Genomic DNA, 115,343 nt, shown 5'->3' on the forward strand with positions numbered 1-115,343 from the left:
TGGTGGTGCGGCGTGGTTGGGGTGGTCGTGGTGGGTGACGCGCCCGGGGTGGGACACACTTTTCTGCCTATAACCCGAAGTAACGCCAACTCGTAGAGACACAGAAAAGGCCCTCCGCCCGGATTACCCGGGCGAAGGGCCTCAATACTGTGGAGATGCGGGGAATCGAACCCCGGTCCGATGTGGCGTCAACGGGTCTTCTCCGTGCGCAGTTTGTGAAAGCGGTGTTTTCGGCTACCTTGCTTGCGCAAACACTTACAAGGCCTAACCTAGCCGTATAAAAGTCCCACCCGGCCCTACGACAAGGACGGGCAGCAGTGGCCTTTTAAACTGATGGTAGGGGCTGAGCCAAAGGCAAGCTCAGGCTACCAGACTGCATCGCTGGGATTATTAGGCAGCGAGTGCGAAGTCAGTGCGCTTAGATTCTGCACTTATTTTTTTGCAGAGGGCGTTAACGAGATAACCCTGCGTCCTCGGCACGCTTCATCCATCTCAACTCACATCGTCGAAACCGATCATCCCCATATTCTTTTATCAAAGAACGCCAAGCTAAGCGTTTTCCAGTGCTCTTTCGAGTCGCAACTCATCAGTGAAAGACACCGGCCCAATTAGCTCGGATGTACCAGTCTACCAGCTGGCTCTCCATGCTGTAAAGAGCCAGCTGGCAGGTTGATTAGACGTTGCTGCTTGAATCTGTGACGTCAAGGCCCAGCTGCTGGTTAATGCACTGTTCCATGAGAACCTCGTCCTGAGAGTAGGCCATGCACTCACCGAAGGCCGAGAAAATCCAGCCGAAGAACACCAGCATTGCCAGGGAAATAAGAATGCCCAGGGAGCTAAATACGATGCCGGTGATAGCCAGCCCCTTGCCGCCGCCACCGGTCTTGGTCTTACGCAGGGCAACAATACCCAGTACCAGCCCAACGATGCCCAGAATGCCGCCCAGAACGACCCAGCCGCTCAGGAAGGATAGAATACCCAGAATCAGCGACGTAATGGCTAGGCCCTTAGGTGCTGAGGCTACCTGCTGGCCGTAAGCGTCATACCCGTAGGACGGGTAGCTGGCAGGCTGCTGGCTGTAATCTGCTTGGCCGTAGGTAGGCTGTGAGTAGTTGGGCTGTGTGTAGTTAGGCTGTGAGGAAGCACTGTTAGCCTGCTGGCTATAGTCCCCGTTTCCCTGCTCTGTAGCACCTGAGCTGTACTGCCCGGGCACGTAATCGCCGTAGGGGTTTTCCTTGTTGTTTCCGGTGGTCATTTCTCTCCTTCGAGTAGTTTCTTATCCCAGGTTCTTATAGCGCATAGCGCGCTGGGCTTCGAGGTTGTCCTGGCGCTCACGCAGGGCCTGGCGCTTGTCGTAGTCGCGTTTACCGGTGGCCAGGGCAATTTCTACCTTGGCGCGTCCCTTGCTGAAATAGAGTTTGAGGGGCACGACGGTGTAGCCGCTTTCCTTGAGCTTCTGAGCGATCTTATTGATTTCGCTGCGGTGCATGAGCAGTTTACGGCGGCGACGGGCTGCGTGGTTGGTCCAGGAGCCGCGCCCGTATTCAGCGATATGGATGCCCTCTAGCCACAGCTCATTGCCGTACATCTGGCAGAAGCCGTCGGTAATTGAGGCTCCCCCATCGCGCAGGGATTTAACCTCGGTGCCCATGAGCACCAGCCCTGCCTCCCAGGTTTCTACGATGTTGTAGTTATGGCGAGCGCGGCGGTTGGACGCTATGGTGTGGTTATTCGGGTCTTCTTTCGTTACTTTTTTCTTAGCCACGATTATTCTTCGTTCTTTCTTTTCTGTCGTTCTGCCGCGCGCCACCGCACGCCGGCGTCGATGAAACCGTCGAGTGCACCGTCGAATACGGCGCTGGGGTTTCCCTCTTCATAGTTGGTTCGTAGGTCTTTGACCATCTGGTAGGGGTTGAGCACATAGGATCGCATCTGGTCGCCCCAGGAGGCTTTGACGTCACCGGCAAGTTCCTTCTTTTTGGCGTCCTCTTGCTCTTTGCGGAGCAGGAGGAGGCGGGATTGCAGGACGCGCAGTGCTGCGGCTCGGTTTTGTAGCTGGGACTTTTCGTTCTGCATGGAGACCACGATGCCGGTGGGAATGTGGGTCATACGGACGGCGGAGTCTGTGGTGTTCACGGACTGACCGCCGGGCCCAGATGAGCGGAAGACATCGATCTTGAGTTCAGACTCGGGGATTTCGATGTGGTCGGTCTGCTCGATGAGGGGGATGACTTCCACCGCTGCGAAGGACGTCATGCGCTTGCCCTGGCTGTTGAAGGGAGAGATACGCACCAGGCGGTGGGTTCCCGCTTCAATCGACAGGCGCCCGAAAGCGTAGGGGGCTTTGACCTCAAATGTTGCTGATTTGAGGCCGGCTTCTTCGGCGTAGGAGGTATCCATCACCGTGGTGTCGAAGCCGTTTTTCTCGGCCCAGCGCAGGTACATGCGCAGAAGCATCTCGGCAAAGTCGGCGGCATCCACGCCACCGGCTCCCGCTCGGATGGTGACGACGGCGTCACGCTGATCGTACTCGCCCGAGAGCAGGGTGATTACTTCGAGCTCTGCTAGGCGCTTTTCGATAGCGTGCAGTTCGGTTTCTGCTTCGGCAAGGGTATCGGCGTCGCCCTCTTCGTCGGCGAGTTCTACCATGACCTCAAGGTCGTCGATGGCCTGGCTTAGTTTGACGAGCTTATCGAGTTCGGCCTGTTTGTGGGAGAGCTGGGAGGTAACCTTTTGGGCGGCGTCGGGGTCATCCCAGAGATCGGGGGCGCCGGCTGCTTCAGAGAGTTCTGCGATGGTAGCGCGCAGCTGCTCAACGTCGCTGACCTCTTCGATGGAGGCGTAGGTTGAGCGCAGGGTTTTGATCTGGGCAGAAAAATCTAAAGTAGCCATGACTATTAACCCTAGCTGAAAACGATGGTAAGCGCCCGGTTTTGCCCCTGTTTTGCGCTGACGGGGCAGAGCGCTTCTGTTCTAGTCTTGGGTGGTGATAACGCGCGCCCGGCCGGTAACGGTGATATCGATGCCGTCTGGTAATACAACAGAGAGAAGTGGTGGGTGGGCCCTAGCTGAGAGAATGATTACCGCGGTGTTGTTTCCCGACGCCCCGGTTGCGGGGTTTAAGGTGAGGTGGGAAAAGTCGGCACCGGCGCCGCTTTCTTGCAGAAAGGTATGAGCGGACGCCTGCACCCCGGCGCTAGTGAGAGTCACCTGGGCCTGGGCCTCCCCTACCGCTGTGATGCCCTCAATGCGCTGAGCGGCAGACGTCGCTGCTTGGTCGGCTAGAGCCTGGAGGCGCTGTCTTTCGAGGTAGACGGAGCTTACTCCAACGACGGTGGAAGCAACCAGCAGAAGTACCAGGCACAGCCCCACGATGAGTGGAAGGACGCTTCCCCGTTCAGCTTCGCTCTCGGCGGCCTTAGGGCAGGGCACCTGCTGAAACTGGACCTGATTATAGTGCGTCATGAGTAGTCTCCTCCCCAACTCACAGCCTGTGAGGTCATAGTGGCAAGAGTCGGTGCCCCTGGCCAGGGCACTAAAGGCAGCCCGACCTCAACGGTAACGTCCACCGACATCCGCTCCCCCGCAGCGCAGACGTCCTCGCAACTCAACGTGGCGGTAACGGTGTTAGCGTCTAGACCAAAGTCGCCAGCTGTTAGCGCCGCAACTGTTTGAACAGCAGATTGGTTACGTTGCTCCGGTGGCAGAAACTGAATCACCTGTAAAGCATGAGAGCTGGCATTAGATGCCGCAAAAGCAGCCGATTGCATGGCAAAAACTGACAGCAGAAAATAGACTGTTGGAACCATCAGTAGGGCACCCAGACCAATAAATTCAACCAGGGCGCTGCCCTGTTCAGGGTGGTCTGTACGTTGCGTTTCTTCAGCTTTACTATTGGACTTACCGCTGAACCACAGCATGCCCGCTCACCTCCCACTGGGTTGCTACACCAAAAGGACCGAGCAGGGGAACCGGGGCGGTCACGGTAATCTGCACAGCTTCTACTCCCTGCCATTGGGTGATGGAGCTACTAATCGTCGTTGAATACTGGTCAGGAAGAACTGAGTACAGCAAATCACGCGTCCGTTCCTCCCCATCGGCAGGTTCCCGGTCGAGCATGGCTCCGTAACGTGCCCCCTGAGAAGCCGCGTCCTGCAGCACGTTACGAGTAAATAGGGCAAAGGCAACCTGCAGGACGCCAAGAAAAAGCAAAACAACCAGAGCGGATACCATAACGAACTCCGCCGTCGCGTTACCTCTCTCATTCTCAGGGGACGCTGCTCTCACGAGATTCTCCTAGCGGTTAATCATTGACATTGCGTTATTGAACATATTGACGAGAGCGTCCTGGGCAACCACCAAGATAGCGGCCACGAGTATAGCCGACATCATCGTTATCATCACCCAGCCAGGCACGTCCCCGCGTTCAGGGTCGTCCTGGCTTGTCATAGGCGCAACAAGGCTGAGAAGGACTTTGAGGTAGGTGTCGGTCATGAACTTCTTCATGGGATTCTCCTTTGAATAGGGTGGGTGGGTATGGACTGCCCGCAAGCGGGCGGGATTAAAAATTGAGGTTTAGAAGAGAAAGACCTGGGAACATCGCAAAAAGTACGGTAAGGGGAAGAATCAGAAAGACAACGGGGGCCATCATTCCGATTTCTTTCTTTCCGGCCGTCTCCATCAGTTCTCGTTTGGCGTTGTCACGCACATCTTGCGCCTGGGCCCGCAGAACATCTGCCAGAGGTGTGCCGCGCTCGATAGCTACAACAAGACCGTCTACAAAACGAGATAGGGCAGCCACCGACGTCCTTTGTGAGAAGCTTTGCAACGCAAAAACCAGCGATTCGCCGGAGCGCGTCATCGCAAGGATCGTCTGAAATTCACGAGAAAGCTCGCCCTGCGAGCTACGCACTACTCGTTCAAGCGAACCGATGGCTGATTCGCCCGCGGTAACGGATAGGGCCATAAGCTCTGCCAAGGCAGGAAACTCAGCCAGCATAGCTTTCTCCCGTTGAGCAACCTGCTGGGACAGCCAATAGTCACGAGCAAGGAACCCGGCACAGGCGCCTAATACAATCAGGAGGATTCCGGGCACAAGGTTTACTTTTCCCTGGGCAAGTCCCACAGCTACCAGACAGATACAAGACGCTGTAGCCACGAGACTCCACAAAACCTGTTGTACCCGATACTCAACAACCGTCAGATGCCCGCCTAACTGGGTAAGGCGTTTTTCAAGTGATACTGTATCAAAGCTAGACCTACCCAACCCACGGTAAACTTTTTCGACCCAGGGGGCGAGAAGGGCCGCGCTTGCGCCGTACACCCCCTCAGGCAGCGTGCTATACGGCGTATCTGGGCGGTTCTTCTTCAGCTCCGCGGCACGAAGCTGGGGCGCTATACGGTCAGCAAAGCTCTCGCGGCGCTGGGTCCAGATACTCGAAAGCACCAGCCAGACTCCTGCCGCTAGGAAAAGGCCGAGGAGAAGGGAAAAGTTCATGCTAGCACCCTCTTCTCTTCCGGTAGAGCGCCGATACGCATCATCAGCCTGTATGCAATAACGGTCAGGGCTAGGCCACTTGCGAGCACCACAAAACCTGCAAAGCTGTTGTAAATTCTGATAGTGCTCGGCTGCGTAGCCATAAGGCCCAGGACGACCCAGGGAGCAACACAGGCAAGACGGGCGGCGTTGACCGTCCATGACTGTCTAGCCTCAAGTTCAGATCGCGTTCTGCTGTTTTCACGCAAGAAAGTACTTAATGTTCCTAACAGGCGACCTAAATCAGTTCCGCCTACCTCACGAGTGACTTTGAGAGCTTCAATGATGTTGTCAGCGGTGGGGTCGCTCAAACGGTCCTTGAGACGGTTGAGGGCTGGAAGGAACTCACCGCTAGCACGGTAATCTGAAGCAAAGCTAGAAAAAGCCGGACGCAGGGGCTCAGGCCCCCGGTACTGAAGCTGCATGAGGGCGTCCGGAAGCGACAACCCTGCACGGATTGCTGACCGCAGGTGGTCCACCGCATCGGGCCATAAATCCCGCAGCTGAGCCTGCCGCTGAGTAGCCCGGTGTTTGACCACCAGGCGGGGGCCAAAGAACCCAACACCCGCAGCGAGTACAGCCAGAGGAACCAGTGAAGTCAGCGCGAAGGTCAGTACCATGGCGACAAAAGCAGCTACAGCGGAAACCATATAAAACATAGATACCGTGAACTTTTCTAGGTCTGCCTGGCGCAGCAACTGTTGTATCGCCGGAACTTTTCGTTCTTTTTTCTCCCTGGCAGGGAGCTCCCAAAAGGACATATAGATTAAGAGGGCACCAATACCGAACATCAGCCCGAATAAAGCACTCATGCCAGCGCCCCATCACAGTTGAGAAGGGTCTCAGGGGCGAAGCCAGCGCGAATAAATTTCTCGGGTGATGGCACTTCTGAGGCCACACATACTAGTTGGTCTCCCTCTCGCCTAAATAGGGTACTGGTTTCAATCACCCCGTTTTCGACTCGGTTGCCGACAGCGAGGATTTCTCGCACCTGCCGTTTACCGCGCAGATTACGATCGCAGTGAACTACCAGGTCAAAGCAAGAAGCTACCGTGGGAACAACGAACGAACTTGAAATGTTATCGCCCGCCAAGAGGGGAAGGGTACACATCTTAGTAACTGCATCGCGGGCAGAGTTAGCGTGGATAGTGCAGAGCCCCGGGAGCCCGGAATTGAGCGCAATGAGCATATCGAGGGATTCAGCCTCACGCACCTCACCGATGATTAAACGGTCCGGGCGCATTCGTAAGGCTTCTTTCACCAAACGTCGAAGGGGAATCTCGCCGTGGCCCTCTAGGTTTGGCTGACGACACTGCAAATTCACTACATCACGAAGCGGAATTTTCAACTCAAAGATCTCCTCGCAGGTGATAACGCGTTCTCTCATCCCGATCGATGCCGATAGGCAGTTCAACATAGTTGTTTTACCGGCCTGAGTAGCTCCGGAAATCAGGCAGTTGAGCCCGCTGGCCACTGCCGCATCTAAAAACTTTGCAGCATCCGCACTCAGGGAACCTAGCTTCACCAGGTCACTGAGCCTAGTAGCTCTAGCGATAAACTTGCGGATGTTGATAGCCCAGTGACGGCGGGTAACATCCGGTATAGCGACGTGAAGCCTAGAACCATCAGGCAAGGAACTATCGACAAAAGGCGTACTCAAATCAAGGCGCCGCCCCGAAGTCTTGAGCATACGCTCTACCAGAGCACGAATTTGTTCTTCGCTGAGGGTCAGCCCGGTTAGTTCAGATTCCCCAGCGCGAGCCACAAAAATCTCGTCCGGCGCATTGATCCAGATTTCTTCAACAGAGCTATCATCTAGATACTGCTGAATCTCACCGAAACCGCACACCTTATCGAATAGAGAGCTAATTAGGGCATCAGCATTCTCAAGCCGTGGAACTGCTCCACGCAGCATCTGACGTTCATAGTCCGCGATTGCCTGCTGAATCAGTTCTTTGGCTTCCCCCTGCTGTACGAGCGGGTCAATACTGCTTCGACGAATCAAATCACGAACGTCCGCCTCAATTAAAGCCTCCGCTTGCATCTCAGGCATCTGTCCCCCTTACGCTCCGTTGCGACTGGTCGTTGAATTACCAAACAAGATACAGATGATTAGGCAAAACAATCAACCATACTCAACGCATCCTGTGGATAACCCACGCACAATCACCGCCACCACACCCATCTCTTTCATACAAATCCCTCTCTGATAAGGGAGAATATTTAGAGGCCCTCATTTCATCCACAGACCTTCAACCCAGCCCTCAAAACCGTAATGTTTTGACACACAACTAGTTACTGACTAGTAACAACGCACAAAAATACCCACAAGCTATCTAGCTTGTGGGTATTTTTGGGGAAGGCTCCCCTAGTGGGATTTTGCCCTCATGAATTCAATCGCTTCGTCGATAGGACCATCGAACTGCTTAGAGCCATGGTCCAGGACCACTCCGCGTTCACAGATCTTCGCCACCAAATCAAGATCGTGGCTCACCACAACCAGGGTTTTCCCTTCAGCACTCAGATCTCGGATCTTAGCAATGCATTTCTTCTGGAAGGGCTCATCGCCCACAGCCAGAATTTCATCCACCAAGAAAATCTCCGGGTCGGTGTGCACAGCCACGGCAAAAGCCAGTCGTAGGTACATACCCGATGAATAGAACTTAACCTCGGTATCGATAAAGTTGCCGATTTCAGAGAATTCAACAATTTCATCAAACTTTGCTTCAATCTGTTCCTTACTCATCCCAAGGATGGCAGCATTCAGGTACACATTGTCACGCCCAGTCAAATCGGGGTGAAAGCCTGCTCCAACCTCGATGAGCCCCGCGATGCGTCCGCCGGTCAGCACCTTACCTTCATCCGGGTGCATCACACCCGAAATCAGCTTCAGCAGGGTGGACTTGCCTGAGCCGTTATACCCCAGCAGGGCAACGCGCTCGCCTTCGCGGATGTCCAGGGAAACCCCGTTAAGAGCGTTGAACTTCTCGTTCAAATCTCCCTTACGGCCCTTCATCAGCCAGACAAATGCCTCTTTCATCGAGCGAGTATGCCTCAGCACGAATCGCTTGACCAATGACTCAACCTTGATGACCACAGGAGCATTATCTGCTACAGGCGGTAAATCAAACTTTTTGATATCCACACTTATCAGAGCTCCTGGGCAAAGTTGCCCTCAAGCTTACGGAAAAGTAAGTCGCCGAGGAACAGGGTCACGAGAGAAACGCCCAGCGCAACAGGTACCCACAGGGTAAGAAGATGCGGAGGAATCTGCGAGGTAGGTAGAGCCAAAGCCTCTTCAGGCAGGGTAGGAATCCAGAATGCGTAATGGAAGAGCTCAACAGCAACTGTAAGCGGGTTCATCAGATAAACAGTGATAACCCACGAGTACAGGGTATCGCGCACCATAGTCCATGAATACAGCACAGGGGAAAACCATGTGGCAACCATCAAGAGCATATCCACAATGTTTTCCGAGTCTCGGAAGAACACATTGGCTACGCCGAAAATGAGTCCAAGCCCTGCAGAAAAAATCATAATGATTACCATGGCCACGAGTGCAGCACCCAGCTGCTTCAAATCCGGGCTCCACCCTGCAAAGAGACAAGCCACTAAAAGCACCGCGATCTGGGGCACAAAGTGAATTAAAGCTACCCAAATTGTAGAGACTGAAAAAAGTTCTCTCGGAAGATAAATCTTCTTAATAAGAGCCCCATTGACGACCATTGCCTTGGCACCGTTACTAAACCCTTCAGAGAAGAAATTAATAACAATCATTCCCGAGAACAGATAGATAGCGTAGTTCTGCATACCTCGTTCAAGGCCCAGGAACAGACCCATCGCAATATAGAAGACGCCAAACTGCACACCAGGCTTGATATAGGACCACAGGATACCTAGCACAGATCCGCGGTAGCGGACCTGAATTTCCTTGTCGACAAGCAGCTTTAGAAGGTAACGATTTTGAAAGACATCACGGAGCCCTCTGCCATGCCCCGGAGGGGAGAGAGGATGAGTTACTTGTTTATTCATCGGGTTAGCTCAGACTCCGTATGCTTCTGGAAGGTTTTAGCCCAGGCATCATAGGATGCTACTTCGGCAGCAGCAGAGCGGTACTGGTTTCGCAAATCAGCCCAGTTTTTAAAGAGCTGTGCATGCAGTTTCGAAGCACGAGCCAAATTTTCGCGCAGCTTCTTGGGGTCACGCTGATACCAGAAAACACCGGTACCTTCTGCGTTAGTAACAAGAAGCGAATCGAACTTAGAAACAGTCCACCAACGGTTCTCTGAGTAATTCAGCTGAATCTGAGGATGTGTTTTCGCTAGATCATCCACCGGCTTAAAGAGCTGACGGCCCACCGTAGAAATAGTCCACGGAATCAGCTTCTGGTAGCCAGGCGAGCTGAAGTTACGACGCCCCTTAAAGGGAGGTTTACTTGTCTTAGGCTGGGGGTAGTCATCGAGGTTCGATTTCAGCTGGGCGTCCTGGAATTCCTTCACCTTACCGCGAATTACGGGCAAACGTTCGCTGAGCGAAGGGTGCAGGTGCTCGGGACCAGAAAGAAGGTCCTCGATAGCCATGAGACGACCTTCTTCGGTGTAGTACTGCATAGAGAGAGCGTGCTTAACATCTAGGAAGAGAGACTCACGCAGAACTGATCCGCCCTTTTCAAAGGGAGAATGAATCAAAGCTGTAATGAGTCGGTTACGCTCATGGAAGTAAGCCTGCCAGCCGACGGAATCGTCCTTGTCCTGCCACGATACGTGCCACAAAGCTGCTCCAGGGAACGACACCGTAGCAACTCCTGCTTCCTTAGCGCGAAGACCGTACTCAGCGTCATCCCACTTCAAGAACAGGGGAAGGGATAGCCCAATCTTATTGATAACTTCAGTCGGGATAAGGCACATCCACCAGCCGTTATAGTCAACGTCTACTCGACGGTGCATCCAGTGGGTGCTACGCAGGTTATTTCGACCGAGGTCATGGCCAAGCGACATATCCTCGTGCGGTTTATCGTAAAAGGTACGCCAGGGGTTTACAACTTCACCGAATGCGTGCAGAACCGAACGATCGTACATATCGAACATATGACCGCCCACAATAGTGGGGTTCTTACAGTAATCCGCAAAAGTGATGAGACGCAAAATTGACTCGGGCTCAACGACTACGTCATCATCTAGCAGCATGACATAATCTGAACCATTGTTTACTGACTCAAACATGCCGCGAGCGAAGCCACCAGAACCACCCAGATTTGCCTGGTTAATGATGCGGAATTTACCCGCGAGAGGAGCAACAACCTCTTCAAAGTCCGGATGATCCTGGACCTTCTCGGTACCCTGGTCAACGATCAGAATCTCTTTTACGGTCTCAAGGGCATCAAGGTTATTACCCAGAGAACGAATGTTGTCGATGCAGTACTGCACCTTATTCATAGTTGTAATCTGTACGGTGGCTTTACCGCCTGCCTCCCCCAGACGCGGCTGAATATCACCGAGCCAGTCAGCTTCTACCAGGGTAAGGTCACTCTTGGTTGCCGTAAGGTCAAACCAGTACCAACCGCCATCACCAAAAGGAGCAAGCGTCAAATCGAAGGTTACGGTTTCTGCACCTTCAAGCACTTTGGCATCAACACGTTGAATTACACCGCGGGCATTCGATTTATACACCACAACCATGCCTGCGCCCTCGGTGGTGATTCTAAGGGTTACTGACTTCAGCTCGGTCCACCGTCTCCAGTACGAGGCAGGGAAAGCATTGAAGTAGGTTCCAAATGAAACAGTTTTACCCGCGTCTAGATGAGTTGACCGGCGCCCAAGCAGGTCGGTGCTCACCGTTGCAGGCCCCATTGAATTTTCATTCTTCAGCTCTTGTTGTGCAGCTGCCTTCTCAATAGTTTTAGCTGCGTCTCCGTCTAAACGGGTAGGGAGCTGCACGCCAGTAGCACTACCGCTGTCAATGTACAAAGGTATAACATCGGTTTGAACTGCTTCGGGGAGGATGACCCGCTGAAGGATTTTCATTTCAGACATATTTTTTACGCTCATCTTTATGCCTCGATTCCGCCAGACACCAGCTTTTCACCCTTTTCGAAGTGGGGGCGGAGCTTGTTATCGAACATTGAGAGTGCAGCACCGATAGCCATGTGCATGTCGAGGTACTTGTAGGTACCTAGACGTCCGCCGAAGAGCACGTTCTGCTCTCCACCAGCGAGTTCGCGGTATTTGAGGAGCATCTCGCGGTCAGCACCGGTGTTGATGGGGTAGTAGGGTTCGTCACCCTTTTCCGCGAAGCGTGAGTATTCGCGGTGAATGACGGTGGCATCCTTAGTGTAGTCACGCTCGGGGTGGAAGTGACGGAACTCGTGGATACGGGTGAAGGGGTAGTTGGCGTCGGGGTAGTTCATGACGGAGCAACCCTGGAAGTCTTCGATGTCGAGTACTTCTTCTTCCAGGTCGATGGTGCGCCAGGACAGGTCACCTTCAGCGTAGTCAAAGTAGCGGTCGACGGGGCCGGTGTAGACGACGGGAACCTGGCCCAGGACCTTGGAGCGGGAGTACTCGTGGCCTTCTTCGAAGAAATCGGTGTTGAGGTGAACTTCGATGTTGGGGTGGGCGGCCATGCGCTCAAGCCAGGCGGTGTAGCCGTCGACGGGCAGGCCTTCGTACTTGTCGTTGAAGTAGCGGTTGTCGTAGTTGTAGCGTACGGGCAGGCGGGAAATGATGGACGCGGGTAGGTCGGCGGGATCGGTCTGCCACTGCTTGGCGGTGTAGTGCTTGATGAAGGCTTCGTAGAGCGGACGCCCGATGAGGGAGATGCCCTTGTCGTTCAGGTTCTTGGGGTCGGTTCCAGCCAGCTCGCCAGCCTGTTCCTGAATCAACGCCTTGGCTTCAGCCGGTGAGTAGGCGGCGTTGAAGAACTGGTTGATGGTACCCAGGTTGATGGGCATGGGGTACACGATACCGTTGTGGTTGGTGTAGACGCGGTGGGTGTAGTTGGTGAAGCCGGTGAAGCGGTTGACGTATTCCCAAACCCGCTCGTTGGAGGTGTGGAAGAGGTGGGCGCCGTAGCGGTGAACTTCGATTCCGGTCTTCTCTTCGTTTTCACTGTATGCGTTACCGCCGATGTGGTGGCGACGGTCAAGCAGGGCTACCTTCAGACCGAGTTCAGTTGCAGCCTGCTCGGCAATTGTCAGGCCGAAGAGGCCAGAGCCTACTACTACAAGATCAGCGTTCACTTAACTTACTCCTTGTTAGGGGTTGCACAACTATCGTGAGTCTGAACAACCATGCTCTGCTACTACAGCGTAGAAGCTTAACTTCGGTGTGTCCCTTACTCGCAGGGTAAACACAGTTAATAACAAAAGTACCGGATATAGTCGATCACCACCCGCTAACAGGCTGGAAAGATCGTGTGATTATTCCCCGGTCTCGATATCAATAGCGAAATCAAGAAGAGAAACTTGATTTTTCCACAATGAGGCCCAAAACAACTTCCAAAGTTTGTTTTTTCGTTTTGCGCCCTTGCATTGGCATGTTTCCAGGTCTTTGCTGGCCTTATGAAGCTTTTAATATATGTCCAGCAACCACCGGCGGGGCCTTATCGAACAGTGGAGTTTGAGTATTCACCTGACACGACAGGAGTAGACGTCCACAAAGAACTCTGCAGTACGTGGGGTAATGCTGATTTCAGTTGGGGTATTCAGGGCCAAGACATCAGGGAGCTTGTTCCCGGCGATAGTCCTTGGGTTAGTGGCGCCCAGCTCACAGTTCTACCCTCTTTACCCGGTCTGACGAGTCCTTCTTTGCCTGATGAGAAGGCCCTGTTTACCTTACGTGTGGTGCACGGCCCGGATTCTCATTCTCATTTCCCACTATCGCGAGGTAGCTGGGAACTTGGTAGGCAGGCTCCCCTGCTCACAATCGATGACCCTGCTCTTGCACCTGTTGAGGGCTTCTTAGAGGTGACAGGTAGCGGTGTTTCTTTCGTAGGTGAGGGGTATCGCAACAAGCTTGAAATAGGTGAAAAATTTATAGTGGGTGGGAGCGTCCTTGTCGTTGATCGGCCGGGGTACAGTTCTTCTCTCTACTGTGACCCTGTTGTTCAAGAGGTTGAAGTTCCTGCACCTAAATCTAAGCTGCTGCTGGCAGCGACAGTGGGTCTTCCGCTCCTTTTGGGCTGTGTGATTGCCTGGTTTACCCAGCTGTGGCTTGTTCTTCTCATGGCGTGTGGATCTTCGCTCTTAATGAGCCTTCATGCTCTTTCTCAGGGGCGTGAAAGATCCTCAGTGCGTCGTCAGATAGCGCAGCTTGCTCGGGAGGAAGAGGAAGCTATAGCCCGTTACCGCGGAGCTAACCAAGTGCATGCTGAGACGGGTCTTGTGATAGGACGAGGCACCCGGCCAGTACGAATTAGGGGCAAGCAACGTGAGGTAAGGAGCCTCCCTGAAGTCCAGGGAGCCCCTTATGTCATAAGCACAGAAGAACTTACGCAGATACTGCCGGGGCTTCCTCTCCCGACCCAACGTTTGGCCCTATGCCAGCTCTTAGCTCAGAATCAGCCGGTCTACCTTCTTGTTCAGGAACAGGAGGCTACCTGGTTTTTACGTCTTATTGACCCGCTTCTTGCAGCAGCAAACGTGTGCACGGTATCTCTTGCAGAACTTAGTAGTTTAGAAACAGGTTTTTTGGTGTGCTCCTATCTGCCGCCGTCCCTACCTCCCCAGCTTCTCCCCTTCCCCTTGGCCGATAAAGGGCACCCTATAGAGTCCACAGAGCTCTTTCCTCAGTCAACTAGCTGGCGCAACATCGTTTTAGACGGAATCAGCGAAGAGCGTTACTGTGCTCTGCTAGCGAATTTAGTAAGAGTCGCAGCAGCGCCTCTTTCACAGAAGCTTGGCGGCGCGACAACACATACCTCTCAGCTGCCTACTTATGCGTTCCCCGAGCTGTCGACGAAAAACCAGCCCGAGAACCTATGGGCAACAGAAGTATTTCTGCACGCGGGACAAACCTGCGAAAGAAAAGATGAGCTTAAACTCGGCCTTATAAGGCACGGCCCACATTTTCTCTGTGCAGGAACTACAGGTTCAGGTAAATCCCAACTTCTTCGCTCTCTACTGTGGTCTGCGGCTCTTAGCTACCCACCTCAGCGTCTTTCTTTCATCCTTATAGATTTCAAAGGTGGTGCTGGCTTAGGCCCTCTAGCACCTCTGCCCCATTGTGCTTCGTTATTATCTGATCTTGATACGTCTCAGCTCACGCGCACCATGAAGTTCTTACGGGCGGATCTTACCCATCGCAAGCAAGTCTGGAAACGTATGGGCATCAGCTCGTACGACGATTACATTGCACTCTGTAGAGATGCCCAGACAGCACCTGACTTCCCAGAGCTGATAATCTGCATCGATGAGTTTCGTATGCTTGTCGATGATTACCCAGACATCATGAACGAAATGATGAAGATAGCTACAATTGGCAGGTCACTGGGGTACCACCTCATCTTGGCTACCCAGCGTCCGCAGGGAGCAATTTCTCCCGATATCAGGGCAAATATCTCAACAGTGCTGTGTCTTAGAGTCAGTTCTGCTCAGGAATCTTATAACGTTCTAGGATCGGAAGAAGCTTCTCGTATCTCCGCCCGTTTCCCAGGGCGGGGCCTCCTGCGAAGTGCAGATAATGAGATGGTTGAGTTTCAAGCTCCGTTAATCACAGGTCTTTACAGGCAAGATCCCCAAGAACGATGTCGAGTACGTTTTATGCTCGACTCATCTGATTCGCAGCAGCCCACCAGCCATCAGCCGCTCAGCGATACAGAACTCGACGCCACCAACACCGCTATCTACCGAGCTTACCGGGAGGCTCATCAGCTACCTACGTATCAGCCGGTTCCAGCTGTGCTTACTTCTCCTGACCACACGGAATTACCAGCGTCCGCTGGGCCTTTTGCCCTCTTACTGGGTCAGTACGAGATAGCAGAGCTAGGGCTTCAGGCCCCCTTAATCTGGTCAGCTGAGGACGGCCCGATTCTAGTGCAGGGAGCCAGCAATGAATGGATGCGTGTGCTTCGAGTGTCTCTTCTGCAAGCTCTTGCTCAAGGGTACGCTGTATTATGCCTGACACCGTCAGAACAGCGTGCACGAGAGATAGAAAACTGGGGTAAGGAATACACGGAGCAATTTGAAGTCTTTACCTACCAGGATTTCAACTATGTACAGCACCTTCTAGGTTGCTGTGCAGATGCCTCGGAACCGGGCCAACTTCTCGTCATAGATACACTAGAAACGTTGCTAGACGCGCTCCAGCGACACCCTATAGCAGAGGCCCACCTACAACAGCTCCTTACCCTCGGTAATCAACCAACAATTCAGGTTTTGTGCACTTCGGTAACAGGCGTGCGAGGTAAGTACCAGCAGTTTTTTGAGCACACCCTCATGACTCGGTCTGCTGTGGAAAATGATCCCTTACGCTCCCATAACAGGGACTACACCCTACCAGGCAGCGGGCAGTTTGCGGTGGAGGGAAAGGTTATCTATGACTCTTCAAAAGGAGAGGTGCAGGCAGGCGCGCTTGCGTGGGCAGAACTCGGCACTCCGCCAGCGCCTCCAAAAGTCTGTACCCCGCAAGGTGTTAATCACCAGGTAAACAGCTCCTACCAGCAATCGCGTTCCTGGCGCCCGCTCCCCTTGCTCTGCCCTGTAGGCGCGCTCCCGCCATCGTTCAAGCCCCATGCCGGCGCACTCGCCTGCGGTGTTCTCAGGGATGGCTCGGTGGCCTTCACCCCACCTTTACGAGGAGGGTTTATCAGTATCAGCGGCCCACGGGGGTCTGGAAAAACAACTCTGCTCAATACATTCGTCCACGCTAACCCAGAGTATTTCTTTATTGTTATTTCATCGGGCGCTGGCACCACATCAGAAGATATCAATCAAGCTATCGGCAGGAGCGAAAACCTAAGAATCCGTCCCATTCTGCTCATCGACGACCTCGATAAACTCAGCCACGACATACAGCAGACAATACTGACCCAGAAAGACAAATTTGAATCTGTTGTCGTGGCCTACACCCCCTGGCCGCGGTGGAGCAGCTCACCGATTCTTGCCGCTCTCAACGGTACATCTACCGGTATCGTCCTTACCCCGCACAGCCCCGCAGATTTGTCGTTCTACCCGGGTGTAAGCCTCCCCCTCGACCTTAAAACTCACGGTCAGCTCCCGGCAGGACGGGGAATCATCATTGACCACGCCGATGTCGTGGCTTTTCAAGCCGCCTCCCCAGACAAACCTGTTACCGGGAGGAAGGAGCCAAATATCCAAGAGTAGAGCGAGCAAAAAGAAGCATAATGACCGCTCCACTGATAACTACCGTCGTTAGACCTACCAGGTATTTTCCTCCCAGGGCAGTTTGAACACCGATGATCACAGCAAAGAGCTGCCAGACAAGCACAAGCGGCTGCCCAAACCGCTGGGCCTTCCACACTGCAACAGCGCCGACAGCAAGAGCCAGGGCAATAATGAAGTAGAAGGATGCGATAACTGATGCTCCCCCGATATCAGCCGAAGAGAAAGTCCCCACGAGAGCAGTGACTACCAGATACAGGGCCTGAAGGAGGCTTAGCCCAACCAAAATTTTCACAGGAACAGGAACGGCTGAAACGCTGGAAGAAGCCACGTCTATCTCATTTCTCTATGTACTAAGAAAGGGTCTCCTATCTAGAATAGGCACCCGGGAGTGTCACCTCTCACCCCGGCACCCCCTTACACTCCCACCTGTGACATTTACCTCAGGCCTGCGCATAGATTTTCGCTCACAACCCCCTTGTATGACGCTCCATATCGTGGGAAAGTTATTGAGGTTCAAGTTTGGCTCCTTCTAGGAAAGGGGCCAGATTTTTTTGTTAGTTGCTGAGCCGTTTTGCCTCAGCTTTAATCCGGTAAACCCTATAGGAGAGCATGCTAATGGATTGGCGTAGCCGTGCTGCTTGTCTTGAGAAAGACCCTGAACTCTTTTTCCCCGTAGGAAACACCGGGCCCGCCCTTCTTCAGATTGAAGAAGCTAAGAATGTCTGCCGCAGCTGCACTGTGATGGATACCTGCCTGCAGTGGGCTATCGAAACAGGCCAGGATTCTGGTGTGTGGGGCGGTATGAGTGAAGATGAGCGTCGCGCTATGAAGCGACGTGCTGCCCGAGCCCGCAGGGCTTCGTAGCAGCAATCTCACGTAAGTGTTCTTGATGAGGGGCGAACCTGTTTATCGGTTCGCCCCTCCTCTTTATGTGGTGCTCCTTGAGCTACAGAATGGCGGCTTCAATCGTCACCAAAGTTCCACCTTCTGGGGCAAGACTCCAGTGGATAGTGCCGTTGAGCTCACTAGCAACCAGGGTTTTAACGATTTGAGTCCCTAGACCGGTTCCGGTGCCAGCTCCCTCTAGTTCTCTGATTTTTTCTGCGCTGATTCCCGTGCCGCTATCGTGGACCGTCACGATAATGCTGTGCTCTTGCCCCTCTGAGTAGCGATGTTGGCAACTGAGAGTAACAGTGCCTGTTTCCCCCGCTAGACCGTGCTCTACTGCGTTAGCCACAACCTCATTGATCACGAGGGCAAGAGGGGTGGCTATCTGGCTGGGCAGCTTTCCGAAAGATCCTTCGATTCGGGTGGCAACGTGCTGCCCGGGTGAAGCAAGCTCGGCAGCAAGCCTAAACTGTCGGCTAATCAGGTCATCGAAGTCTACGTCCTGAGTTAGCCCCTGAGAGAGTGCGTCATGTACTAGCGCGATAGTGGAGACGCGGCGCATCGCCTGCTCCAGCCCTTCCTTTGCCTCTGGTGTGGTCATACGTCTGGATTGCAGGCGAAGCAGGGCTGAAACAGTTTGAAGGTTGTTTTTGACCCGATGATGGATTTCGCGGATAGTAGCGTCTTTCGACATCATCTCCTGCTCTCGCCGACGCAGCTCGGTGACGTCACGGCAGAGCAGCAGGGCCCCGTAGCGTTCCTCTCCCAGCCTAGAGAAGTGTCGTAGTGGAATCGCCCGGAAGGTAACGTTCTTGCGGTTAGCTTTAATTTCTGCGCGCCAGGGCATCCGACCGGTGAGAACCAGTGGTAGGGTTTCGTCCGCCTTCTCGCTCGCTGGTAGCAGGGCCCGGGTGATATCGAGTAGGCTCGCGCCGAGCATGTCTCCCGAATAGTTGAGACGTTTGTAGATAGACAGAGCATTGGGCGAGGCGTAAGTGACCCGCCCGTCTGTATCGAGCATAACCAGGCCGTCACTCACCCGGGGGTTACCGTGGGCTGTTCCTACCGGAGCAGAAAACTCGGGCCAGGCGCCGCGTGACACCATCTGCAGAAGGTGGTGGGAGACATCGCGGTAGACCCGTTCCGCTTTTTGGCGCTTGCGGGTTCCCAGGCTCTCTCGGTGTACCGACAGCAGGGCTACGGGTCGGTCATTGCGTATCAGCGGAATAAATTCTGTATCAAGGACGATATCGGTGAGGTTGTGCTCGTCGTTGAGGGTCTTGGGGGTTTGGCTGTTCCAGCTTGCAACCGCCCGCTCGCAGAGGGCCGGGTTGAGTTCTTTACCCACCCAGTCAGTGTGAAAAACGGTGTGGGTAGTTGAGGGGCGAATTTGAGCAAGGTTGATAAATCCAGCGGACGCCGGCAGCGGCTGGGACAGGGAAAAGTAGCCCTCGATGGTGTCGGGATGGGGAGCCCAGAGCATAAGGTCGCAATAACCGGTGTCTGCAATAATTTGCCACTCATTGGTGAGCAGATGGAGCCACTCAATATCGCCCGGTCCGTAGGCACCTGTGCGCATGAGGATTTCGGTGAGGGACATGGTGCCTCCTGAGGGTATAAACAGAGCAGATTAGGATCTGTGGCGGCGGGTAAAGCGCGCCCAGGGCTTCTTCTTTTCTACCATGCTTAGACTCTGTTCGGGGTATAGCGACGAGGCTGGTTTTCCTAGCCCAAGAGCCTCTAGAGTCGTTTGAGCTAGTTTATATAGCTGATGGGCTAGCTCTGTTTGTGGGCCCACCTCAAAGACTGTTGTTCCCTGTAGTCGAGCTTTATCTGCGGTTGCAGTGTCTTCTGGCAGCTGAACTGCTATGGGTAGGCTGGGGCCGAACCGTTCCCAGGAGTGTTCAAGGGCGGCCTGAGCTGAGTTGCCCAGGGCCTCGGTTCGGATACGGTTGAAGACGATGCTGATTTTTTCTTCAGAGGATACAGCCAGAGCTGCCTTGAGGGCATCGTAGGCTTTGATCAGTCGTGGTACGCCTACCACGTCTGCTAAACCTACAGTTATCAGGTGGTCGGCTCGTGTCAAGCTGGTAAGAGTTGCATCATTTCGTTGTGGAGTAAGACCATCAAAGCTCAAGGCTGGGTCTTCTTCTAGGCAAAATGAGGTATCAATTACCACCAGGTCGTACGTTGCCACCAGTGTATTGAGCACAAGGTCGAGAGCACTTGAACGCACCTCGACCCAGCGGTCTGGCCGGTTGATGCCGGTAACGATATCGAAGTAGTGGGAACGGTGCGAAACGGTGTGGGTGAGCTCTTTAAGCTGTTGCCGGTTTAGACCGCCACGATCTGCGTGGTGACAGAGCTGAGCCAGGCTTGAATAGTCATCGGTAAGACCTAACGCCGCTCCGACGGATGCACCGTAGGTATCTGCATCTACCAGGCAGACTGAGTACCCTGTTTCTGCATAGGCTGCTGCCAGATTGATAGCTAAGGTGGTGCGCCCAGGGGAACCGTAGGGACCCCACACCGCAACTATTTTCCCTTCCGTATGAGAGTGGGCAGGTGCGTCCTGCTCATCTTCAGTCCTTGTCTGGGGAGTTTTGATCTGGGCGGAGGACGCAGGGCTTTCGTACTGTGTCTGGCTGCCCTGCTCGCTGTCTGGCTCTGAGGTCAGTAGAGTATCAAGTGCCTTTTCTATCTCGCTCACGATCTCTGCGGTATCGGCTAGAGAATCAATCGGGTGGACGCCTTCGATACCGGGATAGTCTCCCCGATCCGTGACAAGGCAAACTGCGACCTCGAGGTGGTGCAAAGATTTGACCATGGAAAAAGTGAGTTCTTCTCCCCCGGTCACAATAAGCGCGGCGCGGGCAAGACCACTTTGTGCCAGCCCCAGCATCTCACCGATATCGTGCACATGCCGAACCACACTCACCTGTCCACGTTGAGATTCAATTGCAGAGATGAAACGTCCGCCTTCATCGCCAACAACAACAATTGGAATCTGCATTAGTTCCCTCCTGCCGCGTAAGCCGATGGGACCAGGTTAATCACGGCTCCCTTGCTTGTTGCGCCCAGTACAGTGGGTAGGACCTCCTGGTGTACCCATAGTTCTACAGCTGAACGCCCTGTACCTCCGATGACCGATTCCTGAGCGGTAACAGAATGGATCTCAGCTGACTCGGCTATCGCGGTGGGATCGCCGTAAGTGTTAGCTCCCTCTGTTTTGTATGCAACCCAAATATCTACCCGGTCACCGGGAACGTACTCTGCAACCGCATACTGATCGAGAAGTAAAGTAACAAGTCTACGACCGTCGCTCACCTCGTTGGACAGTGAACGAGATGAGAGAAGTTCACCTGCAGCTATGGGGCGGGTAGCGACTGATCCGTCAGCGATTGCCTGTTCAGCTGAAAGGTACATACCGGCTGAATCCCCGAGCTTGATCTGTGCAACTGTAACGTTCTCGGTCGTGATCTTCTCGCCAATACCAATATCTTTACTAGCAACGTAGTAGGGCTGGGTCTGATTGGTAGCTCGGACGAGGCCAACGACGCCCAGAACCGAGAGAAGAATAATTAGGACGCCCGCCAGCAGCTTAGGGTCGCGGAACCCCGGCTTTCTGAAACGGGGAGAAAGATTTTCTTGAGCCATCATGACACCTCTTTGAGTCAGGAAGTTTTCCTCGTTGACAGCAGTTTCCCTAACCAGAGCATTAAATTCAAAGATTCGGCATAATTTATGTCAAGGTTACGTAAAATCTAGCAAGTTATCCACAGGTCTTGATTCTTCTATCAAGGTGGTTCAAAATGCACTAAACTAAAGCAAAGAGTCCCCCACTTACTCCCCCGTTTCAGAAGGAACCAGACATGGTTGAACAGCGCTTTCTCACACTGACCGACGTTGGTGAAATTCTTAATATATCTCCCAGCCAGACTCGTGCCCTGGTACGCTCGGGAGAACTGAAGGCCATTCAGATTGGCGGTAGAAATCAGTGGCGGGTTGAAAAAAGCATGCTCGAGGCATATATCAGCGAGCGCTATGCAATGACTGAAGAAGCTATCCGCGCCGAGCAAGTCGAGCGAGCCGAAATCTCCTAAACAGACTATCTATCCCGCTACCCTGATAGCGGCAATTGAAGCGAAGGGGACGCTGCGTGGAGCCCCCTGGGTTCCGCGTGCGTCTTCTTTTTGTGCCTTGACGCCCACAATTTCGCAGTAATCAGCACCAACAGCCCATACCCTACCGGCACTGGTGAGACCGTTCCCGCCTGCATGATAGATGTGAATATCGCGCTGGGCAGCACTGAGGGCTCGTAGGGCAGACCCCAGCGTGAGCTTGCGTGAAACGTCAGTGGCTTCACCAAATGCCCGGTGGTTTCCACCCTCCCAATAAAGAATTTCAGACAGAGGAAGAATGATATCGGCACCCTCTGTAGCTACCTGAAGCCAGCCCAGCCCCAGAGTTTCTAGCCGTCCTCGCCAAATATCTCCGGTAGACCCGTGAACCGTCAGCTGCTGCCCGAGCTGGGCAGCTAAACGATCAGCTGCAGTAACTCGAGAAAGCTCTATCTGACGTAACTCTCGAGCATCTATTTCGTAGTCACGGTGCTTTTGTGCTTCCATCTGGATTTCGTAGTCCCGGAAGAGCAAATCTAAGTGTGCCATGCACTGAGGATACCCCGTCAACGAAAATTTATTGAAAAATTCGCTACAACCCTCTTGAATACATCACAAAGAGAAGTAATATGATTCATAAATCATCAAACTGCATCAAATGACATGATTTGAGGTGAAAGAAGTGAACTCACGGGTATTTGCTCTATGCGTAGCTAATCTGGTCCCCCTCCTAGCACTGGGTGGAGCTGGCGTATCTAGCGTGCTACTTCACCTGCTTCTAGTAGAAGACCATCAGAGCTTAGGGATAATTTCTCATGATCCCGGAACCTGGGTCAGTCTGCTGGCCTGCGCTATTGCCGGTCTGCTGTGTCTCGGTATCGCCCTCTGGTGGATTGCAGGACTGGTCTACTACTACGGTGCCCTAGTTCATGCCCGGCGCTCTACCGTGCACTTACAACTTCCAGTGTGGGCGCCAGGGCTCCTTAAAACACTTGCTGGCGCTTCTTTAGGTTTAGGAGCTTTAGCTCCCACGCAGGCATACGCTCTGCCACTTGAGCAATCGATCTCAGCAACGGTTCGTAGCAGTGAGGCAAGCTCACCCCTGTTCACCCGGGCTTCTCAAGCCGCTCACAACGTCGATGCACTATCAGCCAGTTCTACCCTGACGTCTACAACGTCACCTCTCTTTTCCCAGAGCCAGGCTCAGGAACAAACAACGCTTACAGTTCTTCCGGTCTCTACTACGAGCTACCAGCCCATTTCGCCCCTCTTTTCAGGTAGCACTCGAACGCTCCCGGATTTTTCAGAACGCACAGCAGTCACTTACACGGTAACCCCAGGTGACTCGCTGTGGAGCATTGCAGAAAACCAGCTTGCCCCCGATGCGTCAGGAGCTGAAGTACTAGCACTCGTGCACGCGATCTGGCAGCTTAATCAAGACTCAATCCCCACCCTAGAAACCCTTATTTTCCCAGGTCAAACCATCACCCTACCCCAATAGTTATGCAAAGGAGCATCACCGTGAAAACCGCTTTCCCAGAACGAGACGACCACAAATTTATCATTGTAGAAGCAACTGAATACGCTGAAAAATATGCTCCCTACTTTGAAAAAGGCCACCCGGAAGAGCCCGAGGTAAGCATCTCCTTCCTCAACCATGAAGAGCAAGCGGTAGAGCAGCTAGGTGTTCGAATCGGAACTGCCGCTATCGAAGTCTTTATGGGGCGGCGCCCCAAGCACCATCTGGCCCCCTGGATGACGCCTGCTTGCTACCGCACCTTAGAGAAGCAACTAGAACACGCTAAAGCCGCGATACTGTACCGCAAACGTCACTACCCTGAATCCATGTACCCCAGCAAGCCTCCAGCCAGGATTCGGCCTCGACGCGTCATCGTGCAGAAAGTATCGGCTTCAGCCTACGAGCTAAGTCTCTTAGTCACCGATGAATGTCGAACTCGCGCGGTAGCTCTTCGAGCTGAACGCCGACGCAGCGAATGGAAAATTGCAACACTTGCTATCGCCTAAAGTTACGCTCCGCGCTCGCTCGTCCAATAAGAGTATTTCAACCGGTAATAGTAAGTGCCCCTGAGCCTGGTAGCTCAGGGGCACTCTAGTGTGGCATCAATGCGACTGGACTGATTAGTCTAGGTAGTCACGCAGAACCTGGGAACGGCTGGGGTGACGGAGCTTAGACATAGTCTTTGATTCAATCTGGCGAATGCGCTCTCGGGTAACGCCGTAGACCTTGCCAATTTCATCAAGAGTCTTGGGCTGACCGTCGGTCATACCAAAGCGCATAGCGACAACGCCTGCTTCACGCTCAGAGAGGGTATCAAGAACCGAGTGTAGCTGCTCCTGGAGAAGGGTGAATGAGACAGCATCAGCAGGTACTACTGCTTCGGAGTCCTCAATCAGGTCGCCAAACTCGGAGTCGCCGTCCTCACCCAGAGGAGTGTGCAGGGAAATCGGCTCGCGGCCGTACTTCTGAACCTCGATAACCTTTTCGGGGGTCATATCGAGTTCCTTAGCGAGCTCTTCAGGAGTGGGTTCGCGGCCCAAATCCTGCAGCATCTGACGCTGGACGCGGGCAAGCTTGTTGATAACTTCAACCATGTGCACAGGGATGCGGATGGTACGGGCCTGGTCAGCCATTGCACGGGTGATAGCCTGACGAATCCACCAGGTTGCGTAGGTTGAGAACTTGAAGCCCTTTGAGTAGTCGAACTTCTCAACAGCGCGAATCAGACCCAGGTTACCTTCCTGAATCAGGTCGAGGAAGAGCATACCGCGGCCGGTGTAACGCTTGGCCAGGGAGACCACCAGACGCAGGTTCGCTTCCAGTAGGTGGTTCTTTGCACGACGACCGTCGTGGATAACCCAGCGCAGTTCCTTTTTGAGCTGCGGATCCATGTCGGGGTTCTCTTTGAGCTTGTGCTCAGCGTAAAGGCCTGCCTCAATACGCATAGCTAGGTCGACTTCCTGCTCAGCGTTCAGCAGGGCAACCTTACCGATCTGCTTGAGGTAGTCCTTGACGGGGTCTGCGGTAGCACCGGGGGTCACAACGCGGACGGCGGGGGCATCGTCTTCATCGTTGTTGGTCAGGACGAAGCCAGAACCCTTAGCTGCTACAGCTTCGGCCTCTTTCTTCTCTTCCTTGGTGACAGAATCTGCCTCGTCTTCGTCGTCATCTTCATCGACATCTTCGATGTCGTCGGCGTCGAGATCTTCGTCGTCCAGGTCGATATCGTCGTTGGCGAAATCGTCGCCCTCGTCCTTAGCCTTGCGGCTCTTCTTGGGGGCAGCCTTCTTAGCTGCGGTCTTCTTAGGGGCTCGCTGAGGTGCGGCGCTTTCTTCGTCGTCTGCTTCTACGGCGTCTGCTGCCTCGTCAGCCTTTTTTGCTTTGGCGCGAGTTGAGGTTTTTTTAGCGGTGGCTTTGGTTGCAGCGGTTTCGCTGGCTGCTTTCTTGCGTGCGGCTGGTGACACAGAAAACCTTTCTGAGCTAGTTGACCGTAGCGAGTGTGATGCGGTGTTCGCGGTCAAAACACCTAAGACCCTGTCAAGTGATCAATTCACACAATACAGTTTCCAGGGTATCTTTCGGAGAGTATAACGCCCGGGTGGGGGCTTATATTCCCGATAGAAAGCTGTATTTTTGAGAGACACTTAGAGCGGGGTCAATAGTCAAGTATGACATGTTTTAGGTTTTCTAGCGAAGAAGGCACGGCCGCTTATCTGCTGTTCTTGGTCACGTAGGTCTCTGGGGCTCCACCGGGCAGAGTAAGCCAGGCAGGGAAGGCGCTGACGCTCAAGAGATAGTTCAGAGGTAGAGAGCCCCCATCACGATAGGTGGTATCGATAGCTTCCAGCAGATGGAAAGCCTCTGTGGAGCTTCCTCGCATCCACCTTATCCATGATTGTGTGGCCAGCAGGGCAGCCTCGGCTTTTCCCGTTGCGGAGCTTTCCATAACCGCTGCCAGATAACCCAAAGCTTCCAGGCGTCTCCAGTTCGGTGGGGTGGGAACTACGCCAAAGATGGTTTCGGCCATCTCTTTCAGGCTATCTTCCGCATTGTTTATCTGCTCGCGTACACACGATTCAGGCTGGCTGAGATGGTCAAGCCTATAACGGTGCAGAGTCGACGGTAGAGGCAGAACTCTATCGCCTGCGGGTTTCTTACTCAGCCCCAGTTCTTCGCTGCCCTCTTCTAGAGCCCTCAGCGCTGCTAGGGAGTCCTGGAGAGTACGGCAGGCCTGAAAGATTACAAGTTGAAGGGTAGCAAAGCTGTCGAGAGAAGCGATGAGGAAACCGGCAGCATCGGGAATCACCTCAGCTCGTATAGTGTCGGCTAGTGTCCCGGCGTATAGTCCCTTACCGCCATTCGACCCATCGAACAAAGACGAAACAACACTTATAGCCTGCTCCCACAGCTCTAGTTCAGCAGCAATTTGGTGGACTTCTTGGGGGCTTTGTTTTTGCTTCTCTTCTATGTAGAAAGCGTTATAGGCTTCTGCATAAACCTGCCAGTGTTCTTGGCTTTCAGGGTCTGCAGTTTCCAGTGCTGTGCGGCTCTTTAGCTCCTGCGCTTCATGGGAATTGCCCGCAACAAGCGACCCCCGAGCTACCAGTTCGGCATACAGTGGGCTTGTGAGCACCTCTTCTAGGAAACCTGCGGGCGCCAGCTCCCCCTCAGCCGGATTTACAGCCCAGTAGGCTTCCTGCCCAACGGCAAGCACATCGAGTAGGTTCAGCCCGTGGCCCGCTGCGTGGATTGGCGCTACCTGCGTGTAGAGCTGGGCTGCTTCAAGAAAAGATCTTTCAGTCGAGACAACCACCTCTCCTGAAGCTGCCCCCTCTGAAAAGAGCAGCAAGAACGCACTGGTAATAGGGTCGCCGGTAGGGGTGTGGGTAGGGAAAGCGTCGAAGAGGTAGGTGAGATAGTCATCCGGAGCTACGTCGGAAACATCCGGCATATCAACGCGTAGCAGGGGCCCTGCTCCCCCATCACTCAGGGCCAAGAGCATGATGGACTTTTCAGGCCAGTAGCCTAAAAGGTGTAGGGCAAGGGCAAGGACGTCACGCTCCGAGCTGAGGTAGGCAACGGCGGGTTCTTCTGGGGTGTGGTGAATCTCTGTCATACCTACCAGGCTGATAGAGAAGAACATCTAAGACGAGCTCAACCTGATCTGTGGATATTCTCCACCCACCGGTCATCCGGCGTCCACCCATGTCAAAAGAAATAATCAAGCCCTCACGGAACGCATACTTCCCGTAAATCGGTGAACCCATGACGTATCTATGACGCCCTTAAAGCGGGTTTTCACAGGTAGCTTCACCACGGGGTCAGACCCGGACCGGTTTAGGAACCTGAGGAGCCCAGGCCGCGGGGGCCGTCCTCGTCCGCTTCCCGGGCCCGGTGATCAAGCTGAGCCAAGAAGGCCTCTACCTCATCACCGATTTCATCCCGGCTCGGAACCCGACCAGCGGCACGCTCAGAGAGGGGTAGGCTACCGAACCCCTGGGCGGCGTTCGCGTCGTAGGACTCTTCGAGGCGCTGAATCATCATCTGAATTTCAGGGCTAGCGCTAGCCTGCTCGTCAATCTGTAGCTGAACATTCTCAGACAGCTCACGCAAACGGTCTGAAGGCAGGCTCAGCTTGGCTGCCAGCGACAGGTGCTCCATAGCGACAAGAGCGGTCTGAGGCAGCTCTGACTCCGACAGGTACTGCGGCACGTTCACTGCGAAACCGGCCGTTCCAATACCAGCCTCGGTCAAGCGCACCTCCAACAGGCTCGACACCGAACCGGGGACCAGGGCCTCGGGCTGGAAAGAGGAAATACCGACCGTCAAATCCTTCCGGGACCCGTGCGCGGTGACAGGAATAGGACGGGTATGGGGTACCGGCATGGGAAAACCAGTCACTGTCAGCGCCACCGAGACCTCAAGACGCTGGGCGATATCAACAACATCTGCCGTAAACCGCTGCCATAACAAATCAGGCTCAGCACCGGTAAGGAGCAAGAAAGGCTTGCCCAGGCGGTCTTCTACCGCATACAGCTTGAGCTCAGGGAGGACCGGATTAGTGTAGTGGTCCTTTTTGAAAGTAATGCGGGGTTTACGAGAACGGTAGTCGTGCAGGCGGTCAGCGTCAAACTCGATGACCGGCACATTCTCAAGTTCATGCAAGAGCACTTCACCGAGGTGCCCGGCGGTTCCACCAGCGTCCTGTGGGTGGGAGAGAGCAATGACGAGGGGCAAACCTCGCAGTCGATTGTTTTCAAACGCCCCGGCGTGAGCAATATACAGCCGATCTTCCTGCGTCATCTTCCTAGCCCCCTTCTTTCTTCCCGTCCTCTGTGAGTCTCTATAGTACTCCAGGGTATGGGCACAGTGTAGCCTAATGTCGCGGGTATAACGCTGGGAATATGCAGAGCTATTCCCAGCGGGGCTTAAACTCTAGCCCCGGCATCTTTTGCTGTTCGCTCTGGGGTTATTTAGACTCCCCAACGTTGTGTAGGTTACATTTGGCCGCGGTTTTGGCCTACGCTTATACACGATAGCGCGGTCACTTATCTATGCCCGCCCCTCTTATTTCTGTTGTGAAGGGAGAAACCTGTGAGCGATTCTCACGACCTGTCATTCTCTGTAACGGCCCCCGACCTTGAGGCCCTCGAAGCCGACGTGCTGGTACTCGGCGTTTATTCCGGCAAGGAAGGCCCCTCGCTGGCCAGCAACCCCCTCGACGCCGAAACAGCCGAGGGCCTTGAGGCTATTTTGGAGGATTTGGGAGTCAGCGGTGGGCAGGACGAGCTCGTCCGACTTCCCGGCTTTGACGAAGCCGGTGCTGATGTAGTTGCCCTCATCGGCCTGGGTGCTCAGAAAGAGGACGCCGCCGCCCACCGTCTTGCCCTGCGCTACGCAGCGGGCTCAGCCGTCCGCCAGCTTGCCGGTGTAGAAACCGTTGCTCTGGCCCTGGGCGCAGAGTCTGTAGAAGATGTTGCTGCCCTGGCTGAGGGCGCCGCCTATGGCGCCTTTGCCGACACCCAGATGCGCGCTAAAACCGCTGATTCGGTCAAGGCTCCTGTTGCTGAGGTGCTGATTGTCAGCGACCTCACCCCCGCTGAGACAGAAAGTGCTCTCACCCGCGCTCTGATTCTGGGTGAGGCCGTTGCCCACACCCGTCGTCTGGTCAACACTCCCCCGTCTCACCTCTACCCCGAAACCTTCGCAGAGCGTGCCCTTTCCCGTGTAGAGGGCCTTGAAAACGTTGAAACCAGGGTCTGGGACTACGAAGAACTCGTTGCCGAAGGCTTCGGCGGCATCGCTGGCGTTGGCCAGGGCTCAGAGCGCAAGCCCCGCCTGGTAGAGGTCAAGTACACCCCCCAAAAGGCTGAAAAGACCGTTGCCATTGTGGGCAAGGGCATCACCTTCGACACCGGTGGCATTTCGCTCAAGCCCGCCGGGTCCATGACCACCATGAAGTCCGATATGGCAGGTGCCGCAACCGTCCTCAACGTCGTGGCAGCAGCTTCTGAGCTCAACCTGCCGGTTGCCGTACACGGCTACCTCTGCCTGGCTGAGAACATGCCCGGTGGCAATTCCATTCGCCCCGAAGATGTGCTGACCATGCGCAGCGGTCACACCGTTGAAGTCATGAATACCGACGCCGAAGGTCGCCTGGTCATGGCGGATGGCCTAGCCCTGGCCTCCGAGGGCGAGCCCGACGTCCTTCTCGACATCGCAACCCTCACCGGTGCCCAGCTCGTCGCTCTGGGCGTGCGCACCGCAGCGGTCATGGGTGACGATACCGTCCGCCAGCAGGTTGTTGAAGCAGCTACCGAAGCCGGCGAAGACTACTGGCCCATGCCTATGCCCGAGCACCTGCGCAAGAGCCTCAAGTCCCCCGTCGCCGACCTGCAGAACATCGGCTCCCGCTACGGCAGCATGCTGGTAGCAGGCCAGTTCCTGGAGGAATTCGTGGGCGAAAAGGACGGCGCAAAGATTCCCTGGGCCCACCTGGACTTTGCAGGCCCCTCCTTCAACGAGGAAGGCCCCTACGGTTTTACCCCCAAGGAAGGCACCGGCCACTCCATCGCCACCCTGATTAAGTTCATCGAGGCCTACGCCTAAGCATCTTGCTTTCCAGGGAACTTTTACATTTGCACCCCGTTGCCCGCGTTCTAGCAGGTAACGGGGTGTAATCATGCCCACCCGAGCAATAAAACACCTGCCAATAGTGGCAGGTGGACGCATTCAAGGGATAAGCTAGAAAACGACAGTACATAAGGGGGCTTAGGCCTCCGCGACCCATGCAAGGGAGCGTCAACGTGGCCGATTCGGCAACAACAGAATTCGATATCCTCATCCTCGGTGGCGGTAGCGCCGGTTACTCCGCAGCTCTGCGCGCGGTACAGCTGGGCTTCACCGTAGGTCTGATCGAAAAGAGCAACCTGGGCGGCACCTGCCTGCACACCGGTTGCATCCCCACCAAGGCTTACCTGCACGCTGCAGAACTCGCATCCGAGGCTCAGCACGCTTCAAAGTACGGTGTAAACACCACCCTCGAGTCCATCGATATGGCTAAGGTTCGTGACTACAAGGACGGCATCGTCGCCGGCAAGTTCAAGGGTCTGACCGGCCTTCTCAAGATGAAGAAGGTCACCGTCATCGAGGGCGAAGGCAAGCTCACCGGCAAGGACACCATCACCGTCGCTGGCACCGAATACAAGGGCAAGCACATCATCCTGGCATCCGGTTCTGTCTCCAAGACTTTCGGCATCGAGATTCGTGACCGCGTGCTCACCTCCACCGAAGCCCTGCAGATGGACTACCTGCCCAAGAGCGCTATCGTTCTGGGCGGCGGCGTCATCGGCTCCGAGTTCGCCTCCATGTGGAACTCCATGGGCGTAGAGGTCACCATCATCGAGGGCCTGCCCCACCTGGTCCCCAACGAAGACCCCTCCATCATCAAGGTCGTTGAGCGCGAATTCAAGAAGCGCGGCATCAAGTCCTCCCTGGGCAAGTTCTTCAAGACCGTTGAACAGGACGCCAACGGCGCCAAGGTTACCCTTGAAGATGGCACCGTCTTCGAGGCAGACATTGTTCTCGTTGCTGTCGGCCGTGGTCCCAACACCGAGGGCTTTGGCTACGACGAGCAGGGCCTGACCATGGACCGTGGCTTCGTTATCACCAACGAGCGCCTGCACACCGGCGTTGGCAACATCTACGCTATCGGCGACATCGTCCCCGGTGTTCAGCTGGCCCACCGCGGTTACCAGCAGGGCCGCTTCGTTGCCGAAGAAATCGCAGGCCTCAACCCCCAGATTGTTGAAGACATCAACATCCCCAAGGTCACCTTCTGCGAGCCTGAGATCGCCTCCATCGGCTACTCCCAGCCTAAGGCTGAAGAGAAGTTCGGCAAGGAAAACGTTGAGGTTGCAGAGTACAACCTGGCTGGCAACGGTAAGTCCTCCATCCTGGGCACCGGCGGCCTGGTCAAGGTCGTCCGCGAGAAGAACGGCCCCATCATCGGCGTTCACGCTGTTGGTAAGCGCATGGGCGAGCAGATTGGCGAGGCCCAGATGTGGGTTGTCTGGGAAGCCTTCCCCGAGGATGTCGCCCAGTTCATCCACGCCCACCCCACCCAGAACGAATCCCTGGGCGAGGCTGCAATGGCTCTGGCAGGCGCACCCCTGCACGGCTAAGACAAGCCCCTGCGGTAGGCGCTGGCCCTGACCCTGGTTATAGGGTCAGCGCCTACCCCTACAAATTTTTATCACTCACAAGGAGAGCACGAAGGACTATGTCCACCACCGTAGAACTGCCCGCACTGGGCGAATCCGTAACCGAGGGTACCGTTACCCGCTGGCTCGTTGAGGTTGGCGAAACCGTTGAGGTTGACCAGCCCATCGTTGAGGTTTCCACCGACAAGGTCGACACCGAAGTTCCCTCACCCGTAGCCGGTGTTGTTGAGAAGATTCTCGTTGAAGAGGACGAGGACGTCGAGGTCGGCGCTCCCCTCATCGTTATTGGCGACGGCTCCGGCGCAGGCTCATCTGACGATGCCCCCGCTGCAGAAGCCCCCAAGGCTGAAGAGAAGGAAGAAGCTCCCGCCGCTGAGGAAAAGAAGGAAGAGGCACCTGCTGCCGCCCCCGCGTCCTCAGGCTCAGCTTCTGGCACCGAGGTTACCCTGCCTGCTCTGGGCGAGTCCGTCACCGAAGGCACCATCACCCGCTGGCTCAAGGAAGTTGGCGAAGAAGTTGCTGTTGACGAGCCCCTCGTAGAGGTTTCCACCGACAAGGTCGACACCGAGGTTCCCTCACCCGTAGCCGGTACCCTGCTCGAAATCCGCATCCAGGAAGACGAGGACGCCGAAGTCGGCCAGGTTCTGGCTATCATCGGTGACGCTTCAGCCGCTTCTGCTCCTGCAGAAGAGAAGAAGGAAGAAGCACCCGCCGCTGAGGAAAAGAAGGAAGAAGCACCCGCTGTTTCTTCCACCGACGAAGCTGCCGAGGCCCCCGCTGTTGAACTGCCCTCCGGCGAAAACGGCGAAGCCTACGTCACTCCCCTGGTCCGCAAGCTGGCCAAGCAGGAAGGCATCGACCTGTCCACCATCAAGGGCACCGGTGTTGGCGGCCGCATCCGCAAGCAGGACGTCCTGGCTGCTGCTGAAGCTAAGAAGGGCGCTGCTCCCGTAGCATCAGCACCCGCTGCTGAAGCTCCCGCAACCGCAGCTCCTGCCAAGAAGGAAGCCCCCAAGGCTGCAGCGTCCTCAAAGCGCGGCACCACCGAAAAGGCTCCCCGTATCCGCCAGACCGTTGCTAAGCGCATGGTTGAGTCACTGGCTGTTTCAGCTCAGCTGACCACCGTCCAGGAAATCGACCTGACCCGTCTGGTTGCCCTGCGCAACAAGGCTAAGGCCGGCTTCGAGGCTCGCGAGGGCACCAAGCTCACCTTCCTGCCCTTCTTCACCAAGGCAGTCACCGAAGCTCTGCAGCAGTTCCCCCAGTTCAACTCGTCCATGAGCGATGACTTCAAGGAAATCACCTACCACGGTTCCGAGAACATCGGCCTGGCAGTTGACACCCCCAAGGGTCTGCTCGTTCCCGTTGTCAAGGACGCCGGCGACCTCAACATCGCAGGTATCGCCAAAAAGATCAACGACGTTGCCAAGCGCGCTCGTGACGGCCAGGTCGGCCCCGAGGAGCTGTCAGGTTCAACCTTCACCATCTCCTCCACTGGCCAGACCGGCGGTGTCTTCTTCACCCCGATCATCAACCAGCCCAACGTAGCGATCCTGGGCATCGGTTCCACCAACAAGCGTCCTGCTGTTATCCAGGATGCCGAAGGTAACGATGTTATCGCTATCCGTTCACTGGCTTACTTCTCACTGACCTACGATCACCGCGTTGTAGACGGTGCGGACGCCGGCCGCTTCCTGGCCTTCCTCAAGCAGCGTCTTGAAGAAGCAGCCTTTGAAGCTGAGGTTGGTCTCTAAGCCTCGAGCCTTAGTTCTGTGAGCTAGGCTCTCAGGTGCCCCGCTAGTCAAGTGCTAGCGGGGCACTTTACTTTCTCCCTTTTCTTGGCGTGGGCACTCCCACACTAGTTTTGGTGGCAAACTGTCGCTAAATAAACAGGTATTACGTAGACTTGTTATCATGGCTATCGCATTTTCAATTCTTCTTTTCTTGCACATCGTTGGTGCAGCAACGGTTTTCGGTCTCTGGCTGGGGACCTTTAAGCAGGGCATCGTCCTGCCCGGTCAGTTCCACGCAGCTCTTCTTCAGGTCGTGACCGGTTTTGCCCTCTACTTCATCCAGATGTCAGAAAACATGACTCTGAACCACATGATGATTGGCATCAAGATGGTCATCGCCCTGGTTATTGCTGTCGCTGCTTTCATGGGTCAGAAGAAGTACAAGGCTGCTCGTGCCCTGGGCACTCCCGAAAACGGCAAGAATATTGCCCTGGCCCACACTGTTGGTGGCCTGGCTCTGGTCAATATTGCTATCGCTGTTTTCATGCAGCACCTCCAGTTCTAAATATTCTGCTTTGAACCGGTAGGTTCTTAGCGTCAGGGGCGGTGTACCGGTTGAGGTACACCGCCCCTAGTTTTTTTGTTGAGGCAGAAAGTGGGCTAAGGCTTAGGCTGCTCTAGAGCTAGCGGTTGAGCTTGAGCTAGCAGGTAGCTTTCCCCCTGAATCTGTATGGTTAGCTCTACTTCTTGGAGCACCTTTCCTTCCTCCACTTTGATGCCCTGGGCTGCTAATTCCTCGCCGCTGGCAGTCGGGGTATAGCCGGTCGCTTGAACCGTTCCCCGGACCTTGAAGCCTTGCTCAGTCTGGGTAACCTCAGCGACAGTAAGCAGTTCTGTGCTCATTCCAGCTAAGTCAGCGGCGCCTTGGCTGGTCAGTAGTTGCCGGTCGGCTTCTGCCAGGGGTGAATCCATCACCGCGTAGTCGCTGATACGCTCGGTGGCACCGGTAGCCAGTACCTGGCTACGGGCAGCCACAAGTTGCGCAGCTTCAAGGGCGAGCTCGTCATTGGTCAGCTCAGAGGCAGGAGCCTGCTCTTGCCCATCAGCTATCTGCTGTGCCCCACCGGCTAGCTGCTGGCCTGCTTCTGGTAGCTCTAGGGCAGGCAGAGAGTGAGGGGCCTGGCTAGTTGCCGTAGTGGCGTCCTCCCCCTGTCCCTCTGCAAAGGAGAGCTGATAGCCTACCCCACCTAAAGCTAGAGCCCCTATCAGAACAGCACCGCTAATGGCCCACCGTTCTCTAATAAATCTTCCTAGAGGCAGCTGACTTGTGCCTTGACCGACAGGCTTACTACGAGATGGCTTGCGGGCCTTGGCATTGCTCCCCCGCGAGAAATCAGGAAGTTTCCCGTAGACCTGCCGCCGCTGGGCCAGCGATCGGCGGGGTTCAGCAGGGGCAGGGGGCCTGTAGGCGGGAAGACGAGAGCGGACTCTCTGATGGGCACTCAGGTGAAGTTCAAGAGGCTCAGGATCAGCAGCCAGCTCAATAAGTGCTAGCAGATCAGTCAGCTGGGGCTGCTGGGCACGAGAGTCGATAGCGTCCTCAAGGGTCTGGGCCAGGGCGTCGCTGGCCTGGGGGACAGCCAGGTTCAGGGGAGCCCTCAGACGCATGGCCTTAGGCTCTTCCCCGGTAAGGCAGAGCCAGAGCAGGGCGGCACAGGCTGCGATGTCATCTGCCTGCCGGCTCTTCTGTACCGCGGACGCCAGTGAGCGGGTATCAATGTCGGGGGCAAGGAGTTTCAGCTCGCCCCGCACGGTGAAGACGCAGTGGCGGGCCGCTAGCGCAGAATAGGCGAACCCCTGCTCGTGGAGGTAACCCAGCGCCTGGGTGAGAGCCCGGGCAACGGTGGTTACCTGCCCCAGGGGTAGTTTTCCCTTGGCTCGGCAATAGTCGGCGAGGGTTCCGGCCTCGGCCGCTTCATACCAAATATGGTGGGAACCCTTCGATGAGGTCACAGCATCGACCCTCAGCACTGCGGGGTGCGGGGTGAGGGAACACAGCCGTTCTGCGGATTTCGCACTAGCTTCTGCGTCGCCGGTGATCTGAGTCAGGGTGTAGGGGCCCGCCTGCAGCTCGAGGTGGGCGGCGCTTTGGTAGCCGCAGTCCACGACCCAGGTGCTGTGGTGGGCTCCGCTTTCAAGGCGGTAGCGCGGGGTTACATCGGGTAGGTTACCGGGTATCGGCAGGGCCTGGTCGTTTTCTGGTTCAGGCGGTGCGGACGCCCGGGTCGGCTGGGGTAGGTCTGTGGGGGTACTCATGCTTTAGCTATACACCACCTGGCAGCGCCACCGCCGGGAGTATCCACAGGGCCAGCATTTACGCTAGTCAACCGCATGAAGGTGCCCTGTGGATAAAAACGTCATCTAACGTCACAGCGCCACACCGGGAGTTCAGACGACCAGAGTCTCCCTGAATATTTTCGCCCCACCGCCAAAAGGGCTACCCTAGAAGGTATGGCACTTTTGTTTGAACGGGTCGGGCTTGCCCCCGACTATGTGGAATATACCTCCGCGCTGGACTACCAGCGCACCGTCCACGAAGAAGTCGCCACCGGCGTCCGGCAAAATACCGTCCTACTGCTAGAACACGAAGAAGTCATTACCGCCGGTAAGCGCACCGAAGACCACGAATACCCGACCGATAACCGCGTGCCCGTCATCAAAATCGACCGCGGTGGTAAGCTCACCTGGCACGGCCCCGGCCAGCTGGTTGGCTACCCTATCGTGCAGCTGCCCGAGCCCATCGACGTCGTCCGCTACGTGCGGGTACTCGAAGAGGTACTCATCAACGTCCTGACCGATCTGGGCATCGCCTGCCAGCGAGTCGAGGGGCGTTCAGGGGTCTGGGTGCTAGGCGACGGCGCCCTGGTGCAGGACAAAAAAATCGCAGCTATCGGCATCCGCGTTGCAAAGAACACCACCATGCACGGTTTCTCTATCAACTGCAACAACCCCACCGACCCCTTCGGCGCCTTTATCCCCTGCGGCATCACCGATGCGGGCGTCACCACCGTTAGCGAACAACTGGGCCGGAATATAACCCCCGCCGATATTGTTGACCGGGTAGAAGAAGAGCTGGCCCGTTACGCCGACCAGCTCGCCGCCGACTTCACACCGGCCCCCAGCGCATAAACCGCTCCCCCGGCAGAAGCCGCCAGCACACCCACCACAGGTTTACCACCAAAGGAGAACCCCACCTCATGAGCGCCCAGCCAGAAGGCCGCAAGCTACTTCGCGTTGAAGCCCGCAATGCAGAGGTCCCCATCGAGAAGAAGCCCTCATGGATCAAAACCAAGGCCAAGGTTGGCCCCGAATACAAAGAAATGGTTGATCTAGCCCGAGGCTCTGGCCTTCACACCGTGTGTGAAGAGGCCGGCTGCCCCAACATTTACGAGTGCTGGGAAGACCGCGAAGCAACCTACCTGATTGGCGGTTCAGAGTGCACCCGCCGTTGCGACTTCTGCATGATCGATACCGGTAAGCCCGTTGCTATTGACCGCACCGAGCCCCTTAAGGTGGCCCTCAACGTCAAGAAGATGGGCCTGCGCTACGCCACCGTCACCGGTGTAGCCCGTGACGATCTTGAGGACGGCGGCGCCTGGCTTTATGCCGAAACCATCCGCCAGATTCACCGCGTTTCCCCCAACACCGGCGTCGAAATCCTAATCCCCGACTTCAAGGGTAAGGAAGAGGACGTGCAGCAGGTCATCGACGCAGCGCCCGAGGTCTTCGCTCACAACCTTGAGACCGTCCCGCGTATCTTCCGTCAGATTCGCCCCGCCTTCCGCTACGAGCGCTCCCTGGACGTCATCACCCAGGGCAAGGAAGCCGGTCTGATTACCAAGTCCAACCTGATTCTGGGTATGGGTGAAACCAATGACGAGGTCTACGAGGCCCTCTGCGACCTGCACGATGCCGGCTGCTCCCTGATTACCCTTACCCAGTACCTGCGCCCGGGTCCCCTCTTCCACCCCATCGAGCGTTGGGTCAAGCCCGCCGAGTTCGTTGAGCTCTCAAAGATGGCCGAAGAGATTGGCTTTGCCGGTGTAATGGCAGGCCCCATGGTGCGCTCGTCCTACCGTGCAGGTAAGCTCTGGGCCCGTGCCATGAAGAAGCAGGGACGCGAAATCCCTGAGCACCTGTCACATATCGACGACTCAGGCTTTGCTATGCAGGAAGCTAGCTCCCTGGTAGCAGCAGGGGCCTAAAGGACGCTACCCCCCAGGGTTTCAAGCGCCCACCGGTTTCATCGGTGGGCGCTTGCCGTATAGAATGGGTAAGTTAGGGCGCGTATCGCACCCGCCCGCCCAGAATCGACTCACGAAGGAAACACAGTGGCTGAATCCCGTGGCAGCACCCGCGCACAGACCCGCGAAGAACAGAAGAAGGCTCGCGAAGAGCGCCGCGCCAAGCGCGGCCCCGGCATGTTTGCTCAGATGAAGCAGGTCTATGCCATGACCCGCGAGCAGGACCCCAACATCCCCTGGATTCTTGCTCTGGTCTTCTTTGGCACCGTCCTGGTCTTCCTGCTGATCGGCCTGCTGCTCAACAACTGGATTACCTTCCTTCTCATCGGTATCCCCCTGGGCATTCTTTTCGCCGTCATGGTGCTCTCCCGCCGGGCAGAAAAGGCAGCTTTCGCCCAGCTGGAAGGCCAGCCTGGTCGTTCCGGTGCAGCTCTTTCGACCCTGCGCCGCGGTTGGATTTTCGAGCAGCAGCCCGTTGCCGCTAACAAGTCCCAGGACGTCGTCTTCCGCGCCATCGGCCGCCCCGGCATCGTCCTGGTGACCGAAGGCCCCACCGGCCGCGTCAACGGCCTGGTCCAGAAGGAAAAGCTCAAGTACTCCAAGATCGTACCGACTGTTCCCGTAACCGTCATCAACACCGGGCACGCTGACGGCCAGGTTGAGCTCAAGCAGCTCACCAAGACCATGAACAAGCTGCCCAAGAAGCTCACCCAGCAGGAAATGCACCAGGTAGCTAACCGCATCGATTCGCTCTCGAAGCACAACAACATGCTGAACGCTATTCCTAAGGGTATTGATCCCATGCGTATGCGCCCCGACCGTCGAGGCATGCGCTAAGCCGCAGGTTTCCCATGAAGAAGGGGCCCGCTCAACAGATGTTGAGCGGGCCCCTTCTTCATGCGTACAGGCTTTTACTGCACGGGTTTCTGCTTTGAACCGCGCCACCAGTTCATGATGAAAACGTAAGCAATCAGGGCCAGGGTTATCTGCATCATGTAGCGGTCGATGGTCTCAAGAGTGGGCTGGATGCCCTCGCCGAAACGCAGCCCCAGGTAGAGGTAAAAGAGCTTATTGCCGATTGCTAGCAGGTAGATGTAGAGGCCGATGACCCAGCCCTTGAGTTTACGGATACCTGCGATAGCCACCAGAATCGTCGCCGGAATCGGTGAGAAAGGGATAAAGCCCAGCAGCAGACTCAGAAAGAGGTGCTTCTCAACAAAACCCTCAAGTTTGCGCCACCACAGGGGGGTGTGGTTAGCGAACAGCCAGGTGATGAAGTCCTGCCCCCAGTGCTTCCCCATAAAGAAGTAGACCGCCATGAACTTGATGTGGCTGGCGGCAGCAGCTGCGGTCAGGGCTGCCAGCATGAGGGCAGCTCCCTGATTCTGGGCAGCGGTGATCAGCAACCCCAGTCCCGAACCGGTCAGCAAAGAAACCAGCCAGGGTGCGTTGACCAGCAGATTAGGTCGCAGGGGAATCATGACCATCGAGAAAATGGTCATGAAGGCGAGTAGGCTCAGGAGCACCTTATCGACGGGGCCGGGCTTTGTGAGAAAGGACGGCAGCGCCGGGTCGTTCTCTTTCGGCGGCTCTTCGCCGGTAGGGTTCGTCATATCGTCTTTCATTTATCGAATCATCACCAAAATAGTATGGCGGGCCCGGTCGTGCAGGCCGCGCTGGTCGGCATCCATAATGACAACGGGCAGCACCAGCATGACCATAGACTGGCGAATCAGAGCGGTCAGCCAGCCAGCGGGCTTACCATTAAGTCGCTGTACCTGCATACCGAGGGCAAAATGCCCCACCGTATGCCCCATAAAACCGACGGCAGCAACCATATAGAGCCAGAAAATAACCAGCTGGGCAACATCAAGCACAGCGGTATTCACGCCCGGAAAAACCGTCTGCCCCAGCACAAAAAACATGCCCTCAATGAGCAGCCAGTCAATCCAAAAGGCCAGCAAACGGCGCACCGGGCGAGCAATAGCACCCCGCCCCGACCGCGGCCTGCCCATATTCTGCCCGGGGTACTCCTGGTCGGTAGGAGCCCCCTCTATCCAAGAACCTAAATCTCTTCTCGTAACCACCCAACTAACCTTACCGGCTCCTACCCCCTTTCCGCCCAAGAAAACCGGGCGCAGGCGTCCTACCCTCTGAGAAACCTGACCCCAAACCACCTACACTAGAAAAGGGGAACCTAGCCACCCAAACCCACGTAACACCAACGCAATTCAAGCGCCGGTACGTTACACACGCGAAACAAAAGCGATACTTTAGGGCAAAAAATACACCCTAGGCTAGAAACAACAGCGAGGGAGCCCACCCAACCGGGCACCCATGGGTCGAAAACAACTCAAGGAGAACAAACGACCATGTTCACTACCGCACAGGAAGTCCTCGACTTCATCAAGAACGAAGACATCAAGTTCGTTGACATCCGCTTCTGCGACCTGCCCGGCGTACAGCAGCACTTCAACCTGCCCGCTAAGGCTATCGACGAAGACTTCTTCACCGTAGGCCAGATGTTCGACGGCTCCTCAATCCGCGGCTTCCAGGGCATCGCCGAATCAGACATGCAGCTGATCCCCGACGTCTCCAGCTGCTACGTTGACCCCTTCCGCCTTGAGAAGACCCTGGTTGTTACCGGCTCCATCGTCAACCCCCGCACCGGCGAGTCCTACCACCGCGACCCCCGCGGCGTCGCCGAACGCGCCGAAGAATACCTGAAGTCAACCGGTATCGCTGACACCGCCTTCTTCGCATCAGAAGCAGAATTCTTCGTCTTCGAAAACGTCCAGCACGAAGTTACCCCCCAGTCAGTCTTCTTCAAAATCGACTCAGACGAGGCACCCTGGAACTCCGGCCGCAAGGAAGAGGGCGGCAACCTCGGTAACAAGACCCTCGCCAAGGGCGGCTACTTCCCCGTTTCCCCCGTCGACAAGCAGGCTGACCTGCGTGACGCCATGTGCGTAGCCCTCGACGAGGTAGGCCTCGAAGTAGAGCGCTCCCACCACGAAGTAGGCGCCCCCGGCCAGGCTGAGATCAACTACAAGTTCTCCACCCTAACCCAGGCAGCAGACGACCTGCTCAAGTTCAAGTACGTCATCAAGAACACCGCTGACCAGTGGGGCAAGACCGTCACCTTCATGCCCAAGCCCGTCTTCGGCGACAACGGCTCAGGCATGCACTGCCACCAGTCACTCTGGCAGGACGGCGAGCCCCTCTTCTACGACGAGCGCGGCTACGCGGGTCTCTCAGACGTTGCCCGCTGGTACATCGGCGGTCTGATTGAGCACTCCTCATCAGTTCTGGCCTTCACCAACCCCACCGTCAACTCCTACAAGCGCCTGGTGCCCGGTTACGAAGCCCCCATCAACATGGTCTACTCCCAGGGCAACCGTTCCGCCGGCATCCGCATCCCCATCACCGGTACCAACCCCAAGGCAAAGCGCCTCGAGTTCCGTGCACCCGACCCCTCATCCAACCCCTACCTGGCTTTCGCAGCCCAGCTCATGGCAGGTCTGGACGGCATCCGCAACCGCATCGAACCCCCGGCACCCATCGACAAGGACCTCTACGAGCTGCCCGCCGAAGAAGCAGCAGACATCAAGAAGGCACCCGCCAACCTTGAAGAAGCCCTTGACGCCCTCGAAAAGGACCACGATTTCCTTCTGGCAGGCGACGTCTTCACCGAAGACCTCATCTCAGCCTGGATTGACTACAAGCGCAGCAACGAGCTCGCTCCCCTGCTGTTGGTCCCCCACCCCCTCGAATACCAGATGTACTACGGCGTCTAAGCCCCGGTAAACTGACATTCACAAGCACAAAGCCGCGCTAGGCGTCCGCACCGCAAGGACGCCGCAGTGCGGCTTTTGCGCACCACCCCCGCTTACTCAAGGAGAGACCCATGAGCCCCCAAAGCTCCATTCTCGAAGGCCGCAGCACCATCTACCGCAACGAGGTCTTCCAAACCGGCCTGATGAGCCAGCTTCTCGACGGCATCTACGACGGGGATATGACCATCGGTGAGCTACTGGGCCACGGAAACTTCGGCGTGGGCACCTTCGACGGCCTCGACGGGGAAATGATCGTGCTCGACGGCACCTGCTACCAGATGCGCTACGACGGTTCCATCTCGCTCGCCTCGCTCGACCAGAAAACCCCCTTCGCCGTCATCACCAACTTTGTGCCCGCCATCAAGCGAGAACTCCCCACCAACCTGCTGCGCACCTCAGCTAGCCAGGTACTGGATAACTTCACCCTGTCAGATAACTACATGTACGCCATCAAGATCGTGGGCGACTTCGAGTGGGTACGCACCCGCACGGTCAAGAAGCAGGAGAAGCCCTACCCCAAGATGGTAGACGCTGTAGAGGGTGAAGACATCGTCCAGTTCAACAATGTACCCGGCACCATCGTGGGCTTCCGCACCCCCATCTACGAGCAGGGCATCGGTGTGCCCGGCTGCCACGCCCACTTCATCGACGACGAGCGCACCCGCGGCGGGCACGTGGTCGACTTCAAGCTGCGCAGCGCCCACGTGGAAATCTGCCCCGGCACCGGCCTGCGCCTACATCTGCCCCTCAACGAAGCGTTCTCAAACGCAGACCTATCACCCGAAGACCTGGCAGACCAGATTTCAAAGGCTGAGAAGCACTAGGTAAACGGCTAATCTCTACCCCGGGTAGAACAGCTTTTCGTAGACGGCCCGGGCCTGGCGGGTGATGCGCAGGTAGTCATCTTCGAGGACGCGCGCTGAGTGGGGGGCATAGCCGCACCAGCGGGCGATAGCTTCAAGGTCTGAGCGGGTGGTCGTCAGGGTGTCCGAGGCGCGGCCGGTACGGAGTACGTTCAGGCCGCGTATCTTGGAGGCCAGTTTCCAGGCTGATGAGAGCAGGGTGGCGTCCCGTTCATCGACCAGCCCTGCCTGCACAGCGGCGTCCAGGGCCTTGAGGGTGGAGGTGGTGCGCATGCCATCGACCCGGTGGGCGTGCTGCAGTTGTAGGAGCTGGACCAGCCACTCGACGTCCGTCAGCCCGCCTCTGCCCAGTTTGAGCTGGCGGGTCTTATCGGCGCCGCGGGGCATGCGTTCGGTTTCGACCCGGGCCTTCATCCGGCGGATTTCGGTGACCTTCTCCGCGGGGAAGGTGGTGGGGTACCGGTAGGGGTCGATGAGCTCGATAAAAGCTGCCCCTACGTATTCGGATCCCGCGAAGGGGCGGGCTCGCAGCAGGGCCTGGAACTCCCAGGTGTCTGCCCAGCGCTCGTAGTATTCGCGGAAGGATTCCAGCGAGCGCACCATGGCTCCAGCTTTGCCTTCGGGGCGCAGGTCAGCGTCGATTTCGAGCACTTTTTCGGCGCGGATCGGCGGGGTGGTGGGTTGTTTGAGCAGGGCGACCATGCGGTTGATCAGGTCGGTGGCTTCGGTTTGGGCGGCTTTTTCGTCGGCTCCGTCGCGCGGTATGTGCACGTACATAAGGTCGGAGTCTGAGCCGTAGCCAATTTCGGCCCCGCCCTGGCGGCCCATGGCGATGACCGCTACGTCGGTGAGCGGGGTGCGGCCATCGATGTAGGTTTCTCGTTCGGCAATGGCAAGAGCCGACTGGATGGCGCCCCGGTCGATGTCGGATAGGCCGTGAGCTACTTCTGCGTTGCTGTTGATGCCGAGCGCTTCGCCCATGGCGAGGCGGAGAATTTCGCGGCGGCGCATCATGCGGACGGCGCGGATCGCTTCGGCTGAGTCGGTGTGGCGGGTGAGCTGGGAGCGCAGTTCGCCGATGATGACGTCGGTGGCGCGGGGTTTGAGATCTTCGGTGCGGTCGAGCCAGGCGATAGGTTCGGGGGTATCTTCGAGCAGGTCGGTGATGAAGCGGGAGGACGCCAGCAGGGTGCAGAGGCGCTCTGCTGCGGCCGGTGAGTCTCGGAGCATTCGCAGGTACCAGGGGGTGCCCCCCAGGGACTCGCTGATGCGGCGGAAGCCGAGCAGGCCGGCGTCCGGGTCCACGCCTTTGGCGAACCAGCCGAGAAGCACGGGCATGAGGGTGCGCTGGATTTCGGCTGAGCGGCGGAGGCCCTTGGTGAGGGCTTCGATGTGGCCCATGGCGCGGCGGGGGTCCTTGTAGCCCAGGGCTGCCAGGCGGTCTTGCGCTGCCTGCGGGGTGAGGGCTACTTCGTCTTTGGAGAGGTGGGCAACGGCGGCTAGCAGCGGACGGAAGAAGAGGCGCTCATGCAGGGATTTCACGGCACGTTTGATACCGGCCCACTGTTTGAGCATCTCTGGCTCGGTCAGCTGGGTGGGGGCCAGGGGAGAGTTCATGGCGCGCGCTAGCGAGCGCCGGTCGTTTTCTTTGACCGGCATCAGGTGGGTACGGCGCATGTAGAGCAGCTGGATGCGGTGCTCCATCACACGCAGGGTCGCGTAGTTATCTGCGAAGTCGTGGGCGTCCTTGCGGCCGATGTAGCTGGCTTTTGCGAGGGCTGCGATGGAGTCGGTGGTGCTCTGGGTGCGGACGCTCTCATCGGTGCGGCCGTGCACGAGCTGCAGAAGCTGAACGGTGAATTCTACGTCGCGCAGGCCTCCGGGGCCGAGCTTGATTTGTCGGTCGACGTCGGCGGCGGGGATGTTGTCGGTGACGCGTTGGCGCATGGCCTGCACTGACTCTACAAAGGAATCGCGGGCGGCAGATTCCCAGATGAAGGGGCGCATGGCTCGGGCCCAGCGGACGCCCAGCTCGGGGGTACCTGCGATGGGGCGGGCTTTGAGCAGGGCCTGGAATTCCCAGTTTTCGGCCCACCGCTTGTAGTAGGTGGTGTAGGACTCCACGGTGCGTACCAGGGCGCCGTCCTTACCTTCGGGGCGCAGGTTGGCGTCGACTTCCCAGAGGGCTGGTTCGGGGGCCGGGGCCATGATGGCCTTGGAGAGGGCCATGACCAGCTCGGTACCGATCTGGGTCAGGGTATTTTCGTCGAGGGGGGCAAAATCTTCGGGCAGGTCGGCCAGGGGCTTGTGGGCGACAGCGTAGACCACGTCCACATCTGATATGTAGTTGAGTTCGCGGGCACCGCATTTGCCCATGCCGATAATGGCAAGTTCTACAGCGGCTACGGTCTGTTCGCTGCGGTTCTGGGCTACTTCGGCGCGGGCGATTGCCAGGGCCCCTTCGAGGGCAGCTGCGGCCAGGTCTGCCAGAAGACGGCCAACGGTGGGCATGAACTGTACCGGTGCGAAGCTGGTGAGGTCGTAGATCGCGAGTTCGGTCAGGTGACGGCGGTAGGCAACGCGCAGGGCAGTGTAGGCTTCTTTGCCGGTGAGCTGGGCGACCGGGGCGGACGCAGCCGGGTCGGCTCCCACAGCCGTTAGCAGGTCGCGGCGGTAGACGGTATCGAGCGGAGCGATAGGGGTGAGGTATTCTCCGTCGGTCTCGGGCAGTAGCGAGACGGGAAAATCTTGGCCGTCAAAAGCCCTAGGGTCAATCTCTAGCAGGTCTGCGTGCTCGGGGTGGCGAACCAAGAACTCCCCCAGCGCCTCGGAGCCGCCCAGTAAGCGGTAGAGGGCCTCGGCGTCCGCTCCCCGCGCAGCTAGCTGCGCCACCTTGGGGGCGCGTTCAATGAGTCTGACCAGGGCAGGCAACGCGATATCGGGAGAAGGGGCTAGGCGCAGGCCCTCAAACAGTTTGGCGCGGTCTAGACCTTCGAGTTCCCGGGAGTTGAGCCAGCGGGCGCTTTTAGCCGCATCGTAGAACCCCAGCGATGCCATCTCGCTCAGCAGACGCACCTGGGCCTTGCGTTCTTCTTCGGCGCGGCGGGCAGCTTCTTCAGGGGTTTCGTTCTGCGGGGTCTGGGTCACCGCTGTCTCCTTAGGTATTAATTACAGCAGGCGCAACACCGTCTGTGGTGTTGCGCCTGCATACGGGCACTAGAGGATACCGAGATTGTTCTTGAGTTCGTAGGGGGTAACTTCGGCGCGGAAGGCGTTCCAGTCGCGGCGCTTGTTGCGCAGGAACTGGTCAAAAACCTGCTCGCCGAGGGTTTCGGCCATGAACTCTGATTCTTCGGTGCGGTGGATAGCGTCGTGAAGAGAGGACGGCAGGGCGTGGTAGCCCATGGCACGGCGTTCTGCGCTGGTCATCGCCGAAATGTCTTCGGTGACGGCGGCGCTGGGCAGCTCATACTCGTTTTCGATGCCCTTGAGGCCAGCTGCCAGGATGACGGCGTAGGCCAGGTAGGGGTTGGCAGCTGAGTCGATGCCGCGGTACTCCATGCGGGCTGACTGCATCTTGTTGGGCTTGTAGAGGGGAACCCGCACCAGGGCGGAGCGGTTGTTGTGCCCCCAGGAGACGTAGGAGGGGGCCTCGCCACCGCCCCACAGGCGCTTGTAGGAGTTGACGAACTGGTTAGTGACCGAGGTGAACTCGGGGGCGTGGCGCAGGACGCCGGCGATAAAGTGCTTGGCGGTGCGGGAGAGTTGGTACTCAGCCCCTGCCTCAAAGAAGGCGTTGGTGTCGCCCTCGAAGAGGGAGAAGTGGGTGTGCATGCCGGAGCCTGCATGCTCGGTGAAGGGCTTGGGCATGAAGGTAGCGTAGATGCCCTGGGAGAGGGCAACTTCCTTGATCACGGTGCGGAAGCTCATGATGTTATCGGCGGTCTGCAGGGCATCGGCGTGGCGCAGGTCGATTTCGTTCTGGCCGGGACCGGTCTCGTGGTGGGAGAACTCCACCGAGATGCCGATTTCTTCCAGGGTGGTCACTGCCTTGCGGCGGAAGTCCTGCACCACGCCGCCGGGAGTGTGGTCGAAGTAGCTTTCGGAGTCAACCGGTTCGGGGAAGCCGCTGGGGCCCAGTTCCTTTGACTTGAGCAGGTAAAACTCAATCTCGGGTGAGGTGTAGCAGGTAAAGCCCATACCCGCTGCCTTAGAGAGAACGTTCTTGAGCACGCCGCGGGTATCTGAGGCACTAGGCTCCCCGTCGGGGGTGAGAATATCGCAGAACATACGGGAGGTCGGCTCTTCATCCCCGCGCCAGGGCAGCACCTGGAAGGTAGAGGGGTCAGGCTGCAGGAGCATATCTGACTCGTAGACGCGGGACAGGCCCTCAATCGATGAACCGTCAAAACCAATACCCTCGTCAAAGGCGCTCTCAACCTCAGCCGGTGCAATAGCAACAGACTTAAGCTGGCCCACTACATCGGTAAACCAGAGGCGGACGAAACGTACGTTGCGCTCTTCGATGGTGCGCAAAACGAATTCTTGCTGACGATCCATGTAACCTATCCGTTCATGTCTAAAGGTGGTGCCCGCATCCCGGTGGGTGGGCAAACGAATCCTTAGCATCAACTCTAGAACGTAACCGCCTTGTGTGCCCACCTGGCACGCTCTGACCCCGGTAACAGTAACGTGTTTTAAACATTTCTTTCACCGACTGAGATAAAGCGGGCCCACTCCGGTTGCGGTGTGCCTGCAGGCTACTAGAGTTAAAGCATGCTCAACGAAGAAACAGCACCCTACGGGTCCTCAACCCCCCCCCCCGCCAGCACTCCTCAGGACGCTGAGGCAAGCGTCCTCGCCGTTAAAAAGGTGCGCACCGTGCACCTGCAGCAGGCCAAGGACGCCGGTGAAAAGTTCGCCATGCTCACCAGCTACGATGCCCTGACCGCCACCATCTTCGACCGGGCCGGTATCGAACTGCTGCTCATTGGTGACTCTGCGGGCAACAATGTGCTGGGGCACGAGTCAACCCTCACCATTACCGTTGACGAGATGATTCCCCTGGTCAAAGCTGTTTCTACCGCAGCCAAGCGGGCTATGGTCGTCGCGGACCTGCCCTTTGGCTCCTACGAGCAGTCGCCCGCCCAGGCTGTAGCAACCGCCGTGCGCTTCATGAAAGAAGGCGGAGCGCACGCGGTCAAGATGGAAGCCACCGCCCACCACGTAGACCACGTACAAGCCATGGTTGCAGCGGGCATACCCGTGATGGCTCACATCGGCTTCACGCCCCAGTCTGAACACGCCCTCGGCGGCTACCGGGTGCAGGGCCGCGACGGCGGTCAGGCACTCAAAGACACAGCCCTGGCTCTCGAAGAAGCCGGTGCCTTCTGCCTGCTCATGGAAATGACCCGCTCCGATGTTGCCGCCGACATCGACGCCTCAGTGCGCATCCCCATCATCGGTATCGGGGCGGGCGCGGACGTCAGTGGGCAGGTGCTCGTCTGGCAGGACGCCTTCGGCCTGCGGCAGGGCAAGATGGCCCGCTTCGTCAAGCAGTACGCTAACCTCTACGACATTCTGTTCGAAGGAGCAGCCGCCTACCGGGCAGACGTGCGCTCAGGCACCTACCCGGCAGAAGAGCACCGATTCGACAGTTAAAAATTCTGCGTTGCCAAAAGTTAGGGAGGTAGCTAACCCGGGGCTCGCGCTCGCTGCCGACCCTCTCACGGGTTCGCTAGCTGGCTCGCAAGCTCGCCAGATTCGCACCGAGATTTATTTTCCTCGCGCACTCGGAATCTCGGTGCTCATCACACGTGATTCACGCCCCGCCTTGCGGCGGATTCCGTTCGCTCGTATGTGCTGACGCACCCGCTCACTCCATCGAGCCAGCAGCTTCGCTGCGAGCCCGGGTCAGCTTTCTCAACGCTAGTGAAAAATTCCTTCCTTACCAGGCGTCCTTACCCTCGTCCCATTCTTCGTTGCGCTTCTTCGCCTTCTCCATGGCATGCTCTGCTTCTTCACGGGTAGCGAAGGGGCCCCAGAGCTCGGTGATCTTTGACTGCTGGCCCTCTTCGACCTGGCCGGTGCTCAAGTTGTACCAGTACTGGGTATCGTGGGGGCCGGGGGTGTAGTCGTTCAGTGACATTGTGTTGCCTTCTCTCTTATAGAATGTTGCATGCACCACTTTACGCCCGGTTAGGCAAAAGATACAGCTTTTGGCAACGCTCCTAGGCGGGCCAGCCGGTGTGCAGCGGATAAGCTAGAAGGCATGTCGACATCATCTAACAGCCACAACCTCCCCGCTGAGCCGGGTAAAGCCCCCGTGGGCAACCTAACGCCCGGCGTCGTAGCCCCCATGCGCCCGGTACCGGCGCATATCGTCCGCCCCGAATACGTGGGCAAGCCCGAAGCCAACGAGGGTCAGGGTTCAAACTTCTACACCCCCGAAGAAGTAGAAAAGGTGCGGGCGGCCGGCAAAATTGCCGCCGGTGCCATTGTTGAAGCTGAAAAGATCGCTGTTCCCGGAACCACCACCAACGACATCGACGTCTTGGTACACGAATACATCTGCGACCACGGGGCCTACCCCTCAACCGTTGACTACCGCGGCTTCACCAAGAGCGTGTGCACCTCGCTGAACGAGGTCATCTGCCACGGTATCCCCGACTCCACCGTGCTTGAAGACGGCGATATTCTCAACCTCGACGTGACCGCCTACCTGCACGATATGCACGGTGACACCAACCGCACCCTGCTCGTTGGGGATGTGGACGAGGAGTCCCGTCTGCTGGTTGAGCGCACCGAAGAGGCCCTGAACCGCGCCATGAAGGCGGTACGCCCCGGCCGTGAAATCAACGTCATCGGGCGCGTCATCGAAAAGTACGCCGCCCGCTTTGGCTACGGCGTGGTGCGTGACTTTACCGGTCACGGTGTGGGCCGTGAATTCCACTCCGGCCTGATTATCCCTCACTACGATGCGGCTCCTGCCTACAACACCGTCATCGAAGAGGGCATGATTTTCACTATTGAACCCATGCTCACCCTGGGCACCATCGAATGGGATATGTGGGAGGACGACTGGACCGTCGTCACCCGCGATCGCAAGCGTACCGCCCAGTTTGAACACACCATGGTTGTCACCGCCGACGGCGTGGACATCCTCACCCTGCCCTAAACACCATCACTCTCAAAGGAGCGCTCATGACTGACGCAGTCACCCCCGAGGTCCCGGCACCTACCGCAGCTGACCTGGTTATCGGTATCGATATCGGAGGCACCGGCATGAAGGGCGGTATCGTTGATATCCGCACCGGCCAGCTGGTGGGCGAGCGCTTCCGCATCCCCACCCCGCAGCCTGCCACCCCCGAGGCCTGCGCATCTGTGGTTCGTGAAATCGTTGATGAGTTGCAGGGCCGTGAGCTTGCTCCCCTGCCCGATGCGGCTATCGGTATCGACTTCCCCGCCATCGTGAAGAACGGCGTTACCCTTTCTGCTGCGAATGTGCACGAGTCCTGGATTGGTGCTGACCTTGAGGGCATCATGAGCGAGGCCCTGGGCGGACGTACCGTCTACGCCCTGAACGACGCGGACGCTGCCGGCCTGGCTGAGGCTACCTACGGCCAGGGTAAGGACAAGGACGGCCTGATCGCCGTGATTACCCTGGGCACCGGTATCGGTTCAGCCCTCATTATCAACGGCCAGCTGATTCCGAACACCGAGCTGGGTCACCTTGAGATTGACGGCCACAACGCCGAATCTCGTGCATCAGCCCGTGCCCGTGAAATTCACGAGCTGTCCTGGAAGAAGTACGGTAAGCGTCTGCAGCGCTACTTCTCCCACGTGGAGTTCCTCTTCTCCCCCGACCTGTTCATCATCGGCGGTGGCATCTCGAAGAACCCCGAGAAGTTCATGCCCTACTTTGAGGATGAAATCCGCACCCCCATGGTCATGGCCCAGCTGCGGAACAACGCTGGCATTGTGGGTGCTGCCCTGTGGGCTGCTGGCCACCCCAGCGAACACGAGCGCCGCGCCGCCGCCCAGGGCTAGGCGCCGCTAGCTCCTAAAAATAAGGACGCCGCCCGCGCACCTTTCTTGCCGTAAGGCAGAAGGTGGGTGGGCGGCGTCCTTTTTTCTGGAGCTAGAGCAGGGTAGGCTGCTCCCCCTCGTCCGCCCCCGCCTCGCGCAGCGCTGCGATAGCCCGCTCAAAGTCATCGAGCGACTCAAAAGCCTGATAGACGCTAGCAAAACGCAGGTAAGCTACGGTATCAAGCTTAGACAGGGGCTCAAGAATAGACAGCCCTACCTCATGGGCGTCGATCTCAGCAATACCCTTCGCACGAATCGCCTCTTCGACTTCCTGCGCTAGCTTAGCCAGGTCGTCCTCCCCCACGGGGCGCCCCTGGCAGGCCTTACGCACGCCAGAGACAATCTTGGCCCGGTCAAAGGGTTCGGTCACGCCGCTTCTCTTGATTACCGAAACAGCTGTGGTTTCGACGGTGGTGAACCGCTTGCCGCAGTTGCTGCACTGACGACGGCGGCGAATTGCGGAATTGTCGTCGGTAGTTCGCGAGTCAACTACCTTTGAGGTGGAATTACGGCAGAAGGGGCAATTCATGTGGTTCCTCCTAGCGTGGTTCTAGCTGTTGTTGGCTGCGGCCGAGCCGGTACGCGCGGTGATGGCCTCACCGTGGGCGGGAAGGTCTTCGTCGTGGGCAACCGCGACAATGGCATCACCAATCTCGGCCAGGGCGCTCTGACTGTAGTTGATTAGCTGCACAGCCTTCATAAAGACGGTGGTGTTAAGCCCCGATGCGTAGGCAGCTGAACCGCCGGTGGGCAGGACGTGGTTGGACCCTGCCGCATAGTCACCCAGAGGCACCGGCGAGTAGGGGCCGATAAAGATCGCACCGGCGTTGCGCACCCGCCCGGCCACCTCGTCTGCCTTCTCGGTATGGATTTCAAGGTGCTCTGCAGCGTAGGCGTCGGCTACCGCGATTGAGGCTTCGAGACTGTCGGTGAGCACCACGCCGGACTGGGGGCCGGTCAGGGCAGTGGCCACGCGCTCGCTGTGCTTGGTCACAGCGGCTCGTTGATTGATGGCGTCCTGCACAGCGGCGGCGAGGGTAGGGCTGTGAGTGATGAGGACGGACCCGGCGTTGGGGTCGTGTTCGGCCTGGGAAATCAGGTCAGCGGCAACGTAGTCGGGGTTAGCGGTGTCGTCGGCAATGACGGCGATTTCGGTAGTTCCGGCTTCGCCGTCCACACCCACGACGCCCTGCAGGGATCGCTTGGCCATGGCGACAAAGATGTTGCCGGGGCCGGTGATGGTGTCAACGGGTTCAAGAACCTCACCGGCGTCGTCCAGCCCGTAGGCCATAGCGCCCAGGGCACCGGCGCCGCCGATGGCCCAGACTTCGGTGATGCCCAGCAGCCCGGCTGCGCCCAGGATGGTGGGGTGGGGCAGGCCGTCGAATTCTTTCTGGGGCGGGGTGCAGAGCACTATAGAGCCGACGCCCGCTGCCTGGGCGGGTACGGTGTTCATGATGACCGATGAGGGGTAGACGGCCAGGCCGCCGGGCACGTACACGCCGGCGCGGCGCACGGGGGTCCAGCGGTTAGTAAGGACAGCCCCGGGGGCAACTTCGATGGTCTGGTCGGCGGGGCGCTGGGCGGCTGCAAAAGCGCGGGTACGCTCGATGGCGATTTCTAGGCCCTTGCGGACGCCCGGGTCGAGGTTCTCGACCGCCCGGTCAATAGCGCTCTGCGGTACGCGCAGGGCACCCTGCTCTACTCCGTCGAAACGGGCGGAGAGTTCTCGCAGGTAGTCAGCGCCGCGGCCCTGTACGTTCTCGAGGATTTCGTGCACGGTGGTGAGCGCATTGCCCACGAACTCTGTGGTCTGGCGCGGGACAATACGGCGCAGCTCAGCGTAGGAATGGTTGCTGCCGCGCAGGTCGATGGTGCGCAGGGTGAAGTCTGCAGGTGCAGTGGAGTTCTGGGTGTTGTCTGTTGTGCTCACTCTCTGATTTTAACGCGGTCGTCAAGCCGCTGCGGGTTAAGCCTGTGGGTTTTCCGGCTGGTGAGATTCTGCCGCCTTGAGTTTTTCTGCCACGACCTGCCAGCCGGGCGGACGCTTGCGGGCAGGCAGGGACTCGACCACGGTGAGGTAGGACTCGGCGATGAGCTCGGCTAGCAGCTCGCCGGTCACATCTGGGTGGGGCACGAGACTGTACCAGTGGGTTTTATTCATGTGCCAGGCAGGGCGCGCCGCCGGGTGGGTATCGATGATAGCTGCAACGTCGGCCGGGTGGGCTTTGAGGTTGACCAGCTGGGTGCCGTCCTTCTCAGCTAGCACCATGAACCATTTGCCGCCCACGCGGGCGGCTTCGGCATCGCTGCGGGAGGTGAAGCGGTAGAGCTCGGTTGCAGTCAGGGCCAGGGCGGACGCGGACGCCGCCTCGTAGAGGGCACGGGAGGTGGAAAGGGGCATGGACCCTAGTTTAGTACCCCCTGAAAAGTGCAAGTGCCACTGCAAAAAGCAACGGCACATGCACTTTTCCAATGGCAGCGACCTTACAGGGCAGCTTCACCAAAGAGGTTCTACCTTTCTACCACTGTCTATTTACTGACCCTGGGCAGCAGCTTCGTCAGCAGAGGCGACGGTGAAACGGGTGCCAACGTGGGCCGGGTTTTCGATTTCGTCAATGGCTGCTACAGCAAAGTCCTGGGTTGAGACGAACATGCCGGCGGGTACGTCCAGCTCGGTGCGGTAGTCACCGGTGCGAGCGCCGGGGGCGATCATGGGTGAGGGGGCCAGGACGGTCCACTTCAGGTCGGTAGCTGCCCGGTAGTCGCCCAGAATCTCAGCGAAGGTCTTGGCTTCGGTTAGGTATTCGGCGGGGAAGTCGGGGCTTTCCAGCAGCAGGCCCTCGCCCGCGTTGAGGGAACCAGCACCGCCGACGATGAGGAAGCGGCCGGTGGGGGCTGCTGCGATGAGGGCGCGGTGGGCGGCGATGGCTGCGGAGTAGTCGTCGCGGCTAGCAACGGAGATGACGGTTGCCTCGGATAAGTTGATGACCTCTACCAGGGCCTCGGTGTTGGCCAGGTCGAGGGGCAGGGTGCCTGCTGAGCCGCTGCGGGTGTAGCTGGTTACCTGGTGGCCGCGGTTCTGGGCTTCTGCAACGATTGCTGAGCCAACCATGCCTGCTGCGCCGATCACTGAGATGTTCATGGGGTTTTCTCCTTGAAGAGTTGGTTTTCTGTATCGAACAGTTCTATAGTATGTTTTAGAAACCAATTACCTCAAGGTAACTATTAGAAGATTTTTAAAAAACTTTCCGAAAGGCCACTCATGACATCATCGCCACAGGTCAGCGCGGACGTCCGCCCCGCCTCCCAGCCGTCAGCAGAGCAGCTGCCCGCCAACGTCCTCGACCAGAACTGCCCCTCGCGCACCGTGCTGCGCCACCTCACGGACCGGTGGACTCCCCTGATTGTCACCGTGCTGGCAGACGGTGAGCCGGTACGATTCAAAGATCTCAAAAGCACCATCCAGGGGGTATCCCCCAAAGTACTGACCGAAACCCTGCGCTCCATGGAACGCGACGGGCTGCTGACCCGCCACATTACCGCCAGTGTTCCCCCGCGCGTGGACTACCAGCTCACCGACCTGGGGCTGACCACCGTTGAGCCGCTCACCGCCGTCCGCCTCTGGGCAGAAACCCACCTGGAAGAGGTGCAGGCTAACCGCGAGCGCTACGACGCCGCCCAGGCTCTCTAAGAACACCCTTTATAAAAGAATGTGCCGCCCGGTTCCGAGTGCAGGGGTCTTACTCCCCCACTCGGAACCAGACTGCACGTTCAGCCTGTCTTAGCCTCCTAGAAATCCAGGCAGGCAGGGCCCAGCAGCACCTTGAGGTCACCAAAGAGGGCCGGGTTGGGGTTGACCCGCAGGTCAGCGCCAAGCCGGATCAGCAGGCGCTTGGTGCGGGTAGTCATCGCGATGCGCACCTCGGATTCGCCCTTATGATTCCGCAAAATATCGCGCAGCTGGCCCAGGGTCTCCTCGGTCGCCTTGTACTCGGGGATGGCGATAGTGACCGGGCCGCCGGTGCCGTCCGCTGAAATCTCGGGGATATTCAGCTCCTGGGCACTCAGGGTCACCGACCCGTCATCGCGGCGCTGTAGGCGACCCTTGATGGTACAAATCAGGTCTTCGGCCAGCACACCGGCAATCGGCTCATAGGCGCGGCCAAAGAACATGACCTCGATAGAACCGGTGCGGTCTTCCATCTCGATACGGGCGTAGGGGTTACCCGAGTTCTTCGCGATACGGCGGGAGACGCTGGTAATCATGCCCGCGATAGTTACGATCGCCCCATCAGGTTTGACCGAATCCTCAGAGACCAGCCCCTGAATCGTGGAATCTGACAGCGCATCAAGGGCATCTTCGAGACCGCGCAGGGGGTGGTCAGAGACGTAGAGGCCCAGCATCTCGCGCTCAAAGTTGAGCTTATCGCGCTTCTCCCACTCGGGGACGTCCGGAATCTGCACCGCCAGCTCGTTCGCCGGGTTATCGTCGTCCATCCCCAGACCCCCAAAGAGGTCAAACTGGCCTGCGGCCTCCTGACGTTTGACCGAGACGGTCGCGTCGATGGCCTCTTCGTGGATCATGGAAAGCGGACGCCGGTCGTGCCCCAGCGAGTCAAAGGCACCGGCCTTGATGAGGGAGTCCACGGTGCGCTTGTTACAGACGACAATCGGCACCTTGGCCAGGAAGTCGTTGAAGTTCTCGTAGCGGCCCTTTTCTTCGCGGGCATCGACCATAGCAGAGACCACGTTGGCACCCACGTTACGGATAGCGCCCATGCCGAAGCGGATATCGTCGCCCACAGGGGTGAAGTTCAGGGCCGACTCGTTCACATCGGGCGGCAGCACCGTAATCTTCATGTGGCGGCACTCGTTCAGGTAGAGGGCGAGCTTGTCCTTGTCATCGCCCACCGAGGTCAGCAGCGCTGCCATGTACTCCTGGGGGTAGTGGGCCTTCAGGTAGGCCGTCCAGTAGGAAACCAGACCGTAGGCCGCCGTGTGGGCCTTGTTAAAGGCGTAGTCAGAGAAGGGTAGCAGAATATCCCAGAGGGCCTTCACCGCCCCTTCGGAGTAGCCGTTATCGAGCATGCCCTGGTGGAAGGTGGCATACTGCTTATCCAGCTCCTCCTTCTTCTTCTTACCCATAGCGCGACGCAAAATATCTGCCTCACCCAGGGAGTAGTTAGCGACCTTCTGGGCAATCGCCATAACCTGCTCCTGATACACGATCAGGCCGTAGGTGGTATCGAGAATCTCCGCCAGGGGCTCTTCGAGCTCCGGGTGGATGGGGGTGACCTCCTGCAGACCGTTCTTACGCAGGGCGTAGTTGGTGTGGGAGTTCGCACCCATGGGACCGGGGCGGTAGAGCGCCAAGACCGCCGAAATGTGCTCAAAGTGGTCAGGCTGCATGAGCTTGAGCAGCTGGCGCATGGGCCCACCATCGAGCTGGAATACGCCCAGGGTGTCACCGCGCGCCAAGAGCTTATAGGACTCGGCGTCATCCAGTTCCAGGGTTTCAAGGTCCAGGTCTTCGCCGCGGTTGAGCTTAATGTTCTCAATCGCGTCCGAGATGATGGTCAGGTTACGCAGGCCCAAGAAGTCCATCTTGATCAGCCCCAGCCCTTCACAGGTGGGGTAATCGAACTGGGTGATAACCTGCCCGTCCTGCTCACGGCGCATGATGGGGATAACGTCAATCAGGTCGTGGCTCGACATGATGACGCCCGCCGCGTGCACACCCCACTGGCGCTTCAGACCCTCGATACCCTTCGCGGTCTCAAAGACCTTCGAAGCATCGGCATCAGATTCGATGAGGTCGCGCAGTTCCTGGGCGTCGTTATAACGCTTGTCCTCGGGGTTGTAGACGTTGGCCAGGGCAATGTTCTTGCCCATGACGTCCTCGGGCATGGCCTTGGTCAGGCGCTCGCCGGTGGAGAAGGGGTAGCCCAGCACACGGGAGGAGTCCTTGAGGGCCTGCTTGGCCTTGATGGTGCCGTAGGTGACGATCATTGCCACCTTGTCTTCGCCGTACTTCTCGGTCACATAGTGAATCACTTCAGAACGGCGGCGATCATCGAAGTCCACGTCGAAGTCGGGCATGGAGACGCGGTCGGGGTTGAGGAAGCGTTCGAAGATCAGGTCGTGCTCCAGCGGGTTCAGGTCGGTAATACGCATGGCGTAGGCGACCATGGAACCTGCACCCGAGCCACGGCCCGGACCCACGCGGATGCCGTTCTCCTTGGCCCAGTTGATAAAGTCAGCAACCACCAGGAAGTAGCCGGGGAAGCCCATCTGCGAGATGATACCCACCTCGTACTCGGCCTGTTTGCGCACCTCATCGGGCACACCCTTGGGGAAGCGGTAGTGCAGGCCGCGCTCAACCTCTTTGACGAACCAGGATTCCTCGTTTTCGCCCTCGGGCACGGGGAAGTTGGGCATGTAGTTGGCCTTGGTATTGAATTCCACGGAGCATCGCTCGGCGATTTCCATGGTGTTGTTACAGGCCTCGGGGTAGTCGCGGAAGAGCTCGCGCATCTCAGCTGGCGACTTGAGGTAGAAGTTATCGGCGTCGAACTTGAAGCGCTTGGGATCCTGCAGGGTGGAGCCTGACTGCACGCACAGCAGCGCGGCGTGGGCCTTGGCGTCCTCTGCGTGGGTGTAGTGCAGGTCGTTAGTGGCAACCAGGGGGAGGTTCAGTTCTTTGGCCAGCTTGAGCAGGTCGGCCATGACGTTCTTCTCGATATCAAGCCCGTGGTCCATGAGCTCGCAGTAGAAGTTTTCTTTGCCGAAGATATCGCGGAAGTCGCTGGCCGCCTGCATGGCCTCCTTGTACTGACCCAGGCGCAGACGGGTCTGCACCTCGCCCGAGGGGCAGCCGGTGGTGGCGATTAGGCCCTTACCGTAGGTCTGGAGCAGCTCCCGGTCCATACGCGGCTTGTAGAAGTGCCCTTCAAGCGAGGCTAGGGAGGACGCCCGGAACAGGTTATGCATGCCCTGGGTGTTCTCTGCCCACATAGTCATATGGGTATAAGCACCACCACCGGAGACGTCATCGCGCCCGCCCTCACCAAATTTCACGCGGGTGCGGTCCTGACGGGCGGTACCCGGGGTCAGGTAGGCCTCCACACCGATAATGGGTTTGACCCCGGCATTATTGGCCTTGTTCCAAAAGTCGAAGGCACCAAAGAGGAAGCCGTGGTCGGTGGTTGCCAGGGCATTCATGCCCAGCTGCTTCGAGTGCTCGAAGAGGTCGGTTAGACGAGCAGCGCCATCGAGCATGGAGTACTCGGTGTGCACGTGCAGGTGGGTGAAGTCGGTGTTAGCCATGCGGGTTGCGTCCTTAGCGTCGGGCTCTAGAAGTTGCCCTCACGCAGGGTATCGAGAGCGTACTGAAGGTCAGGGGTGTAGGGGCTTTCGAACTCCACCTGCTCGCCGCTGGTGGGGTGGGTGAAGCCCAGCCGGTGGGCATGCAGCCACTGGCGGGTGAGGCCCAGATGCGCGCTCATGGTGGGGTCTGCCCCGTAGGTCAGGTCGCCCGCGCAGGGGTGGCGCAGGGCAGAGAAATGCACACGAATCTGGTGGGTGCGGCCGGTCTCAAGGTGTACTTCAACCAAGGACGCTGGCCCAAAGGCTTCGAGCACCTCATAGTGGGTGATAGCCGGCTTGCCGTCCTCGTTGACCGCAAACTTCCATTCGCTGCCGGGGTGGCGGCCAATAGGGGCATCGATAGTACCCTTGAGCGGGTCGGGTAGCCCCTGCACTAGGGTGTGGTAGACCTTGGTGACGGTGCGGTCCTTGAAGGCCTTCTTCATGACCGAGTAGGCTCGCTCGTTCTTAGTCACAACCATCAGCCCCGAGGTTCCGACGTCCAGGCGGTGCACAATGCCCTGACGCTCAGCCGCGCCGCTGGTAGCGATGTCAATACCTGCGTGCTTGAGCGCCCCTACGACGGTCGGGCCATGCCAGCCCATGGACGGGTGGGCGGCAACACCGGTGGGCTTATCGACCACCACGATGTCGTCATCCTGGTAGACAATCGAAAAGCCATCAACCTGCTCAGCCTCAATCTGCGTTAGATCACGCGGCGGGGTGCCCGCAGCCTGCACGGTCATTCCCTCAAGCAGTTTGGACGAAGCCTTAGCCTTCACTCCCCTGCCCTTGGCATCGAGAAGCTGAACCTCGCCGTCCTTAACCCAGCTACTCACTGTTGTGCGCGACTGGCCGCTCAGCTCAGCGAGCAGGGCATCAAGCCGGGTACCGGCCTGGTCGGCTCCTACCACAAATGTCAGTTCAATCTTCTGAGACACTAGACCCCCACCTCGTTCTTCTTTGCCTTATCGGCTCGTACTTCACGCTGACCGTCCATGCGGTAGCCAAGAAAAGTCAGCAGAACAATCGCCGCCATTGATACACAGATAGCGGCATCGGCAATATTAAAAATCGCAAAATTCGGTACAGAAATATAATCGACCACATGCCCGATGCCGAAGCCAGGTTCCCGGAAGAGGCGGTCATGCAGGTTGCCCACAATGCCCCCTGCCAGAGTTGCCAGCAGAATAACCCAGGGCAGGGTCTTAGCCCGCACCACCAAGGTCAGCGCCACCAGGGCACCCACCGTTGAAATCAGGGTGAACAGCCAGGTCGACCCCTCGCCCATAGAGAAAGCGGCCCCCGGGTTCAGGTAGTAACGCCACCAGAGCAAGCCGTCGATTACGGTGATAGCCTGCCCCACGGTCATGGTGGTCTCGACCAGGTGCTTGACCCACTGGTCAGCCCCGTATACCAGGGCAAAGAGGGCCAGGGCTAGCAGGGCCTTAGCCACCCCAGAAATCGTACGAACCGGCACTAAAACAGTGCCCTCCTGCTGGGTATTAGCCACCGTACTCCCTGCCTTCAAACATCAAAAACTGCACACACCAGCTTATCGCGTTCGGCACCCAGCCGGTACCGCGGAGCGGTATCTTAAACATCTCAGGCGGCCCCTCTTACCGAGGAGCCGCCTGAGCATATTGAGGCTACCACCTAAACACTAGGAAAGCCTAGGAGTTGTTGCTGAAAACCCCGTTACGCTGGCCAAACGCGCCGAAGCCCTGGGACTGTGCTGCCGCTACGGCGGGAGCACCCTCAGCCTTGGGTTCAAGAGCGGGAGTCTCTTCGAGGGTGGTCAGCTGCTTGTTCAGGTAATCGCGCAGGGAAGTGCGGTACTGGTTCTCGAAGGAACGCAGCTTGGCAACAGAAACCTCGAGGTCGCTCTTGGTCTTTTCCAGATCGCCAAGCACCTGGTTCGACTTCTGCTCAGCTTCAGAAACAAGCTTGGCGGCTTCGTCACGACCTTCGGTAATCAGGCGTTCACGCTCGCGCTTGCCCTCGAAGACGTAGTCATCGTGAACCTTCTGGGCCATAGCCAGCAGGCCGGTGGCGCTAGAGGGGGACAGAGTGGGCTCAGCGGCGGCAGGTGCTGCTGCCGGAGCAGGAGTTGCCGCAGCGGGCTGAGAATCAACCACAATTTCAGCCTCGGCCAGGGCACCGCCCTGCTGCTGGGCAGGAGCCAGTGAAATCTTCGCCTCTGCCTCTTCAAGCTGGCGCTTGAGGCTAGCATTCTCGGCGTTCAGACGACGCAGTTCAATGACAATCTCGTCAAGGAAATCGTCAACCTCTTCAGGGTTGTAGCCTTCCTTGAACTTAGTCGGCTGGAAGCGCTTATTGATTACTTCCTCAGGCGTGAGTGCCACGATCATTCACCTCTATTTTCTAAAAATCTTTATGCTTTGGCCCGTAGTGTTCCCGGTGCGCAGTATGTGCTGGAGTCAGGCGCATGAAGCTCGAACTTTCAGCGCGCTAAAAGTTCGGGTAGTCCCCTATTTACTACAACACAAAATTACCTGGCAAAGGGGCACCGCGCAACACTATGACCCCAGTTAAGTGTGAGCCACTGGTCACGTCACCACTTGAGGGGACAAACCCCAGCCTGCTGACTGACAGGCTTCAAGAGCCACCTTGCACACCCTACGTGCAGCAGGCGTTTTTACCTACCAGGCTCTAAACGGAGAGGTTGTAGGCCAGGTTAGTTAGTAGGGAATAAGCGAACCAGAGAGCCATCAACAGAATCATGAAGCCCAAATCCAGGGAGATACCACCCAGGTTAATGGGTTTAATCAGGCGGCGGGCAGCATTCATGGGCGGGTCAGTTATTGCGTATACCAAAGAGGCAACCACCAAAACTACGCCCTTGGGGCGCCAGTAGCGGGCAAACATCTGCACCCAGTCGAGTACCAGGCGGATCATAAAAACGACAATCAGCAGGTAGGCAACGATAGCCAAGAGAGCAAAAAGATAACCCACTGCTGTTTAGGCCTGGTTGAAGGGGGTGACGTCGTCGCTGTCCAGAGCTACCGGAACCTCGGTGCCCTCAGCACCGAGAACCTCAAGGTTAGCGGGGGTCAGCAGGAATACCTTGTCGGTCACACGCTCGATGTGACCGTTCAGGGCAAAAGCCAGGCCGGCAGAAAAGTCGATGAGACGCTTGGCGTCGGTATCGCCCATGTCGGTGACGTTCATAATCACGGGGATATTCTCGCGGAAGGACTCACCGATAATCTTGGCGTCGTTGTAGGAGCGGGGGTGAATGGTGGTGATACGGCGCAATTCTTCGCTGCTTTCTTCGGTGAAGGAGGGGGTTAGGGCGGTTGAGGTGTAGTTGGATGCCTGCTGGTGGGTACCGGGGAAGTCCCAGTCGGTGCCGGTACTTTCGACCTGCTCAAGAAGCTGGTCGTCTGCCTCGGCTACAGAAACGCTACCGGCAGTCGCTTCGGGAGCCGGACGGCTGCCGGTGGCCTCGGGTGAAATACCCAGAAGGACGTCGCGATCGGCAGTGGATGAGATATGGGCACGCCCTTCAGCGGGAGCTAGCTCATCGGGGTAGGCGTCGTACTGGTCATCAGCCTCAAAAACGGTCTCTTCATAGATCGTTTCGGGGCGGCGCTGGGGCCGCTCTGTGCGCTGCGCTTCGTCTTCTACCTGGCCCAGGCCCAGGTAGGCCATTGCCTGGTGTAGTGTGCGAGCCATTCTTACCCTCCCTTTGAGTAGCCTTTCCGCCGGTCGACGGGGCTTAAAACCTCTGTTCCTATCAACCTTTTACGGTACCAAAAAGTCGCCTGTCTTTCTCGCAGACAAGCCCAAGGAAAACCTCAGTATTCCCGGTGAATTATGGGCATCTGCCCTTAGTGGGCCGGACGGGCTCCCATGATGGAGGAGCCAACCCGCACAGAAGTAGCTCCCCAGCGAATTGCCTCAACCAGGTCGTGGCTCATACCCGCTGAGATGGTGGTTGCCTCAGGGTAGTGTTCCATCAGCTGCTGGGAGTAGCCGTGCAGCCGTTCAAAGGCGGCTGCGGCGTCCTGGCCCAGCGGGGCAACCGCCATGAGCCCACCCAGGGTGAGGCCCGGCAGGGAGCTAATGTGGTCGGCAAGGGCCAAAATCTCGGTGGGGTCTGCTCCCCCGCGCGCACCCAGGGCTGCCTGCCCGGCGGTGGCTTCAACGGTGGTATCGAGCCCTACCTGGATAAGGCAGCGCAGACCACCGTGTGCCAGTGCTGCCGGAGCCTCAACCTCACCGTTCTCATATCGGGCCAGACGGTTACTGTAGGCCTTAGAGAGGGCATCGGCAAGCTGGGGGCGGTCAACCGACTGCACCTCGTGCGCATACTGCACCACAGACTTAGCCTTGTTGGTCTGCAGCTGGCCGATAAAGGACCAGCGCAGCGGGTCATCGCTGCCCGTGTAGGCGGCCAGCTCACGAGCCTTGCCAGCGGCCTCCTGGTCGCGGTTCTCACCCACAGCGCGCACACCGGCGTCGTACAGGGCAGCTGCATCTGAGGCCGGGAAAAACTTAGTGACCACAATCAGCTCGGGTAGGGGGGACGAGGCAGATCGGGCGCCGCTCATATCTTCCGCGGCTTCCTGGATGCGGGCCTGCACCTGAGCTAGGCGGTCGCTGAGTTCTGCACGGCGTTCGGGGCTGTAGGTCAGGGTCATATTTCCATTCCTTAGAGCGGGCATCTGGGTTACAGGTGGGAGGGGCTGGGCACCTCAGCGGCCAGAGGGCCAGCTTCTACCCAGACCAGACCAGCGATACGCCCGGCGGGCTCCTGCTTCTGGGTATGGCCGCGGTGCGAGAAGAGGTGCTCATGTTCAAAGGTACAGGCCGCAAGGTCGCTATGCACGCGGGTTACCTGCGGCAGGGAGGCAAGGACGGCACGGGCCCCGGCTGGCAGGTCAAGGCCTGGAGTACCCCAGGAGGTGCTGGAATACACCTGCGGAATCAGCGCAGCAGATTCCTGCCGCATCGCCTCGGGAACCTCGTAGCAGCGTCCGCAGATCGAGGGGCCAATCCATGCCTGAATGTTCTCGGCACCGTTCTGCGCCATGGCTTCAACCTGGTGTTGAATTACACCGTCGAGCAGGCCCCGCCGTCCAGCATGGGCCACGCCCAAGACTGGCTGGCCCGTTTGGGCATCCTCCCCCACAAAGACCAGGGGGATACAGTCAGCCACCATAATGGCCAGGGGCCGCCCCTCACGAGAGAGGGCAGCATCGGCGACCGGTGCAGTATCACGAATCTCTTGGGGACTAAGACCCTTTTCAGTTCCGGCACCAAACCGGTCTGAGACATCCGCATCAAAGACCACGGTGCCGTGCACCTGGTTGAGGTAGGTGAAGCCGCAGGACGCCCCTTCCCCCAGCAGCGCGTCTTCAAGGGTCTGCCGGTGGGCCAGGGTCTGGTCAAGGTCATCGCCTACGTGCAGCCCCAGGTTACCGGCAGCAGCCGATGTGAAGGCCACATTGACCCGGGCGCCATTCGCCAGGGTTACTAGCCGGCGGGAGAAAAGAGCGTCAACCATGGGCCTTGCCTACCTTTCGAAAAAGTGCGGGAAATGCTGAAGGGGGTGAAAGCTAAGTCTAGCTTTCACCCCCTCTCGGCCTTTAGACGGCTTGTTTCCGTCTAGGGTGTGGGTCTGAAGTCTTTACTTCAGGAAGTCGGGCACATCGAGGGTGTCACGACGTGCTGACTGGGAGTCCTCAACAACGGGGGGCAGGTCAACATCGAAGCCGGCGTTGGTGGGAACGTCGTTGCCGCCCTTGTTCCAGCTGTTACCTGCTGCGGGTGCTGAACCGAAGCCAGCGCCTGCGGCGGGAGCTGCTGAAGCGCCACCGAAGTTCTGCTGGGTACGAGCAGCCTGGTTAGCGGCGGGGTTGGTGTTGTTGGAGTTGGTTTCGGGGTTGACCGAGTCAAAGCCTGCGGCAATAACGGTCACGCGAGCCTCGTCACCCAGAGCGTCGTCGATGACGGCACCGAAGATGATGTTGGCGTCGGGGTGGGCAACTTCCTGCACCAGGCGGGCAGCTTCGTTGATTTCGAAGAGGCCCAGGTCTGAACCACCCTGGATGGAGAGCAGGACGCCGTGAGCACCGTCGATGGATGCTTCCAGCAGGGGTGAGGCGATAGCCAGTTCGGCTGCCTTGACGGCGCGGTCTTCACCGGAGGCTGAGCCGATACCCATGAGAGCTGAACCTGCACCCTGCATGACGGACTTGACGTCTGCGAAGTCGAGGTTGATCAGGCCGGGGGTGGTGATCAGGTCGGTGATGCCCTGGACACCGGAGAGCAGAACCTGGTCTGCTGACTTGAAGGCGTCGAGCATGGAGACGTTGCGATCTGAGATGGAGAGCAGTCGGTCGTTGGGAATAACGATCAGGGTGTCGACCTCGTCGCGCAGGGCGGCAATGCCGGTCTCTGCCTGGTTGGAGCGGCGACGACCTTCGAAGGTGAAGGGACGAGTAACAACACCGATGGTCAGTGCACCCAGGGAGCGGGCAATGCGGGCAACAACGGGAGCGCCACCGGTACCGGTGCCGCCGCCTTCGCCTGCGGTCACGAAGACCATGTCGGCACCCTTAAGTACCTCTTCGATTTCCTGTTCGTGGTCTTCTGCTGCCTGGCGTCCAACGTCGGGGTTAGCGCCTGCACCCAGGCCGCGGGTCAGTTCGCGACCCACGTCGAGCTTGACGTCTGCATCAGACATGAGCAGAGCCTGAGCATCGGTGTTGATCGCGATGAATTCAACGCCACGCAGACCAACCTCAATCATGCGGTTGACAGCGTTGACGCCACCGCCGCCGATACCGACGACCTTAATGACTGCCAGGTAGTTCTGGGGAGTTGCTGTATCCATGGATTCCCTACTAATTTGTGCCTTGTTTCAAACCAACTCAACCTTAGAGTGAAAGTTGAGATTGGAGTAAACCTATTGTTTCAATCAATGAAAGAGTATCAACTTCACCTTGCAATGTCGCCCTCGTTTCACCCATGACCTTATTTTTCTCAGAAAATATCAAGGACAAGAGGAAACTTCAGGTATAAGTTGAAACTATTTTACAGTGGGGACGAGGGGGCTTGAGACATCGTAGGTTTCTACGGCCTGCTGGCTACCCACCGAGTCCATAAGCTGAACTAGAACCTTAGCTTTAAGGTCGCTATCTTCCGGAGTACCCCAGACGACCTGCGTACCATCAATCATCTCTAAAGTAATGGTTGATGCCGAATCAGCCTTAGCCTCAGACACCTGCGACAAAATCGAGGTCGGCAGAGCCGCCAGCACACCGGTTACGGTACTAAAAGCAGCCGACCCCAGAATATCCAGACCTCCGGCAACCAGCGGAACACCGGCGTCCTCAACCGACGCTGCTGTGCCCAGCTGCACTCCCTCGTTATCAACCAGCACGAAGCTGCCCTCGTTCTCCACCACAGCCACGGGCACCCGCTCATGCAACTGCACCACCAGCTCGTGGGGCGGATTCGCCTGCAGGGTCACCCCGTAGAGCACATTCTCGTTGCCGATCAGAGAAGCAACCTCAGACTCGCTAATACGGGTCATGGGGACTCCCTGGAGCTGGCTCAGCTGCTGCTGAACGGAAGCCTCATCCAGCAAAGAAGCGCCTTCGACCGTAATCGTCCGGGTAGCCAGCAGGGGCGAGAAGAAAACAACCCCCACAAAAATCAGGGTAGCGAGCACCAGGACGCCTACCCCGTAGGCCCATTTCTTCCAGCTACCGGCTGCCCGACGCTTGGGGCGCAACTGCACGGGAGCAGAAGGCAGACTCTGAGGCTCGCTCTGGCCGCTCTGACGCTCCTCTTCCTGGGCCTGGCGCCACTGGGCGAAACGACTGTTTTCAGAGATATCCACCAGGTTATCGCCAGCCTCTGGTAGCTGGCTCACCTTAGCGGAGTTCAGGCGAATACGGGGCTTCTTTTCATCGGCCACTAGAGTGCAGCACCTTCACGGGCAGAAAGCTTCTCTACCAGCACCCGCCCCAGGGCAGTCACGTCACCGGCACCAACCGTCATGATGATATCGCCGGGCAGGGCGGCGGCTACAACAGCGTCAATCGCCTGGTCGGTGCTCTCAGCGTAGTGCACCTCGGAGAAACCGGCCTCAGTGATGAGATGACTGGTTACGCCCTCCATCGGCTTCTCACGAGCGGGGTAGATATCGAGCACGTAGCTACGATCAGCCTGAGACAGCGACTCAGCGAACTCGGTAGCGAACTCCTTGGTGCGGGAGAAAAGGTGGGGCTGGAAAATCACGTAGAGGTTGTGCCCGGCGGCAACCGTGCGGCCGGTTTCCAGGGCACGGTGTACCTCGGTGGGGTGATGGGCATAGTCATCAAAGACCTTAACCCCGGCAGCTTCACCGCGCAGGGTAAAGCGGCGGTCGGTACCCGAGAAGTGGGCCAGCGCCTTAACGGCCTCTTCGGGGCTGGCACCTGCTAGCAGGGCACAGACAAAGGACGCCGTAGCGTTGAGCTGGTTATGAATACCGGGCACCGGCAGGGTCAGGGTAATCTGCCCCGCGAACTGCTGGCCGCCTACGGTGAAGTCCCAGACCAGGTTCGAAGAGCAGTCGGTTCCTTCAGAGGTGATACCGGTCAGGCGAACCATAGCGCCCTCCCCCTCACCGTAAGTGACAACCTGAACACCGGCGTCCGCGGCCTGAGCCGCGAGGGTGGCTGCACCGGCGTCGTCAGAGCAGGTCACGAAGACACCGCCGGGCGCCATAGAGGCGATAAAGCGATTGAAGGCCTCGAAGACCCGCTCGTTGGTGCCGTAGAAGTCCAGGTGGTCGGGCTCAGCGTTGGTAATAACCGCAATCTCGGGGCGGTAGCGAACAAAGGAGCCGTCGGATTCATCGGCTTCAGCCACGAACCAGGAGTCCGGGCCGGACGCCCCCAGGTGGGCGTTGGTGTTATAGCCGGCGATGGTAGAGCCGACCGCAAAAGAGGGGTCCAGCCCCAGGCCGTCTAGCATCACCGAAATCATGGATGAGGTGGTGGTCTTGCCGTGGGTACCGGCAACCGCAATCACCTTGGAGTCACGCATGGTCGCCGCCAGAGCCTCAGAGCGGTGCAGCACGCGCAGGTCGCGGGCCCTGGCAGCAGCGAGTTCGGGGTTATCTTCGCGAATCGCGGTTGATATCACCACGGTATCGACACCCTCAATATTTTCAGCTGCCTGGGGCACCGATACCCGGGCGCCCAGCTCTCGCAGGCTATCCACAGCGGCGCTTTCAGCCTGGTCAGACCCGCTCACGGTCATGCCAGCACGCAGCATGAGCCGGGCGATAGCCGACATGCCGGCCCCACCAATACCCACAAAATGCACCCGGCCCAGGTCGGCCAGGGCCGGACGCTCGGGGAAGGGAGGGTTGAGAGGAGCGGGAAGGTCTATTGAAAGATCCATTAGTGAGGTGCTCATACGCGGGCCGCCTTCAGTACTTCGTCTGCCATAACCTGCGCAGCATCGCGGATGCCGTGCCGGTAGGACTTTTCTGCCATGTCGGTAAGTTTATCGGTGTCTGCTAGCAGGGCCGGTACATTCTGGCGGAACCAGCTAGCGGTGAAATCGGAGTCGTCAACCAGCAGGGCTGCCCCGGCAGCCACCAGGGAACGGGCGTTGAGTGCCTGTTCGCCGTTGCCGATGGGTAGGGGAACAAAGATAGCCGGTAGGCCCACGGCAGCGACCTCGCTGACGGTTGCCGCACCAGAGCGCACAATCATAAGGTCAGCAGCTGCGTAGACATCTTCCATAGAGGTAATGAACTCAACCTGCTGGTAGCCGGGAGCTGTGCGGAGCTGGCCAGACTCGTCCTTAACCGCCTTGTCACGGCCAGTGATGTGCAGCAGCTGGTAGCCAGCCGGAGCAATCTCATCAATAATCTCGGCGACTGCCCGGTTAAGGCTCAAGGCTCCCAGGGACCCGCCGGTGACCACCAGGGTGGGCAGAGCCGGGTCAAGGCCCAGACGCTCCCGGGCAGCGCCCTGTTCAGAGGCGCGGTCGAGGTCGGCGATGTTCTGGCGCATAGGCATACCCACGGTGCGGGCGCCAGCAATTGGGGTATCTGGGAAGGCGGTAGCTACCAGGGCTGCATTCTTCGCACCCACCTTGTTGGCGAGGCCGGGCTTGGCGTTGGCCTCGTGAATTACTACGGGCACGCCCAGCTTACGGGCTGCCAGGTACATGGGGGTGCACACGTAACCGCCCACGCCCACCAGGACGTTCGCCCCGGTGTCGGTCAGAATCTTCTCGGCCTGCTTGAGCGAGGCCCGGAAGCGGCCGGGGAACTTGATGGCGTCAAGGTTGGGGCGGCGGGGGAAGGGAACTTTCGGGATGAAGCTGATGTCGTAGCCCGCTGCCGGTACGAGCCGGGCCTCCATGCTATTTTCGGTGCCGACGGTCATGATGGTGACGTCAGGCTCGCGCTCCTGGAGGGCTCGGGCGATAGCCAGCATGGGGTTGATATGCCCGGCTGTGCCGCCGCCTGCCAGCACGACAGTGGGTGCGTGGGTCATCAGGTTTCACTCCCTTAGTGTTCTGTTTCGCCCCTTAGTTTACGCGGATTGGGCCACAGACACATCTTGAGCCCCCTGCCCGTGAGCCACCTTACCCCCTTAGTGCTGTTCTGGGAGCTTGCGGGCCTTACGGATAGTGCGCAGGCCAGCGGGCAGTTTTTGCTCCTTGGGGGCAGGAGCTTGCGGTTCGGTGGTCTGCGGCTTAGCTGCGGTGGAGGGCGTAGCAGGGCGAGCAGGGGGCTGGGACTGAGTCGCTGTGGTACGGGTGTGAGCCTGCTGCACGCTGGCGGAGGGGCGGGCGCCGCTGGCCGAACTGGAGCGTCGAGCCATCGCCGCCTCAGCACTAGCTTCAGCTGACAGCGGGGTTGAGCGGCGGAGTGTCTGGGCGGACGGACGCGCGGTAGCTGCCGAGGGACGCACGGTGCGCGCACTCCCCTGGGCGCGTTGAGGGGCGGACGCCGCAGGTTGGGCAGAGCCACGCCCGTCGACGAGGGCGCCCAGGCGGGTGGTGAGCTTATCAAGAGTCCAGCCGGTACCGTCTGGGTCAGCTGCGATGATAGCCTGCTCCCGCTCAGCGATACGGGCCAGAGCAAGGCGGCGGGCGGCGTCCTTTTGCATCTTACTATTGGCAATGCCGGTACGCTCCCCCACAATCGGGTTGAGGGGGGTCTGCCGGGCAAAGGCGATAAGAATTCCGATACCGGTCAGTGACGAGACTAGGGCGGAACCACCGGCAGAAATAAAGGGCAGGGGCACACCGATGACGGGCATAAGCCCTACCACCATAGCGATGTTGAGCAGGGCCTGGCCGGCGATCCAGGTGATGATGCCAATGGTGGCGTAGCGAATAAAGAGGTCAGAGGAGCGCAGCAGGATACGCATAGCGCAGTAGATTAGGGCTACGTAGAGCAGCAGCACAGCGATAGCACCAATCAGACCCAGTTCTTCACCGACCACCGCGAAAATATAGTCGTTGTGGGCTTCAGGCAGGTAGTTGTACTTCTGGCGGGACTGGCCCAGGCCCACGCCCCAGAAGCCGCCGGTAGCGAGTGCTGCCAGGCCAGAGTTGGCCTGGTCGCAGGTGGCCTCAACGCAGTCGCGCCAGAAGGCAAAGGTGTTGAAGAGACGCTCGATGCGGTTGGGGCTGATGGCTACCATCATGATGGCGGCCAAGGTGCCCAGGCCCGCGCTAATCATCACTAGCCCGCGGGAGGGGCGGGCTGCCAGGAAGATTGCGCTGAAGAAGAGGGCGTAGATGAGCACCGTGCCCACGTCGTGGCCTGCCAGGATCAGGGTGACAATCAGGCCAAAGCCTAAGAAGGCAGGAACGAGCCCCTTGTAGGCAGTCTGGGCCAGGGTCCCGCGGTCGATGCGCCCCTGACGGGAGTAGACCGAGGCCAGCCAGAGAATCATGATGGGCTTGGCGAACTCTGAAGGCTGGATCGAGAAACCTGCGATGTTGATCCAGTTACGGTTACCGTTGACGGTGGTACCCACAAAAATTACGGCGATGAGCAGCAGGGCTGCGATTCCCAGCAGAGAGTGCACTGCCCAGGGCCGTCGGTACCAGGTGACCGGCACCAGATAACCCACGAGCACCATTGAAACGAGACCCAGTACCGCGAACATACCCTGGGAGCGGGCCTGGCTGAAGGCACCTGCGCCCGATGAAATCTGCTCCACGCTTGAGGCAGAGAGCACCATCATCACACCAAAGAGGGTGAGCACGGTGGCGGTCACTACCAGCACAATCGGTACGTCGGTCAACACCATAGACCCCAAACGTACCTGGGCGTTCTCCCAGGTGCTCCGGGACCTCTCCCACACACGCCGGATCAAGCCAGGACGCTGCTGTGACCGGGGTTCTGCTGCCAGGCTCATAGTCTTTTCGCTTCTCTTCTCTCGGGTGAGGACGCCCCACCGTAGGTGCGGTTAAAGGTGAGGGAGGGTGGGAACCAGTAGCTACTGATTGCCCGCCCTCCGCACCGATCGATTCTAGGAATTGATCTGGTTGACCAGGTCGGCTACCGCGTCGATGAAGGCGTTTCCGCGCTCTGCGTACGAGGTGAACTGGTCCATTGAAGCTGCAGCCGGGGCCATGAGCACGGTGTCATTCTGTTCCGAAATCTCGTGGGCCTTGGCAACCGCCAGTTTCATAACGGCCCGTCCATCACTGGCATCGGCCAGCAGGGAGCTCTCACTGATCTTGTAGACCGGCACATCAGGGGCCTGCTCAGCCAAAGCTGATATCAGGGCCGCGGTGTCGGTGCCGATCATGACCACGGCCTTCAAGCGATCCTTGTGCTCAGCGACCAGCTCGTCGTAGGTCACGCCCTTTGACAGGCCACCGGCTACCCAAATCACGGGGTTGAAGGAGGCCAAGGAAGCATTCGCTGCGTGGGGGTTGGTGGCCTTAGAGTCGTTGACCCAGAGAACCCCGTGGGTGTTGGCCACCAGCTGGATGCGGTGGGCACCGGGTTCGTAGTTCTGCAGGCCTGCCTTGACCTGTTCCGGTTCAATACCGGCTGCCCGAGTCAGGGCAGCGGCAACCAGGGCATTTTCTACGGTGTGCTTGGTCGGCAGCTGACCGGTATCTGCTACTTCAGCCACTTCCAGGGCCTGGTTGCGGCGGTCGTCAAGGAAGGCCCGGTCAATGAGCAGGCCGTCAATTACACCCAGCATGGAAAGACCGGGAGTATCAGCCCAAAAACCGATGGCGCGAGCGCCCTCGACGACGTCCGCCTCTTCGACCATCTGCACGATTTCGGGGTAGTTAGCGTTGAAGATGCAGGCGACCTGAGTGTTCTCGTAGATGCGGGATTTATCGGCCAGGTAGTTGTCATAGCCGGCATGCCAGTCGACGTGATCTTCTGCCACGTTCAGCACGACAGAGGCTAGGGGTGACATGGAGTAGGTCCAGTGCAGCTGGAAGCTAGAGAGCTCAACAGCGAAAAAGTCGTAGTCGACGGGGTCGCGCAGGGCATCAAGGATGGGGGTGCCGACGTTGCCCACCGCAATGGCCTTGTAGCCTGCGGTCTGCAGGATAGATTCGGTCATACCCACGGTGGTGGTCTTGCCGTTGGTGCCGGTAATAGCCAGCCAGGGGGCGACCTTGCGTCCTTCGCGCTGACGCAGACGCCAGGCCAGCTCTACATCGCCCCAAATCTGAATCTTCTGGGCTACTGCATCGGCCAGAATACCGATGGTGGGAGCAAGGCCGGGTGAGGTGACCACCAGGTCAGCAGGCTGCCCCTCGACCAGGGGCAGGGCGTCCATGGCACCGGCGCCCAGTACCGAACCGGCCGCACCCACGATCTTTAGGGTATCAGCCTTACCGCGGGTGACCTCGTTATCGTTACCGTCCACCACAACTACGCGGGCACCCAGCTCGATCAGGGTATCAGCGGCTGAGAAGCCAGAGATACCCAGGCCTGCAACGACCACGCGTAGGCCAGACCAGTCGGATTCCCAGCTGGTCAGCGCTTCCAGGCGCTCGTAGCCGTAGACGGGATTTGCGTTACTTGCCTTCATTAGAAGACACCTCCATTGCTCAGTAGCCAGTCACCGTAGAAGATGCCCAGGGCCACTGCTACAAATAGGCCTGCCAGGATCCAGAAGCGGATGACTACGTTGACTTCGGTCCAGCCCTTGAGCTCAAAGTGATGCTGCAGGGGGGCCATGCGGAAGATACGCTTACCACCGCTCATCTTGAAGTAGCCCACCTGAATAATGACGGAAAGGGCAATCATCACGAAGAGGCCTGCGATAATCGGCAGAAGCATCTGGGTGCGGGTGATGATAGCGAAAGCAGCCAGCGCACCGCCCAGGCCCAGGGAGCCGGTATCGCCCATGAAGATAGTGGCCGGTGAGGTGTTCCACCAGAGGAAGCCGATCAGGGCGCCAATGAGGGAAGCAGCCAGCATCGCCATCTGCCCCGAATCGGGCACCTCGTAGCAGACGTTATCAAGAGAGCCGGGGGCACACAGGTGCTGCTGCTGCCACATCGAAATCAGCAGGTAACCGCTAAAGACCATGATGGCAGCACCGGTGGCCAAGCCATCCAGACCGTCGGTGAGGTTCACCGCGTTCGTTGTAGCGGTGGCAATCAGGTTAGCCCAGATGATGAAGAGGATAATACCCAGCACAGGCCCGGCAAAGGCCAGGTCGAGCCAGGAGATATCGCGGGTGAAGGAGATGTTGAAGGAGGCAGGTGACCAGCCGCGTTCGTCCTTAATCAGCAGGGCACCCACAGCAAAGAGGGTGCCAATCAGCCCCTGGAGCACAATCTTACCCTTGGGAGTCAGACCCTCGTTCTGCTTCTTCCAAATCTTCTGGAAGTCATCAATGAAGCCAACGCCCGCCATGCCCAGCATCAGGAACATAGCGAGTAGCACGGACGCTGAGGGGGCCAAGGTGGTACCGGTGAGCAGGGCTGAGAGACCCAGTGCTAGGAAGAAACCGAGGACGGTTGCTGCCATCATCATGACACCGCCCATGGTGGGGGTGCCCCGCTTGGTCTGGTGTGAGGTGGGGCCGTCTTCGCGAATGAACTGGCCGAACTGCTGCTTCACCAACCATTTGGTGTAGAGCGGGGTTCCGGTGATCGAGATGATCAAGCCGAAAGCGGCAGCCAACAGGATGGAAATCATGCGGTGTCTGTGCCTTCCCGGTTATGAGTTATCTGTGGTCTTGGCGGCAGCATCTGGCTGGGCGCCACTGTCTGAGTTTAGTACCTGGACGAAGTCACCGGCGCTTAACCAGGGCTGTGATTGCCCACTATCGCCTTCGTCTCGGGTGAGTTTGCCCTCATAGTCAGCAACTTTTTGACCGAGAAGGCCCAGGCCAGCCCCGTTTGAGGACTTGAAGAGGACGATATCACCCGGCTCTAGGGCACCGCGCAGGAGTTCGAAGGCTTCCTCGGTGGTGGCAACCCAGGTTGCCTCATTACCCCAGGAGCCTTCCAGGTGGGCGGTGTTGTAGATGGGCTTGGCGATGTCGCCTACGGCGATGAGCTTAGAAATGTTGAGACGTACTGCCAGCTGGCCGATGCGGTCGTGTTCGGTCAGGGTCTGGTCGCCGAGTTCCAGCATGGCACCGAGTACGGCCCAGGTGCGATTGGTGGAGGGCAGACGGCCCAGCTGGGCAAGGGTTTGCAGGGCAGCGGTCATAGACTCGGGATTAGCGTTGTAGGCATCGTTAATGACGGTCACTCCGTCGGCCCGGTCGGTACGCTGCATACGCCATTTGGAGGCTGCCCCAGCGGTGTTGAGCTGCTGGGCGATGCGAACCGGGTCGATTCCGACCTGATAGGCAACGGTAGCTGCCGCCAACAGGTTGTAAACGTGGTGTTCGCCGATGAGCTGGGAGCTAATCTCATAGGCCTGCCCATCGGGGAAGGTCAGGGTGAAGGCGGGTTTGCCTTCATCGGTGGTGGTGAGATTGGACGCCGTCATGCGGTTTTCTGCCACACCGGGGTTAGCGGTGTGGGTTAGTTCCGCTTCGCGACCCTCAACGCCAAAGTAGGTGACGGGGGTGGACGCCCGGTTCAGCATGCGCCTCACCCGGTAGTCGTCGATGTTCAGGCCCAGTCCCAGGCGGACGCCCTCGGCCATCTCGCCCTTGGTCGCTTCGATGTTATCGACGCCGCCAAACTCACCGGCATGGGCGGTGCCCACCTTGAGCACAACGCCGAAATCCGGAGAAATCATGTCGGTCAGGTACTTGATGTTACCCACCCGGTCAGCGCCCATCTCAATGACCAGGTACCGGGTGTCTTCCTCGGCCCGGAAGACGGTCAGCGGCACTCCGACCTCACCGTTGAAAGACCCGATGGGGGCCACGGTCTTGCCCTCTGCACCGAAGATAGCTGCCAGTAGGTCCTTGGTAGTGGTCTTACCCGCAGAACCGGTGATACCCACAACCGTCACGTCGCCGCGCTCACGCAGGCGGGCCACGATGTAAGAGGCCAGTCGTCCCATAGCCAGCACAACGTCGTCGACCAGAATTGAGGGGTATAGCTGGCCGTCAGCATCCTGAACCTCGCGTTCAACAAGAGCCAAAGAAGCCCCCCGCTCGAAGGCTGCAGCCAGGAAGTTATGGCCGTCTGTCACCTCACCGGGCTTAGCGATAAAGAGACAGCCGGCGTCAACTTCGCGGGAGTCTGTAGTAGCAGAAGTGCAGGTCAGAGCAGCAGAATCGGCAGCGTCTACCCCTAACAGGGTACCGCTGACAGCTTCTGTAATCTCTAGTGCTGAAAGTTTAATCATAGGTTTACCTTTAGGTTACTTCTGGCGGTTCTGATAGGCCGGGAGCACGCTGAAACCGGCAGCCTGCAGGGCGCGAGCGGTCTCTACACGGTCGTCAAGCTCGATATCGGTACCGGCAACGTCCTGGGCTACCTCGTGGCCGCGGCCAGCAATCAGAATTGAGTCCTTGGGGCCGGCCAGGGCGATAGCTTCATCGATGGCAGCGGCGCGGGGCTCAATGTTGAGCACCCGCTGGGCGCGGGCCCCGGCTTCAAGAGCCGCGAGCGCACCAGACTCAACAGCCTCGCGGATAGGGGCAGGGTCTTCGCCATGGGGGTCGTCGTCGGTCACTACCACGATATCGGCATAGGTGGCGGCGATTTCGCCCATCAAGGGGCGCTTGGTCTGGTCACGCTCACCGGTTGCACCGAAAACAATAATGATCTTGCCGTCCTCATCTGCCGGCTCGATTGCTTCAAGCGCACGTTTCAGGGCATCGGGGTTGTGGGCGAAGTCCACCAGGGCGGTGGGCTCGGTGGAAATCAGCTGCATACGACCGGGCACAACGGGGGTCAGGGTCTCGGTGCGAGCCAGCACTTCGGTGATGCGCTCGCGCTCTAGCCCGTCGCGGGCGCTCTCAAAAACCATCACGGCGGCCAGCGCAGCGTTCGAGACATTGAAATCAGCTGGAAGCAAGGTGGCGCTGGGCAGTTCAAAACCGTCGCCCCGGCGCAAAGTGAAGGAGTGGCCAATACCGGAGCGCTCTACCTGCACCAGGGCCCAGTCCTGGGCAGCAAGGGAGGTGAGAGCGTCCTCCCCCGGCTCGTAACCGGCACCGAAGTTGGTAAAGAGGCGAACCACAGCGCGGGCCCCCAAAGCCTGAACCGCGCGCTTTGCCATGTCAAGACCCCAGTGGTCATCGGCAGTGATAACGGCGCGACGGGTACGGGCCGGGGTGAAGAGCTCGGCCTTGGAATCAAAGTAGCTTTCCATGGTGCCGTGCAGGTCTAGGTGGTCCTGGGTGAGGTTGGTAAAGCCCGCAATGTCGTATCGGATGCCATCGACACGGCGGTAATCCAGGGCATGGGATGACACCTCCATCGCTGCGCTGGTAATACCCTGCTCACGCATCAGAGCGATAAGGGAGTGCACGTGGGGGGACTCGGGAGTAGTGAGCTTAGAGGGAATAGCCTGACCACCGGCAAGAATCTCGATGGTACCGATCAGGCCGGTAGTGTGACCCAGGGCCTGCATGATCGAGTTGGTCATATAGGTGGTGGTGGTCTTGCCGTTGGTGCCGGTCACCGCAAAGAGGCGGGGCGCTCCCCCGCTACTGGGCTGGGAGGCATAGATACGGGCAGAGAGCGGGCCGACAGCAGCTCGCACCTGGTCGGTGGTGACTACACCCAGGTCGTCGGGAAGGCCCAGCTCGCGCACAATCTCAAGGCCCGCTGCGTCGGTCAGCAGGGCGGACGCCCCCAGCTCGATTGCAGCAGGAAGGAAGGAGGCACCGTGGGCCTTTGCTCCGCCCAGGGCAACATAGAGGTCACCGGGCTGCACTTCGCGGGAGTCCATGGTGATACCCGTGATGGAGCGGGCGGACGCCTGCACCAGCTGGGCCTCTAGGCCCACCTCGGCCAGCCAGTCGGCAACCTCAGCGCAGGTGCGCTCGGTAACCTGGCGGGGGCGCAGCGTCTGGGCGCTGCCCTCAAGTGCTCGGTTTTCTGTCACGGGCTTTCCCTCCAATGGGCGGTCTATGTTAAGGTGCGCGGTGTGGCGCGAGTGCTAATAGGGTCTACTTTAGCCGTTTTCGTCATGTCCCTCAGCGAATTTAGGGGTCTCCTGCGGCTCCGTTGTGGAGCGGGGCACATTATAGATGTGCAGGGTTTTCTCCATAATTTCTGCAAACTGGGCTGTGGTATTTGCCAGGCCAACAGCCGATGCCGTGGTTTTCGGGCGGTGCATAGTAACCGATACGAGGAAGCGGGGGTCCTCGGTGGGAGCGACCCCCACAAAAGAGGTACTCCAGCCATCATAGGTGCTAGAACCTTCGTCCACGTTTTCTGCGGTACCGGTCTTACCGGCGACCCGGTAGCCGTTAATCTGGGCACCTTTCGCACCACGACCCTGGTACACGACAGCCTCCATGACCTGGAGGGTCTTCCGGGCGGTTTCTTCACTCACCATGCGGGTACCTTCAGCGACCTCGCGGACTTCTTCGGTACCGTCCGTATCAATCACAGCATCAATGATGCGGGGCTTGAGCATAATCCCCTTATTGGCCATAGCTTGAAAAATCATAGAGGTCTGCAAGGCTGACTGGGCCACGCCCTGGCCAAAAAGCACATTGTACTGCTGGCGGATATCCCAGTCCTTCCAATGGGTGACCAGGCCCTGGGATTCGCCGGTTAGCTCAATACCGGTGAACTCCCCCATGCCAAACTTCTTAAGCCAGTTGTAGCGCTGCTCCTTGGTGAGCTTGCTACCCATCATGACGGTACCGGTGTTCATCGAGTCAGCAATAATACCGGCAACAGTGCGCTTCTGGGCGGGGTGCACGAAAGGATCGGTGATGGTCTGCTGATCAATTTCAAGCTCAGCAGGCACATCGTAAACGGTCTCAGGTTCAGCGATACCCTCTTCAAAGACGGCAGCGATGGTCAAAATCTTCTCGGGAGAACCCGGCTCAATGACCTGGGTAATAGCGCGGGGGTTCATATCGGCCAGCTCAAAACGCTCAGCACCGGGATCCATCGTCGAAGAATCTGCCAGCGCCAGAATCGAGCCGTCACGCACGTCCATCACAATGGCCGTACCCCACTCAGCCTTCAGTTCCTCAGCACGGGCTTTAACCACCTGCTGCGCAAAATACTGTACGTCCTGATTGATGGTCAGCCGCACACTCTTACCGTCCTGGGCAGGGGTGTTCTGTTCGTCCCCGATAGGTATACGAATACCGTCAGCTGAGATTTCATAAACACGCTCACCGTCAACACCGGCTAGGTGCTCCCCCATGGTGCGTTCGATGCCCACCGAGTTGTTCACCTGCCGCGTTTCGCCGCTGGTGCCGTCCACGGCTTCCTCAATGATGCTAAAGCGGCCTACCACCGAGCCACCCACCTGGCCGTTAGGGTATTTACGTTCAGACAGAATCTCACCGTAGATATAGGGGGCACCCAGTGCATCTACCTTATTGTAGATAGCAGGAGTGACGTTCTCTTTAACAATCTTGTATTTGAGGTCGCCATCGAGCGCCGCTTTCACATCGGCGTCACTCATTTCAAGAATATCGGCCAGCTCATACACCAGCTCGGTGGGGGTTACCTCGACCGGGTCACGGCTTTCTTCGGTGTAGCGCTTAAAGTTAGCCACGGCAGACTGATCAACGGTGATATTGTAGCGCTGCACGCTACGCGCTAGCACGTTGCCGTTAATATCGAGAATCTCTCCACGCAGGGCCGGAATGGTCTGCTTACGGGTACGCTGAGCCTTCGCTGCATCGGCTAGGCCCTTGGGGTCAAGGCCTTGCAACCAGGCAAGACGCAGGCCCACCAGGCCCAGGCCACCGATGCCCAGGGTGCCGGCGATAAAGCCACGCCTCCCTACGGTGCGCTTGATGCCCTGGACGGGTTCATTCTGCTCAGTGCCGCTCATCGTCCCCTATTTCTCTTCCGCTGTGGTTCACTCTTTACTGTGGCCCGCGCGCCGCGCGCTAGCCCCGCTACCCCATAAGGCGAACAGGTGCCCACCACCAGGGCAGGCACCGTATCACGCGCTTGCTATTGACCGCCTGCGCTCGCCGCAGCGGACGGCTGGGCTGAGGTCTGGGCCGCGGGTGAGGCGCTGGCAGGAGCTGAGGCCTGGGCACTTGCTGAAGCGGCCGCGCTGGCTGATGCTTCTGCTGAGGCCTTGGCTTCGGCTTCTTCCTTCTTGCGCTGTTCCTCGGCCCGGGCGCTGGCCTCTTCGTAGGCCTGGGTGTCGGCCAGGGCAGGGGGTGCAATCAGGTTCTTGCTGTTGGCTTCACCCTCGACAGCTGCCAGAGGGGTACCGGTAATTTCACCGGTTTGAAGGTCAAGGGTGGCCTGGCTAGAGGCAGCTACCAGCCCTAGCTGGCTTGCGCGGATAGCCAGGTCCTGGGGGGCCTGGTGGAATTCGATTTCCTGGGCCAGGGCCTCATTCTGCTGGATGAGGGCCTGCTCTTGAGCTCGTAGCTCAACCAGGTCGTACTGGCGGGAGGCCATGACGATGCTCAGCACCAGCACGGTGAGCAGGGCAACGAGCATGGCGCCCAGGGCCACGAAGACACGCCAGCGGTTGGAGGTAGCGCGCAGGGCCCGGGAGCGTGAGAGAGGACGGCGGGCGGGGGCTGCTTCTTGGGGTTCATCGCGCACCACAGACAGGCGGGGCTTGTTCAGCTGCCCGCCGTCGTCGGTTGAGGTGGGGAAACGGGGTTCCGCGCTCATCGTGTTGCCTTTGGTGTCTTGATTTTTTCTGCTGCCCTCAGTTTTGCGGACGCTGCCCGCGAGTTCTCTTCAATCTCCTGCTCGGTGGGTGGTTCAGCACCGCGGGTGATGATTTTGAGTTCGGGTTTATGTTCTTCGAGCTCGACAGGAAAACCCTTGGGGGTGCTGGAGGTTGCCCGAGCAGTGAATGCTCGTTTAACGATTTTGTCTTCGAGGCTGTGGTAGCTCATGGCCACGCAGCGTCCGCCCAGGTTGAGAGCGTCGATTGCTGCAGGGATGGCGCGTTCCAGAGCATCGAGTTCGTGGTTGACCTCGATGCGTAAGGCCTGGAAGGTACGCTTGGCGGGGTGCCCGCCCTTGCGCTGGGCGGCTACGGGAACAGCCTGCTGAATTGCTTTGACCAGCTGACCGGTAGTTTCAAAAGGACGCTCGGCGCGAGCCGCTACGATACGGGAAGCAATGCGGGCGGCAAATTTCTCTTCGCCCCACTGGCGGATAATGCGGCGCAGCTCAGCCTCATCATAGGTATTCACCACGATAGCGGCTGTGAGTTCTTCGGTGTTATCCATGCGCATATCGAGCGGGGCATCGTAGGAATAGGCAAAGCCGCGCTCACGCTCATCAAGCTGCATGGACGATACGCCCAGGTCAAAGAGCACACCGTCAACCTGGGTTACACCGGCTTCTGCCATAGCGCGAGGAATTTCGTCGTACACGGCGTGCACAGGGATGAAGCGGTCGCCGAAGCGGGCCAGGCGCTCACCTGCGAGCTTGTGAGCCATGAGGTCCCGGTCAATGCCGATGAGGGTGAGGTCTTCGAAGCGCTCGAGCATGGCTTCAGAGTGACCGCCCATGCCCAGGGTTCCGTCAATCACGACGGCGCCGGGGCGAGAAATTGCGGGCGCGAGGAGGTCGAGGCAACGGTCAAGCATGACCGGCACGTGCCTGTCTTTGGCGTCCTTGCCGGGTGAGAGGTTCTCTACCTGAGTCAAGGGGTGCTCCTCGCGTTGGTGGTTTTGTGATCCGCTGTCAGTTGGGTGGGTTAGAGCATGAGCCCTGGCAGGATCTCATCGTCGGTGCCTGAGAAGGCTTCTTCCTGTTCTTTCAGGTAGGCCTCCCAGGCTTCGGTGCTCCATATTTCTGCTCGTGAGCCTGCGCCGATGACCGTGAGGTCTTTTTCCAGCCCAGCGTAGTCTCTGAGGTTTTGAGGTATGGTGATTCGCCCCTGCTTATCGGGTACCTCGTCGGAGGCCCCCGATAGAAAAACTCGAATGTAGTCTCGCGCCTGCTTCGACGACAGCGGAGCTGTGCGTAACTGTTCGTGAATACGCTCGAACTCGGTCATGGTGAAGACGTAGAGGCAGCGTTCCTGCCCGCGGGTGAGCACCAGACCTGCTTCTAACTGCTCGCGAAATTTCGCGGGAAGAATCAGGCGCCCCTTGGCGTCCAGACGCGGGGTGTGAGTTCCAAGAAACACGGCACCACCGCCTCTACCTGTCGCCTGTGCTCCCCTAGCAAGCGGGGAAACTACATCAGTGTTGTTCTATCCCCTCCACTTTACTCCACTACGCCCCACCGAATGTACCAAATACGGAATTTTTACCGGGTTTTTGAGTGTTTTCACACAGAATGAGATGGTTACAAAATTTTCTGCTTCATGAAGCACCCACCGGGCAGCCAATTTGCACCTCCCATATATAACTTTGAAGGCATACAAAAACCGCCCGGTGCAGGCCGGGCGGTTAAACGTTAATCTATGGAGGGGCTAGAAGCGAGAGCCGCCTTGGCGCTCATCCCACTTGTTTTCGAGGTTCTGCATAAAGCGAGAATTTCCCTTGTTTTTTGAGGGAGTCGGGCGGGCAGATGCCCCACCGGCAGCTTTAGCGCCTTTTCCCTTGGGGGCAGTCGTAGCGAAATACACGCCAGCAGCTGCTACGACAAAACCCAGTACGCCCAACAGGATGAGCTTAGTAGAGACTCCAGCGATGATGATGCCCAGACCCACCACAGCAACGAGGGCGCCAATCACCAGGTTGCGGGGTGATGACGAGACAGCCGGAGCCACAAGGGGCTGGGGGCCGGTCATGGTTGACGCAAAGGCGGGGTCTTCGTTGAGCTGCTTTTCGAGCTGGGCAAGAAGTTCCTGTTCCCGTTCTGAAAGCGCCATGGTGTCTCCTTAGCTTGTGCGGTGAGCCTAAACGCGCAGGTGGGGCGAGCAGCACCGGAAGCGAGCGCGCGTTAGGTTGTCTACTCATCTTACCGGTAGCTTTTGGGTGCAGCCTAGATACACCCTGAAAATGACCTCGAATTTACCTATCGTTTTCGCCCCTCGGAGGTGATAAGGCTTGCTGGGAGAAGACCGTGGGTACCGAAGCGGGCGTTGATGGTGTCCATAGCGTTTTCGGCTCCTTCCCATTCTTCGGCAAGGGTATCTTGGGTCGGTAAGGTCGTGCCGCCTGTAGCACCGGGTGAAGCTGGGGCGAAGAGTTGCATCTGCACGCCGGTTTCCCGCCCTTCAAGTTTTTCTGCGCGGACGCCCAGCAGCCGTATCGGCCGGTGTGATGAGCCATCGGGCTGCAATACTTCTAACTGTTTGAGGTGGGCAATAACGGCGTCAAACATGATACGGCCGGATACGGTTGCAAGGGGCAGGGGGCAGGAGCGGGTGAGGGTTTCGAAATCTGAGTAGCGAATTTTGAGGCTGAGGGTGCGGGTTTGGCGACCGGCGGCTCGCAGTCTTCGAGCAACGGCGAGACAGAGGCTGTAGATTTCTGCGGTGATAGCCTCGGCGCTCGTTTGGTCGGTGGTAAAGGTGTGCTCGGCACCGATTGATTTTTCGATACGCTCTGGGGTGACCTCGCGGCGGTCAATACCGCGGGCAAGTTCATAGAGGTGCAGACCTGCGGCCTGGCCGTAGCGCCCCTGAAGCCAGGGCAGGTCGTATTCTCGCAACTGGGCGACGGTATGGATTCCAAGTCCTTCGAGGAAGGCAGCGCTTTTAGCCCCGACGCCCCAGAGATTACCGACCGGTAGGGGGTCCAGGAATTCTTGCACCCGCTGGGGTGGGACCACCCAGAGACCGTTGGGCTTAGAACCGGCGGACGCCATCTTGGCAACGAATTTACTCGATGAAATCCCTACGGAGCTCGGCAGACCCAGCTCGGTTTTAATGCGGTCGCGGGCCTGTTGCGCGATATCGACGGGGCTCCCTTGGGCTCGGACGGCGCCGGTGAGGTCAAGGAAGGCTTCATCAACGCTAACCTGCTCTAGGCGGTCGGTAATCGTACCTAAGATAGCCATCACCTGAGCGGAGTAACTGCGGTAGTGGGCGGACGGCTCCAGCAGCAGGGCAGCGGGGCAGAGCTGGCGGGCGCGGGCCAGGGGCATGGCTGAGCGCACTCCGTAGCGGCGGGCTTCGTAGGAGGCGGAGAGGACGACCGAGCGCGGCGAGTTGCGGGCAACGATGAGCGGACGCCCGCGTAGCTGGGGTTGTGTAAGAAGTTCAACGTTGACGAAGAAGGCGTCCATATCGAGGTGCATGATGATGCGGGCAGGGGCGTCCGCACGCACGCCCTGAGTAGCCTGCTGGCTCATCTACCCCACCCCCGTTTATCGAAACTATGTTCTAATCTATCCTAGATGAGCAGGGAAGTTTTGACTAGGTGCCGACCTGTATCTACTAGACTGGTGTGCAGAGCTATCCCCAGACCCAAGGACGTCATGACCCCCCAGCCAGCCCCCGCTACCGGCCCCGAGGAATCCGCAGCCTATCTTGAGGCTCTCGAAGCCGAGATGGGCCGCTTTTTTGATACCCAGCAAGAACTCATGGCAACCGTCTCGGTTGAGACCCTGCCCCTGTTGGAGTCCGTCCGTGCCCTTTCCACCGGCGGTAAACGTCTTCGAGCGCTCTTGGCCTACTGGGGCTACCGCGGAGCTGGTGGCGCGGGAGTGACCGAGTCCATCGTTCGGGCGGGTGTAGCGATCGAGCTCTTCCAGACCGCTGCCCTGATTCACGATGACATTATCGATGCCTCTGACACCCGACGGGGCGCCCCCAGCGTGCACCGCCAGTTTGAGGCCATGCACCGGGAGCTGGGGTATAAGACCAGCGCTGAGTCGTTCGGTGTATCAAGCGCAATTTTGGCCGGCGACCTGTGCCTGTCCTGGTCAGAAATGGTGTTCTCGTCCATTCCTGAGCTCACCGCCGCCAGCGAAGCCCGCTTTATCTTTGACCTGATGCGCACCGAGGTCATGGCCGGCCAGTATCTCGATATTGTGGGCGAAGTCGTGCCCGAAGAAGAGCCAGAAGTTGCCCTTGAGCGGGCCAAGAACGTGATTCGTTACAAGGCTGCTAAATACTCCTGTGAACACCCCATTGCCCTGGGCGGGGCCCTGGGTCTTGGCCTGAAGCACGGGGAGACCTCCGAATTGGTTGCCGGTTACCGGGCTTTTGCCCTACCCCTGGGCGAGGGCTTCCAACTGCGCGATGACGTGCTGGGGGTCTTCGGTGAGCCCGAAACCACCGGCAAGCCCGCTGGCGATGACCTGCGCGAGGGCAAGCGCACCGTCCTCACGGCCTTTACAGCCATGAAGAGTAACGCCGACCAGCGAGCCTTCCTCGAAGGCTCCCTGGGTTCCCCTACCCTGGGGGCAGAAACCATCGAAGAGCTTCAGCGCCTCATGCGAGACTCCGGAGCCCTCCAGGCCGTTGAAGAGATGATTCAAGCCAAGGGGGACGAGGCCCTAGCCGCCCTTGAAGCCCTCGACCTCGAAGCATCCGTGCAGCAGGCCCTGCGGGCCATTGCAGCCAAGGCCCTGCACCGCTCCTTCTAGGGTAGCGCTAGCATTTATCAGGCAATAGAACAGCAGGCTCACACCGGAGTGTGAGCCTGCTGTTCTCTATCTAAACCTTTGAAGGCCTTACCAGGCCAGGGCTGAAGCGCGGCGGCGGATTTCGGTCTTGCGACCGTCAATCAGGGCGTCGATAGGACGGCCCGGCAGGGTGTCGTCAGCAGTGTAGAGCCAAACAATAGCTTCTTCTGCGGTGAAACCGGCATCAGCCAGTACACTCAGGGTGCCTTTGAGGGGCTCAAGCACGCGGTCTTCGCGCATGAAGAGGGCGGGGACCTTACGGACGCCGGTTTCGGGATCGCGCACGGCCAGTAGGGTTCCGTCAGCCAGCAGATTATGGACGCGGGTGACCTTGAGGTCAAGGGCTTCTGCGATATCGGGGATGGTCAGCCAGTCGCCAACCAGAGCAATTACTTCAGGTGTAGTTTTTTCATCAGTCACCTATCCATTGTGCCCCAGAAACCGGGGAATCGGTAGGTAGTACCGGCAGGGGCACGACGAGTTTCGTTTTCGGTCTCTTCCCAGGAGCTGCCCGTACAATAGTGAGGATGACTGATGACTTCTCTGCTGCTCCCTGGCTGACCGGGGAAATATTCAAGGGCCATTTTGAGGTGGGCCACCTGATTGCGCGCGGTGGTATGGCCGAGGTGTACCATGCGGTTGACCTGTGGTCAGATAACCCGGTGGCTCTCAAGGTCCTACTCCCCCACCTCTCTACCGACCCTGCTCAGCAACAGAAGTTTTTCCGAGAGGGCTCGGCACTCAAGAAGATTCAGCATGAGAACGTTGTAGGCGTCATCGACGAGGGCACCGAGGTAGTTCACGGCCAGCAGGTCATGTTCCTGGTCTTAGAGTACGTGCACGGGTGTACCCTGGCGCAGCTGACGCAGCTACGACCGGTGCTCTCGGTGGGCGAGATGCTCGATATCATGATTCCTGCGGTTGAGGGCCTATCTGAGGTGCACGCCCACCATCTGATTCACCGCGATATCAAGCCCGCCAACATTCTCTTAGAGGCCGATACAGAGGGCGTTAAGCTCTCTGACTTCGGCCTGACGCGAAGAGCCGATCAGAGCGCAACCGGCCAGCTCATGGGAACTCCGTCCTTTGTGGCTCCCGAGATTCTTGACGTTGCTTCTCCAGTGGGCCCGTCTGCCGATATCTTTGCCCTGGGCGTGATGATGTACCGTATGCTCACCGGCCGTATGCCTTTTGCCGGGGCCGATAACGACCAGCAGGTGCTCTACCACAACATGAACACCGATATTCCCTCCCTCGCTCACCTGGCTGAGGGTATCTCTTCCGACATCGCGGGTGTGGTGAGCTGGTGCACCCGCCGTAGCCCCCGCGACCGCCCCCAAGACGCCACTGAGCTCTACCGGGCCCTGCGCGATATTGAGGCCCGCGCCAGCGAGCAGGAGAAGGACTACCGGCTAGGTCAGGCGGATCAGCCAACAACCCTGTGGGAAGATGTTACCGATATTGCTGAGCAGTCGGGGCGCGTGCGCCACGAGCAGACCGCTATCACCGGTTTTGGAGCCGCTGACGACCTGCTCGATGGAAGCTACTCAGTCCCGCTCAGTGAGCACGAGCAGGCAGTACGTTCAGCCGCGGACGCCCCCGTCGAGATCTATGCCCCCACAGAGTTCCCCGGAGTTGGCCCCAAGACCGAAACCCAGGCCGTCCTCGATGCCCAACTATCTGAGCACGACGCTGCCCAAGACCCGGCGGTAGTAGAACAGCCATCAATTTCTGCAGAGTATAACCGGCAGCGGGCTACCGCCCACCGCAGTGTACGCGCGGACGCAGCACCGGCGTCCGCGCCGAAACCAACGCCGGTGCGCCCCGCCAACCCCGCCCAGTGGACCGAAGCCCAGCGCCGGACCCCGGCTGAGAGGTGGCGCCCGCCCCTCTCCCCGGTTTCTTTAGTCCTGATTCTTGCCCTGGTTCTGTTGGGCTTTGTCGCAGCAGGTCTTGTGGGCTGGTGGCTGGCAAGCCTTATTCTCTAGCGCAGGCGCCCTCACTCCAGTACAGAACCCAAGGGGAAAACCCGGGCATAGAAAAGCCGCCGTGGCCCTATTCTTGAAACCTGTGTTCAAGAGAAGGCGACGGCGGCTTGCTCTGTACCCTGGAGGCCTTAGACTTAGCGGCGGGCCAGGTACTCGGCAACCTGGAAAGCGATTTCCAGGGACTGCTGGTGGTTCAGTCGGGGGTCGCAGAGGGTCTCGTAACGGTCAGCGAAAGCTGCTTCTTCGATGGGGTCAGAACCGCCCAGGCATTCAGCGACGTCGTCACCGGTCATCTCTACGTGGATACCGCCGGGGAAGGTGCCGAGAGCCTCGTGTACCTCGAAGAAGCCCTGAACCTCGTTCATGACGTCGTCGAAGCGGCGGGTCTTGTAACCGGACGGTACAGAGATGGTGTTGCCGTGCATGGGGTCGGTAACCCACACGACCTTGGCGCCTTCCTTCTGCACGCCCTCAACGATGGCGGGCAGGTTTTCACGAATCTTGCCGGCACCCATACGGGTAATGAAGGTCAGGCGGCCGGGCTCGCGGTTGGGGTCCAGCTTGTCAATCAGGGCCATGGCATCGTCGGCGGTCGTGGTGGGGCCAAGCTTCACGCCGATGGGGTTACGAACCTTGGAGAGGAAGTTGACGTGGGCATCATCCAGGCCGCGGGTACGCTCACCGATCCAGAGGAAGTGGGCGGAGGTGTCGTAGGGCAGGTGGGTGCGGGAGTCAACGCGGGTCATAGCGCGTTCGAAGTCCAGAAGCAGGGCCTCGTGGCCGGTGTAGACATCTGTGGTCTTCAGGGGGCCGAAGTCGGTGCCACAGGCTTCCATGAACTTGATAGCGCGGTCGATTTCGCCGGCGATGGACTCGTAGCGGGCGTGGGCGGGGTTCGAGGTAAAGCCCTTGTTCCAGGAGTGGACCGAACGCAGGTCAGCAAAACCGCCCTTGGTAAAGGCACGAATCAGGTTAAGGGTGCTTGCACTGGTGTGGTAACCCTGGAGCATGCGATTGGGGTCGTGCACGCGGGACTCTTCGGTGAAGTCAAAACCGTTAACCATTTCACCGCGGAAGGAGGGCAGGGTGACGCCGTCACGAGTCTCATCGTTCGATGAGCGGGGCTTGGAGAACTGACCTGCCATACGGCCCATCTTGACCACGGGCATGGACGCACCGTAGGTCAGCACAACCGCCATCTGCAGCAGGGTGCGTACGCGGCCTGAAATCTTATCGGCGGTAGCGCCTGCGAAGGTTTCTGCGCAGTCGCCGCCCTGAAGCAGGAAGGCTTCACCTTCTGCAACGCGTGCTAGGTCGGCACGCATCTGGTCAACTTCACCGGCGAAAACCAGCGGAGGAACGCTGTTCAGTTCGTTGATGACGGCAGTGAAGTCGGGGTGCTCAGCCCACTGGGGGTGCTGATCGATGTGCAGGGAGCGCCACTCTTCGAGTTCGGGGAAGTCGTTCGGGGTGGGTACGGCACCGGAGTTGGTCACGGGGTGACTCCTTTGTATGTGGTCGCTAGAGCCTATCTTGAGGTAAGGCTCTGTCTCTATATTCAAAAGTATTGGGGTTCGTAGGGAGGGTTCAAAAGCTATGTCCACGATGTGACATATAGCTCCTAGCTAGGGCAAGACCCCGCCATAAGTCTGAGCGGACGCCCGTGCCCGGGTAGGTGCGCCCCACTAGGAGCGGGCTTCAAGAAGCCGCGCAGTAGCCTCGTCCGCGCTGATATTTTCAGCCGTCATGAGCTTCTTTACATCGGCCGCATACACCGGGGTGATGGGGCGTCCGGTCATCTGGCTAATCCGATCAATCACCAGGTCTGCCAGTTCCCGCTGGGCGGCCCATTCGTCGTCCCGCCCCAGATAGGGGGCCACGTCAATGGGTTCGCCGATGACGGTCTTCACCCGAATCGGCTTGCCATCCTTCCGCAGGCGCAGGCGGTTGGAGCCAGGAACCTGCACATCCTCGTTACCAAACTGGGCAACGGGGATAATGGGGACACCGGCCTCTAGAGCTAGGCGAGCCACACCAATTTTGGCGCGGTACAGACGTCCATCGGGGCTACGGGTCCCCTCGGGGTAGATCCCCACCAGCTTTCCCTCTCGTAGGGCGGCAACGGCAGCAGCCAGAGATTCAGCTGATTTAGCGCCACCGGAGCGGTCAATAGGTAGCTGACCCACCGAGGTGAAAAACCACTTCATCAGGTGCCCCTTAACTCCGGGCGTAGTGAAATAATCTGATTTAGCCAAGAAGAACACCTGACGCGGTGCCGCAAGAGGCAAGAAAATAGAGTCAATAAAAGACACGTGGTTACTTGCCAAAATAGCGCCGCTTGCTGCCGGGATATTTTCAGCCCCCACAACCTCGTGGTGATAGGCCCGCTGCAAGAAGGGCTTGAGCACGGTGCGTAGCTGCATATACATGGTGTCTCTCCTTGCGATAGAGCAATGTTAGGGGTCTCGTGGCTAGAGCAGTCAGCGAGCGGCTTTCCACTACATATTGTATGCCCGAGGGCGACCAGCTCAGAAACAGGAGTTACAAAGCCCTCCCCAACGAGGTGAAGCAGGCTCGCGCTGGATGAAGCCCGGCAGATTCCGAGCGCGCGAGGAAATAAATCTGCGGGCGGAATAGGCGTAAGCCTGACCCTCACGCCCCGCCTAACGGCGGATTCCGTTCGCTCTTGTGTGCTCGCGCGCTCGCACTCGCTCACTTCATCCGAGCCAGCAGCTTCGCTGCGAGCCTGCTTCACCCCAGCTTCTTATCTGAACTAGTCAGTATGAGTAAACTACGCTGGCGGTGAAGCTATTCCCCTCAGAGCGTCACACCCGCAAAAAGTGGGGTTTTAGCCGGGGGCGGGCTGTAAAATGACCAGGAAGAACCGCGTGCCCGGCATCGTTGCCTGCGCACCTTAGCCCTCCCCCGCCGCCGAGGCCCGTTAGAGACAAGGTAACACCGTGAAAGAAATTCACTCCCCCCAGATTGTTACTGTTGATCCGGCAGTCAACATCACCGACATGGTGGAACGCCGCGCTCAGGACAGCCGTAATCCTCTGGTCTACCGGGTACAGAAGTCGACCGGCAACTGGGTGCCCGTTACAGCAAAGGACTTCCGCCGCCAGGTCATTGATCTAGCCAAGGGTCTTATGGCCGCAGGTATTGGGGCGGGTGACGTCGTTGGCATTATGAGCCGCACCCGCTACGAGTGGACCCTAATTGACTTCGCCATCTGGTATGCGGGCGCTATTTCTGTGCCGGTCTATGAGACGTCCTCCCCCGCCCAGGCCGCCTGGGCCCTCTCCCACTCCGGCGCTAAGGCGGTCTTCGTTGAGAACAGCAAACTGGAAGGCGTCATCGCTGAGGCCCGCGCCCTGCAGAACCCCGAGCTGAACCTTGAGGCCCTCAAGGACGTCTGGGTCATCGACGATTCGATTCTCCCCACCCTGGTCTCCGGTGGGTCTTCTATCTCTGACGAGGACGTGGAAGAACGCCGTTCCCTCGCCAACCTCGATACCGTGGCAACCATCGTCTATACCTCCGGCACAACCGGCCGCCCCAAGGCCTGCCCGATTACCCACGGTAACTTCGTCCGTCTCTCTGCCAATACCAAGCTCACCATCCCTGAGATTGCCAACGAGACCAACTCAACTCTGCTCTTCCTGCCCCTGGCCCACGTGCTGGGTCGCCTGATTCAGTTGCTGGCCTTCGATGCGGGCCTGACGGTAGGCCACGCTCCCAACATCAAGAACCTCTCCACCGACCTGGCCTCCTTCCAGCCCACCATGTTGCTGGTTGTACCGCGAGTCTTTGAAAAGGTCTACGAGGGGGCTATCAAGAAAGCCGAGAAGGGCGGTAAGGTCAACGCCAAGCTCTTCCAGCGCTCAGTGGACGTCGCTATCAAGTGGTCCCAGGCCAAGATTGCGGGCAAGATGACCCGTGCCCTTACCCTGCAGCACAGGTTCTATGACAAACTGGTCTACTCCAAGCTGCGCGACGCCATGGGCGGCAAGGTACGCTTCGCGGTATCCGGCGGCGGACGCCTGGCCCCCCACTACGGCCACTTCTACCACGCTGTGGGCATCGAGGTCGTTGAGGGCTACGGCCTGACCGAGACCACCGCTCCCCTGGCCGTTGGCCGCATCCGCAACTTTGATATCGGCAACGTGGGTACCCTGATTCCCGGTGGCTCTGCCCGTATCGCTGAGGACGGCGAACTCGAGTTCAAGGGCATCGGCCTTATCTCTGGCTACCTCAACAACCCCGAAGAGAACGCTGCGGCCTTCACCGAGGACGGCTGGTTCCGCACCGGCGACCTGGCCCGTATCGACGATGACGGCAAAATCTTTATTACCGGCCGCAAGAAGGAAATCATTGTGACCGCCGGCGGTAAGAACGTCATGCCGGTACCCGCCGAAGACCGCCTGCGCCAGTCCCCCTTCGTCTCCCAGGCCATGCTGGTGGGCGACGAGAAGCCCTTCATCTCGGCACTCATTACCCTGGACCCAGACGTCCTGCCCGATGAGCTCGAGCGCATCGGGCTGCCCCGCACCCTCTCCCTCAAGGAGGCCTCCACCAACCCCCGCGTCCGTGAGGCTATCCAGAAGTTCATCGACGACGCCAACGCCTTTGTGTCGAGGGCCGAGTCTATCCGCGAGTTCCGCATTCTTGATAAGGACTTCACCGAGGCCGAGGGGCATCTGACCCCCTCTATGAAGGTGCGCCGCAAGCAGGTGCTGGCTGACTTCAACTCCTATGTTGAAGATATGTACAACCGCACCAAGTCCACCGTGTCTGAGACCGCCGCTCACACCGCTGAGCGTGTTCAGGAGCTGCGTGCCGAGCAGACCGAGAAATGGGACCAGTTCAAGGCCGTTCAGGCTGAGAAGATTCAGGAGTTCACCGAGACCCAGGGGCAGAAGCTGCACGAGCTGGCAGATAAGATCCAGCAGGTTGCTCCCCTACCCGGAGCTAAGGATCAGAACAACGAAGAGCAGGCTCAATAAAGCTTTTCATAAGCGGTTTCGCAGGCTCACGCTCGCTGCCGACCCTCTCGCCCGGTTCGCTTCGCTCACAAGGGCGATTCACGCCAGCCCCGAGCCAGCAGCTTCGCTGTGAGCCTGCTACACCTACCAATATGAATAAGCAGTAGCCCATTATCTGCCCGTATATAGAAGAATCCCCGAGCCAATTTCAGCTCGGGGATTTTGTATTTCTATTGGAAAACCTAGTCGAGCTCAAGCCCCAGCAGGGCGTTCTCCACGACCTCGGTCAGGGCCGGGTGGATCCAGTACTGGCCGCGGGCCATATCGCGGGCACTCAGACCAAAGCTCATGGCCTGGATCAGGGGCTGAATCAGGGTGGGTGACTCCTCACCGATAAGGTGGGCACCCAGCAGCTCACCGGTGTCCTTGCGGGCGATGAGCTTACAGACGCCTTCACCATCGTCCATAGCCCAGCCGTAGGCTACGTCGCCGAACTTCTGCTCCTTGACGGTAATCTCAAACCCTTCAGCCGCAGCCTGCTCCTGCGCCTGGCTTTCGGTCAGGCCCACAGCGGCAATGGGCGGGTGAGTGAACACAGCAGCGGGCACATAGCGGTGGTCGGTGGCGCGTAGCTGGTCGGGGTGCACGATATTCCACTGCACGGTGCGCATCTCGGCGTTCGCCACGTGCTTGAGCTGGTAGGGGGAGCTCACATCGCCCAGGGCCCAGACGCCCTTGACCGGCTGGCCGCCGGAGAGCACCCGCTGGTACTCATCCACCTGCACCAGGCCCCGCTCATCCACATCAAAGTAGGTGGCAGCATCGAGGGTATCGGAGTTGGGGGTGCGTCCCGTTGCCACCAGCACCAGGTCAGCGGGCACGATAGCCCGCTCACCGGCGTCCTCAAATACCACCGTCACAGACCCGTCGTCGGCAGGTTCGATAGCCTTCAGGGCGTGGTTGGTGCGCAGGTCCCACTGGCGGGCGGCCTCACGGGTAAAGATCTCGGCAATGGTACCGTCGTGGCTGCGGAGTAGGCGGTCTGAGCGCACAGCCTGGGTCACCTGAGCGCCCAGACCCGAGAAGACGTGAGCGAACTCGGCTGCGATGAAGCCGCCGCCGATGACCACCACGCGCTCAGGTAGCTCATCAATACGCATGACGGTATCTGAGGTATGCACCTGGGGCAGGTCGATACCGGGGACCTGGGGCAGGGTAACACGGGAGCCGGTAGCCAGCACCAGCTGGTCAGCGGTCAGCTCAAGGCCGGACGCCGTAACCACGCTCCGGGGGCCGGTCAGCTGAGCGTATTCCTCGTAGACATCCACGTTCTCAAGGGACTTCCGCCAGGCCAGCCCACCCTCGCTAATAGCGTCGATGCGGCCGAAGATTCGGTCGCGAATCTGCCGCCAGGCAGTGTGCTTGTGCTCTAGCTCTACACCCAGACGGGCAGCGTCCTTAGCGCGGGCAACGGTAGAAGCCGGGTAAACATACATCTTGGTAGGAATACAACCCACGTTGAGGCAGGTACCGCCGAAGCGGCCGCCGTCGATGATGGCAATCTTCTTGCCCTCGTAGTCCTCGTTGGGCAGGGAGTTACCGGAGCCAGATCCGATAATGATGAGGTCGTAGTGGCGGGGTGAGCTCATGGGGCTACCTTTCGTGCGGGGTATGTCTGTGGTTTTCAACGGGATAGGCTAATGTTTCATTCCCGGCTGTCAGCTCCACTGCGTGCCTGTGCTGCAGCTTCTGCGTTATCGCGGAAGTTCTTCTGCATCTGGCGGAAAACCAGCACGTTACCGACCACGATGTGCAGGAAGCCCAGAATCATCACATAGATATTCCAGCCGCCCTGCGGGGCGAGCACACCCAGTAGCAGCAGGATCGCGCCAAAACCAATAATCATCAGGTGAGTTACGTTCATGCTTCCTAGCCTACAGGTAGGGACCAGATTCCTCCCTAAATCCTTCTGCACAGCACATACAATCGGCACTTTTCTGGTCCCTACTGGGAGCAAAAAGAGCGGACGCCCGCCCCAGCTTACGCAAGCCGGGTGCGGGCGTCCGCCCCTTGGGTACTCCTGATACGGGGTTACTTGACGTTGACCACGATCAGCAGGTCACCACCAGCTACCTGGGAGACCTCGTTGTAGACAACGCGCTCGACGGTGCCTGAGACCGCTGAGGTGATGGAGGCTTCCATCTTCATGGCCTCGATGGTGGCTACCTGGTCGCCGGCTGAGATTTCGTCGCCGGGCTTGACCGAGATAGACACGCCACCAGCGAAGGGGGCTGCGATGTGACCGGGGTTAGAAGCGTCCGCCTTCTCAGCTTCCTTCACGTTGGACTCCACAGAGGTGTCGCGGACGTTGACGGTGCGCTGCTGGCCGTTCAGGGTGCAGATCACCTCGCGCATGCCCTTTTCGTCGGGTTCTGAGATAGCCTGCAGGGTTGCAATCAGGCGCACGCCCTTACCCAGCGAAATCACGTGTTCGCGCTTGAACATCATGCCGTAGAGGAAGTCGCGGGTGTGCAGGATCGACAGGTCGCCGAATTCCTCGCGGGCCTTCTCGAAGTCGCGGGTGGGCCCGGCAAAGAGGAGGCGGTTGAGGGTGGCGCGGCGGGTAGCTGAGTCCCCGTTCAGAGCTTCCAGGTCTTCGGCTGACAGGTCGTTGACCGAGGGCTTGGAGAGCTTACGGCCTTCCAGGGCACGGGTACGGAAGGGCTCGGGCCAGCCGGCGGGCGGGGTGCCCAGCTCGCCGTTGAGGAAGCCAATCACCGAGTCGGGGATATCGAACTTCTGCGGGTCCTTCTCGAAGTCCTCGGGTGAGACGCCCATGCCAACCAGCTGCAAGGCGAGGTCGCCAACCACCTTCGATGAGGGGGTTACCTTGACGATATGCCCCAGCATACGGTCAGCAGCTGCGTACATATCCTCGATGTCCTCGAAGCGCTCCCCCAGGCCCAGGGCGGTTGCCTGAGCGCGCAGGTTGGAGAGCTGGCCACCGGGGATTTCGTGGGTGTAAACACGACCGGTAGGCGATGACAGACCCATCTCGAAGGGCTTGTAGATGGTGCGGACGGCCTCCCAGTAGGGTTCCAGCGCGCAGGCAGCTTCCAAGGTGATGGAGGGAGCGCGGTCGGTGTACTGGAGGGCGCCGACCAGGGCTGAGAAGGACGGCTGGGAGGTGGTACCCGCCATGGAGGCTGAAGCCACGTCAACAACGTCCACGCCAGCCTCAACAGCGGCAAGCAGGGTGCCGACCTGACCGCCTGCGGTGTCGTGGGTGTGCAGGTGCACGGGCAGGTCGAAGCGCTCGCGCAGGGCGGTGACCAGGCGGCGGGCAGCTTCCGGACGCAGCAGGCCGGCCATGTCCTTGATGGCAAGGATGTGGGCGCCGGCTTCTACCACCTGGTCAGCCAGGTTCAGGTAGTAGTCCAGGGTGTAGGTCTGCTCTGCAGGGTCCAGCATGTCGCCGGTGTAGCAGATAGCGACCTCAGCAACTGCGGTGCCGGTGGCACGCACGGCCTTGATAGCCGGGGTCATCTGGGAGACGTCGTTGAGGGAGTCGAAGATACGGAAGATATCGACGCCGGTCTCAGCTGCTTCCTTGACGAATGCATCGGTGACCTCGGTGGGGTACGGGGTGTAGCCCACGGTGTTGCGGCCGCGCAGCAACATCTGGATGGGCAGGTTGGGCATGGCCGCACGCAGGTGGGCCAAGCGCTCCCAGGGGTCCTCGGAGAGGAAGCGCAGGGCGACGTCGTAGGTTGCACCGCCCCAGGCTTCTACGGAGAAGAGCTCGGGGGTTACGTGGGCTACTGCGGGCGCGGCGGCTAGCAGGTCGCGGGTGCGGACGCGGGTGGCCAGCAGGGACTGGTGGGCGTCACGGAAGGTGGTGTCGGTGATCAGCACTTCCTTGGTGTCGCGTACAGCCTTGGCGAACCCTTCGGGGCCCAGTTCGAGCAGGCGCTGACGCCAGCCTGCCGGGGGTTCGTGGGTGGAAGCGTCGAAGGGTGAGCGGTAGGGCTCTTCGGTCTTATCGCCGGGGAAGGCAGGTAGCTTCAAGCGGGGGTCAAGGCCCTCGATACGCTCACCGTGGGGCTTATTCACGGTGACGTTTGCCAGGTACTGCAGGGCCTTGGTGCCGCGGTCGGCTGAAGGCTTCTTGGTCAGTAGCTCGGGGTGCTCATCGATGAAGGGAGTGGAGACATCACCAGCGCGGAAGGTGGGGTCTTCGAGTACCGCCTTGATGAAGGGGATGTTGGTGGCGACGCCGCGAATACGGAACTCGGCCAGGGCGCGAGAAGCGCGGCGGACGGCGTCCTCGAAGGTGCGGCCACGGCAGGTGAGCTTCACCAGCATAGAGTCGAAGTGGGGTGAAATCTGGGCACCGGTGTAGACGGTACCGCCGTCCAGGCGGATGCCAGAGCCACCGGCTGAGCGGTAGTAGGTAACCTTGCCAACGTCGGGGCGGAAGCCGTTCGCCGGGTCTTCGGTAGTGATGCGGGACTGCAGGGCAAAGCCGCGCACGCGCAGGTCTTCCTGGCGGATGCCAAGGTCTTCCAGGGTCTCACCGGCAGCAATGCGCATCTGGGACTGTACCAGGTCAACGTCGGTGACCTCTTCGGTCACGGTGTGCTCAACCTGGATACGGGGGTTCATCTCGATAAAGACGTGCTGACCAGCGCGCTCACCGGCGGTATCGACCAGGAACTCCACGGTACCGGCGTTCACGTAGCCCAGTTCCTTGGCAAACTTGACCGCGTCGCGGAAGAGGGCCTGACGGATCTCTTCATCGAGGTTGGGAGCGGGGGCGATCTCAACGACCTTCTGGTGGCGGCGCTGCAGGGAGCAGTCACGCTCAAAGAGGTGAACGATGTTGCCCTCACCGTCGGCCAGGATCTGCACCTCAATGTGGCGGGGGCGCAGCACTGCCTGCTCAAGGAAGACAGTGGGGTCACCGAAGGCGGTATCGGCCTCGCGCATAGCCGCTTCCATAGCGGGGCGCAGGTCTTCACGCTTCTCAACGCGGCGCATACCGCGGCCACCACCACCGGCAACAGCCTTGACGAAGATGGGGAAGCCAATTTCTTCAGCCTCAGCCAGCAGCTTCTCAACATCTGCGCTGGGTTCAGTGGACTTGAGTACCGGGATACCGGCACGGCGGGCAGCCTTCAGCGCCTCAACCTTGTTACCGGCCAGTTCCAGAACCTCCGGCGGGGGGCCGATGAAGGTGATACCGGCGTCCGCGGCGGCGCGCGCTAGATCAGGATTCTCCGAGAGGAAGCCGTAACCCGGGTAGATAGCATCAGCGCCGGCTTCTTTGGCGACGCGAATAATCTCCTCAACATCGAGGTAGGCACGGACGGGATGGCCCTCTTCACCAATCGGGTAGGCCTCATCGGCCTGCTGGCGGTGAATGGAGTGGCGGTCTTCGTAGGGGAAGACGCCGACGGTCTTAGCGCCGAGCTCGTAGGCCGCGCGGTAAGCGCGGATTGCGATTTCGCCGCGGTTAGCGACCAGAATCTTTGAAAACATTTTCTTCCGTTCCGCCCCACCCAGCACAGCGGGGTGCGGTGAGGCTAAGCCACAGTTCGTGTGTGAACACCTCAAATATATCTTTAGACTTCCTAAAGCACCTGGTTTTGTCTCATTTTTTGTGATGCGGGACGTAACGAAAAGATTTTATTGTGAGCATGGCTACACAGTGCCTTGTTGCTCGCTGTGAGCTTGCCTGACTTTCTGCACCGCTTGGCGGTAGCTGGTACACCTCTTCGGTAGCATAGAAGGTCAGTGTGTATCCGCCGAATTCGAGAGGCTTTCGTGGCAATGAGCAGCGTGGTAAGTATCAGCAGTCTAAAAGGCGGCGTGGGCAAAACATCGGTCGTGCTGGGGCTGGCGTCCGCTGCTCAGGCAAGCAGCCTGCGCACCCTCGTCATCGACCTCGACCCCCACGGGGACGCCTCAACCGGCCTCGGCGTAAACACCGCTGAAGGCACCGACATGGGCACCATTTTGCTCGCCCCTTCCGATTATTCCCTGGCGGACGAGCTCGCCCCCGCTTCGTGGGCCGCCCTCGGCAGCCTGGGCAACGCCTCCCGCACCGGACTGGACGCAGGCACCTGGGTTGGGCGCGCGTCCGCCCGTCTCACCTCCCTAGAACAGCTCGACTCAGCCACCCTGCTCCCCCGCCTGGCAGACCTCCTTGAGCCTGTCCGTGAGAGCTTTGACCTGATTCTCATCGACTGCCCGCCTACCCTGGGCCGTCTCACCGAGATGGCGTGGGCTGCCTCTGACCGGGTGCTGTCTGTCGCGGAACCCTCCCTCTTCTCTGTCGCGGGCTCCGAGCGCACCCTGCGCGCCATCGCCCGCTTCGAAGCCAATACCCCCTATGCTGTGGAGTCGGCATCTATCGTGATTAATAAGGTACGCGCTGGCGACCCCGAACACGACTACCGCATCGAGGAAATGAAGGTGCTCTTTGGCGACCTGGTCGCTGAGACTATCCTGCCCGAGACGCACCTGCTCCAGCGCATTCAGGGGTCCGCCTACCCGGTGCACTACTGGCCCGAGGAAGAAGCCCAGGAACTCGCCAGCGCTTTCACCGCGCTGTTGGCAGGTCTGTACGACGCAGGTACTGATAGATAGGAATGTAGGGGAGAGGGCACGGAGCTCACGCTTGCTGTTGACCCTCTCGCAGCTTCGCTTCGCTCAGGCGCGATTCACGCCAGCCCCTGCCAACAGCTTCGCTGTGAGCCCGTGCCCTCCCCGTTAGCGCAACAAAAAACTGCCCCGCCTTCGCATCTGCGAGGCGGGGTAGTTTTCTATGTTCTTTAGGCGCCGGCTTTGCGGGCTCGGCGGGCCGAAAGTTCGTCGTGAATCTCGGTCTCTGCCTGGATTTCCTGGGCGGTGCTTTCGCCGGGCAGTTCGCTCAGCGATACTTCCAGTTCGCGCCAGACACGGCCGATAGCGATGCCGAAGACGCCCTGGCCTGCCTGTACCAGGTCAATTACCTCAGATGCCGAGGTGCATTCGTAGACCGAGGCACCGTCAGACATCAGGGTGATTCCGGCAAGATCCTCAACGCCGCGGGAACGCAGGTGGTCGACCGAAGTGCGAATCTGCTGCAGGGATACGCCGGTATCGAGCAGGCTCTTAACGATTTTGAGTACGAGCACATCGCGGAAAGAGTAAAGACGCTGGGAGCCAGAACCCTGGGCTGAGCGGACGGTGGGCTCCACCAGGTGGGTGCGGGCCCAGTAGTCGAGCTGGCGGTAAGTAATGCCCGCTGCCTTGCAGGCTGTGGGGCCGCGGTAGCCCAGGTTTTCATCAACCAGAGAAACGGGGTCGTCAAAGAGGACGCCCTGCTCACCCACCGGTGAGGTGCGGGGCATGACATCTTCAAAGCCCAGCAGGGGCTGATCCATGGGGGCAGGTACGCCTCGCAGCGCGGCGGGGGCGCTAGGTTCACCGTTGTACTGTGTCACGGTTTGAGGTTCCTTCCCTTGAACTGATCATGGACTCTCTTATCCTACCTGCCTAGTAACCCTTTTGCCGGTTAATCGGCCGGCAGGGGCACCGGCGTTTTAACGTGGTTCTGGTCATTAAGACAGACCACGTTCACCCGGTGCCCCTCGCGCAAGGTTAGGTGGGGCTAGTCGAAGCTGGGCATACTCCCGGCTACCAGGGCCATGTGCAGGCGGAGCAGCAGCTGGGCAATATCACCGGCGAGTTCGGCCGCACGGGCCTGGGACTCTTCGTCCTTACGCAGGGCCAGGGGGCCCACCGCGGTTTCAACCAGGTCGACTTCGCGGTCGGCAGCGGCCCGGAAGGCTCGCAGGTGGCGCGGGTGCAGGCCGTGGGCGGTGAGCTGGTCGCTCACCCTCGTAACAGCCAGGTCGTACTGGTCGTACTCTTCTTTGTTGTCTGCCAGCAGACCGTAGTTCATGAGCTCACGTAGCAGGGGCATATCGACCCCGGCTGCCTGGCCCAGCTCACGCAGGGTGTAGGTGCGGGCCGGTTCTGCCTCGGCTGCCGGGCGGGCGCTCGGCAGCTCTTCGGCACCCGGCTGCGCGGACGCGTCCGCCCCGCTCCCCTGTACCTCGGCAGGTTCGCTGCCGGGGGCGGGTACTAGCCCCGCGTCGATGTCTGCCAGGCGCTGGCGAATCACCTTGAGCGGTAGATACTGGTCGCGCTGTAGCTGCAGCACAAAACGCAGGCGCTCGATATCTTCTTCGGAGTACTTGCGGTAACCGGTATTGGTACGCTGCGGGCTCACCAGACCCTTATCTTCAAGAAAGCGAATCTTCGAGGCGCTAATGCCCTCAAATTCCCCTTCGAGGGCGCTGAGCACCTGGCCGATGGTCTTATTTTTTGCCCCAGCAGTTTCAGCAGAGTGAGCCTGAGCCATGGTTACTTCCCCTGGCCCTGGTAGAAGGCGAAGTGGAACTTACCGATGTAGATTTCGTCGCCGTTGCGCAGGTAGGCCTCATCCACGCGGTCCTTGTTCACATAGGTGCCGTTCAGGGAGTCAGCGTCGGTCAGGATAAAGCTGCCCGCGTTGGGGATGAAGAGGGCGTGACGGCGGGAGACGGTGACGTCGTCGAGGTAAATGTCTGATTCGGGGCTACGGCCTGCGATGATGGGCAGGTCAGCACCGTCTTCGTCGGTTTCGGGGTTCAGGAGGAAGCGGGCGCCCTTGAACTGGCCATCGAGACCGATGAGGACGGCTGAGCCGGCGGGCAGGGTTGCCAACAGGTCACGTTCTTCGGGGGTGGGGTTGTGGGACTGGGATACTCCCAGGGCTACCATAGCGATGGTGTTTGTGGGCGGGTGTGCTTCGTGCTGAGCCATACGGTTACGTCCTTATGTCTTCGGGCGGCGGGGCTACGCCCGTACTGTGCCTGTGTCTCGCGGTTATGTGTGGTGTTGTGCAGACGGTCCAAGGTCACGAAATGGTAAACAGTGAACCGTTCGTTTAATCTTAGCCATTTCGCTTCTATTCTGCCCGGTTCGCACCGTGTTCTCTCACCAAATTTTCCTGTTTTTTACCTAGAGCAAAAGGGCCGCCTTTTCCTGTGGAAAAGACGGCCCTTACGCGGGCTCATAGCGTGATGCTACTGCCGGGTTTTAGGCGATTTCTGCCTCGTAGTCGGCAGCTGAAAGCAGGCCTTCGAGGTCTGCTGCGTCGCTGGGGCGAACCTCGATGAGCCAGCCCGCGCCGTAGGGGTCTGAGTTCACGGTTTCGGGGGCATCTGCCAGGTCTTCGTTGACGGCAACAACTTCACCGGCAATGGGGGCAAAGAGGTCTGAGACGCTCTTGGTAGATTCGATTTCGCCGAAGGTTGCTTCTGCGTCGATAGTTTCGCCTACCTCGGGCAGGTCGACGTAGACGACGTCGCCCAGTTCGCTCTGTGCGTGGTCGGTAACACCGATGCGGACGGTGCCATCAGCGGTGAGTTCGCTGACCCACTCGTGCTCTTTGGTGTACTTGAGTTCTGCAGGAACGTTGCTCATCGGAGGTGTCCTTTTCTTTTGTGGGACTTTTGTGGGAGTGCCGATCGAGGTGCGTGAAACTCGACGAGGTGAGCTCCGACGAGGGAGAAGGAGCTCTCACCTAACGATTATATGACACAGGGTACAGGTGCTGGTGGCGGGCGCCACCGAAACGGCCGGGTTTTCTCTTAAATAAAAAAGGACGCCCCACCCCGCTTCCCCTGCGCAGGGGAAGCGGGGTGGGGCGTCCTTACCTAGACCTCTTAGATAACACCCTCAGAGAACTTGTAGGGGTTTCCGAAGCGGTGGGCGGTGATGGAGACTGCCTGCTCGCGGACGAAGGGCAGCATCTCGATGCGGCCGGCTTCGGTAACAGGCTGGAAGTAGACCGCGATGTCGGGGCGGCCGTCGAGTGCCTCGTAGATGCTGGTGGCGTCGCTACCGATGTAACGGATGCGGGCACCTTCGAAGGCGGTTCCCTCAAGCTGCTTTGAGGGGGTCTTTGCAATCTTGGCCAGCGAAGCACGGTAGGCGGCGTCGCTCTGCTCAACCAGGGTGACGCCCGCACCGCGCAGGGCGCCGGCAACAGCCACCGGGATACTCTGGCCGGTGGAGAACTCGATGGTGGCACCGGCTGCTACACCTGCCAGCAGGACGCGCAGGGCGCGGTCGCGGTCGCCGTCCTCGTCCAGACGCACCTGAACGGTGGTGGGCAGGTAGCGCAGGATGTTGCGCTCAACGCCCAGCTGGCTGGGGTCGTGGCCCACACCGAACTCGGTGGCCCAGGCCTCGGCATCAGAGCTTGCCGCGCGGGCCAGCATGTCGAGGGAACCGTCGTTGGTGGCGGTGGGTTCGCGCAGGGCAGCCAGGATGGAGCGGACGCCCGCGTGTGAGGGGGCGGTGGTGGCGGTGGACTCTGCGGTTTCCCAGTCGGAGAGGGCAACCAGGTAGTTGGGGCCACCGGCCTTGGTGCCGGAACCTACGGTTGACTTCTTCCAGCCACCGAAGGGCTGACGCTGCACGATAGCGCCGGTGATGCCGCGGTTGACGTAGAGGTTACCTGCCTGGACCTTGGAGAGCCAGAGTTCCAGCTCGCCGGAGTCAAGGGAGTGCAAGCCAGCGGTCAGACCGTAGTCGGTGGCGTTCTGCAGTTCGATAGCCTCTTCGAGGGTAGCGGCCTTCATGACGCCCAGGATGGGGCCGAAGTACTCGGTCAGGTGGTATTCGCTGCCGGGCTTGACGCCTGCGCGAACGCCGGGTGACCAGAGGCGGCCGGTCTCATCGAGCTGTTCGGGCTTGATGATCCAGGTTTCACCCTCACCCAGGGTGGTCAAACCTCGCTTGAGCTTGCCCTCGGGCTTCTCGATGACGGGGCCCATTTCTGATTCGATGTCCTGGGGGTGGGCAACGTGCAGGGACTTCACGGCGTCAACCAGCTGGTTGTAGAAGCGCTTGGACTCCCCTACCGAACCAACCAGAATCACGGTGGATGCAGCCGAGCACTTCTGGCCTGCGTGGCCAAAGGCTGAGTAGACGACGTCCTTGACCGCCAGGTCGAGGTCGGCATTGGGGGTGACGATGATGGAGTTCTTGCCGGAGGTCTCGCCGAAGAGGGGCAGGTCCTTACGCCAGGATCGGAACATCTCGGCGGTCTCGTAGCCACCGGTCAGAATCAGGCGGTCAACGGCGGGGTGGGCAATCATCTTTGAACCGGCGTCGCGGTCGGTGACCTTGACCAGGCGCAGGGCCTCGCGGGGTACACCAGCTTCCCACAGCACCTCAGCAATGAGAGCACCGATGCGGGCGGTGTTGGAGGCGGGCTTGAAGATAACCGCTGAACCCGCTGCCAGGGCTGAGATAACGCCACCGACGGGGATTGCGGTGGGGAAGTTCCACGGCGGGATGACCAGGGTCAGCTTAACCGGGTGATGCTGGGCGCCGTCTACCGAGTCGAGGCGCTCTGCCAGCATGGCGTAGTAGTAGGCAAAGTCAACGGCTTCTGAGACTTCAACGTCGCCCTGGTCCAGGGTCTTGCCAGCCTCGTGGGCCATGATTTCCATGAAGTCGCCGCGGCGTACTGCCAGGGCTACAGCTACCTTACGCAGAATCTCAGCACGCTCTGAAGCGGGGCGGGCACCCCACGCCTCGCCAGCTGCCACGGTCTCGGCAACCAGGGTTTCGGCGTCCTCGGCAGAACCCAACTCATTGGCGGCCAGGGTTTCAATACCGATCTGGGTGGTCTTTGAACGCTCCAGGATGGCGCGGCCCCACTCGCGGTTACCGGCCAGGGCAGGGTCGGTATCGGGGGTGTTTTCGAAGGTGCCGTCGGCGGGCTTGAAGACGTTGTCTTCATTTTCTTCCAGACGGTTCTGGGTGCGCTGCGGGGGCTGCACCTCGTCAGTGACCTCGTTCAGGGAGCGCAGGAAGCGGTTCTTCTCGCGCTCAAAGAGGGCGGGAGATGAGTCTAGGTCGAAGACCGCGCTCATGAAGTTCTCGCTTGAGGCGTTTTCCTCCAGGCGGCGAACCAGGTAGGAGATAGCGACATCGAACTCTTCGGGGCGCACCACGGGGGTGTAGAGCAGCAGGTGGCCCACACGCTGGCGGATAACCTCGGCCTGCTGGGATGCCATGCCGATGAGCATTTCGAACTCGATGTCCTTTTCAACACCGCGATCTTCGGCCAACAGTAGGGCGAAGGCTACGTCGAAGAGGTTATGGCCGGCAACGCCCAGGCGGATGTTCTTGGTGTGCTCGGGCTGCAGGGCGTAGTTGAGGATGCGCTTGTAGTTGGTATCTGAGTCCTGCTTGGAGTCGCAGGTGGTCAGGGGCCAACCGTGTACAGCGGCTTCAACCTTTTCCATGGAGAGGTTGGCACCCTTAACCAGGCGGACCTTAATACGGGCACCGCCGGCCTCAACACGCTTAGCTGCCCATTCCTGCAGGCGCTGCATCGCAGCCAGGGTGTCGGGCAGGTAGGCCTGGAGCACGATACCGGCTTCAAGGTTCTTCAGGTGGGGCTGGTCAAGGATCTTGGTGAAGACCTCGATGGTCATATCGAGGTCCTTGTACTCTTCCATGTCCAGGTTAATGAACTTCTGGGCGGGAGAGTTAGCGGCCAGCTCGTAGAGGGGGGTGAGGCGGCGGACGGCTTCGTCCACGACTTCTTCGAAGGCCCAGTGGGAGTGGGGGCCAGAAACGGAGGAAACCTTAATGGAGACGTAGTCGACATCGTCGCGGGCCAGCAGGCGCTTGGTTTCGGTCAGGCGACGCTCTGCTTCACGGTCGCCGAGCACTGCTTCACCGAGCAGGTTGATGTTGAGCTTGTTGCCGGTTGAGGTGAGGTGCTTGATGGCGGGGCCCAGCTTTTCGTCGCGGGCATCGACAATCAGGTGGCCGACCATCTGGCGCAGGACGGTGCGGGCGATCGGCACGGTGGGCCAGGAGGCCTTAGCGGCCAGCTTGCCGCCCAGGCCTACGGCACTCTTCATGTACCAGGGCAGGAAGGAGGGGACGATGGGGGCAATACGACCCAGGTTCTTACCGGCAACAGCCTGGTCTTCGGGGCGCACCACGCCGTCGACGAAGCCAACGGTAAATTCAAGGCCGTTGGGGTCCTTCAGGACGCCTGCCAGCTTCTCTGCTGCGGGGTCGGCGGGGATGTTCTGGGCTGCTTTGACCCAGTCCGCGACGAGCTGGACGGCCTGGTCAGCTAGCTGCTGATGGTGGGTATCGCTAAAAGGCTGTGCCAAGGGTGGTACCTCCTGCTAGCCCGCACAAGGGCGGGGTGAATTTGTTGCTTGTTATCCATTTCACCATCTTTAGGTGTAAGTTACACTATTAGAAAAAATGAATATTATTTAGGCAGTACGTTTAGTTCTGCTAATCTGTATTCGTGACGCCATTCACCCCTTCCTAAGGAGTGCCCCATGTACGATTTGCGCCGCCTGGCCATGCTGCTTGAGATCCACGAGCGAGGCACGCTCGCCGCTACAGCTAAAGCCCTGCACCTGACGTCCTCCGCTATATCCCAGCAGATAACCACCCTGGAAAAAGAGGTGGGCACTCCCCTGCTGCGTAAGGTGGGGCGCCGAGTGGAGCTGACCACCGAGGCCCTAATTCTGGTGGAGAGCACCCGCAATATTTTGAAGGAGCTGGACGCCGCCCGCACCCGCATCACCCTGCTGGAGGGGGTACCTGCCGGGCAGGTACGACTGGCGATCTTCCAGTCGGCGGCCAAGGCCCTGCTGCCTGGCGCTCTGGCACATCTTGCGGAGCATGCCCCGCAGGTGCAGCTGCATGTGGTTCAGATTGACCCGGAGACCGGTCTATCCCTGACCCGCAGTAGGGAGTTCGACCTGGTAATTGCAGAGTCTTACCCCCACCACTACATTCCCGAATACCCTGAGCTCACCTCCGAGCTTCTGACCGAGGACGCCCTTAACCTGGTGGTTGCCGCAGGTTCTGAGGTTGAGAACTTGGACGACGCCGCCCGTCTTCCCTGGGTTTTTGAGGGTGAGCACAATACTTCCCGCACCTGGGGTATTAACCAGTGCCGGGCAGCGGGTTTTGAGCCGCAGGTGCGCTACGTGATTGATGATTTGAACACCCACCTACAGCTAGCAGCAGGTGGTGCGGCGGCTATTATGCCGTCATTTGCGCTGCCTGCCGCTGGTAGCGAGTTGGAAGGGGCGCACGGGGTGAAGGCTATTCCTCTGCCAGGTGCCCCCTACCGCGAGATTTATGTGGCTACCCGCACCGAAAGTACAGGCCAGCCCGCAATTAGGGCGGTGAAGAATGCACTCAAACATGCAAATTTACAATTTCATCAATTTAAGGATAAAATTACCCATAATTAAACTCTACGCGACACACACCTAACAAAAAAATGAACACCTCAGAATATTAGAATCAAAATTAAAGTACACCCCAGGAGTTAACAATGAAAAAATCACTACTAATTCCCGCTCTTGCGATTCCCATGTTCGTATTAGCTGGATGCTCGGAAACTCATGAGAAAAAAATATATATTCAGCAGATTCAAGTAAGTCAAGGAATTTTTCAAGGAGTTTACAAAAATACCCCCTCTTTGGATGGGCAAACTATTTATTACTCCACAACAAGTGAGCCGTCTGAAACTATAGTTAATATTGACGAGGATAAAATCGACTCAGAACTAACGAAATTTCGAGTGAAATCCAGTGAGTTTCTACCAGAAAACGAGTCCCACCCATACCTCATATGCCAGAAGAAAAGGTCTGACTGCACAGCCTTTCTTCTCAGAACAACCTTTAAACCCGACGAAAAACCTGAAGATAAATACCTCAAATAGATCAAAAATTGACAATATTAAATCAGATTTTTATTAACCATTTTTTAAATTCCTCCTGCTTTTTGATATAAAATTTCAAAAATAAATTATCATTTATCAATTTCTCAATTTCATAGATATCGAAAAAAGAAAGAAATTAAATTATAGATACCCAGCAAAAATACTTGGATTTAGACCATGGGCTATACAGATTAGATTCGGATTGAGGCCTCGACCAAGGCAGATATTTGTATTTTTCTAAAGACTTGTGACTACCTATTCAAGAGACTTATTCTTCTTCATAGCCTCAATACCAGTGGCTGATGCGACCGCATGCTGCCAGCTAATTCTGCGTATTCAGCACTACGTCCAATGTTCCATCCAAGCAAAGCTTAAGGGCCGCAATCAAATATGCACCCGACACGGGACTAGCAGTATCGAGCACTGCGGAGTGCGGTGTTCGCAGGTGTTGATGATACCTTCGGCGGTGGGAGTAGCGGAAAACGGCTGAATTGGCGGCTCCAGTCCTGGTGTAGGTTGATGGGTGCCACATCCCAGTGTTCCCGTTCCAAGGCGAGAAGGACCAATACTGGCACAGAGACCGCTGCCCCGTCAGAGTACCGTCAACTGTGCGATAGATGAGTACGTTTTCCTGACAATCGGCGTTATCGGTCAGCATGACATAGTCGGATCCGTTTGGGTCAAAGAAAGTGAGGGGACGCCCCCAGAACCGTAGGCCAGCTTGTCCAGTTTGCGAGCACTACCACAGTTGTAGATGTGGCTCCAGAGAATTTTTGGGGCTCCAGCAGCATCGGCGGTTAGCATGTAGGTGGCGTGTGAGGTTACGACACTGAGGCCAGCGGAGCATACCGAGATGGAGTTATCAATGCGGTCTACCCCACTAGTCCTGTCTGCGCGTAGCAGGCTGGCGCGGATGCATCCGTTCCCTCCGTCAATCACGCCATAGCCTCGCTCTTTGAGGCTACCCAGACGCGGTCCTGCCAATCGGGAACCAGGCCGACAAACCTGGTTACTGGGCGCCAGGGAGAGTATGCCGGTCAGGCCGGTGCGGAAGTTTACCCAAATGTGATGGCCGTCGGCAGAATAGACCAGCCGAATGAGGGTGTTGGTGCCGTCAACTAGGACCCTGCTGTTGCTCTGGCCAAGGTAGTCTTAGACACCTCTCAGCAGGGCACCTATGTGCAGGTCGAGTTTAGCGAGTTCGGTACCGTTCGGGCGCAGGATGACGATTTTGGGCACCAACATCTCTACTTTTTCCGAAAAGACCTGGGGTAGAGTACCTGCGCGAATTCGTCGGTACCGACGAGAATCGTAGAACAGACCCCACCTAGCGGGGTTTTCGTAATCTGCCAGGGGCGTGCACCTGACCCAGTTAAGGGGGTGCAGCCGGAGGCTTAGGCATCACCGTGCATGGTGGTGACGCCGGGAAGTCCAAGGTGAGCGATATCCTCGGCGTTATACACATATTGACTCACATTGGACATTGTTATACAAACAACAGAGTCGCCGCATGTTGAGCAATTGACTGCGGAATGAGTTTTTGCGCACGACCGGAACCCTCCTTGCAGTGAGGTACAATGACCCAAATAGCTGCGAAAAATTGAATCATTAGCTATTGAGAAGAAAGATAAATATTGTATTTGACCATAATTCACTTTACCCAATTTAAGGGAATCTCCCCCCATGCTTAGAAGTAAAAAATATATAAAGAGAGAAATTGAAGAATTAAAAATTAGAATAGTAAAATTAGAAAATTCAGATAAACAGAGCGTAAACCATAAAAACAATAAACTGTGGAGAATTCTTAGGGATATCTTCGCCATAATAGCATCTATAGCAACAGCGGCAAGCCTAGTTTACATTACACTTCAGACCAATGAGATTCAAAAACAAACTCAGATTTCAGATAAACAAAACGAATCACTTATCAGAAGTCAAGATTTAGCATATCTTGCCAAAATAAATATCTCCCCTTCTGATGAAGGTATCAAAATCGAAAACTCTTCGGAGATTCCGATAAAATCAATAGCATACTGGTTCTTGATTCGCAAAGAGGATACCCTCGAAGTTTTTGACACAACAGGTGCCATAGCACCATTAGGATCGTGTACTGCAGCTACAATCAACTGGGATTTCTTCAAGTACTATAGCGGTGAATATTCAAATAATGTCGAAAAAATAACAAACATTTCTCCCGGATTTACAAAAGAGTTCCATCTCGTGCTTCAAGCACCTTCAGGGAAATGGTATTTTAAAGGAAGCACAGGGCTTTTACAAGAAATTGTCGACAGCTCAACACTTTCCTCAGAATCCCCACCCACAACCCCTATAGATAAATCAAATGTATATTCGGAACCTGATGATAATTTTTACCTTACTGAATACAAAGCGTTAGATAAACTTAAAGAATTAGATGTTTATTCTCAATATGAAAATTATCTAATCGCGGTTCAGGATGCATATTTTGATGATACGCCTCCGATTTATGGTGCAGGTGACTCAATAATACTAGGCAAAGGAGGTGTAGACGGTTTAGAATATCTGACCTACAGCCCTATTCCGTGTGTATCAAGCTAGGGTAGAAACATGCAGCAAATCCCTAGAGCAGTCTCTCCGCTAGGTCCGCATCCACCACTAGGTCGGTGATGGCGCCGGTGACTAGGGCGGCGCGCAGGGCAACAGCGCGGTGACGGCCAGCAGCCGCGCACACCCGTCGTCCTATCTTCACCAGCTCCGCAGGGGTAGGGCCCGTCGCCCGCTGATTCAGCGCCAAATCAGCCCAGGTGCCATCCTCCCGCAGTAGCACCGTGCACATATCCCCCACGATGCCCTGCCCCTGCAACTCCCGCATCTGCTCCGCATTGAAATAGCCTCCGCTATAAACATGCGACTTGAGCTCCCCACCAAAAGCACCCACACCAAACAGGGCGACATCGGCGCTACGCTGCACCGCCAGCACACCGCGAATCGACCGCTCCCGCCACATGGCCGCCTTGGTATCGGCAAAATCAAAGAAGGCAGGCACCGGGAAATGCACCATCTGCGCCCCGTAAGCAGAAGACACTTGCCCCAGAATCGCACCCGAGTAGGGAATCCCCGTCTGCACAGCGTTGCCCGCCCCGTTGAGCTGAACCACCGTCACCCCGGTCAGCGGGCGTTTAGGCAGGAACTGGGCCACCTCGGTTACGGTTGAGCCCCAGGCAACACCTAGTGTCGTGCCGGGCACCATGAGGGAGTCCACAAGATTTGCTGTGGCTATTGCCACCCTCCTCATGCGAGCTTGTTCTGTAGCGTGTTCGGGGGCGCGCACCACCGTCACCCGCACCCGATAGAGGTCAGACAGGCGCTTTTCGAGCGGGTCAGAATTATATGCCTTTTCATTAAGGTGAATCGTCACAACCCCGGTTTCACGTGCAGTTTTGAGCAGGCGAGAGACGGTAGGGCGGGAGACCCCCAAGCGTGCAGCGATAGTTGACATCGTCAAATGCTCCCCGTAGTAAAGCTGGGCAGCCTCAACGACCTGATTCTGACTTCTGTTCATCATAGTGCGATTCTAACTGAACATTTGTTCACAGAGCTGGCAGTTATTTGTGCGCACGGTTGAAATAGTTAGCAAGACATTAACCAGGCAACCCGTCGCAAGGAAGATCCCCATGACTGCCACCTTCACCACCCAGTCCCACCTCTCAGCAGAAACCCGCACCCAGGCCCTAGCCGCTATGACCGATGCAGCGGGCGTAGACGTCCTCATCATCGGCGGCGGTGTCACCGGCGCTGGCATCGCCCTGGACGCCGCCACCCGAGGCCTGCGCACCGCCATTGTCGAGGCAGGCGACTGGGCAGCAGGCACCAGCGCCTGGTCCTCCAAGCTCGTGCACGGCGGCCTGCGCTACCTCTACAACCTGGACTTCAAGCTGGTAGCCGAAGCCCTCAAGGAGCGCGGCCTGCTCCTTGAGCGCACCGCCCCCCACCTGGTCAAGGCCCAGCCCTTCCTCTGGCCCCTCAAGATGCCCGTTATCGAACGCGCCTACTCCGCTGTGGGTATCGGAATGTACGACACCATGGCCTTCGCCGGGGCAGGCGGCCACCGTACCGTCCCCGCCCAGCGCCACTTCACCAAGGAAGGTACCAAGAAGGTCTTCCCCGGTATCAAGGACTCCGCCTTCACCGGCGCTATCCAGTTCTACGACGCCCGAGTTGATGACGCCCGCCTAGTCATCGACCTGGTCCGTACCGCCGCAGGCTACGGGGCCCTGGCAGCTTCTCGCACCCAGGTCACCGCTATCAACAAGGACGCCGCCGGGCGGGTAATCGGCGCCCAGATTGTTGACCTAGAAACCGGCGACGAAAAGACCGTCAAGGCCACCCACATCATCAACGCAACCGGCGTGTGGACCGAAGAATCAGAGTCCATGGCCACTAAGGACCAGGGCCTGAAGGTGCTGGCTTCCAAGGGTGTGCACATCACCGTGCCCCGCGACCGCATCAAGGCCACCAGCGGTATCTTCACCAAGACCGAAAAGTCCGTGCTCTTCATCATCCCCTGGCAGCGCTACTGGATCATCGGCACCACCGACACCCCCTACACCGAGGACCGCGAGCGCCCCGTCGCCACCAAGGCAGATATCCGCTACGTGCTCGACCAGGCTAATAAGCTGATTGCCGATGAGCTCACCGAGGCCGATATTATTAGCTCCTACGCTGGCCTGCGCCCCCTGCTGCAGCCGGTCGCTAAGAAGGGCGAGAATGCCGCCTCCACCAAGGTCTCGCGTGAGCACACCGTCATGGAGATTGCCCCGGGCATGAGCGCTATCGCCGGTGGTAAGCTGACCACCTACCGAGTGATGGCCGAGGACGCCGTGGACTTCGCCCTGGGCGACCGCGCCAAGGATTTGCCCTCTGTTACCGAGAGCATCAAGTTGGTCGGTGCTGAAGGTTTTGAGGCTCTAGCTGCCCGGGCTGACGCGCTGGCCGCCGAGAACGGCTGGGATACTGACCGGGTGGAGCACCTGCTGGAGCGCTACGGCGCTGAGCTGGCCGATGTGATCTCCCTGATTCAGGAAGACCCCGCCCTGGGTACTCCCCTGGCCCAGGCGCCCCAGTTCCTGCGGGCCGATGTGGTCATGGCGGTGCGAGCCGAAGGTGCCCTGCACCTGGAGGACGTGCTGGTACGCCGCGTCCGCCTGGACCTTGAGGCTACCGACCGCGGCCTGTCAGCCGCCGACGAAATCCTTGAGATTATGGCCGCTGAACTTGGCTGGGACGAAGCCACCGTAGCCCGCGAAAAGGCAATCTACGCCGAGCGGGTTGAGGCTATCGCCGCAGCTGAAACCCATACCGAGGACGCGGACGCCGCGGCTGAGGTTCTCGGGGCAACCCACGTGGCTCCCCGACGTCCTGTCACTACTCTCCACTAAAACATCATTAATCACTAACAACCGCCGGGTGCCCGTTTCGGGCACCCGGCCCGCACAGAAAATACGAGGTCAACGATGAGCTCACTACTGGTAGCTGGCGCTGAAGCTAGCGTCCAGGCAAGCGCCCTTATCTCAGCAGACGGCAATGCGACCCTGCTCGGCGCTTTTGTTTCTGAAGTTATCGGTACCGGCATTCTAATTCTGCTGGGTGCTGGTGTGTGTGCCGCAGTTACCCTGCCCAAGTCAGCCGCTAAGAACACCGACTGGCTAACCATCGCCTTTGGTTGGGGTTTTGCGGTTTTCGCGGCCGTTTATATGTCTGCCCCTTCAGGTGCTCACCTCAACCCCGCTGTTACCCTGGGTCTTTTGATTTCCGGTGGTGACTTTGCCCCCGGTATCGCCCCCACCGTTGGTAACTTCTTCGTTTATGTAGCCGCCCAGATGATTGGCGCCTTCCTGGGTGCCTGGGGTGCCTACCTGGTGTACAAGAAGCACTTTGACGAAGCTGAGCCCGGAACCACCAAGGGTATCTTCTCCACCGGTCCCGCCATTCGCTCCTACGGCTGGAACACCCTGACCGAAGCCTTCGGCACCTTCGTTCTGGTTGGCTTCGTACTGGCCTCCGGCAGCACCCCCTCGGGTCTGGGCCCCCTGGCTGTAGCCTTCATCGTTGTCGCTATCGGTCTTTCTCTGGGTACCCCCACCGGTTACGCCATCAACCCCGCCCGCGACCTCGGCCCCCGCATCGCCCACGCCCTCATGCCCATCAAGGGCAAGGGCTCCTCTGACTGGGCCTACGCCTGGGTTCCCGTTGTTGGCCCCCTCATCGGTGCCTCCGCAGCCGCAATCCTCGTCCCCGCTCTGCTGGTCTAAGCCGGCCACCGGCGTCCGCGCCCTAAACTAAAGACAACCCCTTACCGCGCCAAAGACGGCGCGCACACGAAAAGAGAAAAACCATGTCACAGCTCCCCGAGCGTAAGAAGTACGTGCTCTCCATCGACCAGGGCACCACCAGCTCCCGAGCCATTCTCTTCACCAAGTCCGGTGAAATCAAGAGCGTCGGCCAGCACGAACACGAGCAGATCTTCCCCAAGGCCGGCTGGGTTGAGCACGACCCCATGGAAATCTGGGAAAACGTGCGTCAGTCCGTGGGTGAAGCCCTGACCAAGGCAGAGGTCAACCACCACGAAATCGCAGCCGTCGGCATCACCAACCAGCGTGAAACCGCCGTCGTCTGGGACAAGAACACCGGTAAGCCTGTCTACAACGCCATTGTTTGGCAGGATACCCGCACCCAGAAAATCTGTGACGAGCTCGGCGGCGAAGAAGGCCCCGGCAAGTACCACGACATCGTTGGCCTCAACCTGGCCACCTACTTCTCAGGCCCCAAGATCAAGTGGATCCTCGACAACGTCGAAGGTGCCCGCGAGAAGGCAGAAGCAGGCGACCTGCTCTTCGGTAACACCGACACCTGGGTCCTTTGGAACCTGACCGGCGGTGTTGAGGGCGGTGTGCACGTCACCGACGTCACCAACGCTTCCCGTACCCTGCTGATGAATATCAAGACCCTGGAATGGGACGAATCCATCGCAGCCGACATGGGTATTCCCATGAGCATGCTGCCCGAGATCAAGTCCTCCTCCGAAGTCTACGGTCACGGCCGCTCCAAGGGCCTGCTCAACGGCACCCCCATCTCAGGTATTCTGGGCGACCAGCAGGCAGCCACCTTCGGCCAGGCCTGCTTCGAAAAGGGCATGGCCAAGAACACCTACGGCACCGGTAACTTCATGCTCATGAACACCGGCAACAAGCCCGTTATCTCAGAAAACGGCCTGCTCACCACCGTGGCCTACAAGCTGGGCGACGCCGACCCCGTCTACGCCCTCGAAGGCTCCGTAGCTGTCTCCGGCTCCCTGATCCAGTGGCTGCGCGACAACCTCAAGATGATCGACAACGCCGCCGAGTCAGAAGAACTGGCCACCAGCGTTGAGAACTCCGGTGGCGCCTACGTCGTCCCCGCCTTCTCCGGCCTCTTCGCTCCCCACTGGAAGTCAGATGCCCGCGGCGTCATCGTTGGCCTGACCCGCTACGTCAACCGCGCCCACATCGTCCGCGCTGCTCTCGAAGCAACCGCCTTCCAGACCCGCGAAGTACTGGATGCCATGAATGCCGACGCCGAGGCAGCCGGCACCAAGGTTTCCCTGGAGGAACTGCGCGTTGACGGCGGTATGACCGCCAATGAGTTCCTCATGCAGTTCCAGGCTGACCTGCTGGGCGTACCCGTCATCCGCCCCAAGGTCATTGAAACCACCGCCCTGGGCGCCGCCTACGCCGCAGGTATCGCCGTCGGCTTCTGGGACGGCGAGCAGGACGTCATCGACAACTGGTCCGAAGACAAGCGCTGGGAACCCCAGATGGACAAGGACGAGGTCGAGCGCCAGTACCGCCTGTGGAAGAAGGCTGTCTCTAAGACCCTGGACTGGGTCGATGAGGACGTCGAACAGGACTAAGCACCCGGCTAAGTCGCAATCTAGCGCTAGGATAGCTGTCTTGCGCTGAAACAATAGCCCTGCATCGTCACCTATCGGTGAGGTGCAGGGCTATTTATATGCCGCCAAACTAGACTAAATACATGACCTACCACGCCCATACCCTTACCCCGCTGGGTGAAATGATCTTGGCCTCCGACGGGCAGGCCCTCACCGGTGCCTGGTTTACCGGCCAGGCCCACTTCCCCAAGCAGGAAGAGCTGGGGCACCGCATTGAGGTGAGCGACTGCGAGGTGCTGACCGACGCCCAGGCCCAGCTGCTGGAATACTTTGCCGGGAAACGGACCGTTTTTGAGCTGCCGATTGCTCCTGACGGCACCGATTTTCAGCTGGCGGTGTGGGCGGCCCTGCGCGAGATTCCCTACGGCTACACCACCACCTACGGGGCTATTTCCAAGATTGTGGGGCCGGGTGCCCCGGCTCAGGCGGTTGGCCAGGCCGTGGGCCGTAATAAGGTCACCATTTTTATCCCCTGCCACCGGGTGGTAGCCTCAGACGGCAAGCTCACCGGCTACGCGGGCGGGCTGGAACGTAAAGAGTTTCTGCTGACCCTCGAAGAGCCCAGCGCCGAGGTTGAAGGACGGCTCTTCTAATGACCGATACCCGGGTAGGTACCGACGGGCTAGCGCGCCCGGTCTGGGCCGCAGACGATGGTGATATGCAGGCCTATTACGATACCGAGTGGGGTGTGCCCGTCACCGACGAGCAGGGAGTCTTTGAGCGCCTCTGCCTCGAAGGTTTTCAGGCCGGGCTCTCCTGGCGCACTATCTTGACCAAGCGCGAGGCCTTCCGCGAGCTCTTTGAGGGCTTTGAGGTTGAGAAGGTTGCGGCTTTCACCGAGGACGACGTGGAGCGGCTAGCTGCGGACGCCCGCATTATTCGCCACCGTGGCAAGATCCGGGCTGCTATCGGCAACGCCCAGGCCACACTTGCTCTACGATCGGCTGGTCAGCTAGTAGCTCCCGGCGGAACCACTATCGACCTAGGCGCGCGGACGCTGGCAGCAGGCCAGCAGGTTGAAGCCGGTTTGCCAGCCCTCATCTGGTCTTTCCAGCCCGAGCATACCCCCACCCCGGCCGTCCTCTCCGATATACCCACGCAGGATGAGAATTCCCTGCTTCTCTCTAAAACCTTGAAGAAGTTGGGCTTTAAGTTCATCGGGCCCACCAGTGCCTACGCCATGATGGAAGCCATCGGCGTGCTCGATACCCACCTGGTGACATCCCACCGCCGCGGCATCTCAGGCCTGTGGAACGAGGACGGCACGCGGCGAAACACGGTGTCTCTTCCCTAACGCTGGTGATTCGCCCACCCAGATTGGGTTGGTTATTCTATGCGAAGATAGGAGCTATGACTTCCACTTTCCCTCCTATCTCAGCTCCCACCGCCTGCGTCTGGGTTAACGGTGATGCCGCAGAGGCAGCCACCTACTCCCCCAACCCGTCCATCTCGGGTTTCCTGCGGTTTAGCCCCGACCGGTTCGGCAGTCTAGAGCAGGCCGAGCAGGCCCTGCGCCACGCCCATTCCGCTATCGGTGAGGGCACCTTCCATGACTTCACCTTTGACCCGGGTGTTTCTATAACCCTGCTCTATCAGGATCAGGCGGGGATTGATGGGGCCTGGTCGGTACTTTCGCAGGT

The 115,343-nt window shown here is 58.6% G+C and carries 97 protein-coding genes and 1 other RNA gene (1 of these 98 running past the window's edge); 30 read left to right on the forward strand and 68 right to left on the reverse strand.

The window, feature by feature from the left end; genetic code table 11:
- Positions 1–147 precede the first annotated feature (147 nt).
- The 15 genes from ssrA to glf all read right to left on the reverse strand — a co-directional run bounded on the left by ssrA (position 148) and on the right by glf (position 12,773).
- Positions 148–523: a transfer-messenger RNA gene (gene ssrA, locus ACED88_RS06240) on the reverse strand.
- 150 nt (positions 524–673) lie between these two features.
- Positions 674–1,255, reverse strand: a complete 582-nt coding sequence (locus tag ACED88_RS06245) for a DUF4190 domain-containing protein (RefSeq protein WP_449109078.1) — start codon at positions 1,253–1,255, stop codon at positions 674–676.
- 21 nt (positions 1,256–1,276) lie between these two features.
- Positions 1,277–1,771: an SsrA-binding protein SmpB gene (gene smpB, locus ACED88_RS06250; protein WP_135012007.1), complete on the reverse strand. Its 495-nt coding sequence runs from the start codon at positions 1,769–1,771 to the stop codon at positions 1,277–1,279.
- The gene (gene prfB / locus ACED88_RS06255) at positions 1,768–2,892 is read right to left on the reverse strand and encodes a peptide chain release factor 2 (protein ID WP_237205064.1); all 1,125 of its coding nucleotides are present in this window, start codon (positions 2,890–2,892) and stop codon (positions 1,768–1,770) included. Before prfB ends, smpB begins: the two co-directional genes overlap by 4 nt.
- A gap of 81 nt (positions 2,893–2,973) precedes the next feature.
- Positions 2,974–3,465, reverse strand: a complete 492-nt coding sequence (locus tag ACED88_RS06260; RefSeq protein ID WP_449109079.1) for a pilus assembly protein TadG-related protein — start codon at positions 3,463–3,465, stop codon at positions 2,974–2,976.
- The gene (locus ACED88_RS06265) at positions 3,462–3,920 is read right to left on the reverse strand and encodes a pilus assembly protein TadE (RefSeq protein WP_449109080.1); all 459 of its coding nucleotides are present in this window, start codon (positions 3,918–3,920) and stop codon (positions 3,462–3,464) included. Before ACED88_RS06265 ends, ACED88_RS06260 begins: the two co-directional genes overlap by 4 nt.
- Positions 3,901–4,287, reverse strand: a complete 387-nt coding sequence (locus tag ACED88_RS06270) for a TadE/TadG family type IV pilus assembly protein (protein ID WP_449109081.1) — start codon at positions 4,285–4,287, stop codon at positions 3,901–3,903. The genes ACED88_RS06265 and ACED88_RS06270 overlap by 20 nt, the downstream gene beginning before the upstream one ends.
- A 9-nt stretch (positions 4,288–4,296) precedes the next feature.
- The gene (locus ACED88_RS06275; protein ID WP_237195971.1) at positions 4,297–4,494 is read right to left on the reverse strand and encodes a hypothetical protein; all 198 of its coding nucleotides are present in this window, start codon (positions 4,492–4,494) and stop codon (positions 4,297–4,299) included.
- A 67-nt stretch (positions 4,495–4,561) separates the two neighbouring features.
- Positions 4,562–5,497, reverse strand: a complete 936-nt coding sequence (locus ACED88_RS06280) for a type II secretion system F family protein (RefSeq protein WP_449109082.1) — start codon at positions 5,495–5,497, stop codon at positions 4,562–4,564.
- A complete protein-coding gene (locus tag ACED88_RS06285) occupies positions 5,494–6,348 on the reverse strand; it encodes a type II secretion system F family protein (protein WP_185173104.1) in 855 nt (284 codons plus the stop codon). Before ACED88_RS06285 ends, ACED88_RS06280 begins: the two co-directional genes overlap by 4 nt.
- A complete protein-coding gene (locus ACED88_RS06290) occupies positions 6,345–7,580 on the reverse strand; it encodes a CpaF family protein (RefSeq protein ID WP_185174813.1) in 1,236 nt (411 codons plus the stop codon). Before ACED88_RS06290 ends, ACED88_RS06285 begins: the two co-directional genes overlap by 4 nt.
- Positions 7,581–7,904: 324 nt before the next feature.
- Positions 7,905–8,681 carry an ABC transporter ATP-binding protein gene (locus ACED88_RS06295; RefSeq protein ID WP_237207158.1) on the reverse strand — a complete coding sequence of 259 codons (777 nt, stop codon included), beginning with the start codon at positions 8,679–8,681 and terminating at the stop codon, positions 7,905–7,907.
- Positions 8,682–8,686: 5 nt separating this feature from the next.
- Positions 8,687–9,568 carry an ABC transporter permease gene (locus ACED88_RS06300; RefSeq protein ID WP_449107355.1) on the reverse strand — a complete coding sequence of 294 codons (882 nt, stop codon included), beginning with the start codon at positions 9,566–9,568 and terminating at the stop codon, positions 8,687–8,689.
- Positions 9,565–11,568 carry a glycosyltransferase gene (locus tag ACED88_RS06305; protein WP_449107354.1) on the reverse strand — a complete coding sequence of 668 codons (2,004 nt, stop codon included), beginning with the start codon at positions 11,566–11,568 and terminating at the stop codon, positions 9,565–9,567. Before ACED88_RS06305 ends, ACED88_RS06300 begins: the two co-directional genes overlap by 4 nt.
- A gap of 17 nt (positions 11,569–11,585) precedes the next feature.
- Entirely contained in the window at positions 11,586–12,773 is a 1,188-nt protein-coding gene (glf, locus tag ACED88_RS06310; RefSeq protein ID WP_449109083.1) for a UDP-galactopyranose mutase, read from the reverse strand.
- Between the two features lie 567 nt (positions 12,774–13,340).
- Here glf and ACED88_RS06315 point away from each other — a divergent pair.
- Positions 13,341–16,856, forward strand: coding sequence for an FtsK/SpoIIIE domain-containing protein (locus ACED88_RS06315; RefSeq protein WP_449109084.1), 3,516 nt, complete (start codon positions 13,341–13,343; stop codon positions 16,854–16,856).
- On the opposite strand, the gene ACED88_RS06320 is transcribed toward ACED88_RS06315, so the two are convergent.
- A complete protein-coding gene (locus tag ACED88_RS06320) occupies positions 16,822–17,109 on the reverse strand; it encodes a hypothetical protein (protein WP_449109085.1) in 288 nt (95 codons plus the stop codon). The genes ACED88_RS06315 and ACED88_RS06320 overlap by 35 nt on opposite strands.
- A 383-nt stretch (positions 17,110–17,492) precedes the next feature.
- Between ACED88_RS06320 and ACED88_RS06325 the strand changes: the two genes are divergently transcribed.
- The gene (locus ACED88_RS06325) at positions 17,493–17,741 is read left to right on the forward strand and encodes a WhiB family transcriptional regulator (protein ID WP_135013289.1); all 249 of its coding nucleotides are present in this window, start codon (positions 17,493–17,495) and stop codon (positions 17,739–17,741) included.
- A gap of 82 nt (positions 17,742–17,823) precedes the next feature.
- Here ACED88_RS06325 and ACED88_RS06330 read toward each other — a convergent pair whose 3' ends face one another.
- Genes ACED88_RS06330 through ACED88_RS06340 form a run of 3 tightly spaced genes read right to left on the reverse strand, consistent with a single transcriptional unit; the run spans position 17,824 to position 21,425 of the window.
- Positions 17,824–19,365 carry a sensor histidine kinase gene (locus ACED88_RS06330; protein ID WP_449109086.1) on the reverse strand — a complete coding sequence of 514 codons (1,542 nt, stop codon included), beginning with the start codon at positions 19,363–19,365 and terminating at the stop codon, positions 17,824–17,826.
- A gap of 30 nt (positions 19,366–19,395) precedes the next feature.
- On the reverse strand, positions 19,396–20,778 hold the full coding sequence (locus tag ACED88_RS06335) for an AAA family ATPase (protein WP_449109087.1): 1,383 nt from the start codon (positions 20,776–20,778) through the stop codon (positions 19,396–19,398).
- Entirely contained in the window at positions 20,778–21,425 is a 648-nt protein-coding gene (locus tag ACED88_RS06340; protein WP_449109088.1) for an SAF domain-containing protein, read from the reverse strand. The genes ACED88_RS06335 and ACED88_RS06340 overlap by 1 nt, the downstream gene beginning before the upstream one ends.
- A gap of 212 nt (positions 21,426–21,637) precedes the next feature.
- Here ACED88_RS06340 and ACED88_RS06345 point away from each other — a divergent pair, with 212 nt between their 5' ends.
- On the forward strand, positions 21,638–21,868 hold the full coding sequence (locus ACED88_RS06345) for a helix-turn-helix domain-containing protein (protein ID WP_237195397.1): 231 nt from the start codon (positions 21,638–21,640) through the stop codon (positions 21,866–21,868).
- Positions 21,869–21,877: 9 nt separating this feature from the next.
- Here the strand turns inward: ACED88_RS06345 and ACED88_RS06350 are convergent, their stop codons facing one another.
- Positions 21,878–22,435 carry a hypothetical protein gene (locus tag ACED88_RS06350; RefSeq protein WP_449109089.1) on the reverse strand — a complete coding sequence of 186 codons (558 nt, stop codon included), beginning with the start codon at positions 22,433–22,435 and terminating at the stop codon, positions 21,878–21,880.
- A 972-nt stretch (positions 22,436–23,407) separates the two neighbouring features.
- Here ACED88_RS06350 and ACED88_RS06355 point away from each other — a divergent pair.
- Positions 23,408–23,911: an Rv3235 family protein gene (locus ACED88_RS06355; RefSeq protein WP_185173117.1), complete on the forward strand. Its 504-nt coding sequence runs from the start codon at positions 23,408–23,410 to the stop codon at positions 23,909–23,911.
- A gap of 114 nt (positions 23,912–24,025) precedes the next feature.
- Here ACED88_RS06355 and ACED88_RS06360 read toward each other — a convergent pair whose 3' ends face one another.
- The 3 genes from ACED88_RS06360 to ACED88_RS06370 all read right to left on the reverse strand — a co-directional run bounded on the left by ACED88_RS06360 (position 24,026) and on the right by ACED88_RS06370 (position 28,208).
- Positions 24,026–25,426 carry an RNA polymerase sigma factor gene (locus tag ACED88_RS06360; protein ID WP_272878322.1) on the reverse strand — a complete coding sequence of 467 codons (1,401 nt, stop codon included), beginning with the start codon at positions 25,424–25,426 and terminating at the stop codon, positions 24,026–24,028.
- Between the two features lie 188 nt (positions 25,427–25,614).
- On the reverse strand, positions 25,615–27,021 hold the full coding sequence (locus ACED88_RS06365) for a DUF4192 family protein (protein WP_449109090.1): 1,407 nt from the start codon (positions 27,019–27,021) through the stop codon (positions 25,615–25,617).
- Positions 27,022–27,242: 221 nt separating this feature from the next.
- Positions 27,243–28,208 carry a proteasome assembly chaperone family protein gene (locus ACED88_RS06370; protein ID WP_449109091.1) on the reverse strand — a complete coding sequence of 322 codons (966 nt, stop codon included), beginning with the start codon at positions 28,206–28,208 and terminating at the stop codon, positions 27,243–27,245.
- A gap of 291 nt (positions 28,209–28,499) precedes the next feature.
- Between ACED88_RS06370 and ACED88_RS06375 the strand changes: the two genes are divergently transcribed.
- The 4 genes from ACED88_RS06375 to ACED88_RS06390 all read left to right on the forward strand — a co-directional run bounded on the left by ACED88_RS06375 (position 28,500) and on the right by ACED88_RS06390 (position 33,925).
- Positions 28,500–30,014, forward strand: a complete 1,515-nt coding sequence (locus tag ACED88_RS06375) for a leucyl aminopeptidase (protein WP_449109092.1) — start codon at positions 28,500–28,502, stop codon at positions 30,012–30,014.
- Between the two features lie 179 nt (positions 30,015–30,193).
- Positions 30,194–31,588, forward strand: coding sequence for a dihydrolipoyl dehydrogenase (lpdA, locus tag ACED88_RS06380; RefSeq protein ID WP_237207170.1), 1,395 nt, complete (start codon positions 30,194–30,196; stop codon positions 31,586–31,588).
- Positions 31,589–31,686: 98 nt separating this feature from the next.
- The gene (sucB, locus tag ACED88_RS06385) at positions 31,687–33,381 is read left to right on the forward strand and encodes a 2-oxoglutarate dehydrogenase, E2 component, dihydrolipoamide succinyltransferase (RefSeq protein WP_449107343.1); all 1,695 of its coding nucleotides are present in this window, start codon (positions 31,687–31,689) and stop codon (positions 33,379–33,381) included.
- A 160-nt stretch (positions 33,382–33,541) separates the two neighbouring features.
- Complete coding sequence (locus ACED88_RS06390) at positions 33,542–33,925, forward strand: hypothetical protein (protein ID WP_237223058.1); 384 nt, start codon at positions 33,542–33,544, stop codon at positions 33,923–33,925.
- Positions 33,926–34,020: 95 nt separating this feature from the next.
- Here the strand turns inward: ACED88_RS06390 and ACED88_RS06395 are convergent, their stop codons facing one another.
- Positions 34,021–35,676 (reverse strand): protein kinase, encoded by a 1,656-nt coding sequence (locus ACED88_RS06395; protein ID WP_449109093.1) that lies wholly within the window; start codon positions 35,674–35,676, stop codon positions 34,021–34,023.
- Between the two features lie 195 nt (positions 35,677–35,871).
- Here ACED88_RS06395 and lipB point away from each other — a divergent pair, with 195 nt between their 5' ends.
- From lipB to ACED88_RS06410, 3 genes are all read left to right on the forward strand, one after another.
- Complete coding sequence (lipB, locus tag ACED88_RS06400) at positions 35,872–36,549, forward strand: lipoyl(octanoyl) transferase LipB (protein ID WP_449109094.1); 678 nt, start codon at positions 35,872–35,874, stop codon at positions 36,547–36,549.
- A 68-nt stretch (positions 36,550–36,617) separates the two neighbouring features.
- Positions 36,618–37,625, forward strand: a complete 1,008-nt coding sequence (lipA, locus tag ACED88_RS06405) for a lipoyl synthase (protein WP_449109095.1) — start codon at positions 36,618–36,620, stop codon at positions 37,623–37,625.
- 126 nt (positions 37,626–37,751) lie between these two features.
- Positions 37,752–38,501, forward strand: a complete 750-nt coding sequence (locus ACED88_RS06410; protein ID WP_449109096.1) for a DUF4191 domain-containing protein — start codon at positions 37,752–37,754, stop codon at positions 38,499–38,501.
- 74 nt (positions 38,502–38,575) lie between these two features.
- Here the strand turns inward: ACED88_RS06410 and ACED88_RS06415 are convergent, their stop codons facing one another.
- Positions 38,576–39,277 (reverse strand): hypothetical protein, encoded by a 702-nt coding sequence (locus ACED88_RS06415; protein WP_449109097.1) that lies wholly within the window; start codon positions 39,275–39,277, stop codon positions 38,576–38,578.
- 12 nt (positions 39,278–39,289) lie between these two features.
- The gene (locus ACED88_RS06420; protein WP_449107338.1) at positions 39,290–39,679 is read right to left on the reverse strand and encodes an RDD family protein; all 390 of its coding nucleotides are present in this window, start codon (positions 39,677–39,679) and stop codon (positions 39,290–39,292) included.
- Between the two features lie 357 nt (positions 39,680–40,036).
- Here ACED88_RS06420 and glnA (ACED88_RS06425) point away from each other — a divergent pair, with 357 nt between their 5' ends.
- Together glnA (ACED88_RS06425) and budA are read left to right on the forward strand one after the other, a co-directional pair.
- The gene (gene glnA / locus ACED88_RS06425) at positions 40,037–41,461 is read left to right on the forward strand and encodes a type I glutamate--ammonia ligase (protein ID WP_449107337.1); all 1,425 of its coding nucleotides are present in this window, start codon (positions 40,037–40,039) and stop codon (positions 41,459–41,461) included.
- Positions 41,462–41,571: 110 nt separating this feature from the next.
- Positions 41,572–42,324, forward strand: coding sequence for an acetolactate decarboxylase (gene budA / locus ACED88_RS06430; protein WP_185173131.1), 753 nt, complete (start codon positions 41,572–41,574; stop codon positions 42,322–42,324).
- A 15-nt stretch (positions 42,325–42,339) separates the two neighbouring features.
- Here budA and ACED88_RS06435 read toward each other — a convergent pair whose 3' ends face one another.
- Together ACED88_RS06435 and glnA (ACED88_RS06440) are read right to left on the reverse strand one after the other, a co-directional pair.
- Positions 42,340–45,510, reverse strand: coding sequence for a bifunctional [glutamine synthetase] adenylyltransferase/[glutamine synthetase]-adenylyl-L-tyrosine phosphorylase (locus tag ACED88_RS06435; protein WP_449109098.1), 3,171 nt, complete (start codon positions 45,508–45,510; stop codon positions 42,340–42,342).
- 69 nt (positions 45,511–45,579) lie between these two features.
- Complete coding sequence (glnA, locus tag ACED88_RS06440; RefSeq protein WP_237198424.1) at positions 45,580–46,923, reverse strand: type I glutamate--ammonia ligase; 1,344 nt, start codon at positions 46,921–46,923, stop codon at positions 45,580–45,582.
- 216 nt (positions 46,924–47,139) lie between these two features.
- Between glnA (ACED88_RS06440) and panB the strand changes: the two genes are divergently transcribed.
- Positions 47,140–48,024 (forward strand): 3-methyl-2-oxobutanoate hydroxymethyltransferase, encoded by an 885-nt coding sequence (panB, locus tag ACED88_RS06445; RefSeq protein WP_449109099.1) that lies wholly within the window; start codon positions 47,140–47,142, stop codon positions 48,022–48,024.
- A gap of 286 nt (positions 48,025–48,310) precedes the next feature.
- Here panB and ACED88_RS06450 read toward each other — a convergent pair whose 3' ends face one another.
- Positions 48,311–48,511 (reverse strand): SPOR domain-containing protein, encoded by a 201-nt coding sequence (locus ACED88_RS06450; protein WP_237195370.1) that lies wholly within the window; start codon positions 48,509–48,511, stop codon positions 48,311–48,313.
- Positions 48,512–48,634: 123 nt separating this feature from the next.
- On the opposite strand from ACED88_RS06450, the gene map reads away from it, so the two are divergent.
- Together map and ppgK are read left to right on the forward strand one after the other, a co-directional pair.
- The gene (gene map / locus ACED88_RS06455; protein ID WP_237195367.1) at positions 48,635–49,540 is read left to right on the forward strand and encodes a type I methionyl aminopeptidase; all 906 of its coding nucleotides are present in this window, start codon (positions 48,635–48,637) and stop codon (positions 49,538–49,540) included.
- A 26-nt stretch (positions 49,541–49,566) separates the two neighbouring features.
- Complete coding sequence (ppgK, locus tag ACED88_RS06460; protein WP_185173136.1) at positions 49,567–50,412, forward strand: polyphosphate--glucose phosphotransferase; 846 nt, start codon at positions 49,567–49,569, stop codon at positions 50,410–50,412.
- Between the two features lie 91 nt (positions 50,413–50,503).
- On the opposite strand, the gene nrdR is transcribed toward ppgK, so the two are convergent.
- From nrdR to ACED88_RS06480, 4 genes are all read right to left on the reverse strand, one after another.
- Positions 50,504–50,980, reverse strand: a complete 477-nt coding sequence (gene nrdR, locus ACED88_RS06465; RefSeq protein WP_135011358.1) for a transcriptional regulator NrdR — start codon at positions 50,978–50,980, stop codon at positions 50,504–50,506.
- 21 nt (positions 50,981–51,001) lie between these two features.
- Positions 51,002–52,384 carry a histidinol dehydrogenase gene (gene hisD / locus ACED88_RS06470; RefSeq protein ID WP_449109100.1) on the reverse strand — a complete coding sequence of 461 codons (1,383 nt, stop codon included), beginning with the start codon at positions 52,382–52,384 and terminating at the stop codon, positions 51,002–51,004.
- 36 nt (positions 52,385–52,420) lie between these two features.
- Positions 52,421–52,855, reverse strand: coding sequence for an MmcQ/YjbR family DNA-binding protein (locus ACED88_RS06475; RefSeq protein ID WP_449109101.1), 435 nt, complete (start codon positions 52,853–52,855; stop codon positions 52,421–52,423).
- A 132-nt stretch (positions 52,856–52,987) separates the two neighbouring features.
- Positions 52,988–53,596 (reverse strand): NAD(P)-dependent oxidoreductase, encoded by a 609-nt coding sequence (locus tag ACED88_RS06480; RefSeq protein ID WP_449109102.1) that lies wholly within the window; start codon positions 53,594–53,596, stop codon positions 52,988–52,990.
- A 120-nt stretch (positions 53,597–53,716) separates the two neighbouring features.
- Between ACED88_RS06480 and ACED88_RS06485 the strand changes: the two genes are divergently transcribed.
- Positions 53,717–54,145, forward strand: coding sequence for a winged helix-turn-helix transcriptional regulator (locus tag ACED88_RS06485; RefSeq protein ID WP_449109103.1), 429 nt, complete (start codon positions 53,717–53,719; stop codon positions 54,143–54,145).
- A gap of 98 nt (positions 54,146–54,243) precedes the next feature.
- Here ACED88_RS06485 and dnaE read toward each other — a convergent pair whose 3' ends face one another.
- The 23 genes from dnaE to dinB form a co-directional block, all read right to left on the reverse strand.
- The gene (gene dnaE / locus ACED88_RS06490) at positions 54,244–57,780 is read right to left on the reverse strand and encodes a DNA polymerase III subunit alpha (protein WP_449109104.1); all 3,537 of its coding nucleotides are present in this window, start codon (positions 57,778–57,780) and stop codon (positions 54,244–54,246) included.
- A 26-nt stretch (positions 57,781–57,806) separates the two neighbouring features.
- A complete protein-coding gene (locus ACED88_RS06495; protein ID WP_237185426.1) occupies positions 57,807–58,760 on the reverse strand; it encodes an RluA family pseudouridine synthase in 954 nt (317 codons plus the stop codon).
- The gene (gene lspA, locus ACED88_RS06500; RefSeq protein WP_449107329.1) at positions 58,760–59,332 is read right to left on the reverse strand and encodes a signal peptidase II; all 573 of its coding nucleotides are present in this window, start codon (positions 59,330–59,332) and stop codon (positions 58,760–58,762) included. Before lspA ends, ACED88_RS06495 begins: the two co-directional genes overlap by 1 nt.
- Positions 59,333–59,492: 160 nt before the next feature.
- A complete protein-coding gene (locus ACED88_RS06505) occupies positions 59,493–60,185 on the reverse strand; it encodes a DivIVA domain-containing protein (protein ID WP_449107328.1) in 693 nt (230 codons plus the stop codon).
- Positions 60,186–60,492: 307 nt separating this feature from the next.
- Positions 60,493–60,795 carry a YggT family protein gene (locus tag ACED88_RS06510; RefSeq protein ID WP_449107327.1) on the reverse strand — a complete coding sequence of 101 codons (303 nt, stop codon included), beginning with the start codon at positions 60,793–60,795 and terminating at the stop codon, positions 60,493–60,495.
- 6 nt (positions 60,796–60,801) lie between these two features.
- Complete coding sequence (locus ACED88_RS06515; protein ID WP_449107326.1) at positions 60,802–61,518, reverse strand: cell division protein SepF; 717 nt, start codon at positions 61,516–61,518, stop codon at positions 60,802–60,804.
- Between the two features lie 155 nt (positions 61,519–61,673).
- Positions 61,674–62,486 (reverse strand): YggS family pyridoxal phosphate-dependent enzyme, encoded by an 813-nt coding sequence (locus ACED88_RS06520; RefSeq protein WP_449107325.1) that lies wholly within the window; start codon positions 62,484–62,486, stop codon positions 61,674–61,676.
- Between the two features lie 29 nt (positions 62,487–62,515).
- The gene (locus tag ACED88_RS06525; RefSeq protein ID WP_449107324.1) at positions 62,516–63,352 is read right to left on the reverse strand and encodes a polyphenol oxidase family protein; all 837 of its coding nucleotides are present in this window, start codon (positions 63,350–63,352) and stop codon (positions 62,516–62,518) included.
- Positions 63,353–63,475: 123 nt separating this feature from the next.
- Positions 63,476–64,684: a cell division protein FtsZ gene (gene ftsZ, locus ACED88_RS06530; protein WP_237185432.1), complete on the reverse strand. Its 1,209-nt coding sequence runs from the start codon at positions 64,682–64,684 to the stop codon at positions 63,476–63,478.
- A gap of 195 nt (positions 64,685–64,879) precedes the next feature.
- Complete coding sequence (locus tag ACED88_RS06535; protein WP_449107323.1) at positions 64,880–65,773, reverse strand: cell division protein FtsQ/DivIB; 894 nt, start codon at positions 65,771–65,773, stop codon at positions 64,880–64,882.
- Positions 65,773–67,263 carry a UDP-N-acetylmuramate--L-alanine ligase gene (murC, locus tag ACED88_RS06540; protein WP_449107322.1) on the reverse strand — a complete coding sequence of 497 codons (1,491 nt, stop codon included), beginning with the start codon at positions 67,261–67,263 and terminating at the stop codon, positions 65,773–65,775. The genes ACED88_RS06535 and murC overlap by 1 nt, the downstream gene beginning before the upstream one ends.
- Positions 67,260–68,357, reverse strand: coding sequence for an undecaprenyldiphospho-muramoylpentapeptide beta-N-acetylglucosaminyltransferase (gene murG / locus ACED88_RS06545; protein ID WP_449109105.1), 1,098 nt, complete (start codon positions 68,355–68,357; stop codon positions 67,260–67,262). Before murG ends, murC begins: the two co-directional genes overlap by 4 nt.
- A gap of 99 nt (positions 68,358–68,456) precedes the next feature.
- Positions 68,457–70,238, reverse strand: a complete 1,782-nt coding sequence (locus ACED88_RS06550; protein WP_449109106.1) for an FtsW/RodA/SpoVE family cell cycle protein — start codon at positions 70,236–70,238, stop codon at positions 68,457–68,459.
- A 114-nt stretch (positions 70,239–70,352) separates the two neighbouring features.
- A complete protein-coding gene (murD, locus tag ACED88_RS06555; protein ID WP_449107320.1) occupies positions 70,353–71,888 on the reverse strand; it encodes a UDP-N-acetylmuramoyl-L-alanine--D-glutamate ligase in 1,536 nt (511 codons plus the stop codon).
- Positions 71,888–73,006 (reverse strand): phospho-N-acetylmuramoyl-pentapeptide-transferase, encoded by a 1,119-nt coding sequence (gene mraY / locus ACED88_RS06560; RefSeq protein ID WP_449107319.1) that lies wholly within the window; start codon positions 73,004–73,006, stop codon positions 71,888–71,890. The genes murD and mraY overlap by 1 nt, the downstream gene beginning before the upstream one ends.
- 21 nt (positions 73,007–73,027) lie before the next feature.
- Positions 73,028–74,623 (reverse strand): UDP-N-acetylmuramoyl-tripeptide--D-alanyl-D-alanine ligase, encoded by a 1,596-nt coding sequence (locus ACED88_RS06565; RefSeq protein WP_185173162.1) that lies wholly within the window; start codon positions 74,621–74,623, stop codon positions 73,028–73,030.
- Between the two features lie 15 nt (positions 74,624–74,638).
- Positions 74,639–76,333 carry a UDP-N-acetylmuramoyl-L-alanyl-D-glutamate--2,6-diaminopimelate ligase gene (locus ACED88_RS06570; protein WP_449107318.1) on the reverse strand — a complete coding sequence of 565 codons (1,695 nt, stop codon included), beginning with the start codon at positions 76,331–76,333 and terminating at the stop codon, positions 74,639–74,641.
- Between the two features lie 69 nt (positions 76,334–76,402).
- Positions 76,403–78,256 (reverse strand): peptidoglycan D,D-transpeptidase FtsI family protein, encoded by a 1,854-nt coding sequence (locus ACED88_RS06575; RefSeq protein ID WP_449107317.1) that lies wholly within the window; start codon positions 78,254–78,256, stop codon positions 76,403–76,405.
- A 125-nt stretch (positions 78,257–78,381) separates the two neighbouring features.
- Positions 78,382–79,065, reverse strand: a complete 684-nt coding sequence (locus ACED88_RS06580; RefSeq protein ID WP_449107316.1) for a hypothetical protein — start codon at positions 79,063–79,065, stop codon at positions 78,382–78,384.
- On the reverse strand, positions 79,062–80,057 hold the full coding sequence (gene rsmH, locus ACED88_RS06585) for a 16S rRNA (cytosine(1402)-N(4))-methyltransferase RsmH (protein ID WP_449107315.1): 996 nt from the start codon (positions 80,055–80,057) through the stop codon (positions 79,062–79,064). Before rsmH ends, ACED88_RS06580 begins: the two co-directional genes overlap by 4 nt.
- Before the next feature lie 50 nt (positions 80,058–80,107).
- Positions 80,108–80,542, reverse strand: a complete 435-nt coding sequence (gene mraZ, locus ACED88_RS06590; protein ID WP_135011380.1) for a division/cell wall cluster transcriptional repressor MraZ — start codon at positions 80,540–80,542, stop codon at positions 80,108–80,110.
- Between the two features lie 288 nt (positions 80,543–80,830).
- Positions 80,831–81,232 (reverse strand): DUF3040 domain-containing protein, encoded by a 402-nt coding sequence (locus ACED88_RS06595; protein WP_449107314.1) that lies wholly within the window; start codon positions 81,230–81,232, stop codon positions 80,831–80,833.
- Positions 81,233–81,378: 146 nt separating this feature from the next.
- On the reverse strand, positions 81,379–82,659 hold the full coding sequence (dinB, locus tag ACED88_RS06600) for a DNA polymerase IV (RefSeq protein WP_449107313.1): 1,281 nt from the start codon (positions 82,657–82,659) through the stop codon (positions 81,379–81,381).
- Positions 82,660–82,785: 126 nt separating this feature from the next.
- Between dinB and ACED88_RS06605 the strand changes: the two genes are divergently transcribed.
- Entirely contained in the window at positions 82,786–83,898 is a 1,113-nt protein-coding gene (locus tag ACED88_RS06605; protein WP_449107312.1) for a polyprenyl synthetase family protein, read from the forward strand.
- An 87-nt stretch (positions 83,899–83,985) separates the two neighbouring features.
- Here ACED88_RS06605 and ACED88_RS06610 read toward each other — a convergent pair whose 3' ends face one another.
- Positions 83,986–84,357: an Rv2175c family DNA-binding protein gene (locus ACED88_RS06610; protein ID WP_185173169.1), complete on the reverse strand. Its 372-nt coding sequence runs from the start codon at positions 84,355–84,357 to the stop codon at positions 83,986–83,988.
- A gap of 107 nt (positions 84,358–84,464) precedes the next feature.
- On the opposite strand from ACED88_RS06610, the gene ACED88_RS06615 reads away from it, so the two are divergent.
- Positions 84,465–85,925, forward strand: a complete 1,461-nt coding sequence (locus tag ACED88_RS06615) for a serine/threonine protein kinase (RefSeq protein WP_449107311.1) — start codon at positions 84,465–84,467, stop codon at positions 85,923–85,925.
- 134 nt (positions 85,926–86,059) lie between these two features.
- Here ACED88_RS06615 and ACED88_RS06620 read toward each other — a convergent pair whose 3' ends face one another.
- The gene (locus tag ACED88_RS06620; protein WP_185173171.1) at positions 86,060–87,421 is read right to left on the reverse strand and encodes a class II 3-deoxy-7-phosphoheptulonate synthase; all 1,362 of its coding nucleotides are present in this window, start codon (positions 87,419–87,421) and stop codon (positions 86,060–86,062) included.
- Between the two features lie 189 nt (positions 87,422–87,610).
- Positions 87,611–88,354, reverse strand: coding sequence for a lysophospholipid acyltransferase family protein (locus tag ACED88_RS06625; RefSeq protein ID WP_449109107.1), 744 nt, complete (start codon positions 88,352–88,354; stop codon positions 87,611–87,613).
- A 531-nt stretch (positions 88,355–88,885) separates the two neighbouring features.
- Between ACED88_RS06625 and ACED88_RS06630 the strand changes: the two genes are divergently transcribed.
- Positions 88,886–90,931 carry an AMP-dependent synthetase/ligase gene (locus ACED88_RS06630; protein WP_449109108.1) on the forward strand — a complete coding sequence of 682 codons (2,046 nt, stop codon included), beginning with the start codon at positions 88,886–88,888 and terminating at the stop codon, positions 90,929–90,931.
- A gap of 221 nt (positions 90,932–91,152) precedes the next feature.
- On the opposite strand, the gene ACED88_RS06635 is transcribed toward ACED88_RS06630, so the two are convergent.
- From ACED88_RS06635 to ACED88_RS06645, 3 genes are all read right to left on the reverse strand, one after another.
- Positions 91,153–92,559: a mycothione reductase gene (locus tag ACED88_RS06635; RefSeq protein ID WP_449109109.1), complete on the reverse strand. Its 1,407-nt coding sequence runs from the start codon at positions 92,557–92,559 to the stop codon at positions 91,153–91,155.
- A 56-nt stretch (positions 92,560–92,615) separates the two neighbouring features.
- Complete coding sequence (locus tag ACED88_RS06640; RefSeq protein ID WP_237223019.1) at positions 92,616–92,834, reverse strand: hypothetical protein; 219 nt, start codon at positions 92,832–92,834, stop codon at positions 92,616–92,618.
- 167 nt (positions 92,835–93,001) lie between these two features.
- The gene (locus ACED88_RS06645) at positions 93,002–96,451 is read right to left on the reverse strand and encodes a pyruvate carboxylase (protein ID WP_237195273.1); all 3,450 of its coding nucleotides are present in this window, start codon (positions 96,449–96,451) and stop codon (positions 93,002–93,004) included.
- Positions 96,452–96,742: 291 nt separating this feature from the next.
- On the opposite strand from ACED88_RS06645, the gene ACED88_RS06650 reads away from it, so the two are divergent.
- A complete protein-coding gene (locus ACED88_RS06650; protein ID WP_449109110.1) occupies positions 96,743–97,561 on the forward strand; it encodes a ParA family protein in 819 nt (272 codons plus the stop codon).
- Between the two features lie 185 nt (positions 97,562–97,746).
- Here the strand turns inward: ACED88_RS06650 and ACED88_RS06655 are convergent, their stop codons facing one another.
- The 5 genes from ACED88_RS06655 to ACED88_RS06675 form a co-directional block, all read right to left on the reverse strand.
- Positions 97,747–98,340, reverse strand: coding sequence for a MerR family transcriptional regulator (locus ACED88_RS06655; RefSeq protein WP_185174822.1), 594 nt, complete (start codon positions 98,338–98,340; stop codon positions 97,747–97,749).
- Positions 98,341–98,567: 227 nt separating this feature from the next.
- Entirely contained in the window at positions 98,568–99,323 is a 756-nt protein-coding gene (ftsR, locus tag ACED88_RS06660) for a transcriptional regulator FtsR (protein WP_449109111.1), read from the reverse strand.
- A 2-nt stretch (positions 99,324–99,325) separates the two neighbouring features.
- Positions 99,326–99,766 (reverse strand): FHA domain-containing protein, encoded by a 441-nt coding sequence (locus ACED88_RS06665; RefSeq protein WP_237207207.1) that lies wholly within the window; start codon positions 99,764–99,766, stop codon positions 99,326–99,328.
- 276 nt (positions 99,767–100,042) lie between these two features.
- Positions 100,043–100,429, reverse strand: a complete 387-nt coding sequence (gene gcvH / locus ACED88_RS06670) for a glycine cleavage system protein GcvH (protein ID WP_185173178.1) — start codon at positions 100,427–100,429, stop codon at positions 100,043–100,045.
- 242 nt (positions 100,430–100,671) lie between these two features.
- The gene (locus tag ACED88_RS06675; RefSeq protein WP_449109112.1) at positions 100,672–104,157 is read right to left on the reverse strand and encodes a proline dehydrogenase family protein; all 3,486 of its coding nucleotides are present in this window, start codon (positions 104,155–104,157) and stop codon (positions 100,672–100,674) included.
- A gap of 177 nt (positions 104,158–104,334) precedes the next feature.
- Here ACED88_RS06675 and ACED88_RS06680 point away from each other — a divergent pair, with 177 nt between their 5' ends.
- The 3 genes from ACED88_RS06680 (at position 104,335) to ACED88_RS06690 (ending at position 108,314) form a co-directional block, all read left to right on the forward strand.
- Positions 104,335–105,264 (forward strand): LysR family transcriptional regulator, encoded by a 930-nt coding sequence (locus ACED88_RS06680; RefSeq protein WP_449107304.1) that lies wholly within the window; start codon positions 104,335–104,337, stop codon positions 105,262–105,264.
- Between the two features lie 83 nt (positions 105,265–105,347).
- Positions 105,348–105,737 carry a hypothetical protein gene (locus tag ACED88_RS06685; RefSeq protein ID WP_449107303.1) on the forward strand — a complete coding sequence of 130 codons (390 nt, stop codon included), beginning with the start codon at positions 105,348–105,350 and terminating at the stop codon, positions 105,735–105,737.
- 1,683 nt (positions 105,738–107,420) lie between these two features.
- Positions 107,421–108,314 carry a hypothetical protein gene (locus ACED88_RS06690; protein WP_449107302.1) on the forward strand — a complete coding sequence of 298 codons (894 nt, stop codon included), beginning with the start codon at positions 107,421–107,423 and terminating at the stop codon, positions 108,312–108,314.
- 22 nt (positions 108,315–108,336) lie between these two features.
- Here ACED88_RS06690 and ACED88_RS06695 read toward each other — a convergent pair whose 3' ends face one another.
- Positions 108,337–109,281, reverse strand: coding sequence for a sugar-binding transcriptional regulator (locus ACED88_RS06695; protein WP_237211960.1), 945 nt, complete (start codon positions 109,279–109,281; stop codon positions 108,337–108,339).
- Between the two features lie 109 nt (positions 109,282–109,390).
- On the opposite strand from ACED88_RS06695, the gene ACED88_RS06700 reads away from it, so the two are divergent.
- The 6 genes from ACED88_RS06700 to ACED88_RS06725 all read left to right on the forward strand — a co-directional run.
- Positions 109,391–111,154 (forward strand): FAD-dependent oxidoreductase, encoded by a 1,764-nt coding sequence (locus ACED88_RS06700; protein WP_449107301.1) that lies wholly within the window; start codon positions 109,391–109,393, stop codon positions 111,152–111,154.
- Between the two features lie 75 nt (positions 111,155–111,229).
- Positions 111,230–112,027, forward strand: coding sequence for an MIP/aquaporin family protein (locus ACED88_RS06705; protein WP_237195255.1), 798 nt, complete (start codon positions 111,230–111,232; stop codon positions 112,025–112,027).
- An 83-nt stretch (positions 112,028–112,110) separates the two neighbouring features.
- Positions 112,111–113,664, forward strand: coding sequence for a glycerol kinase GlpK (gene glpK, locus ACED88_RS06710; protein ID WP_237195254.1), 1,554 nt, complete (start codon positions 112,111–112,113; stop codon positions 113,662–113,664).
- Positions 113,665–113,786: 122 nt separating this feature from the next.
- On the forward strand, positions 113,787–114,296 hold the full coding sequence (locus ACED88_RS06715) for a methylated-DNA--[protein]-cysteine S-methyltransferase (protein ID WP_449107300.1): 510 nt from the start codon (positions 113,787–113,789) through the stop codon (positions 114,294–114,296).
- The gene (locus ACED88_RS06720; protein WP_449109113.1) at positions 114,296–114,997 is read left to right on the forward strand and encodes a DNA-3-methyladenine glycosylase I; all 702 of its coding nucleotides are present in this window, start codon (positions 114,296–114,298) and stop codon (positions 114,995–114,997) included. Before ACED88_RS06715 ends, ACED88_RS06720 begins: the two co-directional genes overlap by 1 nt.
- Before the next feature lie 56 nt (positions 114,998–115,053).
- Positions 115,054–115,343, forward strand: the 5' portion of a protein-coding gene (locus ACED88_RS06725; RefSeq protein ID WP_449109114.1) for a hypothetical protein. 25 nt of this gene lie beyond the right edge of the window; only the first 290 of its 315 coding nucleotides appear in the window; it begins with the start codon at positions 115,054–115,056; its stop codon lies off the right edge, out of view.

Source organism: Rothia sp. 11273D007AR (assembly GCF_053547255.1).

Excerpts from the sequence above, each read along its gene's own strand:
- budA (WP_185173131.1), top strand. The coding sequence starts at position 41,572 with ATGAGCCCCCAAAGCTCCATTCTCGAAGGCCGCAGCACCATCTACCGC.
- glnA (WP_237198424.1), bottom strand. The coding sequence starts at position 46,923 with ATGGATCGTCAGCAAGAATTCGTTTTGCGCACCATCGAAGAGCGCAAC.
- murD (WP_449107320.1), bottom strand. The coding sequence starts at position 71,888 with ATGAAGGCAAGTAACGCAAATCCCGTCTACGGCTACGAGCGCCTGGAA.
- ACED88_RS06690 (WP_449107302.1), top strand. The coding sequence starts at position 107,421 with ATGCTTAGAAGTAAAAAATATATAAAGAGAGAAATTGAAGAATTAAAA.
- ACED88_RS06280 (WP_449109082.1), bottom strand. The coding sequence starts at position 5,497 with ATGAACTTTTCCCTTCTCCTCGGCCTTTTCCTAGCGGCAGGAGTCTGG.
- ACED88_RS06275 (WP_237195971.1), bottom strand. The coding sequence starts at position 4,494 with ATGACCGACACCTACCTCAAAGTCCTTCTCAGCCTTGTTGCGCCTATG.
- panB (WP_449109099.1), top strand. The coding sequence starts at position 47,140 with ATGCTCAACGAAGAAACAGCACCCTACGGGTCCTCAACCCCCCCCCCC.
- ACED88_RS06485 (WP_449109103.1), top strand. The coding sequence starts at position 53,717 with ATGACATCATCGCCACAGGTCAGCGCGGACGTCCGCCCCGCCTCCCAG.
- sucB (WP_449107343.1), top strand. The coding sequence starts at position 31,687 with ATGTCCACCACCGTAGAACTGCCCGCACTGGGCGAATCCGTAACCGAG.
- ACED88_RS06580 (WP_449107316.1), bottom strand. The coding sequence starts at position 79,065 with ATGAGCGCGGAACCCCGTTTCCCCACCTCAACCGACGACGGCGGGCAG.
- ACED88_RS06335 (WP_449109087.1), bottom strand. The coding sequence starts at position 20,778 with ATGCAGATTCCAATTGTTGTTGTTGGCGATGAAGGCGGACGTTTCATC.
- nrdR (WP_135011358.1), bottom strand. The coding sequence starts at position 50,980 with ATGAATTGCCCCTTCTGCCGTAATTCCACCTCAAAGGTAGTTGACTCG.
- ftsZ (WP_237185432.1), bottom strand. The coding sequence starts at position 64,684 with ATGGATACAGCAACTCCCCAGAACTACCTGGCAGTCATTAAGGTCGTC.
- ACED88_RS06300 (WP_449107355.1), bottom strand. The coding sequence starts at position 9,568 with ATGAATAAACAAGTAACTCATCCTCTCTCCCCTCCGGGGCATGGCAGA.
- ACED88_RS06350 (WP_449109089.1), bottom strand. The coding sequence starts at position 22,435 with ATGGCACACTTAGATTTGCTCTTCCGGGACTACGAAATCCAGATGGAA.
- lipA (WP_449109095.1), top strand. The coding sequence starts at position 36,618 with ATGAGCGCCCAGCCAGAAGGCCGCAAGCTACTTCGCGTTGAAGCCCGC.
- ACED88_RS06290 (WP_185174813.1), bottom strand. The coding sequence starts at position 7,580 with ATGCAAGCGGAGGCTTTAATTGAGGCGGACGTTCGTGATTTGATTCGT.
- ACED88_RS06475 (WP_449109101.1), bottom strand. The coding sequence starts at position 52,855 with ATGCCCCTTTCCACCTCCCGTGCCCTCTACGAGGCGGCGTCCGCGTCC.
- ACED88_RS06285 (WP_185173104.1), bottom strand. The coding sequence starts at position 6,348 with ATGAGTGCTTTATTCGGGCTGATGTTCGGTATTGGTGCCCTCTTAATC.
- map (WP_237195367.1), top strand. The coding sequence starts at position 48,635 with ATGTCGACATCATCTAACAGCCACAACCTCCCCGCTGAGCCGGGTAAA.
- ACED88_RS06415 (WP_449109097.1), bottom strand. The coding sequence starts at position 39,277 with ATGACGAACCCTACCGGCGAAGAGCCGCCGAAAGAGAACGACCCGGCG.
- ACED88_RS06550 (WP_449109106.1), bottom strand. The coding sequence starts at position 70,238 with ATGAGCCTGGCAGCAGAACCCCGGTCACAGCAGCGTCCTGGCTTGATC.
- ACED88_RS06390 (WP_237223058.1), top strand. The coding sequence starts at position 33,542 with ATGGCTATCGCATTTTCAATTCTTCTTTTCTTGCACATCGTTGGTGCA.
- ACED88_RS06340 (WP_449109088.1), bottom strand. The coding sequence starts at position 21,425 with ATGATGGCTCAAGAAAATCTTTCTCCCCGTTTCAGAAAGCCGGGGTTC.
- ACED88_RS06575 (WP_449107317.1), bottom strand. The coding sequence starts at position 78,256 with ATGAGCGGCACTGAGCAGAATGAACCCGTCCAGGGCATCAAGCGCACC.
- ACED88_RS06480 (WP_449109102.1), bottom strand. The coding sequence starts at position 53,596 with ATGAACATCTCAGTGATCGGCGCAGCAGGCATGGTTGGCTCAGCAATC.
- ACED88_RS06695 (WP_237211960.1), bottom strand. The coding sequence starts at position 109,281 with ATGATGAACAGAAGTCAGAATCAGGTCGTTGAGGCTGCCCAGCTTTAC.
- prfB (WP_237205064.1), bottom strand. The coding sequence starts at position 2,892 with ATGGCTACTTTAGATTTTTCTGCCCAGATCAAAACCCTGCGCTCAACC.
- ACED88_RS06420 (WP_449107338.1), bottom strand. The coding sequence starts at position 39,679 with ATGGGCAGGCCGCGGTCGGGGCGGGGTGCTATTGCTCGCCCGGTGCGC.
- lipB (WP_449109094.1), top strand. The coding sequence starts at position 35,872 with ATGGCACTTTTGTTTGAACGGGTCGGGCTTGCCCCCGACTATGTGGAA.
- ACED88_RS06565 (WP_185173162.1), bottom strand. The coding sequence starts at position 74,623 with ATGATTAAACTTTCAGCACTAGAGATTACAGAAGCTGTCAGCGGTACC.
- ACED88_RS06720 (WP_449109113.1), top strand. The coding sequence starts at position 114,296 with ATGACCGATACCCGGGTAGGTACCGACGGGCTAGCGCGCCCGGTCTGG.
- ACED88_RS06700 (WP_449107301.1), top strand. The coding sequence starts at position 109,391 with ATGACTGCCACCTTCACCACCCAGTCCCACCTCTCAGCAGAAACCCGC.
- ppgK (WP_185173136.1), top strand. The coding sequence starts at position 49,567 with ATGACTGACGCAGTCACCCCCGAGGTCCCGGCACCTACCGCAGCTGAC.
- ACED88_RS06655 (WP_185174822.1), bottom strand. The coding sequence starts at position 98,340 with ATGGATCAGCCCCTGCTGGGCTTTGAAGATGTCATGCCCCGCACCTCA.
- ACED88_RS06715 (WP_449107300.1), top strand. The coding sequence starts at position 113,787 with ATGACCTACCACGCCCATACCCTTACCCCGCTGGGTGAAATGATCTTG.
- glpK (WP_237195254.1), top strand. The coding sequence starts at position 112,111 with ATGTCACAGCTCCCCGAGCGTAAGAAGTACGTGCTCTCCATCGACCAG.
- ACED88_RS06395 (WP_449109093.1), bottom strand. The coding sequence starts at position 35,676 with ATGAGTACCCCCACAGACCTACCCCAGCCGACCCGGGCGTCCGCACCG.
- murC (WP_449107322.1), bottom strand. The coding sequence starts at position 67,263 with ATGAGCACCTCACTAATGGATCTTTCAATAGACCTTCCCGCTCCTCTC.
- lpdA (WP_237207170.1), top strand. The coding sequence starts at position 30,194 with ATGCAAGGGAGCGTCAACGTGGCCGATTCGGCAACAACAGAATTCGAT.
- dinB (WP_449107313.1), bottom strand. The coding sequence starts at position 82,659 with ATGAGCCAGCAGGCTACTCAGGGCGTGCGTGCGGACGCCCCTGCCCGC.
- ACED88_RS06705 (WP_237195255.1), top strand. The coding sequence starts at position 111,230 with ATGAGCTCACTACTGGTAGCTGGCGCTGAAGCTAGCGTCCAGGCAAGC.
- ACED88_RS06260 (WP_449109079.1), bottom strand. The coding sequence starts at position 3,465 with ATGACGCACTATAATCAGGTCCAGTTTCAGCAGGTGCCCTGCCCTAAG.
- ACED88_RS06625 (WP_449109107.1), bottom strand. The coding sequence starts at position 88,354 with ATGTATATGCAGCTACGCACCGTGCTCAAGCCCTTCTTGCAGCGGGCC.
- ftsR (WP_449109111.1), bottom strand. The coding sequence starts at position 99,323 with ATGGCTCAGGCTCACTCTGCTGAAACTGCTGGGGCAAAAAATAAGACC.
- ACED88_RS06330 (WP_449109086.1), bottom strand. The coding sequence starts at position 19,365 with ATGTCCCTCACCGAAATCCTCATGCGCACAGGTGCCTACGGACCGGGC.
- ACED88_RS06345 (WP_237195397.1), top strand. The coding sequence starts at position 21,638 with ATGGTTGAACAGCGCTTTCTCACACTGACCGACGTTGGTGAAATTCTT.
- ACED88_RS06635 (WP_449109109.1), bottom strand. The coding sequence starts at position 92,559 with ATGAGCTCACCCCGCCACTACGACCTCATCATTATCGGATCTGGCTCC.
- ACED88_RS06640 (WP_237223019.1), bottom strand. The coding sequence starts at position 92,834 with ATGAACGTAACTCACCTGATGATTATTGGTTTTGGCGCGATCCTGCTG.
- ACED88_RS06245 (WP_449109078.1), bottom strand. The coding sequence starts at position 1,255 with ATGACCACCGGAAACAACAAGGAAAACCCCTACGGCGATTACGTGCCC.
- ACED88_RS06520 (WP_449107325.1), bottom strand. The coding sequence starts at position 62,486 with ATGACCCTGACCTACAGCCCCGAACGCCGTGCAGAACTCAGCGACCGC.
- ACED88_RS06370 (WP_449109091.1), bottom strand. The coding sequence starts at position 28,208 with ATGACGCAGGAAGATCGGCTGTATATTGCTCACGCCGGGGCGTTTGAA.
- ACED88_RS06325 (WP_135013289.1), top strand. The coding sequence starts at position 17,493 with ATGGATTGGCGTAGCCGTGCTGCTTGTCTTGAGAAAGACCCTGAACTC.
- ACED88_RS06650 (WP_449109110.1), top strand. The coding sequence starts at position 96,743 with ATGAGCAGCGTGGTAAGTATCAGCAGTCTAAAAGGCGGCGTGGGCAAA.
- gcvH (WP_185173178.1), bottom strand. The coding sequence starts at position 100,429 with ATGAGCAACGTTCCTGCAGAACTCAAGTACACCAAAGAGCACGAGTGG.
- ACED88_RS06615 (WP_449107311.1), top strand. The coding sequence starts at position 84,465 with ATGACTGATGACTTCTCTGCTGCTCCCTGGCTGACCGGGGAAATATTC.
- ACED88_RS06645 (WP_237195273.1), bottom strand. The coding sequence starts at position 96,451 with ATGTTTTCAAAGATTCTGGTCGCTAACCGCGGCGAAATCGCAATCCGC.
- mraY (WP_449107319.1), bottom strand. The coding sequence starts at position 73,006 with ATGATTTCCATCCTGTTGGCTGCCGCTTTCGGCTTGATCATCTCGATC.
- ACED88_RS06680 (WP_449107304.1), top strand. The coding sequence starts at position 104,335 with ATGTACGATTTGCGCCGCCTGGCCATGCTGCTTGAGATCCACGAGCGA.
- glnA (WP_449107337.1), top strand. The coding sequence starts at position 40,037 with ATGTTCACTACCGCACAGGAAGTCCTCGACTTCATCAAGAACGAAGAC.
- ACED88_RS06605 (WP_449107312.1), top strand. The coding sequence starts at position 82,786 with ATGACCCCCCAGCCAGCCCCCGCTACCGGCCCCGAGGAATCCGCAGCC.
- murG (WP_449109105.1), bottom strand. The coding sequence starts at position 68,357 with ATGACCCACGCACCCACTGTCGTGCTGGCAGGCGGCGGCACAGCCGGG.
- ACED88_RS06305 (WP_449107354.1), bottom strand. The coding sequence starts at position 11,568 with ATGTCTGAAATGAAAATCCTTCAGCGGGTCATCCTCCCCGAAGCAGTT.
- ACED88_RS06450 (WP_237195370.1), bottom strand. The coding sequence starts at position 48,511 with ATGTCACTGAACGACTACACCCCCGGCCCCCACGATACCCAGTACTGG.
- dnaE (WP_449109104.1), bottom strand. The coding sequence starts at position 57,780 with ATGGCTAACACCGACTTCACCCACCTGCACGTGCACACCGAGTACTCC.
- ACED88_RS06525 (WP_449107324.1), bottom strand. The coding sequence starts at position 63,352 with ATGGTTGACGCTCTTTTCTCCCGCCGGCTAGTAACCCTGGCGAATGGC.
- ACED88_RS06365 (WP_449109090.1), bottom strand. The coding sequence starts at position 27,021 with ATGACAGAGATTCACCACACCCCAGAAGAACCCGCCGTTGCCTACCTC.
- ACED88_RS06265 (WP_449109080.1), bottom strand. The coding sequence starts at position 3,920 with ATGCTGTGGTTCAGCGGTAAGTCCAATAGTAAAGCTGAAGAAACGCAA.
- ACED88_RS06515 (WP_449107326.1), bottom strand. The coding sequence starts at position 61,518 with ATGGCTCGCACACTACACCAGGCAATGGCCTACCTGGGCCTGGGCCAG.
- ACED88_RS06595 (WP_449107314.1), bottom strand. The coding sequence starts at position 81,232 with ATGGCGCTTTCAGAACGGGAACAGGAACTTCTTGCCCAGCTCGAAAAG.
- ACED88_RS06665 (WP_237207207.1), bottom strand. The coding sequence starts at position 99,766 with ATGGCTCAGCACGAAGCACACCCGCCCACAAACACCATCGCTATGGTA.
- ACED88_RS06685 (WP_449107303.1), top strand. The coding sequence starts at position 105,348 with ATGAAAAAATCACTACTAATTCCCGCTCTTGCGATTCCCATGTTCGTA.